This window comes from Pseudomonas bharatica (assembly GCF_048586865.1).
Classification (GTDB): Bacteria; Pseudomonadota; Gammaproteobacteria; order Pseudomonadales; family Pseudomonadaceae; genus Aquipseudomonas; species Aquipseudomonas bharatica.
In genome coordinates, this window is record NZ_JBMAWR010000002.1 from 338589 (window position 1) to 453427 (window position 114839).

The 114839-nt window shown below is 63.1% G+C and carries 98 protein-coding genes, 5 tRNA genes and 1 riboswitch (1 of these 104 only partly in view); of the genes, 50 read left to right on the forward strand and 53 right to left on the reverse strand.

The genetic code is table 11. The annotated features are described in order from the left end of the window. The first annotated feature begins 47 nt into the window (after window positions 1–47). The 5 genes from ACKLLE_RS04080 to ACKLLE_RS04100 all read left to right on the forward strand — a co-directional run bounded on the left by ACKLLE_RS04080 (window position 48) and on the right by ACKLLE_RS04100 (window position 4328). Window positions 48–1109 carry an RNA-directed DNA polymerase gene (locus ACKLLE_RS04080; RefSeq protein ID WP_420056964.1) on the forward strand — a complete coding sequence of 354 codons (1062 nt, stop codon included), beginning with the start codon at window positions 48–50 and terminating at the stop codon, window positions 1107–1109. A gap of 66 nt (window positions 1110–1175) precedes the next feature. Beyond that, window positions 1176–3272: a DNA cytosine methyltransferase gene (locus ACKLLE_RS04085; RefSeq protein WP_420056965.1), complete on the forward strand. Its 2097-nt coding sequence runs from the start codon at window positions 1176–1178 to the stop codon at window positions 3270–3272. 86 nt (window positions 3273–3358) lie between these two features. Continuing rightward, window positions 3359–3673: a hypothetical protein gene (locus tag ACKLLE_RS04090; protein WP_420056966.1), complete on the forward strand. Its 315-nt coding sequence runs from the start codon at window positions 3359–3361 to the stop codon at window positions 3671–3673. Continuing rightward, entirely contained in the window at window positions 3670–3942 is a 273-nt protein-coding gene (locus tag ACKLLE_RS04095; protein ID WP_420056967.1) for a hypothetical protein, read from the forward strand. Before ACKLLE_RS04090 ends, ACKLLE_RS04095 begins: the two co-directional genes overlap by 4 nt. After that, the gene (locus ACKLLE_RS04100) at window positions 3939–4328 is read left to right on the forward strand and encodes an ASCH domain-containing protein (protein WP_420056968.1); all 390 of its coding nucleotides are present in this window, start codon (window positions 3939–3941) and stop codon (window positions 4326–4328) included. The genes ACKLLE_RS04095 and ACKLLE_RS04100 overlap by 4 nt, the downstream gene beginning before the upstream one ends. A gap of 23 nt (window positions 4329–4351) precedes the next feature. Here the strand turns inward: ACKLLE_RS04100 and ACKLLE_RS04105 are convergent, their stop codons facing one another. Further along, entirely contained in the window at window positions 4352–4522 is a 171-nt protein-coding gene (locus ACKLLE_RS04105) for a hypothetical protein (protein WP_420056969.1), read from the reverse strand. 70 nt (window positions 4523–4592) lie between these two features. Between ACKLLE_RS04105 and ACKLLE_RS04110 the strand changes: the two genes are divergently transcribed. Beyond that, window positions 4593–4820 (forward strand): hypothetical protein, encoded by a 228-nt coding sequence (locus ACKLLE_RS04110; RefSeq protein ID WP_420056970.1) that lies wholly within the window; start codon window positions 4593–4595, stop codon window positions 4818–4820. A 311-nt stretch (window positions 4821–5131) separates the two neighbouring features. After that, window positions 5132–6328, forward strand: coding sequence for a tyrosine-type recombinase/integrase (locus ACKLLE_RS04115; RefSeq protein WP_420056971.1), 1197 nt, complete (start codon window positions 5132–5134; stop codon window positions 6326–6328). Between the two features lie 69 nt (window positions 6329–6397). Here the strand turns inward: ACKLLE_RS04115 and ACKLLE_RS04120 are convergent. From ACKLLE_RS04120 to thrS, 9 genes are all read right to left on the reverse strand, one after another. Next, window positions 6398–6474, reverse strand: a tRNA-Pro gene (locus tag ACKLLE_RS04120). A gap of 99 nt (window positions 6475–6573) precedes the next feature. Next, window positions 6574–6930 (reverse strand): MerR family transcriptional regulator, encoded by a 357-nt coding sequence (locus ACKLLE_RS04125; protein ID WP_009394050.1) that lies wholly within the window; start codon window positions 6928–6930, stop codon window positions 6574–6576. Then, window positions 6911–7213 carry an integration host factor subunit alpha gene (ihfA, locus tag ACKLLE_RS04130; RefSeq protein WP_009394049.1) on the reverse strand — a complete coding sequence of 101 codons (303 nt, stop codon included), beginning with the start codon at window positions 7211–7213 and terminating at the stop codon, window positions 6911–6913. Before ihfA ends, ACKLLE_RS04125 begins: the two co-directional genes overlap by 20 nt. A gap of 3 nt (window positions 7214–7216) precedes the next feature. Next, window positions 7217–9592: a phenylalanine--tRNA ligase subunit beta gene (gene pheT / locus ACKLLE_RS04135; RefSeq protein ID WP_420056972.1), complete on the reverse strand. Its 2376-nt coding sequence runs from the start codon at window positions 9590–9592 to the stop codon at window positions 7217–7219. A 35-nt stretch (window positions 9593–9627) separates the two neighbouring features. Next, entirely contained in the window at window positions 9628–10644 is a 1017-nt protein-coding gene (pheS, locus tag ACKLLE_RS04140) for a phenylalanine--tRNA ligase subunit alpha (protein ID WP_009394047.1), read from the reverse strand. A gap of 107 nt (window positions 10645–10751) precedes the next feature. Continuing rightward, complete coding sequence (gene rplT / locus ACKLLE_RS04145; RefSeq protein WP_009394046.1) at window positions 10752–11108, reverse strand: 50S ribosomal protein L20; 357 nt, start codon at window positions 11106–11108, stop codon at window positions 10752–10754. Window positions 11109–11136: 28 nt separating this feature from the next. After that, window positions 11137–11331, reverse strand: coding sequence for a 50S ribosomal protein L35 (rpmI, locus tag ACKLLE_RS04150; protein ID WP_009394045.1), 195 nt, complete (start codon window positions 11329–11331; stop codon window positions 11137–11139). Window positions 11332–11391: 60 nt separating this feature from the next. After that, the gene (infC, locus tag ACKLLE_RS04155) at window positions 11392–11943 is read right to left on the reverse strand and encodes a translation initiation factor IF-3 (protein WP_170395068.1); all 552 of its coding nucleotides are present in this window, start codon (window positions 11941–11943) and stop codon (window positions 11392–11394) included. Then, on the reverse strand, window positions 11943–13865 hold the full coding sequence (gene thrS / locus ACKLLE_RS04160) for a threonine--tRNA ligase (protein ID WP_009394043.1): 1923 nt from the start codon (window positions 13863–13865) through the stop codon (window positions 11943–11945). The genes infC and thrS overlap by 1 nt, the downstream gene beginning before the upstream one ends. A gap of 369 nt (window positions 13866–14234) precedes the next feature. Between thrS and ACKLLE_RS04165 the strand changes: the two genes are divergently transcribed. Together ACKLLE_RS04165 and ACKLLE_RS04170 are read left to right on the forward strand one after the other, a co-directional pair. Continuing rightward, window positions 14235–14543 carry a hypothetical protein gene (locus tag ACKLLE_RS04165; protein ID WP_420056973.1) on the forward strand — a complete coding sequence of 103 codons (309 nt, stop codon included), beginning with the start codon at window positions 14235–14237 and terminating at the stop codon, window positions 14541–14543. Window positions 14544–14693: 150 nt separating this feature from the next. Then, window positions 14694–14906 carry a cold-shock protein gene (locus tag ACKLLE_RS04170; protein WP_064301762.1) on the forward strand — a complete coding sequence of 71 codons (213 nt, stop codon included), beginning with the start codon at window positions 14694–14696 and terminating at the stop codon, window positions 14904–14906. A gap of 59 nt (window positions 14907–14965) precedes the next feature. Here ACKLLE_RS04170 and ACKLLE_RS04175 read toward each other — a convergent pair whose 3' ends face one another. Together ACKLLE_RS04175 and ACKLLE_RS04180 are read right to left on the reverse strand one after the other, a co-directional pair. Further along, window positions 14966–15286 carry an I78 family peptidase inhibitor gene (locus tag ACKLLE_RS04175; protein ID WP_420056974.1) on the reverse strand — a complete coding sequence of 107 codons (321 nt, stop codon included), beginning with the start codon at window positions 15284–15286 and terminating at the stop codon, window positions 14966–14968. A gap of 135 nt (window positions 15287–15421) precedes the next feature. Further along, the gene (locus tag ACKLLE_RS04180; protein WP_420056975.1) at window positions 15422–15724 is read right to left on the reverse strand and encodes a hypothetical protein; all 303 of its coding nucleotides are present in this window, start codon (window positions 15722–15724) and stop codon (window positions 15422–15424) included. Window positions 15725–15907: 183 nt separating this feature from the next. Between ACKLLE_RS04180 and ACKLLE_RS04185 the strand changes: the two genes are divergently transcribed. Then, the gene (locus tag ACKLLE_RS04185) at window positions 15908–16168 is read left to right on the forward strand and encodes a hypothetical protein (RefSeq protein WP_009400229.1); all 261 of its coding nucleotides are present in this window, start codon (window positions 15908–15910) and stop codon (window positions 16166–16168) included. Here the strand turns inward: ACKLLE_RS04185 and rbsK are convergent. Genes rbsK through ACKLLE_RS04210 form a run of 5 tightly spaced genes read right to left on the reverse strand, consistent with a single transcriptional unit; the run spans window position 16113 to window position 21532 of the window. Beyond that, the gene (gene rbsK, locus ACKLLE_RS04190; protein ID WP_420056976.1) at window positions 16113–17021 is read right to left on the reverse strand and encodes a ribokinase; all 909 of its coding nucleotides are present in this window, start codon (window positions 17019–17021) and stop codon (window positions 16113–16115) included. The two genes, ACKLLE_RS04185 and rbsK, sit on opposite strands and share 56 nt — an antisense overlap. A gap of 9 nt (window positions 17022–17030) precedes the next feature. Further along, window positions 17031–18053: a LacI family DNA-binding transcriptional regulator gene (locus tag ACKLLE_RS04195; protein ID WP_064301766.1), complete on the reverse strand. Its 1023-nt coding sequence runs from the start codon at window positions 18051–18053 to the stop codon at window positions 17031–17033. A 4-nt stretch (window positions 18054–18057) separates the two neighbouring features. Next, entirely contained in the window at window positions 18058–19047 is a 990-nt protein-coding gene (locus tag ACKLLE_RS04200; protein ID WP_064301767.1) for an ABC transporter permease, read from the reverse strand. Continuing rightward, window positions 19044–20588, reverse strand: a complete 1545-nt coding sequence (locus tag ACKLLE_RS04205) for a sugar ABC transporter ATP-binding protein (RefSeq protein WP_420056977.1) — start codon at window positions 20586–20588, stop codon at window positions 19044–19046. Before ACKLLE_RS04205 ends, ACKLLE_RS04200 begins: the two co-directional genes overlap by 4 nt. Beyond that, entirely contained in the window at window positions 20585–21532 is a 948-nt protein-coding gene (locus ACKLLE_RS04210) for a sugar ABC transporter substrate-binding protein (protein WP_420056978.1), read from the reverse strand. The genes ACKLLE_RS04205 and ACKLLE_RS04210 overlap by 4 nt, the downstream gene beginning before the upstream one ends. A 381-nt stretch (window positions 21533–21913) precedes the next feature. On the opposite strand from ACKLLE_RS04210, the gene ACKLLE_RS04215 reads away from it, so the two are divergent. Continuing rightward, window positions 21914–22159: a DUF1654 domain-containing protein gene (locus ACKLLE_RS04215; RefSeq protein ID WP_064301770.1), complete on the forward strand. Its 246-nt coding sequence runs from the start codon at window positions 21914–21916 to the stop codon at window positions 22157–22159. Between the two features lie 5 nt (window positions 22160–22164). After that, entirely contained in the window at window positions 22165–22854 is a 690-nt protein-coding gene (locus tag ACKLLE_RS04220; RefSeq protein WP_420056979.1) for an endonuclease, read from the forward strand. A gap of 2 nt (window positions 22855–22856) precedes the next feature. Here the strand turns inward: ACKLLE_RS04220 and ACKLLE_RS04225 are convergent, their stop codons facing one another. The 6 genes from ACKLLE_RS04225 to ACKLLE_RS04250 form a co-directional block, all read right to left on the reverse strand. Continuing rightward, complete coding sequence (locus ACKLLE_RS04225) at window positions 22857–23282, reverse strand: hypothetical protein (protein ID WP_064301771.1); 426 nt, start codon at window positions 23280–23282, stop codon at window positions 22857–22859. Window positions 23283–23382: 100 nt separating this feature from the next. Beyond that, window positions 23383–23952, reverse strand: a complete 570-nt coding sequence (locus ACKLLE_RS04230; RefSeq protein ID WP_064301772.1) for an SPOR domain-containing protein — start codon at window positions 23950–23952, stop codon at window positions 23383–23385. 58 nt (window positions 23953–24010) lie between these two features. Next, on the reverse strand, window positions 24011–26266 hold the full coding sequence (locus ACKLLE_RS04235) for an Orn/Lys/Arg family decarboxylase (protein WP_420056980.1): 2256 nt from the start codon (window positions 26264–26266) through the stop codon (window positions 24011–24013). Window positions 26267–26353: 87 nt separating this feature from the next. Next, on the reverse strand, window positions 26354–27100 hold the full coding sequence (gene dnaQ / locus ACKLLE_RS04240) for a DNA polymerase III subunit epsilon (protein WP_009400247.1): 747 nt from the start codon (window positions 27098–27100) through the stop codon (window positions 26354–26356). Between the two features lie 86 nt (window positions 27101–27186). After that, window positions 27187–27633 (reverse strand): ribonuclease HI, encoded by a 447-nt coding sequence (rnhA, locus tag ACKLLE_RS04245; protein ID WP_009400248.1) that lies wholly within the window; start codon window positions 27631–27633, stop codon window positions 27187–27189. Then, a complete protein-coding gene (locus ACKLLE_RS04250) occupies window positions 27630–28424 on the reverse strand; it encodes a methyltransferase domain-containing protein (protein ID WP_064301774.1) in 795 nt (264 codons plus the stop codon). Before ACKLLE_RS04250 ends, rnhA begins: the two co-directional genes overlap by 4 nt. Before the next feature lie 79 nt (window positions 28425–28503). Here ACKLLE_RS04250 and gloB point away from each other — a divergent pair, with 79 nt between their 5' ends. The 8 genes from gloB to fabI all read left to right on the forward strand — a co-directional run bounded on the left by gloB (window position 28504) and on the right by fabI (window position 39143). After that, window positions 28504–29283, forward strand: a complete 780-nt coding sequence (gloB, locus tag ACKLLE_RS04255) for a hydroxyacylglutathione hydrolase (RefSeq protein ID WP_420057064.1) — start codon at window positions 28504–28506, stop codon at window positions 29281–29283. Between the two features lie 100 nt (window positions 29284–29383). After that, the gene (locus ACKLLE_RS04260; protein ID WP_420056981.1) at window positions 29384–30829 is read left to right on the forward strand and encodes a lytic transglycosylase domain-containing protein; all 1446 of its coding nucleotides are present in this window, start codon (window positions 29384–29386) and stop codon (window positions 30827–30829) included. Between the two features lie 118 nt (window positions 30830–30947). Further along, window positions 30948–32777: an extracellular solute-binding protein gene (locus tag ACKLLE_RS04265; protein ID WP_420056982.1), complete on the forward strand. Its 1830-nt coding sequence runs from the start codon at window positions 30948–30950 to the stop codon at window positions 32775–32777. Continuing rightward, window positions 32774–34621 (forward strand): extracellular solute-binding protein, encoded by a 1848-nt coding sequence (locus ACKLLE_RS04270; protein WP_420056983.1) that lies wholly within the window; start codon window positions 32774–32776, stop codon window positions 34619–34621. The genes ACKLLE_RS04265 and ACKLLE_RS04270 overlap by 4 nt, the downstream gene beginning before the upstream one ends. A gap of 1 nt (window position 34622) precedes the next feature. Continuing rightward, entirely contained in the window at window positions 34623–35696 is a 1074-nt protein-coding gene (locus ACKLLE_RS04275) for a microcin C ABC transporter permease YejB (RefSeq protein ID WP_009400259.1), read from the forward strand. A 1-nt stretch (window position 35697) separates the two neighbouring features. Beyond that, entirely contained in the window at window positions 35698–36717 is a 1020-nt protein-coding gene (locus tag ACKLLE_RS04280) for an ABC transporter permease (protein WP_064301776.1), read from the forward strand. Window position 36718: 1 nt separating this feature from the next. After that, window positions 36719–38335 (forward strand): ABC transporter ATP-binding protein, encoded by a 1617-nt coding sequence (locus ACKLLE_RS04285; protein WP_009400261.1) that lies wholly within the window; start codon window positions 36719–36721, stop codon window positions 38333–38335. Between the two features lie 13 nt (window positions 38336–38348). Then, window positions 38349–39143, forward strand: coding sequence for an enoyl-ACP reductase FabI (gene fabI, locus ACKLLE_RS04290; protein ID WP_009400262.1), 795 nt, complete (start codon window positions 38349–38351; stop codon window positions 39141–39143). Window positions 39144–39352: 209 nt separating this feature from the next. On the opposite strand, the gene ACKLLE_RS04295 is transcribed toward fabI, so the two are convergent. The 7 genes from ACKLLE_RS04295 to ACKLLE_RS04325 all read right to left on the reverse strand — a co-directional run bounded on the left by ACKLLE_RS04295 (window position 39353) and on the right by ACKLLE_RS04325 (window position 48343). Next, entirely contained in the window at window positions 39353–41224 is a 1872-nt protein-coding gene (locus ACKLLE_RS04295) for a SurA N-terminal domain-containing protein (RefSeq protein ID WP_064301777.1), read from the reverse strand. A gap of 192 nt (window positions 41225–41416) precedes the next feature. Then, entirely contained in the window at window positions 41417–41689 is a 273-nt protein-coding gene (locus tag ACKLLE_RS04300; protein WP_009400264.1) for an HU family DNA-binding protein, read from the reverse strand. 138 nt (window positions 41690–41827) lie between these two features. After that, entirely contained in the window at window positions 41828–44224 is a 2397-nt protein-coding gene (gene lon / locus ACKLLE_RS04305; RefSeq protein ID WP_009400265.1) for an endopeptidase La, read from the reverse strand. A gap of 149 nt (window positions 44225–44373) precedes the next feature. Then, window positions 44374–45657 (reverse strand): ATP-dependent Clp protease ATP-binding subunit ClpX, encoded by a 1284-nt coding sequence (clpX, locus tag ACKLLE_RS04310; RefSeq protein WP_009400267.1) that lies wholly within the window; start codon window positions 45655–45657, stop codon window positions 44374–44376. Between the two features lie 108 nt (window positions 45658–45765). Further along, window positions 45766–46407 (reverse strand): ATP-dependent Clp endopeptidase proteolytic subunit ClpP, encoded by a 642-nt coding sequence (gene clpP / locus ACKLLE_RS04315; RefSeq protein WP_009400269.1) that lies wholly within the window; start codon window positions 46405–46407, stop codon window positions 45766–45768. A 91-nt stretch (window positions 46408–46498) separates the two neighbouring features. Continuing rightward, window positions 46499–47812 (reverse strand): trigger factor, encoded by a 1314-nt coding sequence (tig, locus tag ACKLLE_RS04320; RefSeq protein WP_420056984.1) that lies wholly within the window; start codon window positions 47810–47812, stop codon window positions 46499–46501. 225 nt (window positions 47813–48037) lie between these two features. Next, window positions 48038–48343 carry a DUF6388 family protein gene (locus tag ACKLLE_RS04325; protein WP_420056985.1) on the reverse strand — a complete coding sequence of 102 codons (306 nt, stop codon included), beginning with the start codon at window positions 48341–48343 and terminating at the stop codon, window positions 48038–48040. A 337-nt stretch (window positions 48344–48680) separates the two neighbouring features. Here ACKLLE_RS04325 and ACKLLE_RS04330 point away from each other — a divergent pair, with 337 nt between their 5' ends. Further along, window positions 48681–48923 carry a hypothetical protein gene (locus ACKLLE_RS04330; protein ID WP_420056986.1) on the forward strand — a complete coding sequence of 81 codons (243 nt, stop codon included), beginning with the start codon at window positions 48681–48683 and terminating at the stop codon, window positions 48921–48923. 188 nt (window positions 48924–49111) lie between these two features. Here the strand turns inward: ACKLLE_RS04330 and ACKLLE_RS04335 are convergent. The 4 genes from ACKLLE_RS04335 to ACKLLE_RS04350 form a co-directional block, all read right to left on the reverse strand. Beyond that, window positions 49112–49187 (reverse strand) — tRNA-His (locus ACKLLE_RS04335). 71 nt (window positions 49188–49258) lie between these two features. Beyond that, window positions 49259–49343: transfer RNA gene (locus tag ACKLLE_RS04340), tRNA-Leu, on the reverse strand. A gap of 53 nt (window positions 49344–49396) precedes the next feature. Next, window positions 49397–49472, reverse strand: a tRNA-His gene (locus ACKLLE_RS04345). Between the two features lie 43 nt (window positions 49473–49515). Next, a tRNA-Arg gene (locus ACKLLE_RS04350) sits at window positions 49516–49592 on the reverse strand. Between the two features lie 280 nt (window positions 49593–49872). Between ACKLLE_RS04350 and folD the strand changes: the two genes are divergently transcribed. From folD to ACKLLE_RS04405, 11 genes are all read left to right on the forward strand, one after another. Beyond that, window positions 49873–50727, forward strand: a complete 855-nt coding sequence (gene folD / locus ACKLLE_RS04355) for a bifunctional methylenetetrahydrofolate dehydrogenase/methenyltetrahydrofolate cyclohydrolase FolD (RefSeq protein WP_009403826.1) — start codon at window positions 49873–49875, stop codon at window positions 50725–50727. A 92-nt stretch (window positions 50728–50819) separates the two neighbouring features. Continuing rightward, window positions 50820–51021, forward strand: a riboswitch (cobalamin riboswitch). 118 nt (window positions 51022–51139) lie between these two features. Next, window positions 51140–53074: a TonB-dependent receptor plug domain-containing protein gene (locus ACKLLE_RS04360; RefSeq protein WP_420056987.1), complete on the forward strand. Its 1935-nt coding sequence runs from the start codon at window positions 51140–51142 to the stop codon at window positions 53072–53074. Window positions 53075–53214: 140 nt separating this feature from the next. After that, window positions 53215–53565: a (2Fe-2S) ferredoxin domain-containing protein gene (locus tag ACKLLE_RS04365; protein ID WP_420056988.1), complete on the forward strand. Its 351-nt coding sequence runs from the start codon at window positions 53215–53217 to the stop codon at window positions 53563–53565. After that, window positions 53562–54479, forward strand: a complete 918-nt coding sequence (locus ACKLLE_RS04370) for an ABC transporter substrate-binding protein (protein WP_420056989.1) — start codon at window positions 53562–53564, stop codon at window positions 54477–54479. The genes ACKLLE_RS04365 and ACKLLE_RS04370 overlap by 4 nt, the downstream gene beginning before the upstream one ends. A gap of 133 nt (window positions 54480–54612) precedes the next feature. Next, on the forward strand, window positions 54613–55530 hold the full coding sequence (gene ctlX / locus ACKLLE_RS04375) for a citrulline utilization hydrolase CtlX (protein WP_064301783.1): 918 nt from the start codon (window positions 54613–54615) through the stop codon (window positions 55528–55530). Window positions 55531–55558: 28 nt separating this feature from the next. Further along, complete coding sequence (locus ACKLLE_RS04380; RefSeq protein ID WP_420056990.1) at window positions 55559–56605, forward strand: ornithine cyclodeaminase; 1047 nt, start codon at window positions 55559–55561, stop codon at window positions 56603–56605. Between the two features lie 268 nt (window positions 56606–56873). Further along, entirely contained in the window at window positions 56874–57653 is a 780-nt protein-coding gene (locus ACKLLE_RS04385) for an ABC transporter substrate-binding protein (RefSeq protein WP_420056991.1), read from the forward strand. Window positions 57654–57736: 83 nt separating this feature from the next. Next, window positions 57737–58447, forward strand: a complete 711-nt coding sequence (locus ACKLLE_RS04390; RefSeq protein WP_009403812.1) for an ABC transporter permease — start codon at window positions 57737–57739, stop codon at window positions 58445–58447. After that, window positions 58444–59157: an ABC transporter permease gene (locus ACKLLE_RS04395; RefSeq protein WP_420056992.1), complete on the forward strand. Its 714-nt coding sequence runs from the start codon at window positions 58444–58446 to the stop codon at window positions 59155–59157. The genes ACKLLE_RS04390 and ACKLLE_RS04395 overlap by 4 nt, the downstream gene beginning before the upstream one ends. A 3-nt stretch (window positions 59158–59160) precedes the next feature. Continuing rightward, a complete protein-coding gene (locus tag ACKLLE_RS04400; RefSeq protein ID WP_240500597.1) occupies window positions 59161–59985 on the forward strand; it encodes an ABC transporter ATP-binding protein in 825 nt (274 codons plus the stop codon). A 12-nt stretch (window positions 59986–59997) separates the two neighbouring features. Then, window positions 59998–60492 carry an Lrp/AsnC family transcriptional regulator gene (locus ACKLLE_RS04405; RefSeq protein WP_009403806.1) on the forward strand — a complete coding sequence of 165 codons (495 nt, stop codon included), beginning with the start codon at window positions 59998–60000 and terminating at the stop codon, window positions 60490–60492. Window positions 60493–60595: 103 nt separating this feature from the next. On the opposite strand, the gene ACKLLE_RS04410 is transcribed toward ACKLLE_RS04405, so the two are convergent. Beyond that, window positions 60596–62305, reverse strand: a complete 1710-nt coding sequence (locus ACKLLE_RS04410; RefSeq protein WP_420056993.1) for a putative bifunctional diguanylate cyclase/phosphodiesterase — start codon at window positions 62303–62305, stop codon at window positions 60596–60598. A 242-nt stretch (window positions 62306–62547) separates the two neighbouring features. On the opposite strand from ACKLLE_RS04410, the gene ACKLLE_RS04415 reads away from it, so the two are divergent. The 4 genes from ACKLLE_RS04415 to ACKLLE_RS04430 all read left to right on the forward strand — a co-directional run bounded on the left by ACKLLE_RS04415 (window position 62548) and on the right by ACKLLE_RS04430 (window position 65802). Continuing rightward, entirely contained in the window at window positions 62548–62862 is a 315-nt protein-coding gene (locus tag ACKLLE_RS04415; RefSeq protein WP_009397077.1) for a helix-turn-helix domain-containing protein, read from the forward strand. Window positions 62863–63081: 219 nt separating this feature from the next. Next, entirely contained in the window at window positions 63082–64386 is a 1305-nt protein-coding gene (locus ACKLLE_RS04420; RefSeq protein WP_420056994.1) for a C4-dicarboxylate transporter DctA, read from the forward strand. Window positions 64387–64415: 29 nt separating this feature from the next. After that, the gene (locus ACKLLE_RS04425; protein ID WP_064301789.1) at window positions 64416–65123 is read left to right on the forward strand and encodes a FadR/GntR family transcriptional regulator; all 708 of its coding nucleotides are present in this window, start codon (window positions 64416–64418) and stop codon (window positions 65121–65123) included. Window positions 65124–65139: 16 nt separating this feature from the next. Beyond that, the gene (locus ACKLLE_RS04430; RefSeq protein ID WP_420056995.1) at window positions 65140–65802 is read left to right on the forward strand and encodes a GntR family transcriptional regulator; all 663 of its coding nucleotides are present in this window, start codon (window positions 65140–65142) and stop codon (window positions 65800–65802) included. On the opposite strand, the gene ACKLLE_RS04435 is transcribed toward ACKLLE_RS04430, so the two are convergent. The 5 genes from ACKLLE_RS04435 to ACKLLE_RS04455 form a co-directional block, all read right to left on the reverse strand. Further along, on the reverse strand, window positions 65799–66848 hold the full coding sequence (locus ACKLLE_RS04435; protein ID WP_064301791.1) for an AI-2E family transporter: 1050 nt from the start codon (window positions 66846–66848) through the stop codon (window positions 65799–65801). The two genes, ACKLLE_RS04430 and ACKLLE_RS04435, sit on opposite strands and share 4 nt — an antisense overlap. Window positions 66849–66964: 116 nt before the next feature. Further along, window positions 66965–67753 (reverse strand): DUF4892 domain-containing protein, encoded by a 789-nt coding sequence (locus ACKLLE_RS04440; protein WP_064301792.1) that lies wholly within the window; start codon window positions 67751–67753, stop codon window positions 66965–66967. A 117-nt stretch (window positions 67754–67870) separates the two neighbouring features. Next, window positions 67871–68725 (reverse strand): alpha/beta fold hydrolase, encoded by an 855-nt coding sequence (locus ACKLLE_RS04445; protein ID WP_420056996.1) that lies wholly within the window; start codon window positions 68723–68725, stop codon window positions 67871–67873. Then, window positions 68722–69516, reverse strand: a complete 795-nt coding sequence (locus ACKLLE_RS04450) for an alpha/beta fold hydrolase (RefSeq protein ID WP_064301794.1) — start codon at window positions 69514–69516, stop codon at window positions 68722–68724. Before ACKLLE_RS04450 ends, ACKLLE_RS04445 begins: the two co-directional genes overlap by 4 nt. 152 nt (window positions 69517–69668) lie before the next feature. Continuing rightward, the gene (locus ACKLLE_RS04455; protein WP_081263095.1) at window positions 69669–69998 is read right to left on the reverse strand and encodes a hypothetical protein; all 330 of its coding nucleotides are present in this window, start codon (window positions 69996–69998) and stop codon (window positions 69669–69671) included. Between the two features lie 268 nt (window positions 69999–70266). Here ACKLLE_RS04455 and ACKLLE_RS04460 point away from each other — a divergent pair, with 268 nt between their 5' ends. Continuing rightward, window positions 70267–70545: a LuxR C-terminal-related transcriptional regulator gene (locus tag ACKLLE_RS04460; RefSeq protein WP_420056997.1), complete on the forward strand. Its 279-nt coding sequence runs from the start codon at window positions 70267–70269 to the stop codon at window positions 70543–70545. A gap of 46 nt (window positions 70546–70591) precedes the next feature. Here ACKLLE_RS04460 and ACKLLE_RS04465 read toward each other — a convergent pair whose 3' ends face one another. From ACKLLE_RS04465 to ACKLLE_RS04505, 9 genes are all read right to left on the reverse strand, one after another. Beyond that, window positions 70592–72061, reverse strand: coding sequence for a hypothetical protein (locus tag ACKLLE_RS04465; RefSeq protein WP_420056998.1), 1470 nt, complete (start codon window positions 72059–72061; stop codon window positions 70592–70594). Window positions 72062–72221: 160 nt separating this feature from the next. Then, a complete protein-coding gene (locus ACKLLE_RS04470; RefSeq protein WP_420056999.1) occupies window positions 72222–74414 on the reverse strand; it encodes an autotransporter outer membrane beta-barrel domain-containing protein in 2193 nt (730 codons plus the stop codon). Between the two features lie 194 nt (window positions 74415–74608). Beyond that, window positions 74609–76630 carry a hypothetical protein gene (locus ACKLLE_RS04475; RefSeq protein ID WP_420057000.1) on the reverse strand — a complete coding sequence of 674 codons (2022 nt, stop codon included), beginning with the start codon at window positions 76628–76630 and terminating at the stop codon, window positions 74609–74611. A gap of 225 nt (window positions 76631–76855) precedes the next feature. Further along, entirely contained in the window at window positions 76856–77461 is a 606-nt protein-coding gene (locus tag ACKLLE_RS04480) for an RHS repeat-associated core domain-containing protein (protein ID WP_420057001.1), read from the reverse strand. Then, window positions 77461–81408: an RHS repeat domain-containing protein gene (locus tag ACKLLE_RS04485; RefSeq protein WP_420057002.1), complete on the reverse strand. Its 3948-nt coding sequence runs from the start codon at window positions 81406–81408 to the stop codon at window positions 77461–77463. Before ACKLLE_RS04485 ends, ACKLLE_RS04480 begins: the two co-directional genes overlap by 1 nt. 79 nt (window positions 81409–81487) lie before the next feature. Beyond that, on the reverse strand, window positions 81488–84376 hold the full coding sequence (locus ACKLLE_RS04490) for a hypothetical protein (protein ID WP_420057003.1): 2889 nt from the start codon (window positions 84374–84376) through the stop codon (window positions 81488–81490). Window positions 84377–84391: 15 nt separating this feature from the next. Beyond that, the gene (locus ACKLLE_RS04495; protein ID WP_420057004.1) at window positions 84392–86731 is read right to left on the reverse strand and encodes a hypothetical protein; all 2340 of its coding nucleotides are present in this window, start codon (window positions 86729–86731) and stop codon (window positions 84392–84394) included. Between the two features lie 52 nt (window positions 86732–86783). Then, complete coding sequence (locus ACKLLE_RS04500) at window positions 86784–88577, reverse strand: hypothetical protein (protein WP_420057005.1); 1794 nt, start codon at window positions 88575–88577, stop codon at window positions 86784–86786. A 179-nt stretch (window positions 88578–88756) separates the two neighbouring features. Further along, window positions 88757–91063: a hypothetical protein gene (locus ACKLLE_RS04505; RefSeq protein WP_420057006.1), complete on the reverse strand. Its 2307-nt coding sequence runs from the start codon at window positions 91061–91063 to the stop codon at window positions 88757–88759. A 159-nt stretch (window positions 91064–91222) separates the two neighbouring features. Here ACKLLE_RS04505 and ACKLLE_RS04510 point away from each other — a divergent pair, with 159 nt between their 5' ends. From ACKLLE_RS04510 to ACKLLE_RS04545, 8 genes are all read left to right on the forward strand, one after another. Continuing rightward, window positions 91223–91810, forward strand: a complete 588-nt coding sequence (locus ACKLLE_RS04510; protein ID WP_420057007.1) for a hypothetical protein — start codon at window positions 91223–91225, stop codon at window positions 91808–91810. Window positions 91811–91845: 35 nt separating this feature from the next. Further along, window positions 91846–92940, forward strand: coding sequence for a hypothetical protein (locus ACKLLE_RS04515; RefSeq protein WP_420057008.1), 1095 nt, complete (start codon window positions 91846–91848; stop codon window positions 92938–92940). A gap of 99 nt (window positions 92941–93039) precedes the next feature. After that, the gene (locus ACKLLE_RS04520) at window positions 93040–94098 is read left to right on the forward strand and encodes a hypothetical protein (protein ID WP_420057009.1); all 1059 of its coding nucleotides are present in this window, start codon (window positions 93040–93042) and stop codon (window positions 94096–94098) included. Between the two features lie 60 nt (window positions 94099–94158). Further along, window positions 94159–99099, forward strand: a complete 4941-nt coding sequence (locus tag ACKLLE_RS04525; protein WP_420057010.1) for an RHS repeat domain-containing protein — start codon at window positions 94159–94161, stop codon at window positions 99097–99099. 249 nt (window positions 99100–99348) lie between these two features. Then, a complete protein-coding gene (locus ACKLLE_RS04530) occupies window positions 99349–99900 on the forward strand; it encodes a fimbrial protein (protein WP_420057011.1) in 552 nt (183 codons plus the stop codon). Between the two features lie 64 nt (window positions 99901–99964). Then, window positions 99965–100699, forward strand: coding sequence for a fimbrial biogenesis chaperone (locus tag ACKLLE_RS04535; protein ID WP_420057012.1), 735 nt, complete (start codon window positions 99965–99967; stop codon window positions 100697–100699). Between the two features lie 31 nt (window positions 100700–100730). Further along, entirely contained in the window at window positions 100731–103238 is a 2508-nt protein-coding gene (locus ACKLLE_RS04540) for a fimbria/pilus outer membrane usher protein (protein ID WP_420057013.1), read from the forward strand. A gap of 16 nt (window positions 103239–103254) precedes the next feature. After that, window positions 103255–104364, forward strand: a complete 1110-nt coding sequence (locus ACKLLE_RS04545) for a fimbrial protein (RefSeq protein WP_420057014.1) — start codon at window positions 103255–103257, stop codon at window positions 104362–104364. Window positions 104365–104407: 43 nt separating this feature from the next. Here the strand turns inward: ACKLLE_RS04545 and sixA are convergent, their stop codons facing one another. Genes sixA through ACKLLE_RS04560 form a run of 3 tightly spaced genes read right to left on the reverse strand, consistent with a single transcriptional unit; the run spans window position 104408 to window position 106249 of the window. Beyond that, window positions 104408–104863: a phosphohistidine phosphatase SixA gene (sixA, locus tag ACKLLE_RS04550; RefSeq protein WP_064301812.1), complete on the reverse strand. Its 456-nt coding sequence runs from the start codon at window positions 104861–104863 to the stop codon at window positions 104408–104410. Beyond that, entirely contained in the window at window positions 104860–105207 is a 348-nt protein-coding gene (locus ACKLLE_RS04555; RefSeq protein ID WP_064301813.1) for a DUF4389 domain-containing protein, read from the reverse strand. Before ACKLLE_RS04555 ends, sixA begins: the two co-directional genes overlap by 4 nt. Before the next feature lie 16 nt (window positions 105208–105223). After that, the gene (locus ACKLLE_RS04560; RefSeq protein WP_420057015.1) at window positions 105224–106249 is read right to left on the reverse strand and encodes an NAD(P)H-dependent glycerol-3-phosphate dehydrogenase; all 1026 of its coding nucleotides are present in this window, start codon (window positions 106247–106249) and stop codon (window positions 105224–105226) included. Window positions 106250–106355: 106 nt separating this feature from the next. On the opposite strand from ACKLLE_RS04560, the gene ACKLLE_RS04565 reads away from it, so the two are divergent. The 5 genes from ACKLLE_RS04565 to fabB all read left to right on the forward strand — a co-directional run bounded on the left by ACKLLE_RS04565 (window position 106356) and on the right by fabB (window position 113270). Beyond that, the gene (locus ACKLLE_RS04565; protein ID WP_205884580.1) at window positions 106356–108500 is read left to right on the forward strand and encodes a TonB-dependent receptor plug domain-containing protein; all 2145 of its coding nucleotides are present in this window, start codon (window positions 106356–106358) and stop codon (window positions 108498–108500) included. Then, window positions 108500–109393, forward strand: coding sequence for a hypothetical protein (locus ACKLLE_RS04570; RefSeq protein ID WP_064301815.1), 894 nt, complete (start codon window positions 108500–108502; stop codon window positions 109391–109393). The genes ACKLLE_RS04565 and ACKLLE_RS04570 overlap by 1 nt, the downstream gene beginning before the upstream one ends. Then, on the forward strand, window positions 109390–111306 hold the full coding sequence (locus ACKLLE_RS04575; RefSeq protein ID WP_420057016.1) for a response regulator: 1917 nt from the start codon (window positions 109390–109392) through the stop codon (window positions 111304–111306). Before ACKLLE_RS04570 ends, ACKLLE_RS04575 begins: the two co-directional genes overlap by 4 nt. A 216-nt stretch (window positions 111307–111522) precedes the next feature. Then, complete coding sequence (gene fabA, locus ACKLLE_RS04580) at window positions 111523–112038, forward strand: 3-hydroxyacyl-[acyl-carrier-protein] dehydratase FabA (RefSeq protein WP_009396451.1); 516 nt, start codon at window positions 111523–111525, stop codon at window positions 112036–112038. A gap of 11 nt (window positions 112039–112049) precedes the next feature. After that, window positions 112050–113270 (forward strand): beta-ketoacyl-ACP synthase I, encoded by a 1221-nt coding sequence (fabB, locus tag ACKLLE_RS04585; RefSeq protein WP_009396450.1) that lies wholly within the window; start codon window positions 112050–112052, stop codon window positions 113268–113270. A 160-nt stretch (window positions 113271–113430) separates the two neighbouring features. Here the strand turns inward: fabB and ACKLLE_RS04590 are convergent, their stop codons facing one another. After that, window positions 113431–114839: the 3' portion of a methyl-accepting chemotaxis protein gene (locus ACKLLE_RS04590; protein WP_420057017.1), read on the reverse strand. It continues 217 nt past the right edge of the window; only the last 1409 of its 1626 coding nucleotides appear in the window; its start codon lies beyond the right edge, outside the window; it ends in the stop codon at window positions 113431–113433.

The following is a 114839-nucleotide window of genomic DNA, read 5'->3' on the forward strand; positions in this document are numbered from 1 at the left end:
CGTCCGCAGATTTACCCGTTGCGAGCTTCACCTTCGAGGAGCTGGCCATGGCCTACTACGATTGCCGGCGGCACAAGCGGAACACCGTAAGTGCCCGGCGCTTCGAGCAGGACATGGAAACCAATCTCCTCGACCTATTCGACGAGCTCCAGGCTGGAACCTACCAGCCTGGCCGCTCAATCTGCTTCGTCGTGACCCGGCCAAAGGCCCGCGAGGTGTGGGCAGCCGAGTTCCGCGACCGCATCGTGCACCACCTGCTGTACAACCGAATCGGTCCCACCATCGAGCGCAGCTTCATAGCGGACAGCTGCGCCTGTATCCCCGGGCGCGGCACACTGTACGCCGGTAAGCGGATGGAGGCGAAGGTGCGAAGCCAGACGCAGAACTGGTCCAGGCCGGGCTTCTATCTGAAGTGCGACCTGGCCAACTTCTTCGTGTCTATCGACAAGCGGGTGCTGGCCGGGCAGCTGGAGAGGCGGATCAGCGATCCGTGGTGGCGAGCCCTGGCCTTGCAGGTGCTCTGGCACGATCCGCGTGACGACTACGAGATCCGCAGCCCTCGTCACCTGTTCAACCGGGTGCCTCAGCACAAGCGGCTCACGACGCAGCCTGCGCACCTCGGCCTGCCGATTGGCAACCTGTCGTCGCAGTTCTTCGCCAACGTCTACCTCGACGCCCTGGACCAGTTCTGCAAGCACACGCTGAAGGTCCGGCACTACATCCGCTATGTCGATGACTTCGTCCTACTGCATGAGTCACCGCAACAGCTCAACGAGTGGCTGTTACGGATCGAGCAGTTCCTGCCGTCGCTGGGCGCCAAGCTCAACCCGACCAAGACGATACTGCAGCCGATTGAACGAGGTATCGACTTCGTTGGGCATGTGATCAAGCCCTGGCGGCGCACGACGCGCAAGAAGTCGGTAGCCCAGGCGCTGAAGAGAACGGCGGCGGTACCGGCAGAGAACCTGCGCGAGACGGCCAACAGCTACTTCGGCCTGCTCGGCCAGGCCAGCCATAGCCAGCGCGACCGCGCCGCACTGGCAAACCTCGTTCTACGCCGCGGGCATGTCGTCAACGGCGATCTCACCAAGACCTATCCGAAACGGTAGCGCTGCCCGCCAGCGCCTTCCCCTCTCAAACGATAACGAATCACGCCGCCCAGGCGAGGACCGCCCATGTCTGCATTCCAGAAAAAGAATCCGTTCGACTTCAAGACCCAGTATGGTCTCGGCCTGGATCCACAGGATGACGAGATCGTCGTTGACTTCTTCTGTGGTGGCGGCGGTGCCGGTACCGGCCTTGAGATGGGCCTAGGTCGCCCCGTGGACGTGGCGAAGAACCACAGCCCGGCGGCGATCAGCATGCACACCGCCAACCACCCGCACGCTCGCCACTTCACCACCGACGTGTTTGAGGGTGACCCGGACGAGGAATGCCAGGGCCGCCGCGTCGGCTGGTTCCACATGAGTCCCGACTGCACCCACCATAGCCAAGCCGCCGGCGGGCAGCCACGCAAGCGCGAGATCCGGAACCTGTCGTGGATCGGCCTGAAGTGGGCCGGTAAGAAGCAGCCACGGGTGATCAGCCTGGAGAACGTGAAGCAGATCCTGCAGTGGGGCCCGCTGATCGCCAAGCGCGATAAAGCAACTGGCCGAGTGGTCACACTGGACCTGGTCCCACACCCGACCAAGCCCAAGAGCAAGATCAACCGCGTGGCCGAGCCCGGCGAGCAGGTGCCCGTGTCGAACCAGTTCCTCGTGCCAGACCCAAAGCGCAAGGGCACGACCTGGAAACGATTTGTGGCACTCCTGGAAGGCCTGGGTTACCAGGTGGAATGGCGCGTGATCAAAGCCTGCGACTTCGGCGCTCCGACCAGCCGGGAACGCTTGTTCATGATCGCTCGGTGTGATGGCCAGCCAATCGTCTGGCCGGAGCCTACCCACGCCAAGAATCCGAAGAAGGGCCAGCAGAAGTGGCGCACGGCAGCTGAGTGCATTGATTGGTCCGTGCCGAGCAAGAGCATATTCGGGCGGTCCAAGCCCCTGGCCGACGCCACGTTGCGCCGGATCGCCAAGGGCATGCAGAAGTTCGTACTGGACAACCCGAATCCTTTCATCGTGCCGATTGCGAACTGGTCCCGGGAAGCAGCGCAGGACATTAACGACCCGCTGCGCACCGTGACGTCCTGGCCCCGTGGCGGCTCGTTCGCCGTTGCCAGCCCGACCCTGGTTCAGACCGGATATGGTGAGCGTGACGGTCAACAGCCACGAGCGCCCGGCCTTGACCAGCCACTCGGCACCGTCGTTGCCGGCGGGGTAAAGCACGCGCTGACAAGCGCCGTTATCTTGCCGGCGACCCACCAGGGTGCCGACCGGATCAACGATCCAACTGAGCCACTGCCCACGGTAACCGCTGCCAACCGTGGGGAACTCATGGTCGCCAGTCCGCTGCTGGTCGGCGTCGGGGGCCGGGCCGGGCAAACCGAACCGCGCACCGGCAACGATCCTATGTACACCATCACGGCCAAGGCCGATACCGCATTGGCGGCTGCACACCTGGTCAAGTTCCGGTTCGACAGCGCCGGCGCCCCTATCGACGAGCCGGCGCCTACCATCACCAGCGGCGGCAACTACAAGCGGCCGGCGGGCGCAGCTCATGCGATGGGCATCTGTACCGCGTTCATTGAGCAAGCCAACGGCGGGTTCAACACCACGCCAGCCAAGGGTGCCGACGAGCCGATGAGCACGGTCACCAACAGCGGCAGCCAGCAGCGCCTGGCGACTGCCTCGCTGCTCCACCTGCGCGGCAACTGCGACGGTCGCTCGGTCGAGGATCCTCTCCATACCGTCAGTGCAGGTGGCCAACATCACGGAGTAGTCGAGTACAAACTATCGCCAGAGCACGAAGAAGGAGCCCTGCGCGTCGCCGCTTTCCTGATCCGGTACTACGGCACCCACAACGTCAGCGGCTGCGACGAGCCGTTGTCCACGATCACGACGAAAGATCGTCTGGCCCTGGTCACCGTCTACGTGAAGGGTACGCCCTACGTCATCGTCGATATCACCCTGCGCATGTTGAAGCCACACGAGCTCTACCGAGCCCAGGGCTTTCCAGCCACCTACAAGATCGACAAGGGGGCAGACGGCAAGGCGTTCACCGTCACCGAGCAGGTCCACATGTGCGGTAACAGCGTCAGCCCTCCGCCCATGGCGGCCCTGTCCGCGGCGAACGACCCTTGGAAGCGAGTTAATCGACAAGCCGCAGCTGCTTGACCGAAAGGAGTACATCCGTACTCCTCCCTGCTTTAACCCCTCTCCCCTCTATTCAACTGCCGCGATTTGGCGGCCAAGGAATCGTCATGCCTGAAGAAATCAAGCTGATCCAGCGTGTAGCCGTTGAGCGCGACAAGGACGGCTGGTGGCGCCACCCCGATCTGCCAGCGTTCGACGGCTGCTGGTCTGAGCTGGCCCACTGGCTGGCTCAGCAGGGCCTGGAGCTGCAGCGCTGGAAAATGGAGGCCGATATCGCCGGCCACCACCCTTACGACGATGGCGCCGCTCACTGCCTCGGCTGGGAGCCTGCCTCGCCTGGCCCGGAGTGGTTCCTGCTCGCAATCATCGACTCGGATGATGGGCCGTGTGTGACCTGGACCCGCCGGGCGGTGCAGCCATGACCCGCCTCACCCTCTGCCTCCTGCTGCTGGCCACCGGCGCCAGCGCAACCGAACTGCCGCCGGGCGTTTCGACCTTCGAAGACAGGCCGCGCGGCGTCGTCTGCTACGTCATGAGGTCGCTTGGCAATGACGCCATCAGCTGCGTGAAAGTCTGGCTGCCCCAGGTGGCCGGCAACCAGCGCCAGCTCTCCCCGCACGAACAAGAAGACAACGGACCAACACCTGCCGGCGCCGAGCTGCGCTGGGATGAAGAGAGGTATTCGCTGTGAAGGCACTTTCCATCCGCCAGCCTTGGGCCTGGCTGATCATCCACGGGGGCAAGGACATCGAGAACCGCACCTGGCACACGAAGTTTCGAGGTCGCTTTCTGCTGCATGCGTCCCAAGGGATGACCCGTGATTACTGGCGAGCAGCTTCCCGGTTCTGCGAAGAACGTGGGCTGAGCCTACCGCCATTCTATTCAGAGGCAGACTTGCTGCGAGGCGGCATCATCGGCTCTGTCGAGCTGGTCGATTCAGTCGATCACAGCGACTCGCCCTGGTACGTGGGCGACATGGGGTTCGTGCTGCGCGACCCGAAGCCGCTGCCGTTCATACCGTGCAAAGGGCGCCTGCAGTTCTTCGATGTTCCGCAGGAGGTCACCAGTCACGCCTGAATCCTAACCCCTCCCCTTACAACTCAAGCCCGCCGGCGATACCCAGTGACCAGTAGCACGAGGCCCGGCACCAGGAGGCCGACCGACGTGTATCCGAATGCAGCCTGGCCTGAAGCCCCAATCGCAGCGAACGCAGCGCCAATCGCAATGAGCGGCACGGCGGCGAAGTAAAACGGTTTGGCTGTCTTGCCCATATCAATACTCCTGTTCATTCCCTCTTTTTTAACACATGAGCCCGCCGACATGCGCGGGCGAGGAGCAGCCATGCCCATTATTACGATCACCACCACCGTGAAGTCCGTCCATGAAGTGCCCGAGGGCCTGACCATCGAGCAGATTCGTCAGCAAGCCCTCTCGTTCCTGAGCGAACACGAAGAGGCCACTGATGACGTGGTGTGCCGTCAAGACAGCGCTATGTGCCAGGTGTACATGGGTGGCCACGATCCAATCAAACAGTCGGTTGAGCATTCGATCATCGAAGGCGAGGCCTGACCACCAACCTGCCGCCGACGGCGGCGTGGAGACCATCCCATGGCAAACGCCACCGCCGCGGCGCAGCCCGGCCTTCTTCCGAGGATCATCCGGGCCAGCGAAGCGCCTGGTTACCTCGGGATGTGCAAGGAAGAGTTCAGGAAAACCGTACGCCCCCACGTTCACGAATTCCCCATCGGGAAGCAGGGAGTCGGGTTCGACCGGCTGGAGCTTGATGCCTGGGCCGATGCCTACATCGAGCGAATGGCCGTTGAAAAGGCAAGCAATCAGGACAACAATCGGCCCCGCAGCGAGCGCCGAGGAGGTAATGAATGGCGCAAAAAAGAACCCCGGGGCTCTACCAGAGGAACGGGATATGGCATATCGACAAGGTCGTCAGAGGTACACGACTTCAAGAAAGCACTGGAACAAGCGAAAGGAACGAAGCGGAGCAGTACCTCGCTCACCGCCTCGAAAAGCTGAGGCAGGCCAAGGTTTACGGGGTTCGGCAAATCAGGACGTGGCGAGAGGCTGCAACCCGATATCTCGTTGAGTACAAGGATCAGGCATCAATTGGACTTACGGCCACGTACCTGGATCAGCTCGACCCGTTCATTGGCGACCTGCCGCTGACCCATATTGACGACGGGGCGCTGGCCCCGTTCGTGAAGTTCAAGCTGAAGCCAGGCCTGACATCAACTGGGAAGCCCAGGCCTGGCGCATCAAACCGGACAATCAACATCGCTATGCAGCGCGTCGTCCGGATCTTGAATCTTTGCTCCAGGAAGTGGAGGGATGCCGAAAAGCGGCCTTGGCTGGACACCGTGCCAATGATCACGATGCTGGAAGAGAAGAGATCGAGCCGGAAGCCGTACCCGATGTCATGGCAGGAGCAGTCGCTGCTGTTCGCGGAGATCCCTGACCACCTATTGAGGATGTCGCTCTACAAGGTGAACTCTGGGTGTCGAGAGCAGGAGGTCTGCAAATTGAGGTGGGAATGGGAAATCCGCGTACCTGAACTCAACACAAGCGTATTCCTCATTCCGGCAAGCTTCGGAGGGCGGCATGAGCGATCAGGGGTGAAGAACGGAGACGAGCGGCTGGTGATTCTTAACAGTGTGGCGATGTCTGTAGTGGACGGGCAGAGGGGGCTTCACCCAGACCTGGTCTTCCCATATGGGCGGCCTGATCAATACGGCCCAACAGCTCTACATCGTATGAACGACACAGCCTGGAAGAAGGCCAGAGTGCGCGCGGCGGATAAGTGGGAAGAACTCCACAATTCGCCTGCGCACCCCGGGTTCCGATCGATCAGGGTTCACGACCTGAAGCACACCTTCGGACGGAGGCTTCGGGCAGCTGGTGTTCTGGAAGAGGATCGGAAGGCGTTGCTCGGGCACAAGAATGGCAGTATCACCAGCCACTATTCAACTGCTGAGTTGGGTGCGCTGATCGAGGCGGCAAACAAGGTATCAGCGACTGACTCGCGAGGGCCGGCGCTGACGATTTTGAGAAGGAGGACGGGATGAACCCCCGCAAAAGTCCCTATCGGGAAACATGAAAAAGCCACCCGTAGGTGGCTAAGTCATTGAGGTATTTGGTCGGGACGGAGTGATTCGAACACTCGACCCCTTGCACCCCATGCAAGTGCGCTACCGGGCTGCGCTACGCCCCGACTACATTCTCGGTATTGCTGAGAACGGTGAAGAATCTACCTTAAGCTTTTGAATTTTGGAAGGATTATTTTCATGCCTCTTCCAAAACCCGGCCCGGGTCACTTCTTCAGCACCACCAGCACGTCTTCCAGCTCGACAATCATCTGCCGGATCAGTTGCTTGTACTGGGTGGTATCGTCCTTGGCCTCGTCACTGGACAGGCGCAACCTCGCACCGCCGATGGTGAAGCCCTGGTCGTAAAGCAAGGCGCGGATCTGGCGGATCATCAGCACGTCCTGGCGCTGGTAATACCGCCGGTTTCCGCGGCGCTTGACCGGATTGAGCTGCGGGAACTCCTGCTCCCAGTAACGGAGCACATGCGGTTTTACCGCACAGAGTTCACTGACCTCACCAATGGTGAAGTAACGTTTTCCCGGAATAGGCGGGAGCTCGTCGTTATGGCTTGGTTCCAGCATAAGCCTCAACCCGGGCCTTCAGTTTCTGCCCTGGACGAAAGGTGACGACGCGGCGTGCCGTGATCGGGATTTCTTCCCCGGTTTTGGGGTTGCGTCCCGGACGCTGGCGCTTGTCGCGCAGATCGAAGTTGCCGAAGCCGGACAACTTGACCTGCTCGTTGTCTTCAAGAGCGTGCCTGATTTCTTCAAAGAACAGTTCAACCAGTTCTTTGGCTTCACGCTTGTTCAGGCCCAACTCCTCGTACAGCCGTTCTGCCATCTCAGCTTTCGTCAGAGCACCCATACGCTATTTCCTTAACGTGGTGTTCAACCTTTGTTCGAGCGAGGTGAGGATATTCTGGGTCGTGGCATTCACCTCATCGTCGTTAAGAGTGCGCGATGGATGTTGCCAGGTCAAGCCGACTGCCAGGCTTTTTCTATCAGGATCAATACCTTTACCCTGGTAGACGTCAAACAGCCTGAGGTCGGTGAGCCATTCGCCTGCATTGTCACGAATTACTTCAAGTACCGAACTCGAAGCGACATCACGACCCGCGATCAAGGCCAGGTCACGGCGAACTTCCGGGAACTTCGACAGTTCATGGAACTTCGGCAGGCGCCCTTCCACTACTTCGCCCAGTACCAGCTCGAAGAGGAACACGGGACGGTCCAGACCGAGCGTCTTGGCCAGTTCCGGGTGCAGTGCACCGAGGAAACCGACTTCGCGACCGTTGCGCTCGATGCGCGCGGTCTGGCCCGGATGCAGTGCCGGGTGCTTGCCGGCAGCGAAGGTGAACTCGCCCAGCGAACCGGAGGAATTCAGCAGCGCTTCGACATCCGCTTTCACGTCGAAGAAGTCAATGCCTTCACGGCCGTTGGCCCAGGCTTCCGGCAGACGGCTACCGCACACCACACCGGCCAGCATCGGCTGCTGTTGCAGGCCTTCCAGCTGGCCCACGAAGCGCAGGCCGCTCTCGAACAGGCGCACGCGGTCCTGCTGGCGGTTGAGGTTATGTTGCAGCGCCTTGACCAGGCCTGGCCACAGGGACGCCCGCATGGCCGCCATGTCGCTGGAGATCGGGTTGGCCAGCAGCAGCGGCTCGACACCCGGGGTGAACAGCTCGAACAGTTTCGGATCGATGAAGCTGTAGGTAATCGCTTCCTGGTAGCCACGAGCAACCAGCAGACGGCGCAGGGCCGGCAACTCGCCACGGGCTTCGGCGCGGGCCTGAGGCGCCAGGCGTGCTTGCGGGTAACGAACCGGCAGGCGGTTGTAGCCGTACAGGCGGCCCAGCTCTTCGATCAAGTCGACTTCAAGGCTGATATCGAAGCGATGGCTTGGCACTTCGACCTGCCACTGGCCTTCGCCAGCGACGGTTTTCAAGCCCAGGGCGTTGAGCAGTTGCTCGACCTCGGCACTGGCCATTTCCATGCCCAGCATCTGGCTGATGCGCTCGGCACGCAGGGTGATCGGTGCAACCTGCGGCAGGTGCTGCTCGCTCAGCGTCTCGATGACCGGCCCGGCTTCACCGCCGACGATTTCCAGCAGCAGGCCGGTGGCACGCTCCATGGCTTCGCGGGCCAGCTGCGAGTCTACACCACGCTCGTAGCGGTGCGAGGCATCGGTATGCAGGCCGTAGGAACGGGCCTTGCCAGCGACGGAGATCGGCTCGAAGAACGCGCTTTCCAGGAAGATGTCGCGGGTGGTCGCGGACACGCCGCTATGCTCGCCGCCCATCACGCCAGCGATGGCCAGGGCACGGCTGTGGTCGGCGATGACCAGGGTGTCGGGACGCAGGGTGACTTCCTGGCCGTCCAGCAGGACCAGCTTCTCGCCCTCCTCCGCCATGCGCACGCGGATGCCGCCATTGATCTCGGCGAGATCGAAGGCGTGCAGCGGCTGACCCAGTTCGAGCATCACGTAGTTGGTGATATCGACGGCAGCGTCGATGCTGCGTACGTCGGCGCGACGCAGGCGTTCGACCATCCACAGCGGAGTCGGACGGGACAGATCGACATTACGGATCACCCGGCCCAGGTAACGCGGGCAGGCGGCAGGCGCCAGCACTTCCACCGGGCGCACTTCGTCATGCACAGGGGCGACCGCAGGGACCACCGGGCGGGTGACCGGTGCGGCGTACAGGGCGCCGACTTCGCGGGCCAGGCCGGCCAGGGACAGGCAGTCACCGCGGTTCGGGGTCAGGTCGACCTCGATGCTGGCGTCGTCCAGATCCAGGTATTCACGGATGTCCTGGCCAACCGGCGCATCGGCAGCCAGTTCCAGCAGGCCGTCGTTGTCGTCGCTGATCTGCAGCTCGGAGGCCGAGCAAAGCATGCCGTTGGACTCGACACCACGCAGCTTGGCCTTCTTGATCTTGAAATCGCCCGGCAGCTCGGCGCCGATCATGGCGAAGGGAATTTTCAGGCCCGGGCGCACGTTCGGTGCACCACAGACAACCTGGAACGTCTCGCTGCCGTTGCTCACCAGGCAAACGCGCAACTTGTCGGCGTCGGGGTGCTGCTCGGTGCTCAGCACCTCGCCCACCACGATACCGCTGAACTGGCCGGCGGCCGGGGTCACGCTGTCGACCTCAAGTCCGGCCATCGACAGACGGGCCACCAGCTCGTCACGGGAAACCTGCGGGTTGACCCAACCGCGCAGCCACTTTTCACTGAATTTCATCCTGCTCTCCTAAAGATTCGTTACGGGTGCGCGACCTAGCGAAATTGCGCGAGGAACCGCAAGTCGTTGTCGAAGAACAGGCGCAAATCGTTGACGCCGTAACGCAGCATGGCCAGGCGCTCGGCGCCCATGCCGAATGCGAAGCCGGAGAACTCTTCCGGATCGATCCCGGACATGCGCAGCACGTTCGGGTGCACCATGCCGCAGCCCATGACTTCCAGCCAACCCGTTTGCTTGCACACGCGGCAACCTTTGCCACTGCACATTACGCACTGGATATCGACTTCAGCCGATGGCTCGGTGAAGGGGAAGAACGACGGACGGAAACGCACCGCCAGCTCTTTCTCGAAGAAGACCCGCAGGAACTCCTCGATGGTGCCCTTGAGGTCGGCGAAATTGATGTCGCGATCCACCAGCAGGCCTTCGACCTGGTGGAACATCGGCGAGTGGGTCAGGTCCGAGTCGCAGCGATAGACGCGGCCCGGGCAGACAATGCGGATCGGCGGCTGCGAAGACTCCATGGTCCGCACCTGTACCGGCGAGGTGTGGGTCCGCAACAGCATGTTGGCATTGAAATAGAAGGTGTCGTGCATTGCCCGGGCCGGGTGGTGGCCGGGAATGTTGAGCGCTTCGAAATTGTGGTAGTCGTCTTCGACCTCGGGGCCCTCGGCGATGCCGTAGCCGATGTGGGTGAAGAACTGCTCGATGCGTTCGAGGGTACGGGTGATCGGGTGCAAGCCACCGGAGGTCTGGCCACGGCCCGGCAAGGTCACGTCAATGCATTCGGCCGCCAGGCGCGCGCTCAGTTCGGCCTCTTCGAAAGCGGCCTTGCGTGCATTGAGCACTTCGGTGACGCGCTCCTTGGCGTCGTTGATCAGGGCACCCACCTTCGGGCGCTCGTCAGCCGGCAGGTTGCCCAGGGTCTTCATCACCTGGGTCAGTTCGCCTTTCTTGCCAAGGAATTGAACCCGGATCTGCTCCAGGGCATTGATGTCTTCAGCGCGTTCCACAGCCTCCAGGGCTTGGGAGACCAGCGCATCCAGGTTTTCCATGTACAGACTCCAGATACGAAATAGGGGAAGAGCTTACAGGCTCTTCCCCTATCTATGACGTTTAACATCCGCCGCCGGATCCGGCGGCGGATGATTGTCGTGGGTACTTAAGCCAGAACGGCTTTAGCTTTCTCGACAATCGCAGCAAACGCCGCTTTTTCGTTCACTGCCAGATCAGCCAGAACCTTGCGGTCGATCTCGATGGACGCTTTCTTCAGACCGGCGATCAGACGGCTGTAGGACAGACCGTTGTTGCGAGCACCAGCGTTGATACGAGCGATCCACAGAGCGCGGAACTGACGTTTTTTCTGACGACGGTCGCGGTAGGCGTATTGGCCTGCCTTAATGACCGCTTGCTTGGCAACACGGAATACGCGGGAGCGCGCGCCGTAGTAGCCTTTAGCCAGTTTCAGAATTTTCTTGTGACGCTTACGAGCGATGACGCCACGCTTTACACGAGCCATGAGTTACTTCCTCTATCTTTGACCGAAATTAACGTACGCGCAGCATGCGCTCGACTTTTGCAACGTCCGACGGGTGCAGCAGGCTGCTACCACGCAGTTGACGCTTACGCTTGGTCGACATTTTGGTCAGGATGTGGCTCTTGAAAGCGTGCTTGTGCTTGAAGCCGGAAGCGGTTTTCAGGAAACGCTTCGCGGCACCGCTTTTGGTTTTCATTTTTGGCATGTTCGGATACTCCGCATTCAGTGGATAAACATAACCGCAAGGCCTGCCGTGCCCTGGTGGTTACTTCTTTTTCTTGGGGGCGATGACCATCATAAGCTGGCGTCCTTCCATCTTCGGATGCTGCTCAACGGTGCCGTATTCGGCGAGGTCAACCTCGACCCGCTTCAACAGCTCCATGCCCAGCTCCTGGTGGGCCATCTCACGACCACGGAATCTCAGAGAGATCTTGGCCTTGTCCCCATCACTAAGGAAACGTACCAGGTTGCGTAGTTTTACCTGGTAATCCCCTTCCTCCGTCCCTGGACGAAACTTGATTTCTTTGATCTGGATCTGCTTCTGGTTCTTCTTCGCCGCAGCCTGCTGCTTCTTTTTCTCGAAGAGGCTCTTGCCGTAGTCCATCACCCGGCATACAGGGGGTACAGCGTCAGCAGAAATTTCTACCAGGTCCAGCTTCGCTTCATCAGCGATACGAAGCGCTTCATCAATCGAGACGATGCCAATCTGCTCGCCGTCAGCGCCAATTAACCGAACCTCGCGTGCCGAGATATTCTCGTTGATCGGGGCCTTCGGTGCAGTTCGTTTATCCTGTCTCATATCACGCTTAATGGTAATTACTCCGAATCTTGGCGACCACGCCGGGAAACCGCTTGCGCAAGCAAGTCCGCGAACTGGGCGACGGGCATCGAGCCCAGGTCGGCACCTTCACGGGTACGCACAGCGACAGTTTGCGTTTCGACTTCCCGATCTCCAATAACCAAGAGATAGGGAACCTTGAGCAAGGTATGCTCGCGGATTTTAAAGCCGATCTTTTCATTTCTCAAGTCGGACTTGGCACGGAATCCGCTATTGGTCAGGGTTTTTTCCACCTGCTGGGCGAATTCGGCCTGTTTGTCGGTGATATTCATCACCACAGCCTGGGTCGGCGCCAGCCAGGCCGGGAATGCACCTTCGTAGTGCTCGATCAGAATTCCGACGAAACGCTCGAACGAACCGAGGATGGCGCGGTGCAGCATCACCGGATGCTTGCGGCCGTTGTCTTCGGAAACATACTCGGCGCCGAGGCGGATCGGCAGGTTGAAGTCCAGTTGCAGGGTACCGCACTGCCAGACACGCCCCAGGCAGTCCTTGAGCGAGAACTCGATCTTCGGACCATAGAAGGCGCCCTCGCCCGGCTGCAGATCATACGGCAGGCCTGCGTTGTCCAGTGCAGCGGCCAGTGCGGCCTCGGCACGGTCCCACAGCTCGTCGGAGCCGACGCGCTTTTCGGGACGGGTGGACAGCTTGAGCTGGATGTCCTGGAAACCGAAGTCGGAGTACACATCCATGGTCAGCTTGATGAACGCTGCCGATTCGGACTGCATCTGCTCTTCCGTGCAGAAGATATGCGCGTCGTCCTGGGTGAAGCCGCGCACACGCATGATGCCGTGCAGGGCGCCGGAGGCCTCGTTACGGTGGCAGGCGCCGAATTCGGCCAGGCGCAGCGGCAACTCGCGATAGCTCTTGAGCCCCTGATTGAACACCTGCACGTGGCACGGGCAGTTCATCGGCTTGACCGCGTAGTCACGGTTTTCCGACTGAGTGGTGAACATGTTGTCGGCGTAGTTGGCCCAGTGTCCGGACTTTTCCCACAGGGTGCGATCGACCACCTGCGGCGTCTTGATCTCCAGGTAGCCGTTCTCGCGCTGGACCTGACGCATGTACTGTTCCAGTACCTGGTACAGGGTCCAGCCATTCGGGTGCCAGAACACCATGCCCGGGGCTTCTTCCTGGAGGTGGAACAGGCCGAGGCGCTTGCCGATCTTGCGGTGATCGCGTTTTTCCGCTTCCTCGATGCGCTGGATATAGGCAGCCAGTTGCTTCTTGTCGGCCCAGGCGGTGCCGTAGACGCGCTGCAGCTGCTCGTTCTTGGCGTCGCCGCGCCAGTAGGCGCCGGACAGCTTGGTCAGCTTGAACGACTTGAGGAAACGGGTGTTCGGCACGTGCGGGCCGCGGCACATGTCGACATATTCTTCGTGATAGTACAGGCCCATCGCCTGCTCATCGGGCATGTCCTCGACCAGGCGGAGCTTGTAATCCTCGCCACGGGCCTTGAACACTTCGATCACCTCGGCGCGCGGGGTGACCTTCTTGATGACATCGTAGTCCTTGTCGATCAGCTGCTGCATGCGCTGCTCGATCGCCGCCATGTCTTCAGGCGTGAAAGGACGCTCGTAGGCGATGTCGTAGTAGAAGCCTTCGTCGATGACCGGACCGATGACCATTTTCGCGGTCGGGTACAGCTGTTTCACTGCGTGACCAACAAGGTGCGCGCAGGAGTGACGAATGATTTCCAGCCCCTCTTCGTCCTTGGGCGTGATGATTTGCAGGCTAGCGTCGTGCTCGATCAGGTCGCAGGCATCGACCAGCTTGCCGTCGACCTTGCCGGCCACGGTGGCCTTGGCCAAACCTGCGCCAATGGATGCAGCGACCTCGGCAACGGTAACCGCCTTGTCGAACGTGCGTTGACTGCCATCGGGAAGAGTAATTACGGGCATGGCGCCTCCTCTCCTAGTGGTGACCCCTACCAAAGGTCACGTGGGTTGGGATGAGCCAGTACGCGATTCGCCCCTGTCCTTCCTTGCGGAAGGCCTGCCTCACAGTGGCAGAAGTCGGATGCCTGCCAGGGAACGAACCAGAGTGACTGGAACAGAAATAAGTGGGTACGGGACACGCGAAGCAGAAGCCCAGCGAACCCGAGCCGGGCATCCTAGCACAGGGATCGAGCGCTGCGGCCCGCTGAACCCCCGACAAGGAGAAATATTTGGAAAAAAGACCGTTCAGTGAACTCCAGCGGTTTTTTCCCGCTCAGAGTCATTGAAGCGTCCTACTCTTCCATGAGACCGAAACCCAAGGAGTGCCTGGTTATGCGACTTCATTCTCTTCTTGCACTGGCTGCCGCCGGATCCCTGCTGCTGCCCCTGGCCGCCAATGCCGGACCATGGCCCGCAGGCAAGAAAGGCGAATACATGGATCAGTGCGTACAGGTTGCCAGCAGCCAGCAAGGTGTCACCGCCGCCCAGGCAGACAAGCACTGCAAATGCGGCGCAGACGCCATCGAGAAGAACTTCACCACCGCGGAAATCGAACAACTGGACAGCAAGGCCGGCGTAGACGCCAAGCTGAGGGACAGGGCCCAGGCAGCTGTGAAAGCCGCCTGCGCGCCTAAACAGTGAGGCTGATCCGGCTCAATCTTGCGCCAGATCAGCATTCGATGAAGCTAAAAGCCACCACTTGCGAATAATTAGACTATGATGATCAAGTGCATCCTGTTGGCTCTCGGCGACACCGCACTACCGAAAATCTAGTTTCTGGAGATACACCCCATGTCCAATCGCCAAAACGGCACCGTTAAATGGTTCAACGATGAGAAAGGCTACGGCTTCATCACTCCTGCAGGCGGCGGCGATGACCTGTTCGTCCACTTCAAGGCGATCGAATCCGACGGTTTCAAATCCTTGAAAGAAGGCCAGACCGTATCCTTCGTGGCCGAGAAAGGCCAGAAAGGCATGCAGGCTGCACAGGTTCGTCCAGAGTAACCCTCTGCCGAATGAAAAAACCCGTCGCTTGCGACGGGTTTTTTTATTGGCGCAACAAATCAGCCGCAATTGACGCGATTGACGATGCCCTTGTCATCGGCATGCAGGTTCAACCGCTCGGAGCGATACTCCAGGGTGATCGCATCGGTAGGTTTCAGGATACGCGCCAACTGTGCGCCGCTTGCCTTGCGCGCCTGCTCCAGCAGATCGGCAGACGCAGGCTTGCCAACGACAAACCCGGCATTGCCAGCGTCGCAACGACCATCAGTGTTCGCAGGAGCCACCGGCTCGGGCGTCTTCGATACACTGCCGCCGCTGCTGCAGCCTGCCAGAACGGCGGCAGCCAAAAGGCTCGCCAGTGACGCACGCAAATGAAACATGAATCCTCCTAAGGGATGCTGAATGCTGTTCGATCCGACAGCATCTGATTCCGATTGTTGCAAAAGCGGGTCAGTTTGCCTGAGCAACAGGCCCAAGAAAAATGACAATAGTGTCTGGAATTTGCACCAATTGTTTCAGTAGAGGTCGATATAGTCGCTGACAGGCCTTGGCCAGTTATCCAGCAGGACCTTGAACACCTGCCGGACCCACCTGTCATCTTCCGCAGCCGCCGCCCCTACACAGCCGGAACCGGCTGCCCAGGTTTCCAGCCGGAACAGCAAGCCATCCAGTTGCGCGCCACCAACCACTTCGGACAACCAGGCCTGCCCCGCTCGACTGACACGCAACTGGTTGTGCTTCATCGGATTGCCGCTGGCAAGCAACTGCCGGACATTGTCGAGGGTGAATTGCCGGGGGTCGTTGAGATCGATGGTCATGCCGCGGTCCTGCCGGAGAAATACCGATAGTTTGCCATGTCGGCATCCTTATGCCTAAGTCGCAGAGCGACCTCCCCTGGAACACGGTTAAACTGAAAGCACCGCACCGAACCCGGTCATGCAAGCACAGGGACCCTGGAACCAGCGGCATGCTTTCAATAAAACGGCAACCGTGAGATCTCCATGACCAGCCACAGCATCGATGCCGACATCAAGGTCAAATGGCCTGAAGGACAGAGCGCCTATAGCCCGGGAACAGCGGAAGAACTGAGCCTTATCGCAATCGACCTGCTGGTCAAGGAGATGGGTAGCGATGCCGCCCGCCTCTTCATCGACCAGGTCTTCGAGCGCTACCGGAACGACCCGCTGGCTGCTCATCCCCATGACGTCAGCCACCGAGCTCTTCCAGACGAGGAATCGACGGCTGGGCCCCTGCGCGAGTAACGGAAATCGCAGCAGCACGCTGGCCAAAAAGAATCGACTCATGCTCGGTGCAGCCGCGAGCCAAAGCCGCCGCGAACGCACCGACGAAGGTATCGCCGGCCGCCGTGGTATCGACTGCTTGCACCACTGGCGCGGCGAAATGCTCGCTTCCCCGGGCACTGACCAGTACCGCGCCTTGCGCCCCAAGTGTAACGATCACCCGAACCGCGCCCAGGCCGCGTAGATGCCGGCCTGCCTCCTGCGCCGAGGACAGGTCGTCCACGGGCAGGCCGGTCAGGGCCGCCGCCTCGCTTTCGTTGGGAATCAGGTAGTCGACGGAGGCCAGCCACTCCACGGGCAATGGACCGTCGACCGGCGCAGGATTGAGAATCACCGTCTTGCCCAGTTGCCGCGCTCGTGCAAGGGCAAATGCCACGGTATCCGGCGGTACCTCCATCTGGCAGACGACCACATCCGCCCCCTGCAGCATCGCGTCGAAACGTTCTATCAAGCGAGAGGACAGGCAACCATTGCTGCCCGCGACAATGACGATGGTGTTCTGGCTGGCTGCATCCACCACGATCAACGCCACACCGCTGGACATGCCGGCAACCACCTCGAGCGCTCGACAGTCGATACCCTCTGCAATCAGGCCCTCGCGCAGCGACTGGCCATAGGCATCATCACCGACACAACCGATCATCGCCACCTCGGCCCCGAGCCTTGCAGCGGCGACCGCCTGGTTCGCCCCCTTGCCCCCGGGGACCGTGGTGAAAGATTCTCCCGCCAGGGTCTCCCCTGCTCGTGGCAGACGCTGTGCGCGAGTCACCAGGTCCATGTTGAGACTGCCGATCACCACAACCCTGCCCTGCATGATGCGCCCTCAGCCCTCTGCGCCGAACAGGTCAGGACTGCGCCCGGTAGACTCGCGCAGGACGATCTTCGGCGCGACGATCCGCTGTTCCACAGGTAGCGTTCCAGCAGCCACTATGCGCCGCAACAGCATCGACGCAGCCATCTCGCCAAGGTCACGGATGGACTGCCCGACCGTGGTCAACGCCGGATAGACGTACTGGCACATCTGGATATCGTCGAAACCGATCACCGACAACTCGCCCGGCACCGTGATATGACGCTCGGCAGCAGCGCGCAATACACCCATGCCGATCATGTCGTTGCCGGCGAAGATCGCCGTCGGGCGGTCGCCGGCGAGCAGGCGGGCTGCCGCACCATAACCACCAAGGCTGGTGAACTCACTGCTGAGCACCCGCCCCTCGGGCAAGCTCACCCCCGCTTCAGCCAGGGCCCGCCGGAAGCCGGCAAGGCGCATCTTCGCCACGCTGGTCTGCGCCGGGCCATTGATGCAGGCGATATCCACGTGCCCCAGATCAAGCAGGTGTCGGGTCGCCAGGTAGGCTCCCTGCTCGTGGTCGATGCGCACGAGATCGGCGTCCACCCCCTCCAGCTCGCGATCGAGAATGACCATGGGGGTTCGCACACCTGACAGGCTCTCGAGCAGATCGCGCTCCTCCCCTACCGAAGCCACGATCAGGCCGTCGATGCGCTTTTCCAGCAGCACCCGCAAATAACTGCGCTGCTTTTTCGGGTTGTCGTCGGAATTGCACAGAATGACGCAATAGCCGTTCCGCTCGCAGGCATCCTCGATTCCCCGGGCCAGCTCGGCAAAATACGGGTTGACGCTATTGGGCACCAGCAGACCGATGGTTGCGGTGCTGCGGGCCTTGAGGGAGCGTGCCACTGCACTGGGCACATAGTCGAGTTCGGCGATCGCGGCCTCGACCTTCAAACGCACCGGCTCGCTGACCGGCCGGGTCTTGTTCAGCACATGGGACACGGTGGTATAGGAAATTCCAGCCAGTGCCGCTACGTCTTTTATGGTTGCCATGCTTTCAATTCCACCGACTTGTGCGCCGGCTGCGATAAGTGTCGATAATCACGGCGATCACGATGACCGCTCCGGTAATGATGCGCTTTGTCGGCTCCGACGCCCCGATTTGCGCCAGCCCCGCCGCCAGCACGGAAATGATCAGTACGCCGAAGAACGTACTGACCACCGAGCCACGCCCGCCCATCAGGCTGGTACCACCGATCACCACGGCGGCGATGACCTGCAGCTCCAGGCCGGAGCCGGCATTGGGGTCGGCCGCCTCCAGCCGGGAGACCTGGAACAATGCCGCCAGGCCGGCAAGCAACCCCATCAGGGCAAACACGAGGATCCGGTAGGGACGGGGATCGACCCCGGCCAGGCGCACGGCCTCTTCATTGGTGCCGATTGCGACCAGATAGCGGCCGAAGACCGTACGCACCAGCACCAATTGGGCCAACACGATCACAGCCAGGGCAATCAGGAACGACGGCGAAATGCCAAAGGCGATGGGATCGGACAACCAGGCCAGGGCATCCCCGACATAGGCAGTGCGCGAATCGGTCAGTTGATAGGCAGCACCCCTGGCCATCTCCAGCACACCAAGGGATACGATGAAGGAAGGAATACGCCAGGCTACGGTGATGGATCCGGTAAGGCTGCCGACCAGGGCCGCACTGCCCATGCCCAGCAAGGCTGCCGGCAATACACTCCAGCCCCAACCCAGCATGGCGACGCTCACCACCGAACCCGCGAGGGCCAGCACCGAGCCGACGGAGAGATCGATTCCGCCGATGACCAGCACGAACGTCATGCCTACCGCCAGCACCATCAGATCGGGAATCTGGTTGGCAAGCGTGCTGAAGGTCGCATAGGACAGGAAATGGCTGCTGAGCAGGGAAAACAGGGCAACCATGCCCAGCAGGGCACCTGCAAGGCCGAAGCAGGTGCCGAACGCAAGCCGACCGGGGGCACGCTTGGCCGTCGGCGCAGTACCCAGGGAGGATGTCTTCATAGCGCATTTCCCGGCGCTGCCGCGGACGACAGCGCTTCAGGTTCGTGATAGCCGGAAAAGGCCGCAGCCAGCAGGTTGTCCTGGCTCCAGTCGCCCCGCTCGAAGGTACTCACCAGCCGCCCCGCACTGAGCACACCGATACGGTCGGATACCAGCATCAACTCGCGCAGGTCGCTGGATACCACCACCAGCGCCTTGCCCTGGCGAGTCAGTTCGGCAAGCAGATGATAGATATCCAGCTTCGCGCCGACGTCGATGCCCCGGGTCGGTTCGTCGAACAACAACACCTGGCAGTCCCGTTCGAGCCATCGGCCGATCACGACCTTCTGCTGATTACCGCCGGACAGCTCCCTGACCAACTGCTCCGATCCTGCGCTACGTATGCCCAGGGCAGCGATGCACCGTTCGGCCAGCGCCCGCTCGGCGCTTTGGCTCACCATACCCGCGCGGGATACCGCTGCGAGGTTCCCCAGGACCAGGTTGGCACTGACCGACTCGCCCGGAAGCAGACCCTGGCCCTTGCGGTCCTCGCTGATCAGGGCAATGCCAAGACGCGCCGCCGCCATCGGCGAATCGATGCGGCATTTCCGCAGTGGCCGGCCCACCTCCAGCGTGCCGTGATCGGCAGGGTCTGCGCCGTAGATCAGGCGCAGCAGTTCGGTACGTCCTGCGCCCACCAGGCCGAACAACCCGAAGACCTCGCCAGCCCGCACTTCGAACGAAACATCGACGACCTTTTCTCCTCGCCCCAGGCCGCGGACCCGCAGCAACGGCTCGCCAATCCGCCGATCCGGCGCCTGGATATGCTCGACCAGCTCCCGCCCCGCCATCAACCTGAGCAACTCCTGGCTGCTGTAGCGCAGGATCGGCTCGACGCAGACCAGCTGGCCATCGCGCAGCACCGCGATACGTTGCGCGATGCGCCTGAGCTCTTCCAATCGGTGGGAGATATAAAGCACCGCGACTCCGCGCTCACGCAGGAGCTCTATCTGCTCGAAAAGCAGTTCAACCTCATGCGCCGTGAGCATGGCAGTGGGCTCGTCGAGAATCAGCAGATGGCAGTCGCCGATAAGGTTGCGGGCGATCTCCACCATCTGCTGGTGGCCTATGCCCAGCTCTGCCACCGGCGTATCCGGATCGATAGCCTGCAGCCCCATGCGCGCCATGGCCACCCCGGCCTGGCGCCGCAGGCGCTTGCGATCGATCCAGCCGAAGCGTCCGGGCAACTGGTTGAGGAACAGGTTTTCCGCAACGCTGAGGGTCGGCAGCAGGTTGAGTTCCTGCATCACCATTCGTACACCCAGGCGCTCGGCAACAGTGCGACTGCCTGGCTGGTAGGGACGCCCCTGGAACTCCATGCTTCCGGCGCTGGCCGGTTCCAGGCCGGCGATGATCCGCGACAGCGTACTCTTGCCCGCGCCATTCTCGCCGGTAAGCGCCACTACCTCGCCGCGCCGAAGGGTAAGGTCGATGCCGCCAAGCACCTGCTGGGCGTAGGTCTTGCCTACCCCGCTGACGGTCAGTAGCACGTCGGTGCTCATTGTTTGCCGACCACCAGGTCGACCGGCGTCTGGATGACATTGTCGCCATCCACCTCTGGCTTTTCGCCGTTGAGCATCTTCAACGCCGCCTCGATGCCAAATACTGCCTGTCGGGCGGCATACTGGTCGGCGCTGGCGAGCACACGCCCGTCGGCCAGCATCGGCGCAATGGCCTTGATGTTGTCGTACCCCACCACCTGAACCTGACCGCTACGCCCCGTCGAGCGCACCGCCGAGACCGCGCCCAGTGCCATGCTGTCGTTGCCTGCAAGCAAGGCCTTGAGATTGGGGTATTCGTTGATCATCGCCGACGCAACGGCATTGCCCTTGTTGATTTCCCAGTTGCCGGACTGTACCGAGACAACCTTCATCTGCGCTGCCTCCATCGCGTCCTGGAAGCCGGCGGTACGTTGCTGCGCATTGGTGGTAGTCGGCACTCCTTCGATGATGCCGACCTCGTCACCGGCCTTGAGCCTGCTCGCCAGGTAGTCGCCGACCAGACGCGCGCCCTTGCGGTTGTCCGGCCCGACGAAGGGCACGCTGAGTTGCTTGCTCGCAAGCACCCCGGGATCGAGGCGGTTATCGATATTGATCACGATGATGCCGGCATCCATGGCGCGCTTGATCACTGGCACCAGTGCCTTGGAATCGGCAGGTGCGATTACCAGGGCATCCACCCTGGAGACGATCATCTGCTCGACGATACGGATCTGCGCGCCAGTATCGGATTCGTCCTTGATGCCGTTGGACACCAGCTCGAAGTCATCCGGGTGTTCTTTCTGATAGGCCTTGGCGCCATCCTCCATGGTCAGGAAGAACTCGTTGGCGAGGGACTTCATGACCAGGGCAACCTTGGGGCGGTCTTCGGCGCAGGCGACGGAAGCAGTGAAAAGAACGGCGAGTACGGCCAAGGCCCGGATCCGTCCAAGGGAAGGCAAATGCATGAAGTTCACTCCGTTTTTTGCTTTTTTATCGGATAGCAAACGTTTGCTGTACGCAACTATGAAAGCGGCACAGGGCTTTGTCAAATAGGCAGCCGCCACGCGACGATATCCGGGGAATTGTCGCTCAAACGCCTGGAAATCCAAACTTTCAATAGCCCGGAATTCCAGAGGGAACAAAGTGCCTTTTCGATTTCGGGCAGAGGGCCAGCTTTCGCGGAGTCCTACATGAGCTATGCGAACGCGCATTGAAAATTGTTTTGCCGCCGATGCAGCAAAACTGCGGCGAAGCAGTCATACACCCTCTTCGAACCGACTAGCTGTTGCGAAAAATCCTACAGTTAAATACTGTATGCGCATACAGCAAAAACAAGGAACACTTTCGTGGCTACTCCCTCCGCTACCACGCCAGCCAGCAGTTATGAGCAACTCGGCGTGCGCATCCAGAAAATCATCAATTCCCCGACCGCCCAGCGCTCGAAGGCGGCGCTGATCTTTCGCCTCGAACAGGAGTCCTCGGACGACTGGGAAACCCTGCTCGAGGAAATAGCAGAGAACGACAACGTCACCCTCGCCCATCGCGACGATGGCGGCGTGCAGATTTTCTGGACGGTGCCGAAGGAAGACTGACGCGGATGAGATTCATGTTTTTGGCAGCCAGCTGCCTGTTGTTCAGCCTCACCGCCCACGCAGACGCACCCCGGACTTTCAGCGAAGCGAAGAAGATCGCCTGGCGCTTGTACGCCCCGCAATCGACGGAGTTCTATTGCGGTTGCAAGTACACCGGGAACAAGGTGGACCTTGCTGGCTGTGGCTACGTCCCGCGCAAGAATGCCAACCGCGCCTCGCGGATCGAGTGGGAGCACATAGTGCCGGCCTGGCAGATCGGTCATCAGCGCCAATGCTGGCAAAGCGGTGGACGCAAGAACTGTTCGCGCAACGATACCCTGTACCAGCGTGCAGAAGCCGACCTGCACAACCTGGTGCCGAGCATCGGCGAGGTGAATGGTGATCGCAGCAACTTCGCTTTCGGCTGGCTGCCCGAGCAACACGGGCAATATGGTTCGTGCCTGACCCAGGTGGATTTCAAGGCGAAAAAGGTCATGCCGCGCCCTTCCATTCGAGGAATGATCGCGCGCACCTACTTCTACATGAGCAAGCAATATGACCTGCGCTTGTCCAGGCAAGACCGCCAGTTGTACGAAGCCTGGAACAAGACCTATCCGGCGCAGGCCTGGGAGCGCCAACGCAACCAGCGCGTAGCGTGCGTAATGGGCCACGGCAACGAATTCGTCGGCCCGGTTGATCTCAAGGCTTGCAGTTGAAGTCAGGCCAGCGTCTGTAGATAGGCACTGGCCTGCTGGCAACGCTGCAGTCGGGCAATGTCGGCAGGGCCTGCAACCTGGATGCGGCCCGGATCGCTTTCATCGGCCAGGTCCGCCAGCTTGACTGCCCGGGCCAGCGGGTCACTGCCGATCCTGGCAACGAATTCCTCGTCGCTTTCATCGCACCGTGGACTCAACGCCTGCACCGCAGCGAGGATCTTCAGGGCGAAGCCTTCGCGCGCCAGATCGGACAGGGTCATGGGTGAATCCTGAAGCACCTCGTGCAGCACTGCGACGATGCGCTGCTCGGTAGTCGAAACCCGCAGCATCACCCGCAATGGATGCAGGATGTACGCAGCGCCGCCTTTGTCACGGTGCCCTTCATGGGCACGGGCTGCAACCGTAATGGCTCGCTCCAGCGTGGACATGGCCCCCTCCTCACCGTTGCCGCACTCATTGAAACACCTCTATCAATGAGCATAGACCGACAATGCGCCAATACCGTTCCAGAGGACATTACACAAAGGATTATCGCGGGGCGCCGTGCTGGATGACCACCGAGTCGGTGCCCAGGCGTGCCATTACATCGTCTTTGCTGGCCACGGCCTCGGCCTTTTCCATGAACGGCCCGAGAAGGACAACAGGCTTGCCGTCACGGTACACCACCGAGGACGGGATGCCCTTCTCGATCAGGCGCGCGGTGATATCGCTCAACGCCCCCATGTTCGGCCCCTGGACGATTTCCACATCCCACCCCTGCGGTGCCGGGTCGTTGGCGAGGGCATCGGCACGACGCTGCAGGTCAGCACCACCGCAGACTTCCCGGATACGCAAGTCGTTGCCGGTTTCGTCGATGATGACGTTGTAATCCGCGCCGTTCTTGATCGCTACGTAGCTGCGGTATGGCAGGTAGTTGCCGTTGTCGTCCTTGCCGCGGAACTGGCCACAGATATCGCCCTTGGTATTGAACCGCACGTTGGCGAACTTGGCCGTCTTCGGATTCTGCAGGTGCTCGGCGACCTGCTTGTGCACCCGCTCGGCATCGTTGTCACAGCCGGCCAGGGCCAGCACTGCCATTACCACCGCCACTTTGCGCACGCGCTTACCTCCTGAATTCAAGCGGCGGATTCTAGCACCCGGCCACACTCCCGGTCCGCTACTCCTTGACGCAGTCCACGGTGTACACCCGCCCACCATCTGTTTCCTGATGTTGCAAACCATGCACGTCGGCGACGAATCCGGGAAAACCGGTGTCGAAAGCCCGCGCGAAAGCGAGGTAATCGATGATCGACCGGGTCGCCTCGGTGAAGCGCTCACCAGGCATGATCAGCGGAATGCCCGGTGGATACGGGACCAGCATCACCGCGGCGACACGGCCCAGCAACTGCTCGATAGGAACCGCCTCCACTTCACCGCGAACGAGCTTGTCGTAGGCCATGGACGGTTTCATCACCACTTCCGGCAACCGGGTGTAGAGGCGCTTGAGCTGCTTGGCAGTAGCATTGCTGCGATAACAGGCATGCAGCTGATCGCATAGATCACGCAACCCCATGCCACGGTAACGCTGCGGATCCAGGCTGGCGACGCACGGCAGGCAGTGGGCCAGCTCGGTATTGGCATCGTAGCTGCGCTTGAACTCCAGCAGTTCGGTGAGCAACGTGCTCCATTTGCCCTTGGTGATCCCCATCGAAAACAGCACCAGGAAGGAGTAGAGCCCGGTCTTTTCCACCACCAGGCCGCGTTCCCAGAGGAATTTGCTGACCACCGCCGCGGGAATGCCATTGCGATCCAGGCTTCCCGCCGCATCCAGGCCGGGCATGACCAGGGTCACCTTGATCGGGTCGAGCAGCACGTAGTCCTCGCCGAGATCACCGAAGCCGTGCCACTGCGCCTGGGGCTCGAGCAGCCAGTCTTCCGTGGCGACACGATGGATACCCTCGACCCGCGGCGGCTGCCAGACGCTGAACCACCAGTCGTCGGCACCAAGGTGTTCGCGCAGGTTGGCCAGGGCGCGCCGGAAGCTCAGGGCCTCGTCGAACATTTCCTGAAGCAGCGAGCGCCCCGCCGGCCCTTCCATCATCGCCGAGGACACATCCAGAGAGGCCAGGATGCTGTACTGGGGCGAGGTGGAAATGTGCATCATGAACGCTTCATTGAAACGGTCGCGGTCCAGCTGTCGACGACCGCCATCCTGCACATGGATCATCGATGCCTGGCTGAAGGCGGCAAGCAGCTTGTGGGTGGAGTGGGTACTGAACACCAGCGGGCTTTCGGCGCTGCGCGAGGTGCCCATGGCGTAGCGTCCGGCAAAAAATTCGTGGAAGGCCGCATAGGCGTACCAGGCCTCGTCGAAATGCAGGACCTCGACGCTGTTGCCAAGGGTCTGCTTGATCATCTCGGCGTTGTAGCACAAGCCGTCATAGGTGGAGTTGGTCACCACCGCCATCTTGACCCGCGCCTCACGCCCCCTGGCGAGCGGATTGGCAAGGATCTTGGCCTGGATCGACTCGGGGCTGAACTCGCTGAGTGGAATCGGCCCGATGATGCCCAGCTCGTTGCGTTCCGGACACAGGTACAGGGGAATCGCGCCGGTCATGATGATCGCGTGGAGCACCGACTTGTGGCAGTTGCGATCCACCAGCACGAGGTCATCGCGGCCCACCATCGAATGCCAGACGATCTTGTTCGCCGTCGAAGTGCCGTTGATCACGAAGAACGTGTGGTCGGCACCGAAATTGCGCGCGGCGCGGGCTTCGGCCTCTGCCAAGGGGCCCGTGTGATCCAGCAACGAGCCCAGTTCCGGCACGGAAACCGAGAGGTCGGAGCGCAGGGTGTTCTCCCCGAAAAACTGGTGAAACGCCTGCCCTACCGGACTCTTGCGATAGGCTACGCCGCCACCGTGGCCCGGGGTATGCCACGAGTAATTGGATTGCGCGGTGTGCTGCACCAGCGCCTTGAAAAATGGCGGCAGCAGGCCGTCGAGGTAATTGTGCGCAGCGCGGGCAACCTGGCGAGCGAGAAAAGGCACGGTGTCTTCGAACAGGTACAGGATGCCGCGCAACTGGTTCAGCTCGCTCATCGCATCGGCGGGGGCGTTTTCCAGGGTGACCTGCTCGCCCAGGGCGAAGATCGGCAAATGGGGCGCACGGGAGCGGGCCAGGCGAATCAGTTCGACCATGTTCTGCAACAGATGGGTGTTCTCGCCGGCGCCCTCTGCGGCGATCAGCATGCAGGCGAGGCCGTGATGGGTGGCGGCGACCAGGCGACCTTCGGCGTAGTCGATGGCGCTGAGGATGGTGAAACCGTCCTGGGCCAGCTCCTGGGCAATGCCACGGACACGATCACCGGCCACGGTGTCGGACTTGATGTCACGGTGAACGATGAGAACGGGAAACTTGAGGTCCTTGTACATGAGCGGCGTTACCTTCTTCCTGCGACAGGCCTCGTGGGCCGTTCATCTCAGGGTAGAAGGTCGCCGCGATGGCGCGCGGGAAATGCCTCAGTTGCCCTGCGCCAGTTGCTGCCACAGGGCCGGCGCACCGGCGGACTTGGCCACCGCTTCGAGGCGGGCAAGGTGGGCTTCGAGTTCCTCGGGCGTGGCGCGGATGATACGTCCGGCCTGCCGGCTGGCGGGCAGCCGGCGGATCTCGCTGCCCTGGTTCGCCGCACCTTCACCCTCGCCCTCGGTGCCAGCCAGCGACAGGCTGGTCTGGCCACCGGTCATCGCCAGGAAGACATCGGCGAGCAACTCGGAGTCGAGCAAGGCGCCGTGCAGTTCACGACCGGAGTTGTCGATGCCGTAGCGTTTGCACAAGGCATCGAGGCTGTTGCGCTGACCCGGATGGCGCTCGCGGGCCATCATCAGGGTGTCGAGAATCTCGCAATGCTGCGACAGGTCGGCGCGATCCTGCTGGCCGATCAGGGCGAATTCATTGTTGAGGAAGCCAACGTCGAACGATGCGTTGTGGATGACCAGGCGCGCGCCCTGGATGAACTCGAAGAACTCGTCGGCGACTTCAGCGAAGCGCGGCTTGCCCACCAGGAAGGCGTCGGTGATGCCGTGAACGCCAATGGCAGCCTCGTCGCTTGGACGATCCGGCTGCAGATAGACGTGGAAGTGACGCCCGCTCAGACGCCGCCCGATCAGTTCGACACAACCGATCTCGATGACCCGGTGGCCATCGGTCACCGGCATACCGGTGGTTTCGGTATCGAGGACTACCGACCTGTTGTTTTGCAAATCCACGCCGGTGATCTCCTGCCGTGTTGCTGAAAGCGGCGAATCTTAACCCAGCTTCGCCATTGCGTCCCGGAGATTCATCGACAGGCGCCTCAGCGCATGCCGCGGACCTCGTCGACTCCGCGATTGGCCAACTGGTCGGCACGTTCGTTGCCGTGATGGCCGATATGGCCGCGTACCCATTGCCACTTGACCTTGTGCCGGTTGACCTGCTCGTCGAGCAACTGCCAGAGATCGGCGTTCTTCACCGGTTCCTTGGCGGCCGTCTTCCAGCCCCGTTTCTTCCAGTTGGTCATCCACTCGGTGATGCCTTTCATCACGTACTGGGAGTCGGTCACCAGAAGCACCTCGCACTCGCGGCGCAGCGCCTCCAGGCCCTTGATGGCCGCCATCAGTTCCATGCGGTTGTTGGTGGTTTCCCGCTCGCCACCCCAGAGCTCCTTCTCGACCCCCTTGTAGATCATCAGGACGCCCCACCCGCCGGGGCCGGGATTGCCCTTGCAGGCACCATCGGTGTAGATCTCGACGCTATCGCTCATGTACAGCCTTTTTCATCGTTGAAAGGTCTGCCTTCCGGGTGGGGCGCCTGGCGATTGACCTTGGCCAGCGGCAGCGGCAGCAGCTTGCCCATCGGCTCGCGGCGCTCCTGGCGCAACGGTCGCAGGCCGACCACCATCTTGCGCGCGACAAGCAGGTAGACCCCGCCACCGGAGCCCTGCCAGCGCCCGGCAAGACGCTCCCACCCCGCCAACCTGGCTTGCCAGGCCGGCGAGGCAAGCGGCGGACGATAGCACCCGAACCGGCGTTTCTCCAGCGCGAACCCCAGCAGGTTGAGCCAGTCGCCAACCCGCGACGGCGAGATGCAGCGAGCCTTGCGCAAGGCATCGTGGGCAAATACACGACGAATGCCCCAACTGCTCCAGGGGTTGATGCCGACGATCAGCAGGTGCCCTCCGGGGCGCACACTGCTGGCCGCTTCGCGGAGCAGGCCGTGGGGCGACAGGGAAAAGTCCAGGCCGTGTTGCAGTACCACCACGTCGGCCGCATGTTCGCTGAGCGGCCAGGCCTGCTCCTCGCAAACGATTTCGACTCCCGGCAGTGGCGCACCGAGCCGCACGTTGCGCTGCACCTGGGGGGCCGTGGGGGGCGGCTCGGCGCCAGGCCCGTAATGGACCAGATAGCCACCAAAATAACGGCCCAGTTCGTCCTCGAGCAGGCGCTGCTCCTCGGCGAGCATCAGTTGCCCCAAGGGGCCGGCGAACCAGTCGCGGGCCAGGCTGATCAGTTCGAGCCATTGCGGATCGGCGTGGGCGAAGGCTTGATCGGTCATTGCATTCTCCCTTGAAGGTTCTCGATGGAACACATAGCTACTAAGATGCACCCTTGTCCCACGTTTGGCGAATCGCTCGATGATACAGATAGAAGCCTTGCCCGCTTTCAATGACAACTACATCTGGTTGTTGCAGGACGCCGAAAGCCGCCGCTGCGCAGTAGTCGATCCGGGCGATCCGGCACCGGTGCTGGAGTGGCTCGGGCAGCATCCCGGATGGCGCCTGGAGGATATCCTCGTAACGCATCATCACCATGACCATACCGGCGGTGTCGAAACCCTGAAGGCGGCCACCGGTGCGCGGGTCTGCGGGCCGGCCAGCGAAGCCATTCCCGGACGCGACCTGGCCCTTGAAGACAACGCGGTGGTACGGGTCCTGGATACCGACTTCCGGGTCTTCGCGGTTCCCGGCCACACCCTCGGGCACATCGCCTACTTCAGCGACCAGCCCACCACGCCCTTGCTGTTCAGCGGCGACACCCTGTTCGCAGCCGGCTGCGGCAGGTTGTTCGAAGGCACGCCGCAGCAGATGCATGACTCACTGCAACGTCTGGCTGCCTTGCCGGGAACGACGCTGGTGTACTGCGCACATGAATACACCCTGAGCAACCTGCGTTTTGCCTGTGCCGTCGAGCCGGCCAACCAGCAGGTTCTGGCACGGTTCGAAGAAGTTTCCCGCTTGCGTTCGGAAAATCGCATCACCTTGCCCTCGAGCATCGCCCTGGAACGTCTGACCAACCCTTTTTTGCGGGTGGAAGAAACATCCGTTAAAGAAAAAGCAGACGAACGGACAGGCGCCTTAAACCCTACGCCAAGTGCTGTTTTTGCTGGGCTGAGGGCATGGAAGGATAAGTTCTGATGATTGCCGCTTGATGACCGGCCGGTTCTGAAAGGTTGACCCGCCTGGGGGCGCTTTCTAGAATCGCCCGACATTTTCGCCCGGAACTCTGTCCCAGCCAATGTCGTCCAATCGCCGCAGAACCTTCACCACCGTCGCCATGACGCGCCTTGCACAGGCCGTCGCGCTCGGCCTGACAGCCACCCTCGTGGGCTGCCAGAGCACCAGTCAAATGGGCGACAACGAAGCCGTTCGCATGCACGTCCAGCCCCGCGTGAAGCACAAGCCTGTGTTCGTCCAGGCCAAGCCCGCCGAGCAGGCGCCGCAGGACGTCTGGGAGCGCATCCGCCAGGGCTTCCAGTTGCAGGACGATATCGGCGTCAACCCGCGTATCGAGCAGCAGCGCCTGTGGTTTGCCAGCAACCCGAGTTTCCTCGAGACCGCTGGCGACCGCAGCAGCCTCTATATCCACTACATCGTCGAGCGCCTCGAAGAACGCGAAATGCCGCTGGAGCTGGCCCTGTTGCCGGCAATCGAGAGCGCCTACAACCCGCTGGCCTATTCCCGTGCCCACGCGGTCGGACTGTGGCAGTTCATTCCCTCCACAGGGCGTCACTACAACCTGCGCCAGACCCGTTTCTACGATGGCCGCCGCGACATCACCGCGTCGACCAACGCCGCGCTGGACTACCTGACCCGCCTGCACGACATGTTCAACGGCGACTGGCTGCTGGCCCTGGCCGCCTACAACGCCGGCGAAGGCACGGTCAGCCGGGCCATCGAGCGCAACGAACGGCTTGGCCTGCCGACCGACTACTGGAACCTGCCGCTCCCCCAGGAAACCCGCGACTACGTGCCGAAGCTGCTGGCCCTGTCCCAGGTGGTGCTGACGCCAGAGGCCTACGGGGTCAATCTCAATCCGATCGCCAACGAACCCTATTTCGAGGCCGTTGCCATCAAGGACCGCCTCGACCTGTCGCGGGTCGCCGCCCTGGCCGAGATCGACGAGGACGAGCTGTTCCAGCTCAATCCTGCCTTCAAGAAACGCATGACCGTGGATGGCCCCCAGCAGTTGCTGGTGCCCACTGCCAAGGCACAACTGCTGACCAGCAGCCTGTCGAGCATGAAGCCCGAGGAACTGCTCGCCCTGCAACCCCAGGCCGCAGTGTTCAAGGCCGCCCTCGCCGAAGCTGAAACCCCGCCTGCACGTAGCATGCGCTACAAGGTCAAGCGTGGCGACAGCCTGGGCAGCATCGCCAAGGCCAACCGGGTCAGCGTCAAGGACCTGCAACGCTGGAACAAGCTCAAGGGCAACCGCCTGAGCGCAGGCCAGACCCTGGTCATGAACAGCAGCCAGCCGGCCATCAAGCTGGCCTCGACCACGAAGTCGGCACCTGCTGCCGGCAACAAGCAGCGCGCCACCCAGTACAAGGTGCGCAAGGGTGATTCGCTGTACCTGGTCGCCAAACGCTTCAATGTCGAGATGCAACATCTCAAGCGCTGGAATCCGCGCAGCGGCCAGGCTTTGAAGCCAGGCCAGACACTCACCGTCTACCTGCCTCATTGATAAAGGAAGGCGCCGCCCGACTGCGGCGCCAGACGCCACGGATGCGCTCTTTTTCCTGCCGATACAAGCTGTTACTGTAGGGAAACAAAGCCCAAGCCGCCTGGATCGGATCGCCGACTTGATACGTCCCCTCCTGCTGTCATTCAGCCTGGCCTTGAGCTTTCCCGCGGGCGCAACGATCACCGAAAGTCACGGTTACGCCCAGTTCGGCACGCTCAAGTACCCAGCCAAATTTACCCACTTCGATTGGGTCAACCCGCAAGCGCCAAAAGGCGGCATCTTGCGTGCCATGGCATTCGGCACCTTTGACACCCTCAATCCCTATACCTTCAAGGGCAGCAGTCCGGTTACCACGCCGAACTTCCTGCAATACGGGGTCAACGAGCTCAATGAAACGCTGATGGTCGGCACCGGCCAGTACGACCCGTCCGGAGACGAGGCGACGTCGAGCTACGGGCTGATCGCCCGTTCGGTCGAGTATGCGGAAGACCGCAGCTGGGTGGTCTTCAACCTGCGTCCGGAGGCACGTTTCCATGATGGCCGGCCGATCACCGCGGCGGATGTCGCATTTTCCTACCGCACCCTGCTCAAGGAAGGCCACCCGATCTACCGCACCAACCTCCAGGAGGTCGAACGGGTCGATGTGCTCAACCCCCAGCGCATCCGCTTCGTCTTCAAGCGTGCCGGCAATCCCCTGCTGATCCTGCGTCTCGGTGAAATGCCCGTGCTGCCACAGCATTACTGGCAAGGCCGCGACTTCAAGGCCACCACCTTCGAGCCACCACTGGGTAGTGGCCCGTATCGCATCAGCGAGGTACAGCCGGGCCGGCGCCTGGTGTTCGAGCGAGTCAAGGACTGGTGGGGCAAGGACCTGCCGGTCAATCGGGGCAAGTACAACTTCGATCGCGTCGAGTACGAGTTCTATCGCGACAGCGACGTGGCATTCGAAGCCTTCAAGGCCGGCGAGTTCGACATCTACATCGAGCACCAGGCGAAAAACTGGGCCAATGGCTACAACTTTCCGGCGGTGCGTCGTGGCCAGGTGATAAAGGCGCAGATCAAGCACCAGATCCCGACCCAGACCCAAGGGCTGTTCATGAACAGCCGGCGCGCAGCCTTTGCCGATCGCCGCGTACGCCAGGCGCTGGGCCTGATGTTCGACTTCGAGTGGACCAATCGGGCACTGTTCAGCAGCGCCTACCGGCGTGCCACCAGCTTCTATCCCAATAGTGAATTCAGCGCCGAAGGCTTGCCGGTGGGCAAGGAGTGGCTGCTGCTGGCCCCGTACCGTGACCAACTGCCCGCCGCGATGTTCACCAAACCCTTCGCCGTCAGCCAGACCGACGGCCGCGGAATCGGCCGCGACCAGTTGCGCCAGGCCCTGGAACTGCTCGGCAAGGCCGGCTGGAAGCTCGACGGGCAGCGTTTGCTGAACAGCAACGGCCAGCCGCTCAGGCTGGAGATCCTGCTGGTCAATCCGAACCTGGAACGCATTCTCCAGCCCTACGTGGAGAACCTCGCCAGCATCGGCATCGACGCACGCCTGCGAACCGTCGACCGGGCCCAGTACAAGCAGCGCCTGGACCAGTTCGATTTCGACATGATCCTGATGACCCTGACCCAGACCCTCAGCCCCGGGCTGGAACAATGGCAGTATTTCCATTCCAGCCAGGCCAGCACCAAGGGCAGCAAGAACTACGCCGGAGTCGACAGCCCGGTGGTCGACCACCTGCTCGACGCCCTTCTCGCCTCACAGACCCGCGATGACCAGGTGGCCGCCGCCCGCGCCCTGGATCGGGTGCTGTCGTGGCAGTACTACATGATTCCCAACTGGTATCTCGACTATCACCGCCTGGCCTACCGCAACCGGTTCGCCTTCGTCACCACCCCGCCCTATACCCTGGGGCTGAATACCTGGTGGCTCAAGCCTTCGGAGAACGCCCAATGATGCCGATGCCCCGTCTGCGCCTGATGCTCGGCGGCCTGCTTCTGGCCGGCCTGAGCCTGCCGGGTCTGGCTGCGCCGCAACATGCCGTGACCCTTTACAACGAAGCGCCGAAGTACCCGGCGGACTTCAAGCATTTCGACTATGTGAATCCCGACGCGCCAAAGGGCGGCACCTTCCGCGAGAACGGTTTCGGCAGCTTCGACAGCCTCAACCCGTTCATCAGCAAGGGTGTGCCAGCAGACAACATCGACCTGGTCTACGACACGCTGGCCCGCGCCAGCCTGGACGAGCCCTTCACCGAGTACGGCCTGCTGGCCAGGCAGATCGAGAAAGCCCCGGACAACAGTTGGGTGCGTTTCTACCTGCGTCCGGATGCGCGCTTTCACGACGGCACACCGGTGCGCGCGGAAGACGTGGTGTTCACCTTCAATACCTTGATGAAAAGCGGCGCCCCGATGTTCCGCGGCTATTACGCGGACGTCGCCGAGGTGGTCGCCGAAGACCCGCTCAAGGTCCTGTTCAAGTTCAAGCACAGCAACAACCGTGAGCTGCCGCTGATCCTTGGCCAGCTCGCCGTGCTGCCGAAACACTTCTGGGAAAGCCGCGATTTCACCAAGGGCAGCCTGGAAATCCCGGTGGGCAGCGGGCCATACAAGGTCGCCGAGGTCAAGCCAGGACGCTCGATCCGCCTGGTGCGCGACAAGAACTACTGGGGCAAGGACCTGCCCATCAACCGCGGCTTCTACAACTTCGACACCATCACCGTCGACTATTACCGCGACAACACCGTAGCCCTCGAAGCGCTCAAGGCCGGGCAGTTCGACTACTGGTTCGAGACCAGCGCGAAGAACTGGGCCACCGCCTACAACATCCCCGCCGTGCGGGAAAAACGCCTGATCCGCGAGGAGATCCCCAATGGCACGCCCACCGGCATGCAGGGCTTCGTCTTCAACCTGCGTCGCCCGGTGTTCCAGGACGTGCGGGTGCGCCATGCGCTAAGCCTGCTGCTGGACTTCGAATGGACCAACAAACAGTTGTTCAACGGGGCCTACACCCGCACCGGCAGCTATTTCGAAAACTCGGAGATGGCCGCCCGGGGCCTGCCTGGCCCCGATGAGCTGAAGCTCCTGGAACCGCTGCGCGGCAAGATTCCCGAGCAGGTCTTCACCGAGGAGTTCAAGAACCCGGTCACCGACGCCAGCGGCATGATCCGCGAGCAGCAGCGCCAGGCCTACAAACTGCTCCAGGATGCCGGCTGGCGCATTGAAAACGACCGGATGGTGGATGCCCAGGGCAAGCCACTGACCATCGAGTTCCTGCTCGCACAGACCGAGTTCGAACGCATCCTCCTGCCTTACAAACGCAACCTTGCCGATCTCGGCATCACCCTGAACATCCGCCGCGTCGATGTCGCCGAATACATCAACCGCCTGCGCTCCCGGGACTTCGACATGATCGTGGGCGGTTTCCCGCAATCGAATTCCCCGGGTAACGAACAGCGCGAGTTCTGGCAAAGCAGCAGCGCCGAAAACCCGGGCAGCCGCAACTACATGGGCCTCAAGGACCCAGCAATCGATAGCCTGGTGGAATCGCTGATCAACGCCGACTCGCGGCAGAACCTGATTGCCCATACCCGCGCCCTTGACCGCGTATTGCTCTGGGGCTACTACGTGGTGCCGAACTGGCATATCAAGACCTGGCGCGTGGCCTACTGGAACCATATCGGCCACCCGGACACTCCGCCCAAGTACGATATCGGCATCAATACCTGGTGGATCAAGCCCGAGGTCAAGCCGGCCACCCCGGTGACACCGCAGGACACCGCAGCCGACGGGGAGCAGTAAGATGCTGGCCTACATACTGCGGCGCCTGCTGCTGATCATCCCGACCCTGTTCGGCATCCTGATCATCAACTTCGTTATCATCCAGGCCGCTCCCGGCGGCCCGGTGGAACAGATGATCGCCAAGCTCGAAGGCTTCGAGGGCGCCACCAGCCGGATTGCCGGCGGAGGCGCCGAAGTCTCGGTGGCCGGCTCCAATTATCGCGGTGCGCAAGGCCTGGATCCGGCGTTGGTCAAGGAAATCGAGCGCATGTACGGCTTCGACAAGTCGGCGCCGGAACGCCTGTGGATCATGGTCAAGAACTATGCCCGGCTGGACTTCGGCGACAGCTTCTTCCGCGATGCCAAGGTCGTCGACCTGATCGCGGAAAAACTGCCGGTGTCCATCTCGCTGGGGCTGTGGAGCACCCTGATCATGTACCTGGTATCGATTCCCCTGGGGATCGCCAAGGCCACCCGGCACGGCAGCCACTTCGATGTCTGGACCAGCTCGGCGATCATCGTCGGTTATGCGATTCCCGCCTTCCTCTTCGCCATCCTGCTCATCGTGGTCTTCGCCGGCGGCAGCTACCTGGACTGGTTCCCGTTGCGCGGACTGACGTCGAGCAACTTCGATGAACTGAGCACCTGGGGCAAGATCACCGACTATTTCTGGCACCTGGCCCTGCCGATCACCGCCCTGGTCATCGGCAACTTCGCCACCATGACCCTATTGACCAAGAACAGCTTCCTCGACGAGATCAACAAGCAATACGTGGTCACGGCCAAGGCCAAGGGCCTGACGCCGAACCGCGTGCTCTACGGCCATGTGTTCCGCAATGCCATGCTGCTGGTGATCGCCGGCTTCCCTTCGGCCTTCATCGGCATATTCTTCACCGGCTCGCTGCTGGTCGAGGTGATCTTCTCCCTCGACGGCCTCGGCCTGATGAGCTTCGAGGCAGCGATCAACCGCGATTACCCGGTGGTCTTCGGCACGCTGTTCATCTTCACCCTGCTGGGGCTGGTGGTGAAACTGATCGGCGACCTGACCTACACCCTGGTCGATCCACGCATCGACTTCGAAAGCCGGGAGCACTGAGATGAAACTGTCCCCTCTCAATCGCCGCCGCTTCGAGCGCTTCAAGGCCAACCGCCGCGGCTGGTGGTCGCTTTGGCTGTTCGTGATCCTGTTCGGCCTGAGCCTCGGCGCGGAATTGATCGCCAACGACAAACCACTGGTGGTGCGCTACGACGGCGAGTTCTACTTCCCGGCGTTCAAGCGCTACCCCGAGACCACCTTCGGCGGCGAATTCCCGCTCGAGGCCAACTACAAGAGCCCGTACATCCGCGACCTGCTGGAGAAGAAGCAGAGCTGGGTGGTCTGGGCGCCGATTCCATTCAGCTACCAGAGCATCAACTACGACCTCAAGGTCCCTGCCCCTGCGCCGCCTTCCGCGCAGAACTGGCTGGGCACCGATGACCAAGGGCGGGATGTGCTGGCAAGGGTGATCTACGGCTTCCGTATCTCGGTGCTGTTCGCCCTGACGCTGACCGTGCTCAGCTCCATCATCGGCGTGATAGCCGGTGCGCTGCAGGGCTTTTATGGCGGCTGGGTCGATCTGGCCGGACAGCGCTTCCTGGAGATCTGGTCGGGCCTGCCGGTGCTGTATCTGCTGATCATCCTGGCCAGCTTCGTCCAGCCCAACTTCTGGTGGCTGCTGGGGATCATGCTGCTGTTCTCCTGGATGAGCCTGGTGGATGTGGTGCGCGCGGAGTTCCTGCGCGGGCGCAACCTGGAATACGTGCGGGCCGCGCGCGCCCTCGGCATGCAGAACGCGGCAATCATGTACCGGCACATCCTGCCCAACGCCATGGTCTCGACCATGACCTTCCTGCCGTTCATTCTCACCGGCGCCATCGGTACCCTGACCGCCCTGGACTTCCTCGGCTTCGGTCTGCCGCCGGGCGCTCCGTCCCTGGGCGAACTGGTGGCCCAGGGCAAATCCAATCTGCAGGCGCCATGGCTGGGCATCAGTGCCTTCGCCGTGCTGGCCCTGATGCTGAGCCTGCTGGTATTCATCGGCGAATCCGCCCGCGATGCCTTCGACCCGAGGAAATGAGATGAACAAGGACACCTTGATCGAAGTGCGCGACCTTGCCGTCGAATTCGTCAGCGGTGCGCAACAGCAGCGTGTGGTCGAAAACGTCAGCTTCGATATACGCCGCGGCGAGACCCTGGCCCTGGTCGGCGAAAGTGGCTCCGGCAAATCGGTCACCGCCCACTCCATCCTGCGCCTGCTCCCCTACCCGCTGGCACAGCACCCGGCCGGGAGCATCCGCTACGAAAACCAGGACCTCCTGCACCTGGACGAGAAGAAGATGCGCCATATCCGTGGCAACCGCATCGCCATGATCTTCCAGGAGCCGATGACGTCGCTGAACCCGCTGCACAGCATCGAGAAGCAGATCAACGAAGTGCTGATGCTGCATAAGGGCCTGCGCGGCAAGGAAGCCACCGCACGGACCCTGGAGCTGCTGGAACTGGTGGGCATTCCCGACCCGGTCAAGCGCCTCAAGGCCCTGCCCCATGAACTCTCGGGCGGCCAGCGGCAGCGAGTGATGATCGCCATGGCGCTGGCCAACGAGCCGGAGCTGCTGATCGCCGACGAACCGACCACCGCGCTGGACGTTACCGTCCAGTTGAAGATCCTTGAGTTGCTCAAGAACCTGCAGGCCAGGCTGGGCATGGCGCTGTTACTGATCAGTCACGATCTGAACCTGGTGAAAAGAATTGCACACCGCGTATGTGTCATGCAGCGCGGTTGCATCGTCGAACAGGCGTCGTGTGAAGAATTGTTCCGCGCTCCGCAGCATCCGTACACGAAAATGCTGCTCGGCGCCGAGCCCAGCGGCGGGCCGGCCGGCAACCCGGAAGGCGCGCCGTTGCTGGAAGTCGAAGACCTGCGGGTGTGGTTCCCGATCAAGAAAGGCCTGCTGCGCCGCACCGTGGACCATGTCAAGGCGGTGGACGGCATCAACTTCAGCCTGCCCCAGGGCCAGACCCTGGGCATCGTCGGTGAAAGTGGCTCGGGCAAGTCAACGCTGGGCCTGGCCATCCTGCGGCTGATTGGCAGCCAGGGCGTCATCCGCTTCGAGAACCAGCGGCTGGACGGCATGAGCCAGCAGCAGGTGCGACCGCTGCGACGCGAGATGCAGGTGGTGTTCCAGGACCCCTTCGGCAGCCTCAGCCCGCGCATGTGCGTGAGCGACATCGTCGGAGAGGGCCTGCGCATTCATCGGATAGGCACGGAGGCGGAACAGGAACAAGCCATCATGGAGGCGCTCAGGGAAGTAGGTCTGGACCCGGAAACCCGGCACCGCTACCCTCACGAGTTTTCCGGAGGCCAACGACAACGGATTGCCATTGCCCGGGCACTGGTATTGAAACCGGCGCTGATCCTGCTGGACGAGCCCACTTCGGCGCTCGACCGCACCGTTCAGCGCCAGGTGGTGGAACTGCTGCGCGCGCTGCAGACCAAGTACAACCTGACCTACCTGTTCATCAGCCATGACCTGGCGGTGGTCAAGGCGCTGAGTCACCAGTTGATGGTGGTCAAGCAAGGCCAGGTGGTTGAGCAAGGTCCGGCCGCGCAGATTTTCGCCGCACCACAACATTCGTATACACAGCAGCTGCTGGAGGCCGCTTTCCTGGCTCCCACGGCTGTCGATATAACCTGAAGAGGAACAACACATGGGTTTTCTCGCCGGTAAGCGCGTACTGATCGTCGGTGTCGCCAGCAAACTGTCCATCGCATCCGGCATCGCTGCCGCCATGCATCGCGAGGGTGCAGAACTTGCCTTCACCTACCAGAACGAAAAGCTCAAGGGCCGCGTCGAAGAATTCGCCGCTGGCTGGGGCTCCAACCCTGAGCTGTGCTTCCCTTGCGACGTTGCCAACGATGACGACATCGCCAAGGTCTTCGAGGCGCTGGGCAAGAAGTGGGACGGCCTGGACTGCATCGTGCACTCCGTAGGCTTCGCCCCGGGCGACCAGCTCGATGGCGACTTCACCGAAGTGACCACCCGAGAAGGTTTCCGCATCGCCCACGACATCAGCGCCTACAGCTTCGTGGCCCTGGCCAAGGCCGGTCGTGAAATGATGAAAGGCCGCAACGGCAGCCTGCTGACCCTGTCCTACCTGGGCGCCGAGCGCACCATGCCGAACTACAACGTCATGGGCATGGCCAAGGCCAGCCTGGAAGCCGGCGTTCGCTACCTGGCCGGCAGCCTCGGCCCGGAAGGCACCCGCGTCAACGCCATCTCCGCCGGTCCGATCCGCACCCTGGCTGCTTCCGGCATCAAGAGCTTCCGCAAGATGCTCGCCGCCAACGAAGCCCAGACCCCGCTGCGCCGCAACGTCACCATCGAAGAAGTCGGCAACGCCGGCGCCTTCCTCTGCTCCGACCTGGCGTCGGGTGTCAGCGGTGAAATCATGTACGTGGACGGTGGCTTCAATACCACCGCCATGGGTGATATCTCGGAGTAAGTCTTCGGGAAGCGAGGAAAAGGCCGCTGATGCGGCCTTTTCTTTTGCCTGGTGTTTTTGAGGGCCTCATCGCTGGCAAGCCAGCTCCCACAGGTTTCGCGAACCTGTGGGAGCTGGCTTGCCAGCGATGAGGCCAGTACAGACAAAGCTGATTCAAGGAGCAATGAAAAAGGCCGCTTGCGCGGCCTTTTTCATTGCAGGGGGACAACTCAGTAGCGAGTGATCTCCGCCTTGGCTTCCAGTTGCTTGCGGTAGGCGGCGAAATCCTGCTGACCGGCACGCGAGGCCAGATAGCGGCGATACTCGCCCTTCTCCTGCTCACTGGCCGCGCTGCCCTCGTTCACACCATTCAGGCGCAGGACGACGACGCTGCCATCAGCCAGGGTCACCGTGGAGTACACCGGCTTGTCCTTGGCTTCAGGCTTGCTCATGCGGAACAGCGCCTGCAGCTCGGTCGGATCTATGCCTTCCTGCATGCGGGTCACGGCTTCCTGGACCTTCCAGGCCTGGCCGTCCTGCACGGGCGCATAGGCGACCTTGCCATCACGCAGCCCGGCTACCAGTGCATCGGTCTTGCTCTTCACGGCAGCGGTGGCCTGTTCCTGGGCCAGGTGGTCGCGGATAGGACCGGCAACGGCTTCCAGAGGCAGTTGCGCCGGCTTGCGATGCTCCTTGGCGCGTACGACCACGACGGTCTCCGGATCCAGCTCGATGGCCGAGCTGTTGGCCCCCTCGTCCAGCACTTCAGGGCTGAACGCCGCCTGGATCACCTGCCGGTTGGCGGTGATGCCGTCACCGCCCTCACGACCGAACGGCGCGGAGGTCTGCACCTTCAGGCCGAGGTCCTGGGCGGGCTGGGCCAGGTCCGACGCTTCGAACGCCGAATCTTCCAGTTGCTTGGTCGCTTCCACGAAGCGCTGCTCGACCTGCTGGGTCTTCAGCTCACGGGTAAGCTTGTCCTTCAGGCTGGCGAACGTGGGGACCTCAGGCGCCTGCACGCCCAGCAGCTTGATCAGGTGGAAGCCGAACTCGGTGCGCACCGGAGCGGACACCTGGTCCTTGTTCAGCGCATACAGCGCATCTTCGAAGGCCTGGTCATAAACACCCTTGCCGGCGAAACCAAGGTCACCGCCATTGCTGGCCGAGCCTGGATCCTGGGAGAACTCCTTGGCCAGCGCGGCGAAGTCTTCACCCTTGGCCAGACGCTGCTGGATTTCCTCGATGCGGGCCTTGGCCTGGGCTTCATCCTGCTTGTCATTGACCTCGACCAGGATATGCGCAGCATGGCGCTGCTCGGCGAGGTTGGCGATTTCCTTCTGGTACAGCGCCTGCAATGCGTCCTCGTCGACCTTGACCTGATCGAAGAACGCGGCCTTCTTGAGCTCGATGTAGTCGATCACGACCTGATCGGGGCTCATGAATTCCTTGGCATGCTGCTCGTAATGAGCCTTGACCTGTTCATCGGTAACATTGACGGACGCAGGGTCCGCCTTGAAGGTCAGCGAAGCGAAGTCACGGGTCTGCTTTTCCAGGCGAGCGAAGGCGTCAACCTGCGCATCGGTGACGAAACCGCTGCCAGCCAGACCGGCGCGCAGCTGGCCGATGAGCATTTCCTGGGCCAGCATTTCACGGAACTGCATACGGCCATAGCCCAACTGGCGAATGACCTGGTCGAAACGTTCGGCGCTGAACTTGCCGTCCACCTGGAACTCGGGCGTCTGCAGGATCACCTGGTCCAGAGCGGCCTCGGAGAAGGAGAATTTGGCATCACGTGCGCCCTGCAGCAGCAGCTGACGCTCGATCAGGCCTTTCAAGGCCGCTTCGCGCAGCATCTTGTCGTCCAGCAGGGAGGGGTCGAAGTCCTTGCCCAGCCGTTGCATCAGTTGCCGACGTTGCGTGTCGACGGCCTGACTCAACTCGTTCTGGCTGATGGTATCGCCATTGACCTTGGCAGCATCCTGGTTGTGGCTGACTGCCTGGAAGATGGCATCGAAGCCGGTCAGCGCCATCAGTACCACGATGACACCAATGATTGTCTTGGCAATCCAACCTTGTGAATTGTCCCTGATATTTTGCAGCATGCGTCCCCCAGAAACGGCTGTGGCGGCTGCACAACCGCGGAGCGTGGGTAGAATCCTGATAGAAGAAAGGCGCATCCGGGGATGCGCCTTCTCGTAACGGGCGGAGCAGACGAATTCGTGATTCTTTCCGCCCCACCGGCGGGCGCGGTTGCGGGAACCGGCCCGACCAGGCTGAAGCCTGAAAAGGGCGACTTAGTTGACCGCGTCCTTCAGCGCCTTGCCAGCCTTGAAGCCAGGCTTCTTGGCGGCAGGGATTTCCAGCGTCTTGCCAGTTTGCGGGTTGCGGCCTGTACGAGCAGGACGGTCGGTGACCGAGAAGGTACCGAAACCTACCAGAACCACGGAATCACCGGCCTTCAGGGCACCAGTGATGGATTCGATGACTGCGTCCAGCGCACGGCCGGCAGCAGCTTTTGGAATATCAGCATTTGCAGCGATAGCGTCAATCAGTTCCGACTTGTTCACTCTAAGTCCCCTTATTTCTATTTGAGTTTATTTCTAACTATGTAAATTGAATCAACGCCGAGTGCCCCGTGACACTTGAGTGCCTTTTAATGGCAAGGACCTGGAAAACAGTCGGACGGGGCGCCCAGCTAAATACTTTCAATGCGTACTGATTCGTTCCTTGGAATCAACGTCGCGTTTTTCATCCTTGGCAACGATCTCGGGAGCCACATCCGGCAAGGGCTCCGGGGCGTATTGCAGCGCAATTTGGAGGACTTCGTCAATCCATTTAACCGGCTTAATCTGAAGATCCTGCTTAATATTGTCAGGAATCTCTTTCAGATCACGCACGTTTTCTTCCGGAATGATCACTGTCTTGATTCCACCACGGTGCGCGGCCAGCAATTTTTCCTTCAGGCCACCGATTGCCAGCACCTGCCCACGCAGGGTGATCTCGCCGGTCATCGCCACATCGGCACGCACCGGGATTTGCGTCAACGCAGAAACCAGGGCGGTGCACATGCCGATACCGGCACTCGGACCATCCTTGGGCGTAGCCCCTTCCGGCATGTGGATGTGGGTATCGCGCTTCTCATGGAAATCAGCCGGGATACCAAGGCTTTGCGCACGACTGCGCACCACGGTCTGCGCCGCTGTAATGGACTCGACCATGACATCGCCGAGGGAACCGGTCTTGATCAACTGCCCCTTGCCCGGAATGACCGCCGCCTCGATGGTCAGCAATTCGCCGCCCACCTGGGTCCAGGCCAGGCCGGTGACCTGACCCACCTGGTCCTGCTGCTCGGCCAGGCCGTAGCGGAACTTGCGCACACCGAGGAAATGCTCCAGCTGGTCGCTACCCACCTTGACCTGCGCCTGCTTCTGGCCCGTGTACTCCTTGACCACCTTGCGGCAGACCTTGGCGATCTGCCGCTCCAGGCCACGCACACCGGCTTCACGGGTGTAGTAGCGGATGATGTCGCGAATGGTTGCGACCTCAACGTCCAGCTCACCCTTCTTCAGGCCATTGGCCTTGATCTGCTTCGGCAGCAGGTACTTGACCGCGATATTGATCTTCTCGTCCTCGGTGTAGCCCGGCAGACGAATGACTTCCATCCGGTCCAGCAGCGCTGGCGGGATGTTCATCGAGTTGGAGGTGCAGAGGAACATCACATCCGACAGGTCGTAATCGACCTCCAGGTAGTGATCGTTGAAGTTGTGGTTCTGCTCCGGATCCAGTACCTCGAGCAGCGCCGAGGCCGGGTCACCGCGCATGTCGCTGCCCATCTTGTCGATCTCGTCGAGCAGGAACAGCGGATTGCGCACGCCCACCTTGGTCATTTTCTGGATCAGGCGACCGGGCATGGAACCGATATAGGTACGTCGGTGGCCACGGATCTCGGCCTCGTCACGCACACCGCCGAGCGCCATGCGCACGAACTTGCGGTTGGTCGCGCTGGCGATGGATTCGGCCAGCGACGTCTTGCCCACACCAGGCGGGCCGACCAGGCACAGTACCGGGCCACGGATCTTCTTGACGCGCTTCTGCACCGCGAGGTACTCGAGGATGCGCTCCTTGACCTCTTCCAGGCCATAGTGGTCGGCATCGAGGATTTCCTCGGCCTTGGCCAGGTCGAGGCGTACCTTGCTCTGCGCCTTCCACGGTACCTGCACCAGCCAATCGAGGTACGAGCGCACCACGGTGGCCTCGGCCGACATCGGCGACATCTGCTTGAGCTTGTTCAGCTCGGCCTGGGCCTTGGCATAGGCATCCTTCGGCAGGCCGGCAGCCTCGAGGCGCTTCTTCAGTTCCTCGACTTCGTTATGCCCCTCGTCGCCATCGCCGAGCTCCTTCTGAATGGCCTTCATCTGCTCGTTCAGGTAGTACTCGCGCTGGCTGCGCTCCATCTGCTTCTTGACCCGTCCGCGAATGCGCTTCTCGACCTGCAGCAGGTCGATTTCCGCATCCAGCAGGGCCAGTACATGCTCAACGCGCGCGGCCAGATCGATGATCTCGAGGATTTCCTGCTTCTGCTCGATCTTCAGGGCCATGTGCGCAGCCATGGTATCCACCAGGCGCCCAGGCTCATCGATGCTGTTGAGGGACGACAGGACCTCGGCGGGCACCTTCTTGCCCAACTGAACGTATTGCTCGAACTGGGACAGCAGGCTGCGCACGAACACTTCGGACTCGCGATCAGCCGCTTCGGTCTCCTCGATCAGGGCGACTTCGGCACGAATGTGGCCCTCGACCTCGACGAAGCGCTCGACCGCACCGCGCTGCTCACCTTCGACCAGCACCTTGACGGTGCCATCGGGCAATTTCAGCAACTGGAGGACGGTAGCGATGGTGCCGACCCGATACAGGGCGTCTTCGCCTGGATCGTCGTCAGCGGGATTCTTCTGAGCCAGCAAAAGGATTTGCTTCTCACCGGTCATCGCAGCCTCGAGGGCTTCGATGGACTTTTCACGCCCCACGAACAGCGGGATGACCATGTGCGGGTAAACAACGACATCGCGCAATGGCAAAAGAGGCAAGTCGAGGGTTGTCTTCATGATTTCGCCTCTACAGCGGCCCTGTGGCCGTAATCCGATGGAAATTTGAGCTTGGACTTAATGTGGGGGCAGCCCCGGAAAAAAACAAGCTCTGCGACAGGAAAAGCAAAGGGGCCCGTAGGCCCCTTGCTGGTTTCGCTGCCTAAGACTCAGGCGTCTGGTGCCGCCTTGGCTGGCGGCTCGCTGTTCTCGTAGATGAGCAGCGGCTGGGAAGTGCCATCGATGACGCTCTCGTCGATCACCACCTTGCTGACATCCTTCTGCGAAGGAATTTCATACATGGTGTCGAGCAGGATGCCTTCGAGGATGGAACGCAGGCCACGGGCGCCAGTCTTGCGCTCGAGGGCCTTGCGGGCCACCGACTTCAGCGCATCACTGCGGAACTCAAGGTCCACGCCTTCCATTTCGAACAGCTTGCCATATTGTTTGGTCAAGGCATTCTTCGGCTCGGTGAGGATCTGCATCAATGCAGCTTCATCCAGTTCATCGAGGGTCGCCAGAACCGGCAGGCGCCCGACGAACTCGGGAATCAGGCCAAACTTGACCAGATCGTCCGGCTCGACTTCACGCAGCGATTCGCCAACCTTCTTGCCCTCCTCCTTGCTCCGGACTTCGGCGCCAAAGCCGATGCCGCCGCGGGTGGAACGCTGCTGGATGACTTTCTCCAGGCCGGAGAACGCACCGCCACAGATGAACAGGATGTTGCGTGTATCGACCTGCAGGAACTCCTGCTGGGGATGCTTGCGGCCACCTTGCGGCGGCACCGAGGCAACGGTGCCCTCGATCAGCTTCAACAGCGCCTGCTGCACGCCTTCGCCCGAAACATCGCGAGTGATCGACGGGTTGTCCGATTTGCGCGAAATCTTGTCGATTTCGTCGATGTAGACAATGCCCATCTGGGCCTTCTCGACATCGTAGTCGCACTTCTGCAGCAGCTTCTGGATGATGTTCTCGACGTCTTCGCCCACGTAGCCGGCTTCGGTCAACGTCGTGGCGTCGGCAATGGTGAACGGTACGTTGAGCAGGCGAGCGAGGGTTTCGGCGAGCAGCGTCTTGCCCGAGCCGGTAGGCCCGATCAGCAGGATGTTGCTCTTGCCAAGTTCGACTTCGTCGCCTTTCTTGTCGCGTTGATTCAGGCGCTTGTAGTGGTTGTACACCGCTACGGCCAGAACCTTTTTCGCGCGCTCCTGGCCAATGACATATTGGTCAAGGATGGCGCTGATTTCTTTCGGCGAAGGCAATTTATGCGCGCTGCTCTCGGCCTGGGCTTCCTGCACCTCCTCGCGGATGATGTCATTGCACAGGTCGACGCACTCGTCGCAGATAAATACCGAGGGGCCGGCAATCAACTTGCGCACTTCATGCTGGCTTTTGCCGCAGAAGGAGCAATAGAGCAATTTGCCGTTGTCCTCGCCGTTACGGGTGTCAGTCATTCGATCGATCCAATCCGGTAGGCTTGCAACACAAGATGAAGGCAATTGCGGGCTTTTTCAAGTCCGCAGGCAGGCGCTTTCCGCGTCTGCCCGCTCTGGCACCCAGGATCAGGACGCCAGTTGCCGCTTGTCGTATACCGAGTCGATCAGGCCGTACTCGGCCGCGCGCTGGGCGCTCATGAAGTTGTCACGTTCGGTATCGCGCTTGATGGTTTCGAGATCCTGGCCAGTATGGTGTGCCAGCAGCTCGTTCAGACGCGACTTGATGTTGAGGATTTCCTGGGCATGGATCTCGATATCGGTTGCCTGGCCCTGGAAGCCGCCCAACGGCTGGTGAATCATCACCCGCGAATTAGGCAGGCAGTGACGCTTGCCAGCGGCACCGGCAGCGAGCAGGAACGCACCCATGCTGCAGGCCTGGCCGATGCAGATGGTGGAAACGTCCGGCTTGATGAACTGCATGGTGTCGTAGATCGACATGCCGGCAGTTACCGAACCGCCCGGGGAGTTGATGTACAGATGGATATCCTTGTCCGGGTTTTCCGCTTCAAGGAACAGCAGTTGCGCCACTACCAGGTTGGCCATGTAGTCTTCTACCGGCCCGACCAGGAAGATCACGCGCTCCTTCAACAGGCGCGAGTAGATGTCGTAGGCGCGTTCGCCACGGGCGGACTGCTCGATAACCATCGGGACCAGGCCACCGGCGGCCTGGATGTCAGAGCTCTGCTGAATATAAGAATTGCGGGACATGTCCTGCACTCACTCCCAAATAGTCATGGCTTGAATACGCACAAGCCAGCGCGAAGGCTGGCTTGTGGGGTTTTCCTACGAAGAGAGGAAATCACTCAGCGGCGGCAGGTGCCTGTGCTGGCTTGACGGCTTCTTCGTACGAGACCGATTTGTCGGTCACAGTCGCTTTCTGCAGGACAGTATCTACAACTTGCTCTTCCAGCACAACCGAGCGAACTTCGTTCAGTTGCTGGTCGTTCTTGTAGTACCAGGCCACGACCTGCTCTGGTTCCTGGTAGGCCGAAGCCATTTCCTGGATCAGTTCGCGAACGCGGGCTTCGTCAGGCTTCAGCTCGTTCTGCTTGACCACCTCGGCGACGATCAGGCCCAGCACGACGCGGCGCTTGGCTTGCTCTTCGAACAGCTCGGCGGGCAGTTGCTCAGGCTTGATGTTGCCGCCGAATTGCTGAACGGCCTGGACGCGCAGACGGTTCACTTCGTTTTCCAGCAGGGCCTTCGGCACTTCGATCGGGTTGGCAGCCAGCAGGCCGTCCATTACCTGGTTCTTTACCTTGGTCTTGATCGCCTGGCGCAGCTCGCGCTCCATGTTCTTGCGAACTTCGGTGCGGAAGCCGTCGATGCCGGTTTCCTTGATGCCGAACTGGGCGAAGAACTCTTCGTTCAGCTCAGGCAGTTTCGGCTCGGAAACGCTGTTGACGGTAACGGTGAACTCGGCGGCCTTGCCGGCCAGGTCCAGGTTCTGGTAGTCCTCGGGGAAGGTCAGGGTCAGAACACGCTCTTCACCCGCCTTGGCGCCGACCAGGCCTTCTTCGAAGCCAGGGATCATGCGGCCGGAGCCCAGAACCAGCTGGGTGCCCTTGGCAGAACCGCCAGCGAAGGCTTCGCCGTCGATCTTGCCAACGAAATCGATGTTCAGCTGGTCTTCGTTCTGGGCAGCGCGATCAGTGGCTTCGAAACGGGTGTTCTGCTTGCGCAGCACTTCCAGCATGTTGTCCAGGTCGGCGTCACTGACGTCAGCGCTCAGGCGCTCGACGGCAATCGATTCGAAACCGGAAACGGTGAACTCGGGGAACACTTCGAAGATTGCAACGTATTCCAGGTCCTTGCCTTTTTCGAACGACTTTGGCTCGACGGCAGGAGCACCGGCCGGGTTCAGCCTCTGCTCGACGACGGCTTCGTAGAAGGAAGCCTGGACCAGATCACCGAACGCTTCCTGACGGGCAGCGTCTTCGTAACGCTGACGGATCACGCTCATAGGCACCTTGCCAGGACGGAAGCCTGGAACCTTGGCGCGACGGGCAGTCTGTTGCAGACGCTTGTTGACTTCGGTCTCGACGCGCTCTGCCGGAACGGCGATGGTCATACGACGCTCGAGAGCGGAAGTATTTTCAACAGAAACTTGCATGAATATTCCTCGTTGCACAGACGTTAGCCGGCGATACCCGACTCCAGAATCAAGGGCAAGCATTCTAGTAGCTCAGACACCAGAAGTCACCCTGTTCGACCCGGAGACGGACAGCATCGGCTCTCAATATTTTTCAGAAAAGCCCGGGCGGCGCCAGCGCAGCACTGCAACCTGCGAGACAGAGCCATTGCACCACCCGAAAAGCAATCGACAAGCCACCCGCGATCAGCCGGAGAGACCGTCGATCTCGTTGAAGTCGCAGTACTCTTCCCAACTCATGCCCAGCGCCTCGGCCACCTCGCGATGAACCTCCAGACGCATGACCTGCAGCTCCTCAGGCGACTCCGCGACAAGCCGCAGCGTCAACTCCCAGGGCTCGATACCCTGCGCCTGCGCCTCATCCTCGAACGCCCACTGGATCTGCTGCCGCTGCTCGACGTCGCTCAACACAGCGATTTCCGCCAGCAACTGCGGGTTGGCCTGGGCGAAGCGCTCCAGCGCAACTGCCTGACGGGACTCTTTAGCAATCATCTTCACTACCTGCTTGCCAGGGCACTGGCACTTGATCAACCCGCTGAAATCTATCAGCTTTTATTCGAGCGTTACCAGCCATCCCACACCAACGGAAGGACACCCGCCAGCGAGTTCGGACCGCACCGATCATCACCAGTGGCCATGTGCCGTAGCCCCGAAACGTTTGGATTGAGTACCGATTTGACCCTCACTGGGGAACCAAAGGCAAAATACCCAGCACGGATCAAGCCGCATCCTGAAGGTTCAACCAGCTTGCGCCACACACCTTTGGGGCACATGCTCTTTTTCAAGAGCAGCGCGTGCCGTACGACCCGCCTCCCGGAAGGATGAATCGATGACCACAGCCGACATGAGCACCGAAGCCGAAAAGATTCACGCCGAGATCGCCAAGCTCATGGCCGAAACAGTCAAGCTGAGCGCTGAGACCGGCAAGCTCGCCGCCGAAAGCGCGAAACTTGCGGCAGAGTCGCGCAAGCTTACACGCGAGACTTTCTGGTACCCGCTGGCCATCGCTTCAGCCCTGGTGGGATCGGTGGCAGCAAACACCGCGCTTACAGTCAAATATCTGTTTACCTGACCCCGGGGCCACCATGGAGCATTACACACCGCCGTCATCGGCAGAATTAGCTCGCCTCAAAGAAAACCTCGGCTTGACCAGCGATGAAATGGCCAGGCTGACCGAATGATCTCGAACCCGCCCCACACGCCTCCGCCCCAAAAAAAATAAAAAGGCGCCTGGTTATTCACCAGGCGCCTTTCAAAATATGGGGTGGACGAAGGGAATCGAACCCTCGACCACAGGAATCACAATCCTGCGCTCTACCAACTGAGCTACGCCCACCATAGCTGTATGCGCTTCTCAGCGCGGTGTTGCCGGCCTTCCCACTTCACGTGCGACGGGAAAAGCTTGAATGGTGCGGACGAAGAGACTCGAACTCTTACAGCTTGCGCCGCTGGAACCTAAATCCAGTGTGTCTACCAATTTCACCACGTCCGCGTGAAGCATTTAAAGCAAAGGCGCCAGACTTTCATCAGGCGCCTTCTGGAATATGGGGTGGACGAAGGGAATCGAACCCTCGACCACAGGAATCACAATCCTGCGCTCTACCAACTGAGCTACGCCCACCATATTGCATGCTGCTTTTACTTGTGCCAAAGCTGCCTTTGATTGGCGCACCCGGCAGGACTCGAACCTGCGACCATCCGCTTAGAAGGCGGATGCTCTATCCAGCTGAGCTACGGGCGCACATTTAATCTGCTTTCGCTTGCGATTACAAATTAACTTTCGGCCGTACCGAACAAGCCAAAATTCGCTTATTCTGCCCGACCTTGCTAACCAGTGCTAGGCCCTGCCCGACAAGTGAGGCGCATCTTATAGACGCACTGAAATAGCGTCAACAGATTTCTCAAAAAAATTCATTTTATTGAAGGGCTTAGGCTATTTGCCGGACCAAGCGCCTTTGCCCTGCGCGCGGCTCATGAGAGAATGCGCGCTCTTTTTTTCTCTCGATGGTTAATCACCCGTCATGACTGCACAACTTATCGACGGCAAGGCGATCGCCGCCAGCCTGCGCCAGCAGATCGCCCAACGTGTCGTTGAACGTCGCCAGCAAGGGCTGCGCACCCCCGGCCTGGCGGTGATCCTGGTTGGCACCGACCCGGCTTCCCAAGTCTACGTTTCGCACAAGCGCAAGGACTGCGAGGAAGTCGGCTTCATCTCGCAAGCCTTCGACCTGCCCAGCAGCACCAGCCAGCAGGAACTGACCGACCTGATCGATCGCCTCAACGACGACGCGAACATCGACGGCATCCTCCTGCAACTGCCGTTGCCGGCCCACCTCGACGCCTCCCTGCTGCTGGAGCGCATCCGCCCGGACAAGGACGTCGACGGTTTCCACCCCTACAACATCGGCCGCCTGGCCCAGCGCATTCCGCTGCTGCGCCCGTGCACCCCGAAAGGCATCATGACCCTGCTGCAAAGCACCGGGCAGGACCTCTACGGCATGAACGCCGTGGTTGTCGGCGCTTCCAACATCGTCGGTCGCCCGATGGCCATGGAACTGCTGCTGGCCGGCTGCACCGTCACCGTTACCCATCGCTTCACCAAGGACCTCGCCGGCCACGTCGGCCGTGCCGACCTGGTGGTGGTGGCTGCCGGCAAGCCGGGCCTGGTCAAGGGTGAATGGATCAAGGAAGGCGCCATCGTCATCGACGTCGGCATCAATCGCCAGGAAGATGGCAAGCTGGTCGGCGACGTGGTCTACGAGACCGCCCTGCCCCGCGCCGGCTGGATCACTCCGGTGCCGGGCGGCGTGGGCCCGATGACCCGCGCCTGCCTGCTGGAAAACACCCTGTACGCCGCGGAAGAACTGCACAAGTAACCTGCCCGCGCGAATGAAAACGGCACCCCGCGCGGTGCCGTTTTTTATGCCCGGGCGAAAAGCGCAGGTTGACGAACGGTCATCCCGATGGTCAGATGCCGCCCGTTTCAGGTGTCTGCCGCCGCCGCGCGGCAGGTGAAACGGGAAGCCGGTGCGTCCTTGAGGACAAGTCCGGCGCTGCCCCCGCAACGGTAAGCGAGTGAAGCATTCAACAGGCCACTGTGCAGACGCATGGGAAGGCGAAGCGCTTCGATACCCGCAAGCCCGGAGACCGGCCTGGAGCATCACGACTGAAGAACGGATGCGTCAGTCATTTGGCAAACCTGCGGTGGGCGGGCACGAGCCGGTAGACTGGCGCGCGCTCGCCAGCTCCCTCCTGTGCGCTTCCCGAAAAGTCCTTTTCGAGAAGTCAATGAATACACGGTACATCCCCCTGATCGGCTGCCTCCTCGGCGGCAACGGCGGCGCCCTTGCGACGACGCTGGAACTCGATCGGCAAATCGTCTCGGCACCTGCGGTGGAATCCGACACCATCGCGCAGATGGCCCGCTATGGCAGCAAGATCGAAGTGGTGGAGCGCGAGCAGATCGAACGCGCCGGCCCCAGCGCCGATATCACCCGCGTCCTGCAGATGTTCGTCCCCGGCCTGTATGTTGCGCCCAAGCAGGGGCCTTTCGACTACGGCACCTATTCGCTGCTGGGCGGGCGCAACGACGACACCCTGATCATGCTCGACGGTGTACGCCTGAACAATCGCCTCTACGGCGGTATCTACATCGATACCCTGCCCGCCGCGGCCATCGAACGCATCGAGGTGCTCAAGGGCAGCCAGAGCCTGTTGTTCGGCACCCAGGCGGTGTCCGGAGTGATCAATATCGTTACGCGCAATGCGCGGTCCCGGGAGGCCTCGGGCCAGGTCAACCTGGGCGTGGGCAGCTTCGCCGGACGCAATGGCGATGCCCGTATCGAGCGAATCCTCAGCAACGGCTTCGGCGACCTTGGCCTGCTGGCCTATGTCAGCCACAACATTTCCGAGGGCTACCAGCCCTACCGCAGCAGCGCCATCAGCGCAACGGTCAGCGACCGCAAGCGCAGCTACGAGGTCAACACCTTCGGGGCCAAGGCCACCCAGGGTTTCGGCGACGACAGCCGCCTGGAACTGTTCTATCAGTACAGCGCGGCCAGCCTCGACTTCCTGCGCCCCGATGCCAACCGCAACACCACCAACGACCGTGTCCAGCAGATCGCCACGGCCACCTTCCAGCAGCATCTGAACGAGCACTTCAGCTACTTCGTCAAAGGCCACATGAACGACTGGGACACCCGCTACAACCGGGTCTACAACACCAGCGTCGGCGGCATCGAAGTGAAGAACCACAACGACTACTGGGGCTTCAGCGACTGGGGCGTGCAGGCCGAGGGAGAAGCCGTGCTGCCCGGCGGCCACACCCTGGTGTTCGGCAGCGACAACCAGTGGTTCAAGGGCAAGGACGATGTCTTGAAGATCGACCAGAACCAGGCCGAGGCCCACGCCCTCTATCTGCAACTGCGCCCCGAGATTGCCGCCCTGCCCGACTGGCATCCCAGCATCGGTGTGCGCCGCGAGCACCTGAGCGGTGGCGACAGCGCCACCGTGGGCATGTTCACCTCGCTGTACGACCTGACCGACAACCTCAAGCTGCGCGGCCAGTTCGGCTCGGCCTACAAGTTGCCCAACGCCGAGCAGTTGTACGTCAACGAGCCCGGCGACGAGATGGGCAACCCCAACCTCAAGCCGGAGAAAAGCCGCAACGCCGAACTCGGCCTGGACTACAGCAACCTGCACAACGGCCAGCCATGGCGTGTCAGCGGTACGCTGTTCCACCGGCGCATCGAGGACCTGATCACCCTCGTCGATACCCAGTGGGTCAACGGCGACGGCGAAATCACCGTGCGCGGCTTCGAACTCGACGGCAAGGTGCAGCTCGACGATCGCTGGCAGTTGCAGGCGGACATGACGCGCAACCTGAGCGAATCGCGTAACGGCGCCACCATCAACAACATCCCCGGGTTCTTCGCCCGCAGCCGGGTCGGCTACGAGTCCGCCGACCGTATGTGGGGCGCCGGTGCGGCGATCCGCTATATCGGCAGCGTGGAAAGCCCGCGGGGGATCGACTACGGGCACTACAGCGTGGTGGATGCCGACGCTTATCGGTATCTCGATCTCCAGCGCCAGCATCGCCTGGCCCTGTTGCTGGAGAACCTGCTGGACCGGGACTACACCACCAGCATGGACAGCGGGTCGCGTCGGGTGGGGAACCTGGGAAGGCCGTTTACGGCTGAAGCGCGGTACACCTACAGCTTCTGATTTTGTGCTGTGACTGATGGCCTCATCGCTGCGGTGCGGCGGTCCGACAAGCCAGCTCCCACAGGTACTGCACAGGTCTCAAACTTTGTGCTGAACCTGTGGGAGCTGGCTTGCCAGCGATGCTTTACCAAGGAAACACCATGAACGAACAGGACATACCCACCCACCCCGACTGGTCGCATATCCCCGAACATGCCCGCCACGTCATGCTCTGCACCGGCCCGCGCTGTACCCTGCGCGGGGCGCTGAAGGTGTGGAAGACGGTACGCAACGAGCTGCTCGCCGCCGACCGGATCGAGACGAAAAACGGCGTGCTGCTGACCCGCACCCATTGCCAATTCCCCTGCAACCTCGGGCCTATCGCCACGGTCTATCCGGACCGTTGCTGGTACCGCATCGCCAGCCACGAGGACGCCCGGCGCTTTGCCCGCGAGCATCTGGTCGGCGGGCGACCGGTCAAGGACCTGCTGCTCGAGCGAGGTACCCAATGAAACACAGCCTCTGGCTCGCCCTGCTGCTGGGCACCAGCGCCCAGGCCCTCGACTACCGCAACTGCGGCGAAGACTGGGCCCTGCGCCAGTCACCGCCCCAGCGCATCCTCGCCCTCAACCAGCACGCAGCCGACATGGTCCTGGCCCTGGAAGCCGGTCCGGCCCTGGCGGCGGTGAGCTATATAGATGACGACGCCAGCGCCCTGGCCGCCAATCACTATCGCGGTGTGCCGCTGCTGTCGCACAAATATCCCTCGCCGGAAGTGTTGTATGCCGGGCGCTACGATCTGGTGATCGGTGGTTTCCAAAGTGCCTTCCGCGATGGCGTAGGCCCACGTCGCGACCTGGCCCGCCACGGCATCGCCAGCTACCTGCTGGAAAATGCCTGCCCGGAAAAGCCCAGCGCGAGCGGTTTCCAGGCCATCGAACAGGACCTGCGCACCCTCGGCCGGCTACTTGAGCGCATGCCCCAGGCCGAACGCCTGATCGCCCGGCAGCAAGCCGACCTGAAGGCAGCGCAGCAGCTCGCCGATGGACACCCGGCACTCAAGGTCTTCTACCTGGACAGCGAAACCCGCGGTCTCGACAGCGAAGGCAAGCAGGGTTTCGTCAGCGAGCTGATCGCCAGCGCCGGCGGGCGCAACGTCCTCGCCGATCTCGACCTGAGGCGCGTCACCGTGGACGCCGAAACCCTGCTGCAACTGGACCCGGATGTCCTGCTGCTGGCAGATGCCGTCTGGTCCACCGCCGCTGCCAAACGCGCGTACCTGGCCGGTCACCCGGCCCTTTCCCGCCTGCGGGCGGTCAGGGAAAAGCGCATGATCGACGTGCCGTTCACCCATCTGGTCGCCGGCGAACACAGTGCCCGCACGGCCCTGCACCTGGCCCGTGAACTGGCAAGGATCAACCACTGATAACCGACAGCCGATTCGGCTGCAAAATCGCCGCTTTCAGCTTTCCCGGCTGGGCACTTCATAGGCTTCAGCCGGGATTGCAGCGCCATCGGGAGGACAATGTCCGCATCGCCAACACCTGGATGCGTGCCCGATGCAAACAACAAATACGGTCCTGATGATCCGCCCGGCGCGATTCGCCTTCAACCCGGATACCGCCCGCGACAACCATTTCCAGAAACCGCTGCTGGACGCCGACAGCGCTCAAGACAAAGCGCTGGAGGAGTTCGACGGCTATGTCGATACCCTGCGCCAGCACGGCGTCGAAGTGCTGGTGGTGCAGGACACCCCGGCACCCCATACCCCGGACTCGATCTTTCCCAACAACTGGTGGAGCAGCCACGCCGACGGCAGCCTGGTGCTCTACCCGATGGAAGGCCGCAACCGCCGCCTGGAACGGGACAAGGGCGTGCTGCGTGCACTCGACGAACGCTTCGCCATTCGTACCACCATCGACCTCAGCCCGCTGGAGCAAGCGGATATCTTCCTCGAAGGTACCGGCAGCATGGTTCTCGACCGCGAACACCGCATCAGTTATGCCTGCCACTCCGGGCGCACCCACGGCGAGGCCCTGCGCGAGTTCGCCGAACGCCTCGATTATCGCCTTTGCGTGTTCCACGCCGTCGATCGCCAGCAGGCACCGATCTACCACAGCAACGTGATGATGAGCGTCGGTCGCCAGCTCGCCGTGGTCTGCCTCGACGCCCTGCCCAACGCCGCCGAACGCTACACCCTGGAACGCAGCCTGCGCGATACCGGCAAGGACATCCTCGCCCTGGACTTCGACCAGCTCGAAGGCTTCGCCGGCAACATGCTCGAAGTCCATGACAAGCATGGCCAGCCGCTGCTGGTGATGTCGCGCAGTGCCTGGAACTCGCTGAACCCGGCGCAGCGCCGACAGGCCGAGCGCCACAGCCGCCCGGTGGTAGTGAATATCGACCATATCGAACGCATCGGTGGCGGCAGCGCGCGCTGCATGCTCGCCGAAGTGCACCTGCCCGTTCGCAACTGAAACCGACGCCAAGAAAAAGGAAGCCATCATGACCCGCTATATCGACGTGACCGACCTCAGCCACCTGGTGGCCCGCAAGGGCCTGACCACCTGCCTGGAACAAATGGCCGAGTACATCCGCCAGGACTACCTGCGCTGGCACGACTTCGAAAAGTGCGCGCGGGTGGCCAACCATTCGCCGGACGGCGTGATCGAGCTGATGCCGGCCTCCGACGCCAACCTGTACGCGTTCAAGTACGTCAACGGCCACCCGAAGAACACCCGCAACGGCATGCTCACCGTCATGGCCTTCGGCGCCCTGGGTGACGTCGACACCGGCAAGCCCCTGCTGCTCAGCGAGATGACCCTGACCACGGCGCTGCGCACCGCTGCCACCTCGGCCCTGGCCGCACGCTACCTGGCCCGTCCGGACAGCCGCAGCATGGCGCTGATCGGCAATGGCTCGCAGAGCGAATTCCAGGCCATCGCCTTCCACGCCCTGCTCGGCATCGAGGAAATCCGCCTGTACGACCTCGACCCGCAAGCCACCGCCAAGCTGGCCGCCAACCTTGCCGGCTACCCGGGCATCCGCCTGGTCCTGGCCCGGTCGGTGGCCGAGGCGGTACGCGGCGCCGATATCGTCACCACCGTCACGGCCGACAAGGCCTACGCCACCATCCTGACCCCGGAAATGATCGAACCCGGCATGCACCTCAATGCGGTCGGCGGTGATTGCCCGGGCAAGACCGAGCTGCACCGCGACATCGTCGAACGCTCCCGGGTGATCGTCGAGTACGAGCCGCAAAGCCGCATCGAAGGCGAGATCCAGCAGATGCCGGCCGATTCGCCGGTGACCGAGTTCTGGCAGGTGGTCAACGGGCAGGTCAAGGGCCGCGAATCGGCAGGCCAGGTGACCCTGTTCGACTCCGTCGGCTTCGCCATCGAGGACTACTCGGCGCTGCGCTATGTGCTGGATATGGCCAGGGCCCTGGACATCGGCAGCGAGATCGAACTGGTGCCGGATCTGGACAATCCGAAAGACCTCTACGCCCTGCTTCAGCCGTCAGTCAGCGAAGCGCAGAAAAAACGCGCCTGAACCCAACGGATCCGCCGTGGCAGCACCACGGCGGATCGGAAAACGCTGCGCCAAAGCCTAAACAGGAGGCACCTCGACAGGATCGGCTGCCGCGCGCGCCGCTAACAGCGTATTCCGGCAGTCGGCGCCCGCCTTTACGACACAAAAAATCCGCTGCCATCACGCATCCTGAGTCCCTGACCAAAGAGTCACCGTACGACCGCACGGCTCATAACCACGAAGATTTTCCACCGCCCTACATCAACAACAAAACACAGGGAACCCACACATGACCTCACTGCGCAAACACCTCGGCGCGCTCCTCCTGACCCTCTGCACCAGCGCGGCCCAGGCCCAGGAATGGAAGGAAATCCGCTTCGGCGTCTTCCCCGAATATCCACCCTTCGAGTCCGTCGCCGCCGACGGCAGCCTGCAAGGTTTCGACATCGAGCTGGGCGATGCCATCTGCGCCAAGCTGGAAGTCAAGTGCACCTGGGTGCACAACGAGTTCGACGGCATGATCCCCGCCCTGCGCGCACGCAAGTTCGACGCCATCATGTCGTCCATGGCGGTCACCCCGGCGCGGCAGAAACAGATCGACTTCAGCGACCGCCTGTTCCTCAGCCCGACCTCGGTGATCGTGCGCAAGGGTGCCGACTTCGGCGACACACCCGAGTCGCTCAAGGGCAAGTCGGTGGGCGTATTGCAGGGCTCGCTGCAGGAAGCCTACGCCCGCGCCAAACTGGCGCCGCTGGGCGTGCAGGTCAAGGCGTACCAGGCCCAGGACCAGAACTACGCCGACCTGGTCAATGGCCGCCTCGATGCCACTGTCACCGACAAGCTGGAAGCCCAGCTCAACTTCCTGAGCAAGCCCGAAGGCGCCGGCTTCCAGAGCGGCCCGGCGATCAAGGACCCGACGCTGCCGCTGGACATCGCCATGGGCGTGCGCAAGAACGATACCGAGCTGCGGGATCTGCTGAACAAAGGCATCGCTGCCGTGCTCGCCGATGGCACCTTCGCCAGGATCCAGCGCAAGTATGTCGGCGACCTGGACATCTACAACGAGTGACCCGCCCGGGCGGTGACCCGGGCCCGGCGCCCAGGTCACCGGCACGCCCAAGCCCAACGTCCAACGCCCAACGAGACTTTCCCGTGAACGACTTCCTTCACTCTGTCAGCCTGCAGGGTTTCGGCCCGCTGTTGGCGCAAGGGACCTGGATGACCCTGAAACTGGCCTTCCTGTCCCTCGGCCTGAGCCTGCTGCTGGGCCTGATCGGCGCCAGCGCCAAGCTCTCCACCCTGAGCCTGCTGCGCATTCCCGCCACGCTCTACACCACCCTGATCCGCAGCGTCCCGGACCTGGTACTGATCCTGCTGATCTTCTACACCTTCCAGATCTGGCTCAACGACTTCACCGAGTGGATGGGCTGGGGCTACGTCGAGATCGACCCGTTCGCCGCCGGCGTCCTGACCCTTGGCTTCATCTATGGCGCCTATTTCACCGAGAACTTCCGCGGCGCCATCCTCAGCGTGCCTGCCGGACAACTGGAAGCGGCCACCGCCTACGGCCTGAGCCGCGCCCAGCGTTTTCGCCTGGTGCTGTTCCCGCAACTGATGCGCTTCGCCCTGCCGGGCCTGGGCAACAACTGGCTGGTGCTGCTCAAGTCCACCGCGCTGGTCTCGATCATCGGCCTCGCCGACCTGGTCAAGGCCGCGCAGAACGCCGGCAAGAGCACCAATAACGTCCTGTACTTCCTGATCATCGCCGGGCTGGTCTACCTGCTCATCACCACACTCTCCAACCGCCTGATGAAGCGTCTGGAGCGACGCTACAACACTGGCATCAAAGGGCTCGCATCATGATCGAACTGATCCAGGACTATGGCCTGGCCTACCTGTACAGCGACGGTGCCGGGCTTTCCGGGCTGGCCATGACCCTGTGGCTGTTCGTCGTCACCATGATCGTCGGCTTCCTGCTGTCACTGCCGCTGGCCCTGGCCCGGGTCTCGCGCAGGCCGTGGCTGCGCTGGCCGGTGGAGTTCTACACCTGGCTGTTCCGCGGCACGCCGCTCTACATCCAGTTGCTGATCTGCTACACCGGGTTGTACGGCCTGGAGGTAGTGCGCGATCACGAGATGCTCGACCGCTTCTTCCGCAACGCGCTGAACTGCACCCTGCTGGCCTTCGTCCTGAACACCTGCGCCTACACCGTGGAGATCTTCGCCGGGGCCATCCGCAACATTTCCCATGGCGAGATCGAGGCGGCCCAGGCCTACGGGCTGCATGGCTGGAAGCTGAACCTGTTCGTGGTCCTGCCGGCGGCGCTGCGCCGTTCGCTGCCGTCCTACGGCAACGAACTGATCCTGATGCTGCATGCCACGTCCCTGGCCTTCACCGCGACCATCGCCGACATCCTCAAGGTGGCCCGCGACGCCAATGCCGCGACCTTCCTCACCTTCCAGGCCTTCGGTATCGCCGCACTGCTGTACATGCTGCTGTCCTTTGCGCTGGTCGGGCTGTTGCGCCTGGCCGAACGCCGCTGGATGCGTTTTCTCGTTCCTTCCCGAGGCTGACCCATGACCACTTCCGCACACGCCTTGTCGATTCAACCCGACTTCACTGCTCAACCGAGGGCCGCTTTGAACAGCGCCGCGATCAAGCTGACGGTGGACGCGCTGCACAAAAGTTATGGCGATCACCAGGTGCTCAAGGGCGTCTCGCTGCAGGCGCGCAAGGGCGACGTGATCAGCCTGATCGGCGCCAGCGGCTCGGGCAAGAGCACCATGCTGCGCTGCATCAACTTCCTCGAACAACCGGAAGCCGGCGCCATCACCCTCGATGGCCAGACCATCGAACTGCGTCAGGGCCGCGGCCCGAATCCGGCACAACTGCAAAACCTGCGCACGCGCCTGGCCATGGTCTTCCAGCATTTCAACCTGTGGAGCCATATGACCGTGCTGGAGAACATCACCCTCGCCCCGCGCCGGGTGCTGGGTATCACCCGGCATGAAGCCGAGGCCCGGGCGCGCGCCTACCTGGACAAGGTCGGCCTGCCCGCCCGGGTCGCCGACCAGTACCCGGCCTTCCTTTCCGGCGGCCAGCAGCAAAGGGTAGCGATCGCCCGGGCCCTGGCGATGGAGCCGGAAATCATCCTGTTCGACGAACCGACATCAGCTCTTGATCCAGAGCTTGTGGGAGAAGTCCTAAAGGTCATACAGACGCTGGCCGAGGAAGGTCGTACCATGCTGATGGTCACCCACGAGATGGGCTTTGCCCGCCAGGTGTCCAGCCAGGTGCTGTTCCTGCATCAGGGGCGCGTCGAGGAACAGGGAAGCGCGAGCATCCTCGACCAGCCGCAAAGCGAGCGCCTGCAGCAATTTCTTTCCAACCGCTTGAAGTGAAACAACGCCACCATGGATACCAAGGCCAACCCGACCCATGCCAACCCGCCGCTGGACCGCATCGACGAAGCGATCATCGATGTATTGCGGCATAACGGCCGGATCACCTACGAAAAGCTCTCGACCCTGGTGCACCTGACGCCCCGGCCTTGCCTGGAGCGGGTGCGCAAGCTGGAGCGGCGCGGGGTGATTCGCGGCTACGGGGCGATCATCGACGTGCAGATGGTTTCGCCGGGGTTGTCCTTGCTGGTGCTGGTGGCGTTGTCGAACCAGAGCGGGCGTTCGGCGCAGAAAGCCTTCGAGGCCTGTGTCAGGGCCTGTCCGCAGGTCTTCGACTGCCAGCTGATCAGCGGGCACTTCGACTACAGCCTGCGCATGCGCTGCCGCGACATGGAGCATTACCGGGTGCTGACCGAGACCTGGATGAACAACGACGAATTGCATATCGACAAGCTGGTGGCCCATCCGGAGCTGGCGGTGGTCAAGAACACCGCGCCACAGCTGTAGATCTTGCAGTGCCTGTACCGGCCCTATCGCTGGCAAGCCAGCTCCCGCAGGTTCTGCGGTGTACGCGATCCCTGTGGGAGCTGGCTTGCCAGCGATAGGGCCATCAGCATAACTGCGCCCCGAGAGCCTTGACCTGCCACTCCTGCGGCTGCCGGTACCCCTCCACCCATTCCACCACCTGCCACGCCGGCATCGGTCGGGCAATGCCGTAGCCCTGGGCGATGTCGCAGCCCAGGTCCATCAGCAATTCGCCATGGGCCACGGTCTCCACGCCTTCGGCAATCACCTGCCGGTCGAACTCCCGGGCCAGGCCGATCACCGCACGGGTCAGGGCCAGGTCGTCCTGGTCATGCAGAATGTCCTGGATAAAGGATTTGTCGATCTTCATGGTCTGGGTCGGCAGCCGCTTGAGGTAGCTGAGCGACGAATAGCCGGTGCCGAAATCGTCCAGCGAGAAGCGCACGCCGAGGCGCTGGCAGGCCTGCAGGCAATCGCTGACCCGCTGGAGATTCTCGATCGCCACCGATTCGACGATCTCCAGGTCGAGCATCTGCGGCGCCACCGAGGCATGCCGTGCCAGCAGGCGTTGCAGGCGCACGACGAAATCATCGCGCTGGAAATGCCGCGCTGCGATGTTCACGCTCACCGGCCAGTGGCAGCCCTGCGCCTGCCATTGCTGCATCTGCGCCAGGGCGCGATCGATCACCCACTCGCCTATATCGACGATCAGGTCGGTACGCTCTACCAACGGCAGGAAATCCCCCGGCGGTACCACGCCGCGCAGTGGATGGTGCCAGCGCAGCAGCGCCTCGAACCCGACCACCGTGCCACTGCGCATGTTGACCTTGGGCTGGTAGTGCAGCGACAGGTCGCCGTGATGCAGGGCATGGCGCACCTGTTCGACGGTCTGGTGGGTGGCCTTGACCTCCTTGTCCAGCGACACGTCGAACAGGTGGTAGCGATTACGCCCGCGCTGCTTGGCCAGGTACATGGCCTGATCGGCGTGGCGCAGCAGGGTGTCGGCATCATCGTCGTCATGGGGGAAGCGGGTCACGCCGATGCTGGCGCTGACGCTGATGGAGCGCCCGCGGATCATGCAGGGCTCGGCCAGGGTACGGAGGATCCGGTCAAGGCTGTCCTGCAGGCAGGGTGGCCCGTGACGGTCACCGAGGATCAGCACGAACTCGTCGCCGGACAAACGCGCCAGGGCATCGCCGGGGTCGAGGAAACGCTTAAGGCGCCGCGCCACCTCCACCAGCAGCAGGTCGCCGCTGTCATGGCCATAACCATCGTTGACCGCCTTGAAACCGTCGAGATCGAGCATGCACACCGCCAGCGAGGTTTTCGCCATGCGCGCACGCTGCAGCGTTGCTTCGAGCAGTTCGCCGATGCAGGAACGGTTGGGCAGGCCGGTCAGCGGATCATGCCCTACCCGCCATTCCAGGCTGTGCAGCATCTGCCGCTTGTGCGTGACATCGAAGCGGATCGAGGCGTATTTGCGCAGCTCGCCAGTGTCGCGGTCGAACAGCGGCACGATGGTGCTGTCGACCCAGAACAGCGAACCGTCCTTGGCCCGGTTGCACAGCTCGCCCTTCCATACCTCGCCGGCGGTCAGGGCCCGCCACATGTCCCTGAACACCTCAGGGCCATGCTGGCCGGACTTGAGGATACGGTGGTCGGCACCCAGCAGCTCTTCCCGGCTGTAGCCGGATATGGCACAGAACTGCTCGTTGACGTAGGTGATACGCCCGTCGAGGTCGGTCTCGGAGAAGATCGCCGCGGCGTCCACGGCAGTACGGTAGCCCTCACCCATGGGCCACCCCGACATAGGACGTCTGCTGCGCGGCAGTGATTGGCAACTTGGAACGCACGATAAAGCTCCATGAGCCGCAGAAATACACGGGTTGTTCTCACCGAAGCCCGCTGCGGGAAAACCTGTCCAGGGAGCAAATTCTACGAGAAGCATCACCTTTTGCAATCCAAGGTGATGGCACCAGAGGTTGTCCTTTAAAATTATTTGTCGTTAAGTTCTTGATTCTAAAAGGGAATTGAGCGATGGAAATTTCAAGTTTGGGGTCTGCCATCAGACGCTATCGCAAGGTGGCCGGGCTTACCCAGGCGGAATTGGGGGAGAGAGCCGGGTTCGACCCCAAGACCATAAGCCGCTTCGAAACCGGCACCTACACCCCCAGCGTCGAAACCCTTGTCATTTTTGCCCGCATTCTGGGCGTCAAACTCACCGCCTTCTTTACCGATCTTGATAGCGAAGAAGAACAACGCGCCTATCTGTTCGGTGTCATCCACAAAGCCCCGCGCCAGGACCTGAGCAAACTGATCGCCGCTGTCGATCAGGCGCTCTCGGACAACTGACGGCAGGCATCGCGACGGAATGGTTCGCACCTTGGAAATGCAATATCAATACGCCTTTACTGGTCAGACCGGTAAAACCAATTATCGCCTGCCCCCTTGCGCCAGCGAAAAATCGGTGGGTATAGTGGCCGCGCACTGGACATACCGGTAAGACCACAATAATTAAGTCCGACGCGCCATCTTCCCCTGGCAGCCGGACACCGACCAGAGATCCCTCCCATGCTTAAATGGTGCTCGCGTTCGATCTTTCTCCAAGTAGTGCTCGGCCTGATGCTCGGCATCGCCTGCGGCCTGAGCTTCCCCGACCTCTCCCTGCAACTCAAGCCCCTCGGTGACGGCTTCATCAAGCTGATCAAGATGCTGATCGGCCTGATCGTGTTCTGCGTGGTGGTCAGCGGCATTTCCGGTGCCGGCGACCTGAAGAAGGTCGGGCGCATCGGCCTGAAATCGGTGGTCTATTTCGAAATCCTCACCACCATCGCCCTGGTCCTGGGCCTGGTGCTGGCCTTCAGCACCGGTATCGGCAGCGGCGCCAACATCCACCTGGACCAGCTCTCGGCCACCGATGCCGGTGCCCTCGCCGAGCGCGGCCAGCATATCCATAGCACCACCGCGTTCCTCATGGACCTGATCCCGACCTCGGTGATCGGCGCCTTCGCCGATAACAACATCCTCCAGGTCCTGCTGTTCTCGGTGCTGTTCGGCAGCGCCCTGAACCTGGTGGGCGAATCGGCTTCGGGCATCTCGCGGCTGATCAACGAGCTGAGCCATGTGATCTTCCGCATCATGGGCATGATCGTGCGCCTGGCACCGATCGGCGTATTCGGTGCCATCGCCTTCACCACCAGCAAGTACGGCCTGGACTCGCTGCAACACCTGGGCGGCCTGGTAGCGCTGTTCTACCTGACCTGCGCCGGCTTCGTCCTGCTGATCCTTGGCGTGGTGATGCGCGTGTCCGGCCTCAAGCTGCTGCCCTTCCTCAAGTACCTGCGCGAAGAACTCACCATCGTCCTCGGCACCGCTTCGTCCGACGCCGTGCTGCCGCAGATCATGCGCAAGCTCGAGCACCTGGGCATCGGCAGTTCCACCGTCGGCCTGGTGATTCCAACCGGCTACTCCTTCAACCTCGACGGTTTCTCCATCTACCTGACCCTGGCCATTGTCTTCATTGCCAATGCCACCGGCACGCCGCTGGCGATGACCGACCTGCTGACCATCCTCCTGGTGTCGCTGGTGACCTCCAAGGGTGCCCATGGCATTCCAGGCTCAGCGCTGGTGATTCTTGCCGCGACCCTCACCGCGATCCCGGCAATACCGGTAGTAGGCCTGGTACTGGTGCTGGCGGTGGACTGGTTCATGGGCATCGGCCGCGCGCTGACCAACCTGATCGGCAACTGCGTGGCCACCGTGGCGATCGCCCGCTGGGAGAAGGACATCGACCTGGATCGCGCCCACAACGTCCTCGACGGCAAGCAGGGCTACAGCTTCCAGCCGCGCAAGACGGCACACCAGCAAGAATTCTGAAGCATGACCGATAGTTCCTGGAGCAACCTGTGATCACCTCATCGACCGTAGTCAACGCAGTAGTGGAAAAACTGCGCCAGGCCCTGGCCCGAGGCCAGTGGCGCTCCGGCGAGATGCTGCCGGGGCAGCGCGAACTGGCCGAGCAACTGGGCATCAGCCGGCCCAGCCTGCGCGAAGCGGTGACGGTACTGGAAACCCTTGGCCTGGTGCGATCCATGCCAGGCAAGGGCGTCCTGGTGCTCGATCCCGATACCGCCGAGCCGACGCTGGTCCCGGCCGCGTCGGTGGCCGAGGCCAGCCTCGAGGATGTACTGCAACTGCGCTACACCCTCGAGCCATTTATCGTCGGGCTGGTGGCGCAGTCCATCAGCAGCAGCGAGACCGGGCAATTGCGCCTGACCCTGATGGACATGCGCGAAGCCCTTGAAGCCGACGACGCCGAAGCCGGGGTCGGTGCCTACATCGCCTTCCATGAGGCGCTGTTCGCCCTGACCTCCAACCCGATCTTCCAGAGCGTGGTGCAGCAGACCAGCAACGCCCTCAAGCAGAGCGCCCAGGTGCTGCGCAAGTCCCCCGAGCATCTGGCCGCGCGCCTGGCGGAGAACGAAGCGGTGGTACGCGCCATCCGCAACAAGGACAGCGCCCAGGCCAGCGCCCAGATGCGCCGGCACATCCTCGCCGAGGGGCGGCGCATGGGTATCGAACTGAAGATCCCGGACGAGCAGCCGGGTCATTGACTACAGGAGAGCGAAGATGAATACCTCCCTGCCCTTCCTCATGGCCGGCGGCGGACGCCGGATGTCCGCGGACGAGATCTATCCGCAGCTGTTCGACGCCATCCTCGAACAGCGCCTGGGCCCAGGCACACCATTGACCGAACTCGCCCTCGGCGAAGCATTCGGGGTGAGTCGCACGGTGATTCGCCGGGTGCTGGGCCGGCTGTCGGACCAGCAGGTGATCGTCCAGCGTCCGGCCCATACCGCGCGCCTGGCGGCGCCGGACCCTGAACAGGCGCGGCAGGTCTTGAGTGCCCGGCGCCTGGCGGAAACCACCCTGATCGAACTGGCCGCACAGCGCTCGCGGCCGGGGCAATTGCGCCAGCTGCGCGAGCTGATCGCCCGCGAGCGCCTGAGCCACGAACAGGGCCAGCGCTGCACGGCGATCCGCCTTGGCGGCGAGTTCCACCTGAAGCTTGCGGAGATCGCCAACAATGCGCCACTGACGCGTTTTCTCAACGGCCTGGTACCGATGACCTCATTGATCATCGCCAAGTACGAACAGCATGGCTGCGAGCACTGCGCCTGGCAGGAGCATGCGGCACTGGTGGATGCGCTGGAGGACGGTGACAGCGAGGCCGCGTTGCGTCTGATGCACGTGCATCTGGACCGCATCGAGGCCAAGCTGGATTTAGGTTAAGCGCGATTCGCCGGGCCGCTGCGATTGGACCAGTCCACCAGCAGGCTGTAGCCCACCGCCAGCAGGGTCGGGCCGATGAACAGGCCGATGAAGCCGAACGCCAGCAAGCCGCCGAAGACGCCGAGCAGCACGATCACCAGCGGCAGGTCGCCACCGCGGCTGATCAGGTAGGGCTTGAGCACGTTGTCCACGCCGCTGATGATGAAGGTGCCCCAGATCCCCAGGAAGATGGCCATGCCGTAGTCACCCTTCCAGGCCAGCCAGGCGGTGGCGGGTACCCAGGCCAGCGGCGGGCCCATGGGGATCAGGCTAAGCATGAAGGTCACCAGGCCGAGCACCAGCGCCCCCGGCACCCCGGCGATCAGGAAGCCGATCAAGGCCAGCAGGCCCTGGGCGGCGGCGGTGCCGATCACCCCGTTGACCACCCGCTGCACGGTGCCGGCCACCAGGCCCAGGTAGTAGGCGCCGCGATCGTCCACCAGGCGCTCCAGCAGGCGCAGGACGAAAGCCGACAGACGCGGCCCGTCGCGATAGAAGAAGAACACGAAGACCAGGCTGAGGATCAGTTCGACGACACCACTGCCCAGTTGCGCGCTGCGGGCCAGGATCCAGTTGCCGACCTGCCCGAGATGCGGCTTGACCGTGGTCAGCAAGGCCGCGCCCTGCTGATCGAGTGTGTTCCAGTAGCGCACCAGGCGTTCACCGAAGAAAGGCACGCTGCCCAGCCAGGCCGGGGCGTCCGGCAGGCCGTCGACCTGCACGTCGCGGATGAATGCCGTGGCGTCACGCACATGGTCGGCCAGGTTGAAGCCAAGCCAGACCAGGGGCAAGGCCACCAGCAGTAGCCACAGGCAGGTCAGCAGGCTGGCCGCAAGGGTTTCGCGCCCACCGCACCAGCGCGTCACCAGGCGCATCAGCGGCCAGCTGGCAAAGGCCAGGATCGCGCCCCAGAGCAGCGCGGAAATGAACGGGGCCATGACCCACAGGGCGGCGCCGAGCAGGGTCAGCAAGAGGATCTGCACCAATAGGCGGTCGTTGTTGAGCATGATGAATCCTTGGCTTGACGCAAAACCCTGTGGGAGCGGGTTCACCCGCGATTGCGGTATTGGGGCCGCTGACGCAATCGCGGGTAAACCCGCTCCCACAAGGGACCAGTGTCGCTTTAGCGGATCAGTTCCACATGCAGGCCGGCAGCCGGTTTGTCGCCGGTCTCCAGCCTGGCCGCCCGCACACCCGCCGCACTCAGCTGGTCATTCCACGCCACCGCCTTCGCCCCGGTCAGGCTGACCCGCAGGCTGCTGTCCAGGTTCAGGCTGCGTGCCAGCAGTTCCACCCAGGCCTTCGGCGGTTCGCCATCGAGGTCCGGGTAGTCCAGCTTGCCCGTGCTGCGCAATTCCCGAAGCACCGTGGCCGGGGTCGGCAGCAGGTCGCCCAGCGGCGCATTGGCCTCGAATTTCTCCACATGCAGGAAGGCCCGCTTGTTGCCACGGGTGATGGCGTACAGGGCGACCAGGGTGTCGTGGTCGTCGCCGGAACGGCGCAGCAGGATGAACGCCTGGTCCTCGTCCGAGCCATACAAGCGTGCATTGCGGAATATCTCGTTGGCCCACAGGCTGCTTTCGCCGCAGTCGCGCCGCTCGCACCAGAACAGCGGATAGCCGCCGTCGGCCTGCAAGGCTTCGCGGGCGGCGGTGAAGGCTTCGCCGGCACTGCGCTCGGGCGGCAATTGCCAGGTGGTGGAGCTGACCTGGCCACGGCTTTCGACCTTGCCTTCCATGCGCAACTGCCCGCTGATCTTGCGCAGCGGACCCAGCGGATAGACGCGCTCCTGCTCCCGCGCCGGCTGTTCGTCGAACACCTTGGCATCCTGCGGAATCGGCAGTTCGCCAGCGGCCTGGGCAGCGCCGGCGACCAGCAACAGCGCGGTAAGAACGAACCGGACGGCACTCATCGGCGAACCCCGCCGGCATGGCCGGCGTGGCGTACGGAAAGGGGGCTGCTGTCGTGCTGGGTCATGATTGTCTCCCTGATCAAAACCCGCCAAGCCTCGACAGTTGCCCGTTACAAGTCAAGGAATGGCAAAGAAGCGATTGAAACAGTCTGCAACAAGCGTTGCGCCGGCCTCGTCGTTCAGGTGCAGGTGATGGCCACCGGGCAAATGTTCCAGAGTGAAGGGTAGCTGCTCGAGCAGGCTCGTGTTGCGCGCCAGCATGCCGTCGTCGGCCACCACCAGGGTGGTCGGGCAGGCAATGCGCCGGACGAAACTCAGCGCCTGCTCTTCGCTCATGCGCAGCGGCGACGGCAGGGTCAGGCGGCTGTCGCTGCGCCAGCTGAAACCGCCCGGCACCGGCACCAGGCCGCGCTGGGCAAGGAGCTCGGCGGCCTCGCGGGTGACCGCGACCATGCCCTTCATCCGTGCTTCCACCGCCCGGTCCAGCTCGGCATACACCGATTTGCGCTTGCCTTCATGGCGCAACTGCGCCTCCAGGGCCATGCCCATGCGCTCGGCGGCATCCTGCGCCGCCGCACCCGGCGGAATCACCCCGTCGATCAAGGCCAGGCGCTGGATCCGCTCGGGCAGGCTGCCGGCGAGGATCACCGAAACGATCGCCCCCAGCGAATGCCCGAGCAGGGAAAAACGCTCCCAGCCCAGTTGCCCGGCAACCCGCAGCACATCATGGGCGTAGTCCCACAGGGCATAGCCGGCACCGGCCGGCCGGTGCCCGGAGTAACCGTGCCCGGCGAAATCCAGGGCGACGATGCGCAGCCCGTGCAGCCTGGGCGCCAGGCGGGCAAAGCTGTTGGCGTTGTCCAGCCAGCCATGCAGGGCGATCACCGGCCGGCCATCCTCGGGCCCGTACAAATGCGCAGCCAGTTCGATATGCCCCAGGTCCAGGCGGATTTCCTCGACGGGATGGCTCATGCCGAGCGCTCCTGCCAGCGCTGGAACACCGAGCGGATCAGGCGCGCGGTATCGTCCGGACGCTCCAGCGGGAACATGTGCCCGCCGGCGACGCTGTGGTTTTCGCCCAGCGGCATGCGCCGTACCGCCTGGGCGTGGTGGGCGCGGACGATGCGGCTGTGGCTGCCGCGCACCATGGCCAGCGGCACCTTGAGCTTGCCGGGCGATGCCGGCCGGGTATGCGGGATGCTGCGGTAGATGCGCATCTCGATGGCCGGGTCGAAAGCCAGGCGCAAACCCTCGCCTTCGGTCTTCAGGCCATGTTGCAGGTAGGCTTCCAGGCAGTCCGGGTCGAACGCACGGAACAGCGACTTGGCGGAGAAGTAGGCGCGGGCCTGGTCAAGGTCGTCGAAGGCTTCGCGGCGGCCCTCGGTGCGCCCGGCCGGGGTGATCCGGTCGATGAAGCCCCAGCGCTTGGCCAGGCGGATCAGCCACTGGTCGGCGAGGGTCAGCACCGGCGAGTCGAGCATCACCACCCCGCGGTACAGCTCGGGGCAGCGCAGTGCGGCATGCAGGTGCAGCACGCCGCCAAGGGAATGGCCGACGCCCCAGACCGGTTCGCCTTGCCGTTCCAGGTGATGGATCAGCTCGTCCACCAGCAGCAGCCAGTTGTCCCCGGCCGGAAAGCGCGGGTCGTGGCCGTGCTGTGGCAGATGCTGGACCTGGTAATCCGGCGCAAGCCCGGCGAACAGCTTGCCGTAGGTGGCCGAGGGGAAGCCGTTGGCATGGGCGAAGAAGATCTGTTGCGACATTTTCGGACGGCCTGCTGCGGAAAAAACTGACAGTGATTGTCCGCAACGGATGGAGATGGAGCAATGACCGGAACAGCCATCAGGGACGGCACTCCGGTCAGGAACCCTGTGTCGCTGTTCAGGGCCTCATCGCCGGCAAGCCCCCACAGGGCTCAGAACCCTTCGAACGAGCGGTGCAGGCAGGCCTGGATATAGGCCACCTGGTACTCGTAGGCCTCACGCACCTGATGGCGCTCCTGTTCGCAGAGCTGGGCCCGCTGCATGGCCAGGCACGACACCTGGAGCATCTTCGCCATCTGCTCGCAGGCCAGCTGGAACTGCTGCAACTGCTCGGACTCGCGGCGATTGCCGTAGCGCCGCACCAGCGCGTCGAAGCGGGCATCGGCGGCATCGTGCAACACCTGGAACTCGGCGAAGTCCAGTTGATGGTTGAAGTTGCATTCATCCAGTACCTGGCGCAGGTCCGCTGAACAGGCTCGCATTCCATTACTTCCGATCATGGGGTTTCCTCCCAGGGCATGCTGCTCGTACACCTCCACGCTAGCAATTCGGGGTGAGTGCAACAACTGACAAAAATATCAGGTCGGCGCATCGAAAGCGGGGGCGTGCCCACCGCACAAAATCTTCACAACTGATATTTTTGTCAGGTTTCAACATGAAGAATCGGCGATATAAGTGTGTCCGTACCGTCCCGGTCGAATCGATTTTCGAAGGAATCACACTGCACTTCCAACGTCAGGAGCTCACTTCATGTACGCATCCCAATCCCTTGGCAGCGCCCCGTCCCTTGCTCCGGTCCAGCGCGCGCCCACCCTGTCGGAAGACCCCATCAGGCTGACCCTGCGCGAAACCGTGGTCCTGCAATGGAGCGCCGAAGGCAAGACGTCCTGGGAGATCGCCCACATCCTGCAATGCAGCGAGTCGGCGGTGAATTTCCATTTCTGCAACATCCGCCGCAAGTTCGGCGTGACCTCGCGCAGCGCGGCGATGCTCAAGGCCCTCGACCAGGGCTTGATCAAGTTGCGTTGAATCCGTCGCCCAGGCCGGCCGCAAGCAGTCGGCCACGGGCGCGGCATCAAGGGATGAGCGTCAGCCTGAGGCTCGGAAAGTTCGGCGCGGCCTCGTACGGCCAGGTCTCACCAAGGTCGAAGCTGACGTAGACTTTCACGCTGAGCACTTCCCCGATCTTCAGCGATTCGAGGAACGCCTTGGTGATGACCACATCACCTTCGGCACCGATGCCGCTGACCAGCTCCGCCTCGGTGACCCGATGGTCGTACAGGGCCCGGTGCACCAGGGTTTCGCCTGCGGGGTTAACGCCACTGACCAGAATCCTGACCATCTGATCGGTGGTCATCAGCTTCCAGAACGCAAGGGTCAGGCGCGCCCCCGAGGCCGGCACCCCCGCCAGGCTGAGCCCATTGCTGGTCTGGCCCTCGCACTGCACGGTAGGAAATCCGGACGAGACCTTGCTGACGCGGACACGGCGCGGCGTCGATGGCAGCACCTCGCCAGGCCCTCTTACCTCGTAATACAAGGTCACCGTCTTGCCGATCGATGCAATCACGCTTTCCCTTGGAATACGGCAGAGCCGCGGATCACCGTCCTTGTCCAGCAGGCCCTCGAAGTCCGCCACACTGCCGGGGTCATCCCAAAGCACCCAGACCTCCTCGTCAGGATGAATGAGCACTTGCGCGTCGAGCACGGCCTGTATGCCGCTGCGCCCTTTCTCGGGATCGAGCACCAGTTCCTCGCCGACGCCATCGGCCTCCACTACATCCAGCCACAGCAGTTCCCGCGGTATCGGCGTGGCACTGACCGTCAAGGGCACCTGCCGGGAGGAAACACTGGGATTGCCGGCGCGGTCCGTGACGTCGTAATGCACATAACGCCGGCCATCGCCCCGCTCGCGAATCAGGTTGCCGTCGAAGACCAGCTCCAGCGGCTTGCCGGTATCTTCGGAAGTAAGCGTGCGCGAGCCCGCCTGATGATAGGCGAAGGGCTCATCGTCCCAGTACCAGGTCAGCGTATCGCCGGGACGTACCTCGCGGTACTCCGGAACCTGCGCCACCACCCGGTCGTTGCAGGCCTCCAGGTACTGCCAGGTCAGGCCGCCGTCGATGACCTCGGTCGGAAAGACCAGGGCGCCCTGCTCACCGCCCAGGATCGGCGGTGAGGTATCGATGGTGATGATGAGCGGCTGCGATCCCTGGGGCGAGCCATTGTAGAGCACCACCTTGTACTCCATGCGTTGCTGCCCTTCGGTGAGAAACTCCGTCGCCACCGTCAGGTGCAGATCTTCCGGAAGGATCGGCGTGGTCCAGAATCGCGTGGCTACGGTCTTTTCATTCCAGAACAGCTCCAGGCTCTCGGGATGGTCCGGCGAGGGGTCGCTGTGCAGCCATTCCGGGATCTCGACCGCCAGCGGCACCTGCAAGTCGTCGATATGCAGCAGGTTGGGCTGGCCACCGTCGATATCGTCGAGCAGGGCGTCGACGATGGGTGGCGGGAGCAGTACCAGGGCTTCTTGCAACGGGGTCGACATCGGCAGCTCTCCTCAAGAAAGCGGATCGGTACCCGAAGGCTCGGGTGTCGCACTCCATTTAACGGCAAGAAGGGGATGGGGCATAACTGACAGAAGTATCAGGTATCCGCGGCAGGCCAGGGTATTCAAGGAGCGAGCCTGGCGGCTCGCTCCCGCAGCATTACCAGCTATAGCGCAGGCCGACGTTGGCCCCCCATGGCTGCTCGATCTGCTCGCCGTTGCTGTAGTCCAGGTCGACATGCATCTGCAGGCTCCGCGCCAGCGACACCGAGACCCCGGCCCCCAGCTCGCCACGCGTTCCCGAGAGGTCATTGTTGAAGCGGTTGTCGTTGACCCGCACAGCGTTGTCGCTGGCGAACTCATGGGCATAGGCGACCCGTACATAGGGCTGGATCACCCGGCCCTCGCCCAGTTCGATATTACGCCCGAAGGTGCTGCCGACCTTGCCCAGCAACGAATGGGCGGTATCGCCATCGGCGCGCATGCCGTTGTCGAGGTTATAGCGCTTGCCCTGGATGGTCACGCCGGACCACTGGGTGTAGGGCTCGGCGAACCAGCCATCGCCCAGGGCAATATGCCGGCCGAATTCCAGCGAGGTACCCAGCGCATGGTTGTCGTAGTCGCCCTTGGTCCGGGTTCCGTCGCTGAGATTGACCGTGGCGTCGTTCTGCAGGCGGTTGAACTTGAGCACGGCGTCGAAGTAGTAGCCGCTTTGCGGGTCCAGCCAGGTGGTGTACGCGCCCAGGTAGTAGCTGTCGACCTGACCGCTGGAACCACGGGCCAGGTTCAGGTCCGAGTCGCTGTAGCCGGCCAGCACGCCCGCCAGCCAGTGCCCGTCACCGATCGGCAGTGGCGCATCGGCACCGAGGGAAACGCCCTGCTGGGTCTGCTTGTACGCGGTGCCCGACGAGGCGGAAACGTTGTACTTGTTGCCGTAGCTGCGCATCCAGGCACCGCCCTTGCCGCCATTCAGGCGCAGTTCACCCATGCGGCTGCGCAGGCTCGACAGTTCGCCGTACCACACGGTGGGCGCGGCATTGAACAGGCCGAGCACCACCTGGGTCCCAGGGCTGATTTTTCTCGTCGAAGCGTCCAGGTACCAGTTGTCACCGTCGCGGATCAGGTCGTAGGAAAATGTGCCAAGGTCCACCTCGCCGTTGAGCAGGGAGAAGCTGGCATCGCCACCGGCCGTTTGCACTACATGGATCTGCCCGTCGGTCAACGGGTCGGCACCGCTGCTGCCGACCAGCAATTTGTGATCGCCGTGGGATTCGCCGGTCACTTCGAGAAAATCGGTCTGCCCGGTGGAGAAGTCGGTATCCATGATGAAGGTGCCGTTGCCGGAGAGGTTCTCCACGGTCAGGCGGTGGAAGGCGTCGGCCTCGCCGAACCGCACCGCGCCCCCGTCCATGACCAGGTCACCCACTTCGTCGTCCTCGACCATGTTCCACTGGCCCTGGCTGGCGAGGGTCAGGCTGGCGACGTTTTCCAGGGCGCCGGTCAGGGTGGCATGGTTCTGCAGGGTCAGGTTGGCCGTGGCGCCGTCCTCGGCCACCACATTGCCCACCAGGTGGCTGTTGTCTACGGTCATGTTGCCGGTCGAGCCGCTGGCGACCTTCAATACATTGCCGTCGCCGCCTGTCAGGGTCGAACCGTTGGCCACCACGATATCGGCGCTGACGCCCTGGCCTGCTCCCGTTCCGACCTGGATCGCCGCACCGGTGCTACCCTCGACATGGGTGCCATCCAGGTTCACCGTGCCGCTGTCGGGAAGAGCGCTGTCCAGACGGATACGGATACCGTGGGTGCCGCCGATGATCGAGCTGTTGCGGGCCGTGACCGAGCCGCCGAACATCTGGATGCCCTGGCTGGTGGCATTGGTGCCAGTCACCTGGGTGTTTTCCAGGAACAGGTCGCTGTTGGCGGAAATCTGCACGCCGCTGCGGGCACCGGTGATGGTGCTGTCACGCACATTGGCGGTGGAGCCGTTGCTGCCCTGGCGTCCCAGGGACAAGCCTTCGGTTTCGCTGGTGATGGTGCTTCCCGAGATATCCGCCGAACCGCTGCCGAGGAACACGCCGACATTGATGCCGGTGGCGGTCACGGTGCTGCCGTTGAGGGTCAGCCTGCCGCCATCCTGGGTCAGGATGTGCTGGGTCTGCGCGCCATTGGCGGTGAGATGGGAGCCGCCGGTTACCAGGTAATTGTCGGAGGGCGTCGTTGCATCGATGGTTTCGTCGCCGATGATCGTCCTGGCCATTGCATACTCGCTGCCGAGCACCAGCGGCGCGAGGGCGGCGAATTTCAGAATGCGAACCAGGGGACGCAGTTTGAACGAAGGAGTCTTGGGCATCATGGGAAGCTCTCGCAGGCTATGAAACGACGCGGTCAAACCAAGCTGGCGGGCAACCGGGTTCACTTCGCAAAGGCCGGCGAGACTACAGACGACAACCCAAATTTTATGTAGGAAAATTCCACAAAATATAGCAGAGATTACGACAAGCCCCGCGCCCGCCGAATGCCCCGGGCGCGAGATAACCCGGCCTGCTAGGGCACGCGTTTGCGCTCAGGCATAGGGCAGTAGCCCGAGGGCACGTGCATGGAAACGGTCGCCACGACTTCCAGGGATGTCACCGGTACACCATTCAACTGGAAGGAGTACTTGGTGTAGGCCCGCCCGTCGATCTTGCCCCCGTCCGGGTTATAGGTCGGCAGGATGTGCTTGTCGTAGGGGTGCACGCGAATGACGAAGCCGGTGGCCGGATGCTCGGTACCGATGATGTAGTCCTCGGTGAAGATTGCTTCCTCGATGATCTCGCCGGTGTCGGCGAAACGGCTGTCCCAGGGTGTCCAGGTCACGGTCACGCTATCACCGTCCTTGAGCCATTTGCTCAGGTCGGGAATCCTGACCCGCACCGCCGGCTCGTCCGGATGGGGGTTGGCGAAGTCCTCGAACAGCGACTCGCAGAGCAGCCAGCCCCTGTCGCCGCTGAGCCCCAGGTACTCCGGTGCTTCCGGAGTCAGGACGAAGGCGTCGACCTTCACGTGGTAGGTGGCCGAATGCTGCTTGTTGTTTCCGCCTGGCGCGCTGATGCGGTAATGCACCGGCACCGCGGGACCATTGCCGACGTCCTGGATGATCTCCCAGGGAATCTCCACGCCGATCTCGTGGCCTGGCTCTTCGAAGCCTTGCAGCACGTAGGTGTAGGCGAGGCGATCGCCCCAGTAGAACTCGATGATCTCGTCCTTCGCCGCCGGTGCGTAGAGGATGATGTTCTGCTTGGCCGGCTGGCCGTTGTCCTCGGGCGTCAGTTCGTTGAACTGCTCGGAGACCTTGCCATAGGTATCGAGCTGGCCCAGGGCCGGGTTGACCGGGTCGGGCCAGGTCAGGTCCGGGTCGGGCCGCGCCGGACCGATATGGGAGAAGTCGACGTTGATCTTGATCTCCGGCGCATCGAACGGCACGGTGCCGCGCAGGATCCTGTAGCTGACACTGGTTTCCAGCTCGCCCACGGCGGTGCCGTACTCGGCCTTGAGGATGGCCGACGGTACCCGCACCGGCACTGGGAACTCCGGGACCGAGCCCAGCTCCTCCGCAGTCACCAGGCTGTTGCCCCACTTCACCTCGATGCGGTCTTTCGGCTTCCAGCCGACGTAGCCGGGAATGTTCACCACCACACCGATCCCGGCATCGGCCATGTCGATCAGGTTGTCGCCCTCGGCCAAGGGTACCGTCGGCGGCTCGAGGTCGGCCGGCAGGGTGCCCAGGGCAACGGCCACCGGCTGGTAGACGGCCAGGCGGCTGCGGTTCAGCGCCTTGTCGATCAGCATATAGGTTATGTAGCAGCCACCGTCACCCACCTCGCGGATCAGATCCGTCCTGACCTTGAACGTCATCGGCTCGCCCGTCACATCGAAACGCCCGCCGATCGCTACATCCATCGGGTCGTCGGGAATGGGGTAAGCCGCCCACCAGTAGATCAGTTCATCACCTGGCTGGCGGTCGCCGTACTCCGGAAGGGTGGCGGTGATGCCATCGGGGTTGTCGATCAGGGTCTGCTCGCTGATGAAGCCCTCGGGCATGATCAGCTTCGGCGGCTCGTGCGGGCGCCAGGGCTCGTAGGCGTCGACCAGCACAGTGAGCGCCGGCGACGTCTCCGAGGTGGTGTTGTAGTGGATGATCCGATAGGTGATATCCCAGGCGCCATGCGTCTGCATGACCTCGGGCGGCACGTGCAGGGTCAGCGGAAAGTGCGCGAGGAACGGCGGCGCCAGTTCGATCTCGTCGACCGTTTCGTAGTGGGTGGTGCCAGCGGGTGCCCACTGGATGAACACTCGCTCACGGTCATCCGGATCGGCAGGGTCAGGCAGGGTCCAGGCCTGCATGGTAACGGCCAGTGGCACCTGCCGGGCACTGCTGAACAGGGTGTTGTCGTTGGCGTCGGCGATCACCCCGGCGGCCAGCGTCACCGGCGGCAGGTCCGCCGTTTCGTTACGCCGGTCGATTTGTGCCTTGCGGTAGTCCCTGCGCGCCTGCTCCGCGATTCGTTGCTGTTCTGACTGTGACATTGTGGTCACCCCTCTCCATGTGTCCAGCCATTCGCTGACACGGCGGATGCCGCTCCGGAACGAACAGCCGTGGGGCCATTTAATACCCCCGGATGGATTGGCGTAACTGACAGAATTAACAGGTGCGCCCGGCGCGCAGGGCAGAAAAAGGCCGCCCCGAAGGGCGGCTACGAAGTGAGGGTGTGGAGGTCAAGCCAGGCAGGCTCACGGGCTTGAATGTTGATATCAGGACTTCCGATGCCCAACGGGATCACGAATCTCATCGACACGTGGTCGCCCCGGCAGCGGTCTACCGTACTTATCGGTCAGCCCTTGCGTGTAGCTTTCCAGCCCCGACGACTTCGGCGACTGCTTATAGGCATTCTCGAGAAGTGCTTCATGCCTCTCCCGGCTCTGATACAACTCGCTCGCCTCCTTCATCGACTGCAGTTCCTTGGCCTTCTGCTTGGCCGAAGTGTTGCTGCTGATACTCTGCTTGAGACTGCCGCTCTTGGCCTGGCCACCGCCCACCGGCGTGTCCGGAGCGTCGACGGGAGCCGGCGTATGTTTGCTGTTCCCCTTCGCCCTGTAGGCCGAGTACCCCAATCCCAAGGCCATCACGCCGGAAAATACAGCCACGATGATCCAGTCGGCCTGGGCACGCCCCTTCGCGGTGGCGGCCTTGATACTGGCATAGGCCGTGAAGACGCCCGCGAGCAGAGAACCGCCCAGGTACCAGACGTTGTGCCCCGTCGGATCACTCGCATTCACCGGATCGCCCTTGCAATAGGCATAGGCATTCGGGCCTCCGCGGCCAAACGGGCTCCATTCGTCACGGCTGCAGAACTTCATCAGGACAGGTCGGTAGAACCGGTAGCCTTTCCCAGCAGTTGCCCACCCGCCTCCTCGTCCAGTTCGCCATTGAAGGCCAGGCGGGCCTGCACCCGGGTGCTGCGATGGCCGTGGGCGGTATAGGCCATGTCGGTGATGCCCTCGCCGGCCACGTGCTCGCTGAGCACGCTGTTCTTCTGGTCGCAGCCCAGCAGCAGGCTGATGTCGCCTGCCTGGTGCTCCGCCAGCAGGTTGCCTGCGCCGCGCATGAAGGTACTGCCCTGCTCGCCCTGGAGCAGGTTGGCCAGCTCCTCCTCGCGGTAGAAGCGCTGCTCGGCGCCCTGGGCGCCGGACAGGCTGGCCAGGCGGTCGAGTGGATCGTAGCGGTAGCTACCGGACAACGCGCCATTGCCATCGCCAACCCCGAGCAGGCGCCCGAGGGCGTCGTAGTTCAACTGCCGGGCCTGTTCGTCGCGCACCAGGTTGCCGTCCTCGTCGTACTCCAGATCGATACGCGGCGGATACGGTTCATCGCTGTTGATCACATGGGTCAGTTGGGTCGGATCGGCGGGGTTGTCATAGTGGTAGTCGGCACGGTTCTGACCGCCGGGGAACACCGTCATTACCCGGGTGATGTTGTCCATCCCGTCGAAGCGGAACAACTGCGCCTGCACCGCCTGGCCGTAGGCGTCCAGGGGCGGCGAGCCATCGCACTGGTAGTCGGTCAGGCGATTGCGCTCGTCGTATCCGTAGCGCTCCTCGCGCACCAGCGTCTCCCCCTCGTGGTGGATGCGCTTGGTCAGGCGATCCACCGCGTTCCACTCCTGGGTCAGCTGCTGGGTCAGGTCGCCGAAGTCGAAGCAGCGCGAGGTCTCCCGGGAGAAGTCGTCGTAGCCGATCTGCACATGCAGCTGCTCGCCATTATCGTTGGTCTTGATCCACTCCAGTCGTCCCAGGCCGTCATAGTGGAAGGTCGAGGTGGTGGACCCCAGCACGGTACACGTCAGGCGGCCGGCCGTATCGTACTCGTAGGTCTGGGTCTGCCCGAATACATCGGTATAGCTCAGCAAGCGCCCGCGCAGGCTGTACGCGTAGTGCATGGCGTACTCCTGGCCATCCTCGCTGCGCGTCTCGCTTTTCAGCTCGCCAGTGCTGAAGTATTCGCGCACCAGCGACTGGCCCTGCTCCGTGCAACTGAGCAGGCGGGCGTTCTTCTTGTCGTACACATAGTCGGCCGCCACCTCCGGCGACAGTTCGCGACGCATTGGCTCATCGCCCAGTTGCGGCAGGTACTCGTAGGCGATCACCGCGCCGGCCGGGGTGGTCACCGTGGCCGGTTGCATGCGCCCCGGCTGGTAGGTGAACAGGCGTTCGCGGCCGCCGGTCACCGAGCGGGTCATCCGCGACAGGCCGTCGAAGTCCTGCTGGCCGAGCTCGACCTCATCGACACTGATGTGGGTCGGCAGGTCTTCATCACTGTGGGTGACGAAGCGCCGGCGAACCACCGCCAGGCCAGGCAGGACGTTCTCGACCAGACGGTCGAAGGCGTCGTAATGGTAGAGGGTGGTCTGGTCCCGACCGTCCACCTCGCGTCGGGTCCGGCCCAGGCCGTCGTAGAAATATTCGTGCAGGCTGATCCGCACCGGCTCGGCCTCGGTATCGAAGCGCTCGACCCGGGCCGGCTTGCCGAACAGGTTGACGCGGGTCACGGTCTGCCCGCTGACCTGCTCGCCGTCGATGCTTTCCCGCCAGGCCCGGCTGATCGGCCCGATCCACTCGGTACTGCCGATGGGGTCGTGCTCCTCGAACACCACCACCTTGTCCGGCCCTGTGTCGCTGCGCTGCTGCCCCCAATCGTCATAGGTAAAGTGGTGCACCAGCGGCAACTGCTCCTCCAGCAGCCAATCGAATTCGCACTCCTCGACCTTCTGCCCCAGGCCGTCGAAACGCGCGGTATAGGTGGTGCGCCAGGCAATGTCGGCACCGTCGGCGCCATCGACGTCCTGACGCTCCTCCAGTATCGGGCGGTTGAGGCCATCGACCGTGGTCCGGGTCTGCACGTTCTTGACATCGGTCATCACCTGGATCGCCCGCTGGCCGTCCAGCCGGGCCAGGGTGTAGGCATAGTGGCGGGTGGCTTCGTAGTCGCTATCCGGGGCCACGGTTTCGGACGTGACCCGGCGCAGGGTGTCATAGCTGTAGCGGATCACCACATCGTCATCGTCGTGGGTCTGCACCGGCTCGCCGATCAGCAAGGCATGCTGGAGCACCAGGGTCTTGCTGGTCTTATCGAAGCCGGTGAGGGTCTCGGTGGTCTGCAGCACACCCTCCGTGGCCAGCACCTGGTAGTGATAGTCGGTGAAGGTCGGCTGGCCATTGTAGGTTTCACTGTCGCTGGCGATGCGTCCGTGCAGGCTGGCATCGTCCGGCTTGTCGAAGTGTTCGTGGCGGGTTTCCTTGAGCACGGTCGCGCCCTCGCTCAGGGTTTCGCTCTCCAGCGCCAGCCAGGCGTTCTTCTGCACCGAGGCCAGGGGTTCGAGGCGAACGTAGCGGTATTGGGTGCGCAGCACCGGCGCATCGCAGGCGCCATCCGGCGCCGGAGTGACCACCTGCTCCTTGAGATGACGGACGAAGCCATCCGGATCCTCGGGGCAACCGTCCTCCCCTGCCGCCTTGTACCAGGTGCTGCTGGTGCTTACGCCATCGGGCCGGACCTCGAGGGTCGGGTTGCCATCGAGGTCGAATTCGCTGATCTGGGTCTCGGTGCGGTGGCGGTTCGGCTCGCCGTCGATCGACCAGCGGGTTTGCACCGAGCGTGGCAACTGGAAGTTCGCCGGCTGGTTGTCGAAGTCGGTGTCCAGGGCGTGGTAGGTGGTGCTAACGGTTTTCACGCAGCGCCCCTGGCAGGTTTCTTCCTCGGTCATCAGGTGGAACCGGTTGAAGGTGTACTTCACCGTGCGCACCACCTTGCCATCGAGCACGTGGCTGGCGACCGAGCCGTAGTCGTAGGTGTAGTCGACCTTGTACAACTGGTCGAGACCATCGTCCTGCCAGTTGATCGAGGAGCCGTTGCCGATGAAGTTCTCGGTGGTATAGGCGTAGGTGGTTTCCTGCGCCGTCAGGTCCGGCCCGGGCACTATGGTGTGGCGGGTCACCCGCGGCAGGTTGGGCCGTCCGGTGCTGCCCGGATAGGCATGGCCACCATCGAGGTATTCGAGGGTTTCGCTGCCGCCCAGCGGCGTGCCGACCGTCTTGACACAACTGATACCGCGAACCGTCTCGTAGGTCAGGCGCCAGCACGCCAGTTCCGGCACCGGCAGCACGATCTCGGTGACCCGGCCACCACTCAGCTTCATCACGAAGCGCGACAGCGGCTTGTCATCGAAAGGCGGCAACAGCAGCCTGACCTCCGAGCTGTCACGCACAAGGCGCAGCAACTCGCCGCTGGCGTCCGCGATGCTGGCCAGGCGATGGGTCGTCTCGAACACCGCGTAGCTCAGTTTGACCGCATGTCCGCTCGGCGCCAGGATCTCGCTGGGCAGGGCGATGCGCCGCGAGCCGCTGCCCAGCTCCTTGAGCACTTCCACCAGGCCGCTTTTGTGCACGATGCGCCAGACGCCGTTGCCCTCGTCGAAGAAGCGGAAGGTATCGAGCTTCTTCTCCTTGATCGACGGCTCCTTGCCATCACCGGTGACCTTGTAGCTTTCCCCGGTATGCAGCGACAAGATGTTGTTGACCGGGTTGAACTCGCTCAGGCGCAGGTTCCAGCCCAGGCCATAGCCGCTGTCGAGCAGGTTGAGCGGATTGAAGTCGAGCTTGATCGGCACGTTCGGGCCGATCAGGGCATTGGCCTTGAGCTCGGGCAGGTCGATGGACAGCGTGTACTGCCCGGTCCGCGGGTCGACGCTGTTGTTCATGAAACTCATGAAATTGAAGGCGTTGGAATGCACGGCGGAAGAAGTGGTCATGGTCTTTGGTCCCCAACGGAGAGAGATCAGGTGGCGCGGGCCCCGGTCGCTGGCCGGCGCCGCCTGGATTGCAGAGCGGTTACTGGATCTTGAGGACCAGCGTGTTGCGGCTGTCCTCCTTGGTCGGTGACTCGTAGCCCACCGCCAGCCGATGGCGATTGCCATACACATCCAGCAGGACGAAGATCACCGGTTTGTCTAGCTTCTCGCGGAAGCGCTTGTTCGGATCGCCTCCGGCCATGTCGTCGTACCAGTACCGCATGTCCGCCACGCGGTGGTTGCTCACCAGCAACTGGCCCGGGGATGGCGTGAAGTCAGCTTCGAACTCCTCGCGGATCGGCGTGCCCAACGCATCGCGGCCCAGCCTCTGGAAGTAGGTGTCGAATGACAGCCGGGACGGCGGCGCGTTGTAGCCGGGGAATGGGTACGGATAAAAGGCGTAGCCGGTGTAGCTGAAGAAGGTCTCGGCCATCTGCTCGCTTTCCCACTGCATGGTCGAACAGTTTTCCTCGATCTGCAGGGTGGCGAAAAGTATCGGCCGGCCCAGGCTCTGGTAGTTGATGTACCAGTAGTCCAGCGAGTCCATGTAGTAGTCGAAATCGTCGTCGCTGTCGGGATCCTCACCGCCGGGAGGGCCCTGCCAGACCCGATCGCGCACGATGTCGAAGTCATGGCCCGGACCGACCACCGGGTCCACGAAGGGTGGCTCAACGCCGGTCAGCTCGATGCTGGTGTCCTCGTCGCCTTTATCCGTGGACTCCCAGACTCCGCCGAATTTGTCGGTAAAACGCACGAAGACCTTCTGCGGGTCCCGCACCGTCGTATGCAGGTACAACTCGCGATACCTCGTCCTGCCGTTGCGCGGTACCGGCACGGGCTGGCGCTGCAATGGGCCGGCCGCCGTGACGGGGAACAGGGCGAAGCGGTTGGCGTACTTGTGGGTGAAGCTCACTTGACCACTGCCGTACTCGATGCCTTCCTGCTCGTCAGCGAGAAATCCAATGTCGTCGCCGGTGTACATGTCTACCAGGCGGATCGACGCGACCTCGGCATCGTCCAGGGGGACCTCGTACTTGTCACCATCGAAATCGACGGTCGTGGTCTCCACCTCCACCACCAGGGGAATCTGCTGGTAGCCATTGGCATAGGCGCGGGTCAGGTTGTTGGGCGCCCTGATCTTGAAGGTCTCAAGCTTCGACCAGTGCGGCAGTTCCTTGCGGGCCGACAACTGCACCACCGCGTAGCCGGTGGCCAGGACCCTGTCCTCATAGACCAGCTGGCAGAGCACCAGGCTGATCACCGAGGTGGCCTGGTCTGGCGGGGTGAATACACCGTGGGCGTCCACGCTGCCTTCGCCGATCACGCTCCAGCGTTGGTACTGTGCCTCGATATCGGTGCTGAACGACGCCGTCTGGCCACGGGCGACGGACGGCACGAACACCGGTTCGACCAGCGCACCCGGGCTGCCGCCCAGCACGATCATGGTCGACTCGATGGTCTCGCCGCTCAGCTTGTCGCGGCACTGGATCTTCTGCACGTTGATCAGCGTATCGACCTTGTCCGGCGGCGTGTAGACCGCGTGCCCCGGGCCCTGCACCTGCAGGCTGCCGATGCCCGGCGCGAGCAGCGTCCACTCCAGTTCGCCGCCACTCTGGCTCGAGACATGGATGTCCACCGGCTCCCGCCCGCTGAGCAGGGACTGCGCCCGGGGCTGCACGCTCATCAGTTCGAAGCGGCCGAGGACCATGGCCGAGCTTTCATAGGGCGTGCCATCGATCATGTACTTGGCCGTGACCACGGCAGGCACGCTGTCCTGGCCCATGCGTTTTTCCGCTGGCGCGGTATACAGCCCGCTGCTGCTGATGCTGCCCGCGGAGATCGGGCTGCCCAGGCTGCGCGTGCTCCACTGCACATTCGTTACCAGGCTGCCATCGGCGGCGCGCACCTGGAACTGGCGTTCCTGGCCCGGCTTCACCGCCCCCAGCAACGGCTCGATCACCGCGCTCTGCTGCGCCGGCTGGATTTTGCCCAGCACCAGCAGGTCGTGCGGCTCGTGACGCCCGTCCGGGGTTTCGCTGAACTGGTTGCGCGCCGGGAAGCCCAGGCGCTCGAGCACCTCCAAAGGACGCTCGCCGACCCAGTCGCGCAGTTCCGCGTTCAGCACCAGCGTCGCGTTGTACAGGGGCTCGCCGCCCTTGCTCATGTCACTGGGGATCAGGTAGGGGAAATCGTCGTTGTGCGCCGGTTCGCCACCGTTGCTGTCGATGCCCTTGAGCCGGGTGAACAGCAGCAGCGCACCGTCACCGTCGGTGGAACCGGGCGCCGGCTGGGAGTACACATGGATTTCCCTGGGGCTCAAGGGGTTGTAGCCATTGAGGTCCATCAAGCCCATCTCGAAGATGCGCCGGCTGCGCGGCTGCTGCTTGATGAAGTCGAGCAGCAGCGCGCCCATGGCTTTCTGTGCCCGTTCTTCGACCAGCACGTTGCACAGCGGTCTTTCACCCTTTTCCAGGTCGAGGACGAAGCGACCGCGGCGGTCGACATCGCCGACCAGCGTCGAGAGGTCAAGGTCCATGGCCAGGGTGAAGCCGTCGGCCTCGGTGAAATCGAAGCAGGTCAGCAGCCGCGGCATGCTGTCCATCAGGTTCTGCACCAGGCTGAAGCTGCCGCCGATCACCTCGACCGACAACCTGACCCGGGCCATGGGCAGCGCTGCCGGTTCGAAGGAAATCCGCGGCGCGCCGAAGGTCAGGTTGCGGAAGGTGGCTAGCATGCTTTGCTCTTCGGTCAGCGACACCGTGCCACTGAACGGCGGCATCAGGCGGAAATCGCTGAGCCCGCTGACGTATTGATGGCGCAGCAGGTGATTGATACGGTCGCGACTGAAGGCGGCGATGGCGCCCCAGCCGAGGGTGACCGGCTTGTCGCGCATGCGCGCCAGCAGTGCTTGCAGGGTATGTTCCGACATGATGGTGACTCCCTCTCAGGGCTTGCCTGGCTTGTGCTCCAGGCACTTGGCCTGGACTTCGAGCGCCTGTTTGATATCCAGAAACGGGATCGGCAGGATGATGTGGCCCCTGGCTTTGAAAATGCTGATCGAATACAGCGCCTCGACCACGGCGAACTTGTGCTTGCCGGCCGGGTCGATCTTGAACAATCCATCAGGAGTGACGGTTCCGGATCCGGCAACCACCGTAAGGGTCAGGTTTTCATCAGGTGGCAGATCGTCCATTTCATGCTTAAGGCGCAGTTGCACCTCGTCCGGATTGTCGGTCTTCTCGTAGCGAATGGTCAGGCTGCCGGGAACATGAGTCACCACGACGTAGCTGGAAACCTTGGAGCCCGTGCTCTTGTTCTCCACCACCACTTCCTCGACGAGGATATGGACGTCCTGCTTCGGCCCGGGCTTGAACGCCTTGTCACCGAACTCGACGTTGCTCGGCACGATCTGCGAACCGGAACTGGGATCGGCGATCGACCAGACCAGCTCGCCGTCACCCAGGGTCCCCGCCGACATTTCCCGGAGCACCGCGCTTTCCACGCCCATGGACACCACCAGCGGGTTGAGGGCGATGTCCCGGCTGACGATGCTGACCAGCGCACTCTGGCGGTAGTTGCCCGCCGTGGCCGTGACCCTGACCCGGGTGAAGCTGCCGTCGAGCTCGCTCTTCTTCGGCGCGGTATACACCCCGCTGGTGCTGATGCTGCCGACCTTGTCGGACGAACCCGGGACCTTCTCCACCGACCAGGTAACACCGCTGACCGGCGGCACCGTCTCGAACCTCACCTGGCCTTCGGGGCCGACCTTCTCGTTCATGGGCGTGATGGAGAAGTGGGTAAGGGAGGGAGAAACATCGCCGATCAGGAACATATCGCGAGGCTGGTGCACGTCCTCGAGCACCACCACGTTGTCGCCCTTGAACAGGATGCTGTTGAGGCGGAACACATCGATGGCCGACGCTGGCTCGGAGAATCTCGCCAGGGTGTCGAACAGCCGCTGCGACAGCAGCGGCTCGAGGAAATCGGTGATTTCCCCGAAGTTTTCGATCAGCGGAGGATACCCATGCTCACCGGGACTCACCTTCAGGCGCTTCATCGGGGTCTCATTCAGGGCGACCAGGCTCACCATGCCCGTCGCACTGTCGAGCCGGGGCTCGAACGAGCGGATTATGTGCCAGGCCACATCGGCAGCCCAGTACTGTTGCTGACCGTTCTGAAATACGACCATCAGGTAGAACTGGGCAAAGCCCTTCCAGTCCAGCGTGATACGGCCGTCAGCGAACTTGCAGGTCATGGTCACGTCGTCGCTGGCCAGCGGGAAGGCGGGCTTGCGCGCGGTGATCTCCTTGAAGGTCACGCTGCTGCCGGTGATTTCCGGCCCGCTGGCAACACCCCGCAATACCCGCATATGATCGATGACGCCTTCCTGATAGCTGACCAGTTCGAAGTCATACTCGCTGCCTTCATCGGCCAGGGCCCGGCAGCCCTCGGAAAAGATCTTGGCCATCAGGAAGTCGTGGCCCAGCAACATGCTCGCCGAGAAACCATCCGGGATCAGGTACGGCTGGTCCTCGTCCTTGACCGCGATCTTGCCGTTGTCCTGGCCCAGGGTAGTGATGAACACCAGCACCGCCCCCGCCCCCCGGTTGGCGGAATGCACATCCTTGCCTCCGGGCGCCGCATGGGTGCGGATAAAGAACTCCTGGGGCACCAGGTACTGCCCGGGAACCACCTTGAGCTCGTTGAGCACGTGGATCTGCTCGTCCTCCGGCAGGCCCTTGAAATAGTCATTGAGGAATTCCCCGCCGATCTTGCGTTCACGGTCGGTCGCCGCGAAGGTCAGCATGATGACTTCGAAGTCATGGTTGAGGTCGAGGTAGATCTTGCCGTCCTCGCTGATTACCCCCTCGGTCCCCTTGAGCTCGATGTCCAGGTATACCAGCGGTCCCTGCAGGGCATCGATGGAACTGATCCCGGCCACCTTCAGCTGGCCGGAGTCCGACTCCTCCAGGGACACCTGCGAGCCACCGATGACATGCATGGTCAGCCGGGCTTTCGATTTGTCGATGCTGGCGTTCTCGAACGACAGCCGCCCGGCATCGAGGATGTAGTCGTAGGTCAGCTCGCGGGTCTTGCCCGAGGTCGGCACGTCCATGTTGATGGGTTTCAGGTAGGTACCGGCGGTGAAGCGCTCGATGTACTCCTGGAGCAGTACGGTATTGGTTCTGGTCCGATCGTAGGCGACGATGCAGTTGAAACCGCCGGTCCGCGAACCGCCGCGCAACCACTCCAGCATGTCGCCAAGGGAAGCTCTGGATTCCATGGTGTGTATCCTCTTTCAGTGCAGGGCTGCATAAGCAGGCGTTGGCCTGCGGTCAGGGTCTCAGGGGCAGGTTCAGGTCCTTGAAGGGGTAGTAGCTGCCGCCGCCGTCGAAACTCACCCTGGCGGTCAGGGTGAAGTTCTGCCCCATCTGCAAGGATTCGAGGAACATGCGGACCAGCCTCGCCTCGATCTGCTCCGCCGCCACTTCGGCGGCGGTCACAGGCGCGGCGTTGCGTACCATCAGGTTGACCGGCTGGCCCCCCGCGTCCACTCCGCTGGCCTCGATGCTCAGCAACTGGCCCACGGCCATGAAGTACCACCTGGCCAGGACCAGGTCGGCCCCGGCAGCGGGAACCCTGGCCAGTGACAGGGCCCCGGAATCGGCCTGGGCGATTTGCACATTGCCGTAGAGGCTGCGCGCGATCGGTTCGATCCGCAGGTTGAAAGGCACCGACTTGAGTGGCTCTTCGCCCTCTGGCGTCAGCTGGTAGAACACTTCGAAACGCTTGGTCTCGCCCGGGCCCATGTTGGCCGCGATGGCCGTGGACGGAATGCGGAAGCGGCGTTCCCGGCCGTCGACCGGGGTGTCGGCGATATGCTGCCCACCTGCCGGATGACCGTCCCAATGCACGGCCAGGCGATCGCCCGGGCCCAGCGGGAAGCTGTCCGGCACGTCGACGTAAGCGCCCGTGCGGGCATCGAAGGCCAGCAACACGCCCTTGTTTTCCCCGGCGCCGCCCTCGGCCGTGGCGTACTCGACGTTTGGCGGCAACAGGTTCAGCGGCGCGCGGATGTCCAGGGTCAGGTCTTCGCTGCTGTGGGCCACGCCCTCGCGGGCATACTGGTGGAACACCCGCACCTGGCTGCCGATATTGGCCTGCAGCCAGTGGGCCTCGATCGACACCTCGATCACCCCGCTGTCGATCACCGAAGTGTCGATGCGCAGCGACTTGATCACGCTGTCGGCCTCGCGTCCGCCAATCCAGTGCACCAGCAGGCGGTCGCCGTCCTGCATGTCCGGCCAGGGCGCGATGCGCAGGTACAGGCCATCGGGAAAATGCCCGGGATCGAGGCTGTCGTCGTCATGCCCCTCGACCTGCGGCGCCGGCAGGCGCGCGGAGTCCGCCGGGCGGATCTGGAAAGTCTGCACGGCCGAGTCACTGGCCTGCTCGCCCGACGCATATTCGACCCGGTAGCTGACCTCGGCATGACCGCCCTCGATCCAACTCAGCTGGCTCTTGGGCACCTGCCAGGTCAGCGGTTTGCCGACATCGGCGGCGCTCAGCTCCTTGGGCTGCGACCAGGTCTCATCCAGCTCCCCGTCGTCGTAATAACCGGCAAAACTGAGGGTCACCTTGTCTCGCGGACGCATGGCCAGGTAAGGCGGGACCACCGCCGCGGTGGTGCTGCCGATGACGCTGTCGGGGTCCAGGGCCAGGTCATGGGAATCGCGCATCTGCGCCACCGGCAACACGGCTGCCTGCCGCGGGCGTACCCCGACGTAGCAGAACTGGCGCAGCGACTCCGGACCGCGCTCGCCGCCCAGGGGCGCGACCGAGTAGGAGTACATGGCCCAGCCCTGGTCCAGGGCGTTCAGCAGGCTGCCCCTGATGGCGACCGCCACGCCCATCTCCGGGTCGTAGTTGGAGTCGTCGACTTCGATCACTTCGCCGGCGTAGTCGTAGGCTGCGCTGTCCTGGCCGCAGCCACGCCACACGGGAAAGACCTCGTCGCCCAGGGCGACCCCCGGGTACTTGATCCAGGTGGGCAGATTCCCCTCCAGGTCATTCAGGTCGATGGTGTCGTCCCGCAACAAAGGGATGGACGGTTTGGGTAAATCACTCATGAGTCATTCCTGTCAGTGGCCGGAATCAACCGGCAGGCATTCGCTTGCAGTGGAGTTTTTGTACACCCCGCTGCGGGTTGCCGGTACTGGCAGAACTATCAGGTTGCCAAATGCGCAACGGCAGTTACGCTTGATCGACACGGCGTTCGCCAATACGCCCCGAACAGCGCCGGGGAAGGTTATCGTTGCGCAGGCGGGGAAATGGAAAAGCCTTGCCAGGACGGCTTTGGAAGTTCAATGAAGGGAATCGGCAAGAGCATATAACCGTTCGACTTTATGGTTTCCGTCCAATGAACTTTGGCGATCACTATTGAATAGCGGAACGGCGATGTTGCACCGGGGGTAAATACGCCCGACGTTGCATCGACCGTGCCGGCACCCAGCAGTACTTGCCATTCCCGCGGATATTCGCCGGGTACTTCCTCGCCCTCGTGGAACGCCTTGAGTGCGATGGTCTTGCCATCGGCTGCCGGTGTCGCGGTGATCTGCAGGGTGGGGGAGATATGGGCCAGCAGAACGTGCACGGTTCGCGAGCGCCGGGTCGGGTCGTGGGTAACCTTGATCTCGTCGATCGACCAGATAACCCCGTCCTGTACCGGACCAGGAAAGTAGGTCTTGTCGCCATCCGCCATCTGGCTGGGCACGATGCGCGCGCCAGAGCCCGGGTTGACCAGGGTCCAGGTCAGCGAGCCCGGATCGCGGGCCCCGGCGACCATTTCCCGGCCCATGCTCGAGCCGGCGCTGTGCACCATCACCAGCGGGTTGACGCTGATCGCGCCGGGCAGCACGGTGACCAGCGCGCTGCTGGTGTAGCCGGCGGCCGAGGCGCTGATGCGCACCCGCAGAAACGGTCGGTCGAGCTCGCGCGGGGCGGTGTACAGGCCCAGGGCATTGATGCTGCCCACCGGACCGCTCTCCCCCGCCGGCCCTTCCACCGTCCAGGTCACGCTGCGCAGCGGCAGGGTGTAGAACATCCGCGTCTCGCCCGGGCCCATGAGCCGTTCCGCCGGCTGCACGAAGAACACCTGGGAGAACGGGGCTATGGTGCCGAACAGTGCCAGGTCGCGGGTAAAGCCGGTCTTGTCGAAACGCAGGTGCTCGCTGCCGCGGAACAGTAGCCGGGTCATCTTGTCCAGGTCGATGGAGACGAACTTCGACTTCGCCTGGTCAAGCCAGGTCTTGACGTGATCGAGCACGGCGTCGCGCATCTGTGCGCCCAGCTCCGCCTTGAACCTGTCGACGATCTCGGGCGCTACGCCGGTGCTCTGGATCGCGAACCCGCAGGTATTTTGCGCACCGCCACTCACTTCGACGACCTGCAACTGTCCTTCGCTCCTGATCAGGCTTAGGCGGTACTGGCGCTTGATCAGAAAATCGACCTTGCCGACCGCGACCAGCCGGGTGCCGGAGTCCAGTTCGAGACGGACGTCGGGGTTATATTCGCCCTGCCAGTGCAGGACGACATCGCTGTTGGAAAAGGTCAGCTTGAACTGACACTGCGCCGAAGCCAGCGGCACCCTGATCGTGCAGGTCGCGGAGGCGAAGCTCGCCGAGTGGCGACTGATATGGGAGCCCTTGGCAATGCCGGAGGCTGCGTGCAGGTAGAAGGCCGCCCCCTGCGGCGGCGACTCCAGGCGCGCGACAAATGGCGTGGCGGTGTCCGTGAGCACGGCGCATGCCGGAATGAACATCCGCTGCAGCAAGAACTGTTGACCCAGCAACATGGCAAAGGAATAACCGCCCTCCAGCAGGTAGCGCAGGTCCCGGTCGGTGGGCGGCTCGCCACCGTTGTCGTAGCCACGCATCCTGACCATGAACAGCACCGCTCCCGCCTCGGGATGGCCCGGCTTGCCATGGATGCGGATCTCGAAATACTCCGGCTGCAGGAACTCGCCCGGAGGTACCAGCAGCTCGCCGAGGACGAAGATCTTTTGGTCGTCGTCCAACTCCGCGAATTTCTCCTGGAAGAATTCGCCGCCGATCAAACGCTCCCGCGTCGTGTCGGCGAAACTCAGCTCGAATTCGCCACCCTCGGACAGGTCCAGCACCACCTGGCCCAGTGGATTGGTGGCTCCGGACGTGCTCCTGAGCGCCAGCTTCATGTACAGGGAGGGGCCGGCCAGCACATCGATCTCGGCGATCCTGGCGAGCTTCGGCGAACCGTCGCCGGCGGCCTCCACCGAGAGCTGCGAGCCACCCACCACCTTCATGCGCAAACGGGCCCTGGGGTCGCTGTAGGTCGACTGGTCGAACGACAGCCGCGGGCAGTCGAGGGTGTAGTCGTAGATCAGTTCGCGGGTGAGCGGCGAGGTATCGATCTGCGCGGTAAACGGCGGCAGATAGCTGTCGCTGGTAAAGCGCGCCATGTATTCCCGTAGCAGCAGGGTATTGACCCACTTGCGGTCCCAGGCCAGCAGGCAACCCCAGTCGTAGGTGCGCGGTGCCTCGCGCAACCATTCGAGCAGTTCCAGGTAGGCATCGGACATGGTTCCTCCAGGCAGTCGCCGCCGGGTGCAGCGCTCTCAGTACAGCCCTGCCCGCCGCCCGCCGCAACCTAGCAGTTCTGCCAAGTAGGCAAGCACGGCCACCGGGTATTAACTGAACCGACCCATTTACCGGACGTTCCGGACTGCAAGGAGCCAGACATGAAACTACCAATCCACGCCGCTCGACCACTGGGCCAGGCTTTGCTGGCGCTGTCGCTGGCCACGGTACTGACGGCATGCGCCCAGGCCCCTGCGCAGCATGCGCCGAGGGCGCAGGTCACTGTGGAGCCGCTTGGGTGGTCTCAAGCGCAAGATGAACAAAACAGCAAGTTTCACTGCCCCACAGATCAGTTCCTTATTGCCAGGTGGCACGAGGGCAGCGAGAGGGGACTTACCAAATACCGATGTGGCAAGGCGTTCCAATACCAGGCGATTCCGATCAAGGACCCCAAGTTGATCCAGGCGCTGCATGAGGCGGCCGGGATCGAGTTCATCTGCCCGAAGAACCAGGTCATGACCGGGCGCGAGCACGACGGCGACGAAAACGGTGAGACCCGGTATTACTGCGGCACCCCGATGGACTATTGGGACAGACCCCTCCAGGTCATACACGACAAATGGTTTTGGACACCGAAGGAGCACCTCGAGCATACCGCCGCATGCCCCGAGAATATGTTCATGGTCGGTCGCTATCACAAAGGTGACGAGGAAGAACCGACCCGGTACCTCTGCGCCAGGGTGTTCTGAGCATTTCTGCATACCTTTCAAAGGACACTTTCACCATGCCCCTGAAAACCTTGCTGTGCAGCCTGGTGCTCGGCCTGGCCCTGCCCGCCGCCGCTGCAGAGCCTCCGGCAGAAAACCCGGGCGACGATAGCGCGCCCCCCGTGGAGACCGCGACGCCCTCCCCGCAACCCGCGGCCACCAAATCCCTGACCGAAGGGATCACCGGCTTCATCAGCGTCGTGGACGAGCATGAACAGTTGTGCTTTCTCCCCGTGCCCAGCGCCGGCAGTGGACTGACCCGCAGGTATGAGTTCACGGCGGACGGATCGCCCTGTTCCGGGCTCAATGACCGGGCCTGGTCCGTCATGTTCGAGGACCTGCCGTCGGCAACCGAAATACTCCTGACCGATAGCAGGACCTGCAAGACCACGGGGTCGAGCGAAACCATCGGCAAGTTCTGGGTCAAGCTCAGGACCACCAAGAAGGTGACCATTACCGAGGAGATACAGCTCCCGTTCTTCTTCCGTTTTGCCAACAACAAGCTCATCAAGCCTGGCCTGCTGCTGGTGGACAAACACCTGCAAGGCGACAGCGTCGATGCGCTGAATGCCCTGTCCTGCATCACCGTTACCACCTCCCGGGCCACCCTGCCCAAGCCGGTGCTGCCCATCACCTTTACCGACCAGCAGTGGCAGCAGTTGACCGAGTACGACTCGAAGTTCAAATGCGGTGAAAACCGCGTGATGCTCGGTCGTGAAGCCTCTGGCACCGAGAAACCGACGGTCAGGTACCTGTGCGGCGTACCGATGCAGGGCACCCGGGAAGTCGTGCTGAAGAACCAGAAGATGAGCCCCTCCGGCATGCATGGCGTAACCCACGAATACGTCTGCCCGCTCAACACCCTGATGACCGGTCGCGAGCAGGACGGCGACCATCTCGGCGAATCGCGCTACTGGTGCGCCGAGGCCTGGATCGGCGAAGAGCGCCTGGAAGTGCTGACCCTCGATCACTGGTGGGGGCCCCACACCGAGTCCGGCCACGCGTTCAGTTGCACTGGCAACACCGTCATGGCGGGCATGTCCAGGTACGGCCGGGAAGACACCAAGACCTGGTACCGCTGCGCCAGCCTGTTCCAGCTTTCTCCACCTTGAAACGCACGCGCCTGCAAAGCGATGGCGACACCGGCATGCCTGCGCCAGCGGGCCCGGCGCCGGGGAGTCGCTTAACCCCTGTCCGAGGACGCTTTTATCATGACCCAGAGAACCTTGAGAGTCAGTCTGTTGCTCGCCGTGGCCCTGCTTGTGATCGCAGCGCAAGCGCCGGCGCAGGAATCCCTTGCCCCGCCCGCAACGCCTGCCCAGACGATTCCTCCGGATGAGATAGCCGGCTACATCACGGCCTACGACGAGAACGACCGATACTGCTATGTGCCGGTACCCGTGGAGGGTAGCGGCGTAACCCGGGTCTATGACTTTTACGCCGGAAACGCGGGCTGTAACGACCTGAACGACAAGGCATGGTCGGTCGCCTTCGAGGATTTGCCGTCGGCAACCCAGATCCTCCTCACCGACAACCCCACCTGCACGACATCCGGCACCGACGTTGCCGTCGGCAAATTCTGGATCAAGCTCAAGACCACCAAGAAGGTGACCATCACCGACACCGTGCAGCTCCCGTATTTCTTCCGGTTTTCCAAGAACACGCTGGTCAAGCCGGGCCTGCTGCTGGTGGACAGCTACCTGAAAGGCAGCAGCACCGATGCGCTGAACGCCCTGTCCTGCATCAGGATCACCACGTCCCGGGCCACCCTGCCCAAGCCCACCGTGCCGATACACCAGATCGACCAGAACGTCCAGTGGGTCGACTGGGACCAGGGTTTCACCTTCCATTGCGGCGGCAACCGCGTGCTGCTCGGCCGCGCCCACTTCGGCGACGAAGAAGACCCGAACGAGTTCCGCTGCGGCACCCCCATGCAGGGCGAAACCGCCATTACGTTGAGGAACCACAAGACGGCGGCCAGGCATGAGTTCAACCATTACTTCGTCTGCCCTGCAAACACCGTGATGACCGGGCACGAGCACGACGGCGACGAACGCGGCGAGACCCGCTACACCTGCGCCGAAGCCTGGGCCGGCGATACCCCGCTGTACGTCCTGCCGGATGACTTCCGTACGCCCTCGCTGGAGGAAAACCATCACCGCTTCGCCTGCGGGGGCGACAAGGTGCTGATCGGCCGGGCCCATTGGCACGACGAAATGGGCGAGACCTGGTACCAGTGCGGCACCGTCTACCAGCAGTCGCCGCCCTGACAGCCAGCCCGATACCTTGCGCCACGCTTTTCATTCATTCGATCAAGAGGTGCCCTGGACATGACAACCCACAGCAACGTCAGCTCCAATGCATTCAACTACCTTGACTTCTTCAAGAGCAACGTCGATCCGCGCACCGGGCAGTACACCCTGTCCATCGACCTGCCGAACCTCAAGGCCAATTCCCTGAGCGGGCCCGACCTGCCGCTCACGCTCGATTTCAGCCCGCTCAACCTCGAGGACAGCGGCTACGGTATCGGCTGGAACCTGCGCCTGAGCCAGTACGTGATCGCCAGGAGCATGCTCTCGCTGTACACCGGCGAAAGCTTCAAGATCACCGGCGACGGCGCGGAACCCTCGATCGCCGAGAAACGCCTCGACAGCTTCCGCTTCTTCGACGATGGCAACGATACCTGGCGCGTGGTGCACCACAGCGGCCTGGTGGAAGTGCTCACCGCCCAGGGCGGCGCGGGCAAGCGCGTGGCCTTGCCGACCCTGATCTACGGCCCGGGCGGCCACGCCATCAAGCTGACCTGGGCCGACTTCGCCAATGGCGAGCGGCGCCTGGCGAAGATCGAGGACGCCCGCGGCGAGCTGCTGCGCATCGTGCGTGACAGCGAAAACGTCAAGGTCCTGCTGCCGCCCTTCGACGACCAGCCGCAGAGCCGTTTCCTGATGAAACTGAGCGGCGACCGGGTGCGGGAAATCATCCTGCCGGTGGCCGAGCAGGCCTCCTGGCGCCTGGACTACATCACTGTTCGCGGGCTGACCTGCATCAAGGAGGTCAAGACCCCGATGGGTGCCCATGAAACCCTGGAATACCTGGATGGCGGCCATGCCTATCCGGGCTCCAGCGGGCGCCCCAACCTGCCCCGGGTGACTCGCCACCTGGCCAGTCCCGGCCCCGACCTGGCGGTCCATGAAGCTACCTACACCTACAGCACCAACAACTTCCTCGGCAACGGCTCCGGCATCAACTGGATGGACGACGGCCTCGACCAGCTGTACAAGGTCGACTTCACCTACGACTACTCGACCACGGTCCAGCAATGGCTGGACGGCAAGCCGGTGCGCCAGGTGAAGCACACCTACAACCGCTTCCACCTGCAGGTCGAAGAGGAAACCCGCCAGGGCAAGTGCGTGTTCACCAAGGTCATCGACTACTACGCCGAGAACAAGCCCTTCGACCAGCAACCGAAGCAGTTCCAGATGCCCCGTTCGGTGCAGCACACCTGGCGCCTGGAGGGCGACTCGAGCAAGATCCAGCATGAACTGCAACTCAGCGAATACGACGAGCATGGCAACAAGACCCTGGAGGTGCGGCCCGACGGCGTCAGCACGCGCACGGTCTTCTACGATCCCGCCGGCGAGGACGGTTGCCCGAAGGACCCGTTCGGTTTCACCCGCAACGTCAAGGAAGTCATCGTCACCCCCGCGCCGCAGGCCCGCGGCGATGCACCGGTGATGATCACCCGCTATCGCTACAGCCAGCACGCACCGCTGAACGGTGCGCCGGGAAGCGACTGGCTGATGGTCAGCGAGGAGTCGCTCTTCGAGCGCCGCGACGACAAGGAAACCCTGCTCAACCATAGCCTGCGCACCTACTACGAAACCCCGGACAACCCGCAACTGCATGGTCGTCCGCTGCGCCAGGTCAACACCCTCAACGGCACCAGCAACAGCACCGACTACCACTACGGCAAGGCGCGCAACAAGCTGCTGGACCAGGAAAGCCTGCAAACGGTGGAAACCTTTACCGGCTACGACGGCGAGCAGAAGGTGTACACCAGCGACCAGGCGCTGAACAGCGGCCAATTGCTGCTCGGCCATGACCCCAACGACGTACAGGTGCGCTTCGAGTATGACAACCTGCGTCGGCTGACCACGGAAACCGTGGCCCCCGGCAGCGACTTCGAGGCCACCCGCAGCTACGCCTATCAACTGGTCCACGCCGACGGGCAACAGGCCACCCGCACCGTGACCGACGTCAAGCAGGTGCTGACCCGCGACCACTACGACGGCCTGGGCCGCGTGTTGCTGAGCGAGGTCAAGACCGGGGCCACCTGGCAACGCACCTACAGCGCGGTCTACGATGGCCTCGGCCAGCTCAGCGAGGAAACCCGGTATGACCGGCTCGAAGACCGCGAGCTGAGCCTGACCACCCGTTACGCCTACAACGACTGGGGCCAGCGCTGCCGCGTCACCGGCTCGGACGGGGTCAGCCTGGTCACCGAGACCACGCCGTTCGGCGAAGGCGGCAAGCTGCAGCGCAGCTGGCGTGAAAGCGTCGGCGACAAACCGCTGGTGAGCATGCTGAGCGTCACCCAGTACAACGCCTTCGGCAAGATCGACTGGACCGAGCGCCACGACGACGAGGACAAGGTAGTCGGTCGTCAGGTGTATATCTACGATGGCTACGGCGAGTGCATCCGCGCTGACGAGGAACTCGCCCTGGAAACCCGCAGCACCCATTTCCAGTACGACTCGCGGCGCCGGGTGGCGCACACCCGCCTGCCGGACCAGACCGTGGTCGAGCGCAGCTTCGCCGAGCACAGCCGCGGCGAATTGCCCACGGCGATCCGTGTGATTCCCGGCGACGACCAACAGACCACCCTGCTCCTCGGCGAACAGCAATTCGACGGCCTCGACCGCCTCACCCGCCTGACCGTCGGGCCACGTAGCGAACGCTACGAATACGATGACCAGACGCTGCGGGCCAGCCGCCTGATCACCCCGGCGCAGGCCACCATCGAGTATTTCTACGAGCAGAACCTGAGCGACCAGCCGAAGACGATCATTGTCGATGGCCAGACCTTCACCTACGGCTTCGACCGCGACGATGCCGGGATCAAGAGCGCCACCAGCGACGCCGGCGAGCGGGCCTATACCTACAACGTCCTCGGTCATCTGAAATCGGAAAGCTGGACCGACAGCAATGGCGAGGTGCATGAAACCCACTACGAGACCTCGCTGCAAGGCCTGCCGCTGAAACGCACCGACAACGCCGTCGACACACTGTACACCTACGATGATGAGGGTCGCGTGCAATGCATGACCCAGGGCCAGTTGCAGGCCGAATTCGAATACGACGACAACGGCCGGCAATACCGCACCACCACCCGCGACCTCGGCAGCGAAGACAGCCTGGTCAGCGAGAACACCTACGACAGCCTCGACCGCGTCTGGATCCGGACCCTGCTGCTCAACGACAGCCCGGCGCGAACCCTCACCCACACCTGGCGCGATGACGACCAGCTGGTTGGCCGGCACCTGGAAATGGACGGCCGCAGCCTGTTGCTGGAAGAGTACGTCTACGACCAGCGCGGGCGCCTGACCGAACATCACTGCTCGGGCGAACGCCTGCCCAGCGATCGCTATGGCAACGCCATCACCGACCAGATGTTCCGCTTCGATGCCCTCGGTAACATCAAGCGCTGCCTGACCAGTTTCGCCAATGGCGAGACCAACGTTGCAATCTTCACCTACGCCGAAGACGACAGTTGCCAACTGATCAAGGTGACCAATTCCTACGTGGAAGGCGGTTACCCCGGCGAGCAGACGTTCGCCTACGACGATGACGGTAACCAGCTCAATGACGAGGCCGGGCAACGCCTGCGCTACGACGCCCAGGGCCGCCTGCTGGAAGTGACCAGCGCCGACGGCAGCGAGTCCCTGGTCAGCTACCGCTACGACGGCCACCAGCACCTGGTCGGCGCACGGATCGGCGGGCAGGCGGAAACCCTGCGTTTCTACCAGGGCTACAGCCTCAGCCACACCGTCCAGGACGGCGTGCAGACCCAGTACTTCAGCCATGCCGGCCAGCCGCTTGGCCAGCAGCAACTGAATGACCACGAACGCACCATGCTCCTGCTCACCGATGCCAGCCCCAGCGTGATCGGCGCCAGCCTCGCCAGCGGCCTGCGCGAGGTGGTGTACAGCGCCTATGGCGAGCTGGCCGACGAGCAGCGCCTGGAATCCCTGATGGGCTTCAACGGCGAACTGCGCGAAGTCGCCACCGGCTGGTACCTGCTGGGCCGCGGCTACCGGGCCTACAACCCGTCGCTGATGCGTTTCCACAACCCCGACTCGCGCAGTCCGTTCCTCGAGGGCGGGCTCAATCCTTACACCTACTGCCTGGGCAACCCGATACGTTTCCGCGATCCGACCGGGCACCGGGCCGAAAACCCAAGGCGACCCGACCCGATCTACAGGCCGCCACCCCCGGAACCGGGCGCAGCGAGCTTCCTGGAAAAATGGGGGCCGGCGGCGGGGCTTATCCTGGGGGCGGTGGTGATGGCGGTTTTCACCCCCTGGACAGGTGGCTTGACCATACCGCTGGTGGTAGGCGCCATAGGGGTGGCTGTTTCGGCTGCAGGCGGCGCGCTCGCAGTAGTGGCAACACTGAACGAGGATCGGGAGATGCTTACGCTCGCCACGATCCTGGTGACTGTCGGTGGCGCCATCTCCGCAGCAGGCGGGGCGCTCGACAGGTGGGGGCCGAAAGACAAGTGGGGATGGCCCAAGTCCGAAAATAAACCGGACCAGCCAGTGATCAAGCAGACCGCTGGCACTGGAGATGATGCAGCAACGCCGATGATCGACCAGAACGCCCAGCAAGGAGGCTCCGTGAGTCACAGTGGCAAGGGGATAGCGTACGTCATTAGTCACCGTTTCCGGCGCAAACCAACGGTTCATAAGAACACAAACACAGAGGAATCTTCCACGACAACTGGGCCAGTGGAGGGCGGCGGCCCAGCAAACGGAGCTAGCGACGGGCAGGTTGGCTCCGGCGGGCCTGGATCAGGGAATGGCGGCAAGGAGGCGTCGATACCAAGCACACCACGTACCCCAGACAGCACCCTCCACACCAAACCACACACCGGACCTGTCTTGCACATGACTTCCGGCGCCTTTGAAAAGAACACCTCGGGCAAATGGGTGCCGACGACGGGCGGCCCAGTCGCCAAGTTCAACACGGATCTCACTATCAACCCTAAATAGGGTTAGTCGAAACGCCGGGGCCGAACGTGGTTCGGCCCCGGTTGTTTTACCGACACCAACTTCTCTCACCACCCAACACCGCTATTCAACAGTCTCCGTCTCCTTTTCCTACATACCTTTAAAAAACACCTGCATAAACTTCCCTCCCTGTAGGCCATTACCCTGTAAACACGGGAACAGTCCTACAAAAAGTAACAGAAACAACTGAAGTCCAACTTCGGACAACCCTCTTCAATTCGAGTCGATAACATGAAACGAACTTTCCTGGCCGCTGCCTTGTTGCTGGCCGGCACTTCCGCGTTCGCCAATACCGGCACCATCAACTTCAACGGCAAGATCAACGGCAGCACCTGCCCGATCGAAATCGTCAACCCCGACAGCGGCGCGGTCGGCAACCTGGTGCAGATGGGTGCACCGCGGGTCGCCGACTTCCCCAACCTGGGCGCCGAGGCCGGTGGCCGCAGCTTCTCCATGCGCGTTCCCGGCGGCGCCGCCTGCGGGATCGACCCGGACAATCCGAATACCGCCACCGTGACCTTCACCGGCGTGCAGGGCGGGGCCGGCGCCGACAATTCGCTGTATGCAATCAAGACCGTCGGTGGCGCCGCCACCGGCGTGGCCGTGGCGCTCAAGGACCGCTCCGGCAACCCGGTGAAGAACGGTGAGGCCTCTGCGGCCTATCCGCTGAACGCCGCAGGTGCCACCGAGATGTTCTTCACCGCCGTGTACAAGTCCACCGCCGCCGCGGTGACCCCGGGCGCGGCCGATGCCGACGTGTCCTTCGTCGTCAACATCAACTGACGGCCCTTGCCCGCGAGCGTTCCCCCCTTTCGCTCGCGGGCTCCGTACTGCACAGGTAGTCCCCATGTCCATCCCGACCCTGCGCCGGCTCGCCGGCGCCACCCTGCTGCTGCTCGCCGCCTGGCAGCCGGGGGCGCACGCCGCCCTCAGCCTCAATGCCACCCGCGTGGTCTTCGACAGCGACAAACGCAGCGTCTCGATCGTGGTCAACAACCCCAGCACCAGCACCTTCGCCGTGCAGACCTGGGTCAATACCGAGGCCGACGACACCACCACCGCCGTGCCGCTGATCGCCTCGCCGCCGCTGTTTCGCCTCGATCCCGGCGCCGAGCAACTGGTGCAGATCAACGGCCTGCCCGCGCGCCTGCCCGAAGACCGCGAATCGCTGTTTTTCTTCAATGTCCAGGAAATCCCCGAGGCCCGCGGCGGCCAGGCCAATGTGCTGAACATTGCCCTGCGCACGCGGATCAAGCTGTTCTACCGGCCCAGCCAGCTCACCGACAAGCCGATGGACAGGCTCAAGGACCTGCGCTGGTCGATCGAGCGCAGCGACGGCAAGCCGCAACTGGTGGTGGATAACCCGACGCCCTTCCATTACTCGTTCAGCCGCCTCGAAGTGCACCACGGCGAACACACCCTGCGCCCGCTGGAGGCGCCGATGGCCGCGCCGCTGTCGAAGCAGCGCTATCCACTGCCAGCCTCCGGCCTGGGCGGCAATCCCCGGGTCACCTTCGCCGCGATCAACGACTACGGCGGCTACAGCAAACCCGTCACGGTGGCCCTGCCGTCCGACCTCTGAACCCCGCCCTTTCAGCGCCAGGAGCATGACCATGCATTCCTCTCCACGGCGATGGAGCCTGATCTCCCGCCCTCCCCTGTTTCACCTGCTGCTTGCCGGTGGCGGCCTCGGCCTGTCCACCTCCCAGTCGGCCCAGGCCCAGAGCATCCCGGGCTTCGAGGCGAGCTTCATGCACCAGGCGCCCGGCCACGACCACGAAACCGGCGCCCTAGCCCTGGACAACCTGGCCAGCCAGCGCACGCTGGCACCGGGCAGCTACCCGGTGGAGGTGCTGGTCAATGGCGACAGCCTCGGCCAGCACCAGGTCGACTTCAGCGCCAGCCCGCGCGGCGGCCTGCAGCCCTGCCTCGACGCCGACCTCGTCGGCCGGTTGGGCATCCGCCCCGACAGCCTGGAACAGCCCGGGCAATTGCTGGACGAGTGCGTCGACCTGCCAGCCGTGGTGGAAGGCGCCCAGGTGGATTTCGACGGCAGCCGCCTGCAACTGGCGATTTCCATTCCGCAGTTCTATCTGCGCCGCGATGCCAGCGCCGGTCTGTCCCAGGATGACTGGAACCATGGCATCAATGCCGCCTTCCTCAATTACCAGGTCGCCGCCCAGGAAGGCCGCAACCGCTTCGCCGGGGCGACCAGCAGCCAGGACCTGAACCTCGGTACCGGCCTCAACCTCGGCCCGTGGCGCCTGCGCAGCAACCAGTCGTTGCGCCAGGACGAAGACGGCAAGCGGCGCTGGACCAGCGCCTACACCTACGTGCAGCGCGACCTGCCCGGCACCCACGCCAACCTGACCCTGGGCGAAACCTTCACCAGCGGCGACGTGTTCCGCAGCGTGCCCATCAGCGGCGCCCTGGTCGCCTCCGACCTGGGCATGCTCAGCGATCGCCAGCAAGGCTATGCACCGATCGTGCGCGGCGTGGCCTACACCCGGGCCCGCCTGGAAATCCGCCAGAACGGCTACCCGATCTACACCACCTACGTCAGCCCCGGCCCCTACCAGATCGATGACCTGGGCACCCTCGGCGGCAGCGGCGAACTGGAAATCATCCTGACCGAGGCCGACGGCCAGGTGCGCCGCTTCACCCAACCCTACTCGACCCTCAGCAACCTGCTGCGCGCTGGCGTGTGGCGCTACAGCCTGGCAGCAGGGCGCTACAACGCGTCGTCCCGGCTCGACGATCCCCTGCTCTGGCAAGGCACCCTGGCGGCTGGCGGGGCCTGGGACTCGACCCTGTATGGCGGCCTGATGGGCAGCAGCTTCTATCGCGCCGGCAACCTCGGCCTGGCCCGCGACCTGGGCGCCCTGGGGGCCGTGTCCTTCGACCTGACCCGCTCCGAATCGCAAAGCGACGCCAGCGCTGGCCAGATCAGCGGCATGAGCTATGCGGTGAAATACGGCAAATCCTTCGCCACCCGCACCAACCTGCGTTTCGCCGGCTACCGCTACTCCACCGAGGGCTACCGTGACTTCGACGAAGCCGTCAGCGAGCGCAGCCGCCACCGCAGCTTCCATGGCAGCCGGCGCAGTCGCCTGGAAGCGGCGATCTACCAGAACATCGGCAGCCGCAGTGCGATCAACCTGACCCTGTCGCAGCAGGACTACTGGAACAGCGCCTATGAGCAGCGCCAGTTCCAGTTCAACTTCAACACCCAGTACAAGGGCGTCAGCTACAACCTCTACGCCTCCCAGTCACTGAGCGACGAGCGCTACGGCAACGATCGGCAGATCGGCCTGAGCATCAGCCTGCCGCTGGACTTCGGCCGCTCCACCAGCGCCACCTTCGACGTGCTGGAAAATGGCGGACGCTACAGCCAGCGCGCCAGCCTCAATGGCAGCCTCGCCGACACGCACGTCAGCTACCGTGCCTCGCTCGCCAGCGATGAACAGCAGCGCCAGTCCGCCGCTATCGCCCTGGGCTACCAGGCGCCCTACGCCAGCCTCGGCGCCGGCCTGACCCAGAGCAGTGACTTCCGCTCGCTGTCGTTCAACGCCAGCGGCGCCGTGCTGGCCCATGGCGACGGCCTGACCTTCGGCCCGTACCTGGGTGAGACCATGGCCCTGGTGGAAGTCCCGGACACCGCCAACGTCGGCCTCCTCAACAGTCACGAAGTGCGTACCAATGCCCGCGGCTTCGCCCTGATGCCTTACCTGCGCCCCTACCGGACCAACCGTATCGCCCTGGAGACCGACCTGCTCGGCCCGGAGGTGGAGATCGTCAACGGCACTACCCAGGTCGTGCCGCGGCGCGGCGCAGTGATCAAGGCACGCTTCGAGGTGCGCAACGTCAACCGCCTGTTGCTGACCCTGCACGATGCCGACGACCAGCCCTTGCCCTTCGGCACCCAGGTACGCAGTGCCGAGGGCGAGGTATTGGGCCTGGTCGCCCAGGCCGGCCAGGTGATGCTCAGTACCGAGGTCGCCAGCCAGGTCCTGGACATCCGCTGGGGCAACGACAGCCTCGACCAGTGTCGCCTGCCGATCGACACCCGCCATATGACCGCGAGCCAGGGTTATCACCTGCAATCGCTGACCTGCCAATGAGCCCATCGAGTCGACCATGATCCTACGTCTGCGCCCCCTGCTGGCCTGTGCCGGCCTTTTCCTGAGCAGCCAGCACGCCTTCGCCGAGGACCCGTACCCCGGTGACCAATACTGCGAATGGCGGCCCAACACGCCCGTCGGTCCCATGACCCACACCAACTTTCTGGGCACCTACTATGTGCCCAGGGACGCACCGGTAGGCACCTTCATCAGCCCGCCCGGGGTGAAGTGGCCTGTCACCAACAACCTGCTTGCCATACCCCAGTGCTTCCGCGATGTCGGCCCGCACAGCCTGTACATTTCCGTCACGGCCAGCGTCCCGATCCATCCCGGGCCGTTGCCCCCGGTGCTTGGCGACGACGTCACCGGCAGGGTCCTGCAGACCAACATTCCCGGGGTCGGCGTGGTGATCAAGCTCGGTCTTCCGTTCAACTGGCCGTACGCGACCAATACCTGGAAAACCGTGGGTCCGCCCATCGTTCCCTTCGAAGGCTACGTCGATCACAACACCGTCGGCTACCTGCTCATGAGCAGGTTGAATCCCTTCATCACGCTGATCAAGACCGGTGACATCCCACCCGGCATCAATGAGCTCGACGGACGCGAACTGTGGAGCTCCACCGCAACCAGGATTGGCAAGGTGGCAGGCCATCACCTGTACGGCACGGTGATCCAGTCCCAATGCGGGCTGCCACCCAACCCGGTGAGCGCGGACCCGGTGGAACTGGGCGAATGGGACAACACGGACTTTACCGGCCCCGGTTTTACCACCCCGGCGGTGCCGTTCAGCATCACCCTGACCGACTGCGAGGACGACCCGGAGGGCGCCGTCGCCACCGCACATATCCGCCTGGAGGGCGCCAAGGGCTCCACACCGATCGACGCGCAACGGGGCATCTTCGGCCTGACCGACGACTCGACCGCCGAGGGCGTGGGCATCCAGATGCTGATGGCAGATGGCATCACCCCGGTGCAATTGAACGAGGACGTGCCGCTGCGGGTGATTTCACCAAGCGGCGATACCGTATTGCCGTTCTCGGCGCGCTTCTACCAGACAGAAGCAAGCCAGGCGGTGAAGCCGGGATCGGCCAAGGGGGCGCTGAACTTCACCATTACCTACCAATAGGTGGCGTGGGCCAGCGATGAGGCCATAAGCCACGCCAGACGCCTCAGGGATGACGCAGGCTCTCCAGGGTCATCAGCCCCTTGAGCAGCGCTTCACCCTGCAGTTGCGCCAGGCTGGCAGTGCCCATCGGATCGCCCGATTGACGGTTGCCGTGCACCAGCAGGCCGAGCAAGGTACTCACCAGCGGCTGGTGGCTGACCAGCAGCACATGCTCCAACCCCAGGGCATCGAGCCGGGCGATGGCCTGGTCGGGATCGCTGTCCGGCGTCAGCCACGGCACCGTCTCTACCGGCTGGCCAAACCCCAGCGCCTCATGCACCAGCGCCGCCGTCTGCTGCGCCCGCACATAAGGACTGGCAACAATCGCATCGAGGGGCTGGCCCATCAGGTGCGCGGCACTGCGCAGCACCTGCTTGCGCCCGTGCTCGGTGAGGTTGCGCTGGTCGTCGCTGCGGGCATGGGCTTCGGCCTCGCCGTGGCGCAGGATCCACAGCTTCACAGCTTCGGCTCTTCGTCACGCACCGGGTGCGGTGCCGGCGGCACGCTGTGGGCCGCCTCGCCCTCGGCCGGGCGCGGTGCCGGCCAGTCGGCGAACGGCCACGGTTTCTGCTCGGTGTGGAAGCTGCCGAAACGGCCGATCTGGGCGAGGTACTGGCTGAGGCTGTCGCCGAAGTTCATCAGGCCGGCATTCGGCGCGCCGTACACCAGGCGATAGATCAACTGCACCAGCACCAGCAGGCCGAGCAGGGTCTGGGCGACCTGCCAGACCAGCAGGAACAGGAGCATCCAGAGAACGCGAAGGATGATGGACTCGTGCTGCATCTGCTTGGGGGATTCACTCATGTCGTGCTCCTGTGACTCAGTTGAAACCGCTGGTGGAAATGAAATCGACATCGGTCTTCGGCTCGCCGCGCATCAGCAGCTCGATGACCTGGGCCAGGGTCCGGCCCTCGAACAGGATCGCATGCAACCCGGCCACCAGCGGCATGTACACCTGCACCTGCTGGGCCTTGGCCTTGAGCACCTTGAGGGTGTTGACGCCTTCGGCCACCTCGCCCAGCCGGTTGACCGCCTCGTTCAGGCTCAGGCCCTGGCCCAGGGCGTAGCCGACCTGGTAGTTGCGGCTCTTGGGCGAGGAACAGGTGACGATCAGGTCGCCGACCCCGGCCAGGCCGAGGAAGGTCATGGGGTTGGCGCCCTGGCTCACGGCGAAGCGGGTCATCTCGGCCAGGGCGCGGGTGATCAGCATGCTCTTGGTGTTCTCGCCCATGCCCAGGGCCACGGCCATGCCGGCGATGATCGCGTAGACGTTCTTCAGCGCCCCGCCCAGCTCGACGCCGAAGCGGTCGGCACTGGCATAGACGCGGAAGGTACGCCCGTGCAGCACGGCCTGGACCCGCTGGCAGAGTTCCTCGTCCTCGCTGGCGACCACGGTGGCGGTCAGCGCATGCTCGGCGATTTCCCGCGCCAGGTTCGGTCCGGAGAGCACGCCGATGCGCGCCTTGGGCGCGATGTCTTCGAGGATCTGGCTCATCAGCTTGAAGGTCTGCGCTTCGATGCCCTTGGTCAGGCTGACCAGCATCCTGCCTTCGAGCAGCCCGGCATGGGGCGCCAGCACGCTGCGCAGGGCGCTGGACGGCAAGGCGACGAAGATCAGTTCGCTGCCTTCGAGGACCGGCAGCAGGTCGCTGACCGGTTCGACACCAGGGTGGACCTTGATGCCTTTGAGATAACGCGGGTTTTCCCGGGTCGTGCGCATGGCCTCGGCCTGGGCCGGGTCGCGCATCCATTGGCGTACCGCGACACCGTTTTCCGCCAGCAGGTTGGCCACGGCGGTGCCGAAACTGCCGCCCCCCAGAACCGCAACAGGTTGCTGTTCAGTCATATCCAATCCGTCAGAGCCATTAATGAGTGGCGAAGCCGGCATTATACGGAGCGTCGAAGTCTCCACCAGCGCCAGATCACTGGAAAATGCCGGCTACTCGGTTAACATGCCGGTTTCGTTTACCGATCAAGGCCGCCCCGTGTTCCCTGGCCCACGCCCTTCACACCCTTTGTTGCTCCTGGCCGCCCTGGTCGGCGGGCCGGCGGTTGCCGACGATCTGTTCGTCGATAGCCAGGCCCTGCCCCAGGTTCTGACCGCCACCCGCCTGAAACAATCCCCGGCCGCCGTGCCCGGGAGCATGACCGTGCTCGACGCCGAGCTGATCAAGGCCAGCGGCGCCCGCGACATCCCCGAGCTGCTGCGCCTGGTGCCGGGGATGATGGTCGGCTACGGCGCCGGCAACCAGGCGACGGTCAACTACCACGGCAGCAACGTCAACGACGCGCGGCGCATGCAGGTGCTGATCGATGGCCGCTCGGTGTACCGCGCCGGCCTGGCCACCGTGGACTGGAGCGATATTCCGCTGGCCATGGAGGATATCGAGCGCATCGAGGTGTTCCGCGGGCCGAACACGGTCAGCTACGGTGCCAATGCGCTGATGGCGGTGGTCAATATCCTTACCCGCAGCCCGGCCGACAGCCACGGCACGCGGCTCAAGGTGACCCGCGGCCAGCGCGGCATCGACGACTTCTACGCCAGCCAGGGCATGGGCTGGGACGGCGGCGACCTGCGCCTGTCGCTGTCGGGCATGCAGGACGACGGCTTCGACCATAACGCCACGGGCGGCGACTACCGCGACAGCCGGCGCCTGACCCGCTTCAACATCAGCGCCAGCCACACCCTTGATCTCAACCAGAGCCTCGACTGGCAACTCTCGGCCAAGGAAGGCAGCGACCAGCGCCCCTACACCTACCAGCCGGTCTTCCCCTACGTCACCGAGCGCGGCAACGATGCCGACGTCAAGGCCAAGGACTACGCCGGCTCGCTGCGCTGGAACATCGATTTCGACCCGGGCCACAGCCTCTATGTACAAGGCTCGGCGCAGCACTGGGATCGCCAGCAGGTGTGGCGTGCCTGCGATGCGCAACTCGCCTTCAGCCCGGAACTGACCCGCCTCTGGCAATTGAACCCGAACTACGCCGAGCAGGTGGCGCGCAACGCCAACAACCCGCCGCCCAATGCCGACCCGGTGCTCCAGGACCTGGCCCGGCAGGTCGGCAATCAATGGAACAGCGGCGGCAAGAACGTGGTGTGCGGCGACGTCGACCAAAGCACCCGGGAAACCCGCTACGACCTGGAGATCCAGGACACCCTGAGCCTGGCCGACAACCTGCGCCTGCTCAGCGGCGTCAACTACCGCTACGACCGCGCCGACTCCGAGACCTATTTCAACGGCAGCCTCGACGACCAGACCTGGCGCCTGTTCGGCCAGCTCGAATGGCGGCTGGACGAGCACTGGATCGTCCAGGGCGGCGCGATGTACGAGAATTCGCGGCTGGCCGGCGATTCGCTGACCCCGCGGATCGCGGTGAACTACCTGATCACCCCGCGCCACGGCCTGCGCGCGGTGTACTCCGAGGCGGTGCGCTCGCCGGACATGTTCGAGAACAACGTCAACTGGAGCTACCGGGTCAGCAACCTGACGCCGCCGGCCTTCGGCCAGAGCACCGCCGAGTACTTCGTCAAGACCCGCGGCCCGGGCAACCTCGACCAGGAACTGATGCGCTCGCGGGAAGTGGGCTACAACGGCTACTTCGCCGACCTCGACCTGAGCGTCGATATCAAGCTGTTCCACGACCGTATCACCGGCATGATCAGCGAGCCACTGCGCAACAACCAGTACATCGCCAGCAACAGCAACGAAGCGCGCTTCACCGGCAGCGAGACGCAACTGGACTGGCGGGCCAGCGCCAACGATCGCGTGCGCCTGACCTACGCTTATGTCGACGCCGAAGCCAGCAACCCCGCCGACCAGCGCCTCAGTGCACGCAACAGCGGCTCCGCCGGCTGGATGCGCGACTGGGGGCGGGGCTGGTCCAGCGCCCTCTTCTATTACGGAGACGACGCCCTGAACCAGTACCGTTTCGAGCGGGTCGACCTGCGCGTGGCCAAGCGCATCGCCCTGCCCCGGGCCAGCCTGGAACTGTCCGGGACCTTGCAGCAGCGTCTCGACGACCAGCCCACCGCCAATGTCGACAACCGCTACGACAGCCGCCACCTCCTGTATTTCAGCGCGGAGCTGGAGTTCTGATGAGGTTCTGGCGGCGCTGGCTGCTGCTGGTCCTGCTCTGGCCGCTGGTGTCCCTGGCCGGCGGCGAGATCCTCCTGACCGGTGCCCAGGACAGCAGCGGCGTGCGCGAATTCGTCGAAGCGCTCAAGACCCGGCGCCCGGCGGACACGGTGCGCTTCGTGCCCCTGGCGCAACTGCCGGAACCGGCCCGGCTGCGCAGCGACACGCGGCTGATCCTGCTCGACCCCGAAGCGCTGGACTGGCGCATGCGCGAGCCGGCCGGGCCGCCGGCGCTGGTGCTGCGCATCAGCCGGGTCCAGGCCCGGCAGCGCCTGGGCGACCTGCGCCCGGCGTACCTCAGCCTGCTTTGGAGCGACCCGCCCCTGGCCCGGCAACTGCATCTGGTCCGCTACCTGCTGCCCCAGGCCCACCGGGTCGGCGTGCTGTACAGCGAGCAAAGCCGCTTCCTCCTCGATGAACTGCGCCAGGCAGCCCGGCCGCTGGGCATGGAGATCGATGCGCAACCCTGGCCCGACCTGCGCGACAACCGCCCCCTGCAAAGCCTGCTCAAGGAAACCGACGTTCTGCTCGGCCTCGACGATCCCTCGCTGTACAACCCCAAGACCGCGAAAAACCTGCTGCTCAGTGCCTACTCAAGGCAGATGGCGCTGGTCGGGCCGAATGCCGGCTTCGTCCGCGCCGGCGCCCTGGCCAGTACCTTCAGCGACCAGAACGCCTGGCTGGCGGTGATCGACCGCCTGCTCGACCAGCCCCCGGAAAAATGGCCGCGCAGCCATTACCCGGAGTATTTCAGCGTAACCGGCAACCAGCAGGTCGCCCGGGCCCTGGGCATCGAGGCGATCGACCCCGATGCCGCCAGGCAGGCCGTGTCCGCAGGAGAATCCGCCCGATGAAAAGCTGGGATATCAGTACCCGTACCCAGATCATCAGCCTCGGCCCGGCCCTGGTGCTGACCTTGCTGCTGATCGGCTTTTTCACCTTCGTGCGCATCCAGGACCTGCGCCAGGAACTCAACCATACCGGCCAGTTGATCGCCAACCAGCTTGCCCCGGCCTCGGAATACGGGGTGATCTCCGGCAACGACGAAGTGCTCGAAGGCCTGATGCGGGCGACCCTGACCATCCCCCATGTGCGCTTCCTCGAAGTGCAGGACAGCGCCAACCACATCCTGGTCTATGTCGAGCAGCCGGACGAACACGTCAACCGCGCCCAGCAGGTGGAAGTGTTCCAGGCGCCGATCCGCCTGCAGCGGATCAGCCTCGATGGCGACTTCCTGCACAATGGCGAGCAACCGGCGAGCATCGTCGCCGACGATTACCTTGGCCGGGTGATCGTCGGCATGTCCGATGACGCCTTCAGCCAGCGCCAGCAGGAAATCGTGATAAAGGCGGCGATCCTCGCCCTGTTCGCCCTGGTCTTCACCTTCCTGCTGGCGCGCCGCCTGGCCCGTAGCCTGGCGACCCCGATCGCCGACATGGGGCATGCGGTCAAGGCCATCCAGAAAGGTGATTTCGACACGCCGTTGCCGGTGGTGGACGACAACGAGCTGGGGCACCTGGCGCAACATATCAACAACCTGGCCAGCGGCCTGGCCCAGGCCTCGCGCGAACAGCAGGAGGCCATGGCGCAGATGATCCAGGCCCGCGAGGAAGCCGAGCAGGCGAACAAGGCCAAGTCGGAATTCCTGGCGATGATGAGCCACGAGCTGCGTACCCCGATGAACGGCGTGCTGGGCATGCTGCAACTGCTGCAGACCACCGAACTGAGCGATGAGCAGGCCGAATACACGCTGGTGGCCAGCGAGTCCACCGGGCACCTGCTCAAGGTGATCAACGACATCCTCGACTTCTCGCGGATCGAACGCACCGGGCTGCAACTGGAACAGATCGATTTCAACCTGGCGGAACTGATCGGCAGTTGCGTGCAGTCCTTCCTTCACGCCGCCCAGCAGCGTCACCTGGCGCTGCAACTGGAAATGCCCGAGGGCCTGGAGCGGTTGCAGGTGTGCGGCGACCCGACGCGGATCCGCCAGGTACTGGTCAACCTGATCGGCAACGCCCTGAAGTTCACCGAGCAGGGCAGCGTGCGGGTGGTGCCGCGCTGGCAGGTGCTGGACCGCCAGCTGATCTGGTTCACCTGCGCGGTGCAGGACACCGGCATCGGCATCGAAAACAGCCGCCTGGAAGCCATGTTCGTCGCCTTCCAACAGGCCGACAGCTCGATTTCCCGGCGCTATGGCGGCACCGGCCTGGGCCTGTCCATCGCCCGCAACCTGGCCGAACGCATGGGCGGCAGCCTGCGGGCGGAAAGCCGCGAGGGCCAGGGTTCGACCTTCACCCTGGAAATGCCCCTGACCCTGCGCCCGCACGACCGTCCGCAGGCATTGCCGGCCAACGTTGCCGGGGCGGACGACGGCAAAGGGCAGTCGGTATTGCTGGTGGAGGACAACCCGGTCAACCAGGCGGTGATCCAGGCCATGCTGCGCAGCCTGGGGCTGGAGGTGATCGTTGCGGCCGACGGCGCCCAGGCCATCAGCCTGGTGGCCCGGCAGCGCTTCGCGGCCGTGCTGATGGACTGTCGCCTGCCGATCGTCGATGGCTACGAAGCCACCCGGCGCCTGCGCCAGTTGCCCCAGGGCCGCGACCTGCCGATCATCGCCCTGACCGCCAACGCCCTGCAGGGTGATCGCGAGCGTTGCATTGAAGCCGGGATGAACGATTACCTGGCCAAACCGTTCAAACGCAATGAATTGCAGGAGATTCTGCAGCGCTGGCTACCCGCTCAGGCAAGCGCGACTGGCGAATAATGCAAAATTGCGGCAGTCTTACACGCCGAACCGATCTGCAAGAAAGGTCTGTCGGAAAAATTTCAGTGCACAGGTGTACATCTTCGTTCGCTGTGCTGTGACTTTCACTACAACGCAATAGTCTATGAGTAGGCTGCCGCCCCGGAGCCAAGGGCTTTCGGAGGGCGGATCGGGAAGAACCGGTCCCTGCCGCACGAGGATTATTGAGGAGCTCGCATGACCAAACAAAACGCCTTTACCCGGGAAGACCTGCTGCGCTGCAGTCGCGGTGAGCTGTTCGGCCCAGGTAACGCGCAACTGCCCGCCCCCAACATGCTGATGGTGGATCGCATTGCCCACATCAGTGAAGAGGGCGGCAAGTACGGCAAAGGTGAATTGGTCGCCGAGCTGGATATCAATCCGGACCTGTGGTTCTTCGCCTGCCACTTCGAAGGCGATCCGGTGATGCCGGGCTGCCTGGGCCTCGACGCCATGTGGCAGCTGGTTGGCTTCTTCCTTGGCTGGCAAGGCCTGCCGGGCCGCGGTCGCGCCCTGGGTTCGGGCGAAGTGAAGTTCTTCGGCCAGGTGTTGCCGGAGGCGAAAAAGGTTACCTACAACATTCATATCAAGCGCGTCCTGAAGGGCAAGCTGAACATGGCCATCGCCGATGGCTCGGTCAGCGTCGACGGTCGCGAGATCTACACCGCCGAAGGTCTTCGCGTCGGTGTATTCACCTCCACTGAAAATTTCTAAGGGTTATTCGCATGCGCCGCGTCGTAATCACCGGTCTGGGCATCGTTTCCTGCCTGGGCAATGACAAAGAGACCGTCTCCGAAAACCTGCGTAAAAGCCGTCCGGGCATCCGTTTCAACCCGGAATACAAGGAAATGGGGCTGCGCAGCCAGGTTTCCGGTTCCATCGACCTCAACCTCGAAGAACTGATCGACCGCAAGGTCTATCGCTTCGTCGGCCACGCCGCTGCCTACGCCTACCTGGCGATGCAGGACGCGATCAAGGACTCCGGCCTGACCGAAGAGCAGATCTCCAACCCGCGTACCGGCCTGGTGGCTGGCTCCGGCGGCGCCTCGACCCTGAACCAGATGGAAGCGCTGGATACCCTGCGCGAGAAAGGCGTCAAGCGCGTCGGTCCGTACCGCGTGACCCGCACCATGGGCAGCACCGTTTCCGCGTGCCTGGCCACGCCGTTCAAGATCAAGGGCATCAACTACTCGATCTCCTCGGCCTGCGCCACCTCCGCACACTGCATCGGCACCGCCATGGAGCAGATCCAGTGGGGCAAGCAGGACATCGTCTTCGCCGGCGGCGGTGAAGAAGAGCACTGGAGCCAGTCGTTCCTGTTCGATGCCATGGGCGCCCTGTCGACCAAGCGCAACGATGAGCCAAGCAAGGCTTCGCGCGCCTACGACGCCGACCGTGACGGCTTCGTCATCGCCGGCGGTGGCGGCATGGTGGTGGTCGAGGAGCTGGAACACGCCCTGGCCCGTGGCGCCAAGATCTACGCGGAAATCGTCGGCTACGGCGCCACTTCCGACGGCTACGACATGGTTGCCCCGAGCGGCGAAGGCGCGATCCGCTGCATGCAGCAGGCGCTGTCCACCGTCGATACTCCGATCGACTACCTGAACACCCACGGCACCTCGACCCCGGTCGGCGACGTCGCGGAAATGAAGGGCGTGCGCGAAGTGTTCGGCGACAAGGCCCCGGCCATCAGCTCGACCAAGAGCCTGTCCGGTCACTCCCTGGGCGCTGCCGGCGTGCACGAAGCGATCTACTGCCTGCTGATGATGGAAGGCAAGTTCATCGCCGGTTCCGCCAACATCGACGAGCTGGATCCGGAAGTCGCCGACCTGCCGGTGGTTCGCGAAACCCGCGAAAACGCCAAGATCGACACCGTGATGAGCAACAGCTTCGGCTTCGGCGGCACCAACGCCACCCTGGTGCTCAAGCGCTGGGAAGGCAAGTAAGGGCTAGCCCGCTTGCAAAAAACGCCCCGACTGGTTCGGGGCGTTTTTGTTTCTGAAGCACACTGCGGACCCTGTGGGAGCGGGTTCACCCGCGATTGCGGTAGTGAATCTACCATAGCAATCGCGGGTGAACCCGCTCCCACAGGGTCCGTGTGAAGCCTTACACCGAGAAGCGCCGCACCAGCCCGTTCAGGTCCACCGCCAGTTGCGACAGCGCCTGGCTGGCCTCCACCGTTTGCGACGCTCCCGCCGAACTCTGCAACGCCAGGTCGCGGATATTGGTGAGGTTGCGATCCACCTCCCGCGCCACCTGCGCCTGCTGCTCCGAGGCGCTGGCGATCACCAGGTTGCGCTCGTTGATCCGGCTGATCGCCGTGGCAATCTCTTCCAGCGCCGCCCCGGCCGCGTGCGCACCATCCAGGGTGCTGCGCGCCCGTTCGCGGGTTTGCTGCATGCCATCCACCGCGCGGTCGGTGCCCTGCTGGATACCATCGATCATCTGCTCGATTTCCCGGGTCGACTGCTGGGTCCGATGGGCCAGCGCCCGCACCTCGTCGGCCACCACGGCGAACCCGCGCCCGGCATCGCCGGCCCGCGCCGCTTCGATCGCGGCGTTGAGCGCCAGCAGGTTGGTCTGCTCGGCAATCGAGCCGATGACGTCGAGCACCTTGGAAATCCCGTGCACCTGCTCCGCCAGTTGCCCCACTTCATCGACGTTCAGGCTCACGCCCGCGGCCAGTTCCTCGATGGACACCACGGTCTGCTGGACCTGGGCCACACCCTCGCGGGCGATACGATCGGACTCCCTCGACGCCTCGGACGTGGCCACGGCATTGCTGGCCACCTCCTCCACCGCCGCAGTCATCTGGTTGACCGCCGTCGCCGCCTGTTCGATTTCCTGGGTCTGCTGCTGCAGGCCACGGGTCGCATCCTCGGTGACCGCGCTCAGCTCTTCCGAGGCCGAAGCCAGCTGGTTCGACGAGTCGGAGATGCGCCCGATGGTGTCGCGCAGGCTTTGCTGCATCTGCTTCAACGCCACCAGCAGGCGCGCCGGTTCGTCGCGGCCCTGGATACTGATCTGCGGAGTCAGGTCGCCGCTCGCCACCACTTCCGCAACCTGCAGCGATTGGGCCAGGGGCTTGACAATGCTGCGGGTCAGGACCAGCGCCAGCACCACCGTGAGCACCAGGGCGCCGATCAACAGGCCGATGACCCACACCCGTGCGGCGAGATACACCGCTTCGGACTGGCTGGTGGCCATATGAGCGTGCTGGTTGTTGAGATCGATCAACTGGTTGAGGGTGGTGGTGAGGTTGTCGGCGAGCTGGTTCATCTCGCCGTTGACCAGGGCTTCGGCGGCCTCGATGCGATCACTGGTGGCCAGGCCCACCACCTGGGCCTGCATGCCCAGGTACTGCGTCTGCAGTTCGATATAGCGGTCGAACAGCACGCGCTCCTCGGGCAGCACGATGAGCGCGTCGTAATCGGCCTGGGCCTTGCTCAGGGCCTGCTTCAGGGCGTCGATACGGGAGATGTTCTGCTGCTGCGCCGCCGGGTCGCGGTTGACCA

Excerpts from the sequence above, each read along its gene's own strand:
- ACKLLE_RS04095 (WP_420056967.1), top strand. The coding sequence starts at position 3,670 with ATGACCCGCCTCACCCTCTGCCTCCTGCTGCTGGCCACCGGCGCCAGC.
- ACKLLE_RS04480 (WP_420057001.1), bottom strand. The coding sequence starts at position 77,461 with ATGAAGTTCTGCAGCCGTGACGAATGGAGCCCGTTTGGCCGCGGAGGC.
- tig (WP_420056984.1), bottom strand. The coding sequence starts at position 47,812 with ATGCAAGTTTCTGTTGAAAATACTTCCGCTCTCGAGCGTCGTATGACC.
- ACKLLE_RS04380 (WP_420056990.1), top strand. The coding sequence starts at position 55,559 with ATGACCCGCTATATCGACGTGACCGACCTCAGCCACCTGGTGGCCCGC.
- fabB (WP_009396450.1), top strand. The coding sequence starts at position 112,050 with ATGCGCCGCGTCGTAATCACCGGTCTGGGCATCGTTTCCTGCCTGGGC.
- ACKLLE_RS04370 (WP_420056989.1), top strand. The coding sequence starts at position 53,562 with ATGAAACACAGCCTCTGGCTCGCCCTGCTGCTGGGCACCAGCGCCCAG.
- ACKLLE_RS04540 (WP_420057013.1), top strand. The coding sequence starts at position 100,731 with ATGCATTCCTCTCCACGGCGATGGAGCCTGATCTCCCGCCCTCCCCTG.
- ACKLLE_RS04395 (WP_420056992.1), top strand. The coding sequence starts at position 58,444 with ATGATCGAACTGATCCAGGACTATGGCCTGGCCTACCTGTACAGCGAC.
- gloB (WP_420057064.1), top strand. The coding sequence starts at position 28,504 with ATGATACAGATAGAAGCCTTGCCCGCTTTCAATGACAACTACATCTGG.
- rbsK (WP_420056976.1), bottom strand. The coding sequence starts at position 17,021 with ATGCAGGGCAGGGTTGTGGTGATCGGCAGTCTCAACATGGACCTGGTG.
- ACKLLE_RS04280 (WP_064301776.1), top strand. The coding sequence starts at position 35,698 with ATGAAACTGTCCCCTCTCAATCGCCGCCGCTTCGAGCGCTTCAAGGCC.
- rplT (WP_009394046.1), bottom strand. The coding sequence starts at position 11,108 with ATGGCTCGTGTAAAGCGTGGCGTCATCGCTCGTAAGCGTCACAAGAAA.
- ACKLLE_RS04545 (WP_420057014.1), top strand. The coding sequence starts at position 103,255 with ATGATCCTACGTCTGCGCCCCCTGCTGGCCTGTGCCGGCCTTTTCCTG.
- ACKLLE_RS04200 (WP_064301767.1), bottom strand. The coding sequence starts at position 19,047 with ATGAAGACATCCTCCCTGGGTACTGCGCCGACGGCCAAGCGTGCCCCC.
- clpX (WP_009400267.1), bottom strand. The coding sequence starts at position 45,657 with ATGACTGACACCCGTAACGGCGAGGACAACGGCAAATTGCTCTATTGC.
- rpmI (WP_009394045.1), bottom strand. The coding sequence starts at position 11,331 with ATGCCAAAAATGAAAACCAAAAGCGGTGCCGCGAAGCGTTTCCTGAAA.
- ACKLLE_RS04500 (WP_420057005.1), bottom strand. The coding sequence starts at position 88,577 with ATGAGTGATTTACCCAAACCGTCCATCCCTTTGTTGCGGGACGACACC.
- ACKLLE_RS04460 (WP_420056997.1), top strand. The coding sequence starts at position 70,267 with ATGTACGCATCCCAATCCCTTGGCAGCGCCCCGTCCCTTGCTCCGGTC.
- ACKLLE_RS04225 (WP_064301771.1), bottom strand. The coding sequence starts at position 23,282 with ATGTCCACGCTGGAGCGAGCCATTACGGTTGCAGCCCGTGCCCATGAA.
- ACKLLE_RS04295 (WP_064301777.1), bottom strand. The coding sequence starts at position 41,224 with ATGCTGCAAAATATCAGGGACAATTCACAAGGTTGGATTGCCAAGACA.
- ACKLLE_RS04210 (WP_420056978.1), bottom strand. The coding sequence starts at position 21,532 with ATGCATTTGCCTTCCCTTGGACGGATCCGGGCCTTGGCCGTACTCGCC.
- lon (WP_009400265.1), bottom strand. The coding sequence starts at position 44,224 with ATGAAGACAACCCTCGACTTGCCTCTTTTGCCATTGCGCGATGTCGTT.
- ACKLLE_RS04220 (WP_420056979.1), top strand. The coding sequence starts at position 22,165 with ATGAGATTCATGTTTTTGGCAGCCAGCTGCCTGTTGTTCAGCCTCACC.
- ACKLLE_RS04415 (WP_009397077.1), top strand. The coding sequence starts at position 62,548 with ATGGAAATTTCAAGTTTGGGGTCTGCCATCAGACGCTATCGCAAGGTG.
- ctlX (WP_064301783.1), top strand. The coding sequence starts at position 54,613 with ATGCAAACAACAAATACGGTCCTGATGATCCGCCCGGCGCGATTCGCC.
- ACKLLE_RS04250 (WP_064301774.1), bottom strand. The coding sequence starts at position 28,424 with ATGACCGATCAAGCCTTCGCCCACGCCGATCCGCAATGGCTCGAACTG.
- ACKLLE_RS04530 (WP_420057011.1), top strand. The coding sequence starts at position 99,349 with ATGAAACGAACTTTCCTGGCCGCTGCCTTGTTGCTGGCCGGCACTTCC.
- ACKLLE_RS04420 (WP_420056994.1), top strand. The coding sequence starts at position 63,082 with ATGCTTAAATGGTGCTCGCGTTCGATCTTTCTCCAAGTAGTGCTCGGC.
- ACKLLE_RS04555 (WP_064301813.1), bottom strand. The coding sequence starts at position 105,207 with ATGAGTGAATCCCCCAAGCAGATGCAGCACGAGTCCATCATCCTTCGC.
- ACKLLE_RS04080 (WP_420056964.1), top strand. The coding sequence starts at position 48 with ATGGCCTACTACGATTGCCGGCGGCACAAGCGGAACACCGTAAGTGCC.
- ACKLLE_RS04470 (WP_420056999.1), bottom strand. The coding sequence starts at position 74,414 with ATGCCCAAGACTCCTTCGTTCAAACTGCGTCCCCTGGTTCGCATTCTG.
- ACKLLE_RS04115 (WP_420056971.1), top strand. The coding sequence starts at position 5,132 with ATGGCGCAAAAAAGAACCCCGGGGCTCTACCAGAGGAACGGGATATGG.
- ACKLLE_RS04445 (WP_420056996.1), bottom strand. The coding sequence starts at position 68,725 with ATGAGCCATCCCGTCGAGGAAATCCGCCTGGACCTGGGGCATATCGAA.
- ACKLLE_RS04325 (WP_420056985.1), bottom strand. The coding sequence starts at position 48,343 with ATGATTGCTAAAGAGTCCCGTCAGGCAGTTGCGCTGGAGCGCTTCGCC.
- fabI (WP_009400262.1), top strand. The coding sequence starts at position 38,349 with ATGGGTTTTCTCGCCGGTAAGCGCGTACTGATCGTCGGTGTCGCCAGC.
- ACKLLE_RS04465 (WP_420056998.1), bottom strand. The coding sequence starts at position 72,061 with ATGTCGACCCCGTTGCAAGAAGCCCTGGTACTGCTCCCGCCACCCATC.
- ACKLLE_RS04495 (WP_420057004.1), bottom strand. The coding sequence starts at position 86,731 with ATGGAATCCAGAGCTTCCCTTGGCGACATGCTGGAGTGGTTGCGCGGC.
- ACKLLE_RS04475 (WP_420057000.1), bottom strand. The coding sequence starts at position 76,630 with ATGTCACAGTCAGAACAGCAACGAATCGCGGAGCAGGCGCGCAGGGAC.
- ACKLLE_RS04450 (WP_064301794.1), bottom strand. The coding sequence starts at position 69,516 with ATGTCGCAACAGATCTTCTTCGCCCATGCCAACGGCTTCCCCTCGGCC.
- ACKLLE_RS04565 (WP_205884580.1), top strand. The coding sequence starts at position 106,356 with ATGCCGGTTTCGTTTACCGATCAAGGCCGCCCCGTGTTCCCTGGCCCA.
- ACKLLE_RS04285 (WP_009400261.1), top strand. The coding sequence starts at position 36,719 with ATGAACAAGGACACCTTGATCGAAGTGCGCGACCTTGCCGTCGAATTC.
- ACKLLE_RS04090 (WP_420056966.1), top strand. The coding sequence starts at position 3,359 with ATGCCTGAAGAAATCAAGCTGATCCAGCGTGTAGCCGTTGAGCGCGAC.
- pheT (WP_420056972.1), bottom strand. The coding sequence starts at position 9,592 with ATGAAATTCAGTGAAAAGTGGCTGCGCGGTTGGGTCAACCCGCAGGTT.
- rnhA (WP_009400248.1), bottom strand. The coding sequence starts at position 27,633 with ATGAGCGATAGCGTCGAGATCTACACCGATGGTGCCTGCAAGGGCAAT.
- ACKLLE_RS04360 (WP_420056987.1), top strand. The coding sequence starts at position 51,140 with ATGAATACACGGTACATCCCCCTGATCGGCTGCCTCCTCGGCGGCAAC.
- ACKLLE_RS04510 (WP_420057007.1), top strand. The coding sequence starts at position 91,223 with ATGAAACTACCAATCCACGCCGCTCGACCACTGGGCCAGGCTTTGCTG.
- ACKLLE_RS04560 (WP_420057015.1), bottom strand. The coding sequence starts at position 106,249 with ATGACTGAACAGCAACCTGTTGCGGTTCTGGGGGGCGGCAGTTTCGGC.
- ACKLLE_RS04440 (WP_064301792.1), bottom strand. The coding sequence starts at position 67,753 with ATGAGTGCCGTCCGGTTCGTTCTTACCGCGCTGTTGCTGGTCGCCGGC.
- ACKLLE_RS04430 (WP_420056995.1), top strand. The coding sequence starts at position 65,140 with ATGAATACCTCCCTGCCCTTCCTCATGGCCGGCGGCGGACGCCGGATG.
- ACKLLE_RS04405 (WP_009403806.1), top strand. The coding sequence starts at position 59,998 with ATGGATACCAAGGCCAACCCGACCCATGCCAACCCGCCGCTGGACCGC.
- folD (WP_009403826.1), top strand. The coding sequence starts at position 49,873 with ATGACTGCACAACTTATCGACGGCAAGGCGATCGCCGCCAGCCTGCGC.
- ihfA (WP_009394049.1), bottom strand. The coding sequence starts at position 7,213 with ATGGGTGCTCTGACGAAAGCTGAGATGGCAGAACGGCTGTACGAGGAG.
- ACKLLE_RS04525 (WP_420057010.1), top strand. The coding sequence starts at position 94,159 with ATGACAACCCACAGCAACGTCAGCTCCAATGCATTCAACTACCTTGAC.
- ACKLLE_RS04165 (WP_420056973.1), top strand. The coding sequence starts at position 14,235 with ATGCGACTTCATTCTCTTCTTGCACTGGCTGCCGCCGGATCCCTGCTG.
- ACKLLE_RS04520 (WP_420057009.1), top strand. The coding sequence starts at position 93,040 with ATGACCCAGAGAACCTTGAGAGTCAGTCTGTTGCTCGCCGTGGCCCTG.
- ACKLLE_RS04570 (WP_064301815.1), top strand. The coding sequence starts at position 108,500 with ATGAGGTTCTGGCGGCGCTGGCTGCTGCTGGTCCTGCTCTGGCCGCTG.
- ACKLLE_RS04205 (WP_420056977.1), bottom strand. The coding sequence starts at position 20,588 with ATGAGCACCGACGTGCTACTGACCGTCAGCGGGGTAGGCAAGACCTAC.
- ACKLLE_RS04175 (WP_420056974.1), bottom strand. The coding sequence starts at position 15,286 with ATGTTTCATTTGCGTGCGTCACTGGCGAGCCTTTTGGCTGCCGCCGTT.
- ACKLLE_RS04575 (WP_420057016.1), top strand. The coding sequence starts at position 109,390 with ATGAAAAGCTGGGATATCAGTACCCGTACCCAGATCATCAGCCTCGGC.
- ACKLLE_RS04505 (WP_420057006.1), bottom strand. The coding sequence starts at position 91,063 with ATGTCCGATGCCTACCTGGAACTGCTCGAATGGTTGCGCGAGGCACCG.
- ACKLLE_RS04185 (WP_009400229.1), top strand. The coding sequence starts at position 15,908 with ATGACCAGCCACAGCATCGATGCCGACATCAAGGTCAAATGGCCTGAA.
- ACKLLE_RS04330 (WP_420056986.1), top strand. The coding sequence starts at position 48,681 with ATGACCACAGCCGACATGAGCACCGAAGCCGAAAAGATTCACGCCGAG.
- ACKLLE_RS04455 (WP_081263095.1), bottom strand. The coding sequence starts at position 69,998 with ATGCGAGCCTGTTCAGCGGACCTGCGCCAGGTACTGGATGAATGCAAC.
- ACKLLE_RS04275 (WP_009400259.1), top strand. The coding sequence starts at position 34,623 with ATGCTGGCCTACATACTGCGGCGCCTGCTGCTGATCATCCCGACCCTG.
- ACKLLE_RS04170 (WP_064301762.1), top strand. The coding sequence starts at position 14,694 with ATGTCCAATCGCCAAAACGGCACCGTTAAATGGTTCAACGATGAGAAA.
- clpP (WP_009400269.1), bottom strand. The coding sequence starts at position 46,407 with ATGTCCCGCAATTCTTATATTCAGCAGAGCTCTGACATCCAGGCCGCC.
- ACKLLE_RS04410 (WP_420056993.1), bottom strand. The coding sequence starts at position 62,305 with ATGGGTGAGGGCTACCGTACTGCCGTGGACGCCGCGGCGATCTTCTCC.
- ACKLLE_RS04085 (WP_420056965.1), top strand. The coding sequence starts at position 1,176 with ATGTCTGCATTCCAGAAAAAGAATCCGTTCGACTTCAAGACCCAGTAT.
- ACKLLE_RS04385 (WP_420056991.1), top strand. The coding sequence starts at position 56,874 with ATGACCTCACTGCGCAAACACCTCGGCGCGCTCCTCCTGACCCTCTGC.
- pheS (WP_009394047.1), bottom strand. The coding sequence starts at position 10,644 with ATGGAAAACCTGGATGCGCTGGTCTCCCAAGCCCTGGAGGCTGTGGAA.
- ACKLLE_RS04400 (WP_240500597.1), top strand. The coding sequence starts at position 59,161 with ATGACCACTTCCGCACACGCCTTGTCGATTCAACCCGACTTCACTGCT.
- ACKLLE_RS04180 (WP_420056975.1), bottom strand. The coding sequence starts at position 15,724 with ATGACCATCGATCTCAACGACCCCCGGCAATTCACCCTCGACAATGTC.
- ACKLLE_RS04195 (WP_064301766.1), bottom strand. The coding sequence starts at position 18,053 with ATGGCAACCATAAAAGACGTAGCGGCACTGGCTGGAATTTCCTATACC.
- ACKLLE_RS04515 (WP_420057008.1), top strand. The coding sequence starts at position 91,846 with ATGCCCCTGAAAACCTTGCTGTGCAGCCTGGTGCTCGGCCTGGCCCTG.
- ACKLLE_RS04110 (WP_420056970.1), top strand. The coding sequence starts at position 4,593 with ATGCCCATTATTACGATCACCACCACCGTGAAGTCCGTCCATGAAGTG.
- thrS (WP_009394043.1), bottom strand. The coding sequence starts at position 13,865 with ATGCCCGTAATTACTCTTCCCGATGGCAGTCAACGCACGTTCGACAAG.
- ACKLLE_RS04105 (WP_420056969.1), bottom strand. The coding sequence starts at position 4,522 with ATGGGCAAGACAGCCAAACCGTTTTACTTCGCCGCCGTGCCGCTCATT.
- ACKLLE_RS04235 (WP_420056980.1), bottom strand. The coding sequence starts at position 26,266 with ATGTACAAGGACCTCAAGTTTCCCGTTCTCATCGTTCACCGTGACATC.
- ACKLLE_RS04125 (WP_009394050.1), bottom strand. The coding sequence starts at position 6,930 with ATGCTGGAACCAAGCCATAACGACGAGCTCCCGCCTATTCCGGGAAAA.
- ACKLLE_RS04435 (WP_064301791.1), bottom strand. The coding sequence starts at position 66,848 with ATGCTCAACAACGACCGCCTATTGGTGCAGATCCTCTTGCTGACCCTG.
- ACKLLE_RS04490 (WP_420057003.1), bottom strand. The coding sequence starts at position 84,376 with ATGTCGGAACATACCCTGCAAGCACTGCTGGCGCGCATGCGCGACAAG.
- ACKLLE_RS04365 (WP_420056988.1), top strand. The coding sequence starts at position 53,215 with ATGAACGAACAGGACATACCCACCCACCCCGACTGGTCGCATATCCCC.
- fabA (WP_009396451.1), top strand. The coding sequence starts at position 111,523 with ATGACCAAACAAAACGCCTTTACCCGGGAAGACCTGCTGCGCTGCAGT.
- ACKLLE_RS04535 (WP_420057012.1), top strand. The coding sequence starts at position 99,965 with ATGTCCATCCCGACCCTGCGCCGGCTCGCCGGCGCCACCCTGCTGCTG.
- ACKLLE_RS04260 (WP_420056981.1), top strand. The coding sequence starts at position 29,384 with ATGTCGTCCAATCGCCGCAGAACCTTCACCACCGTCGCCATGACGCGC.
- ACKLLE_RS04270 (WP_420056983.1), top strand. The coding sequence starts at position 32,774 with ATGATGCCGATGCCCCGTCTGCGCCTGATGCTCGGCGGCCTGCTTCTG.
- ACKLLE_RS04485 (WP_420057002.1), bottom strand. The coding sequence starts at position 81,408 with ATGACCACTTCTTCCGCCGTGCATTCCAACGCCTTCAATTTCATGAGT.